The following is a 97,542-nucleotide window of genomic DNA, read 5'->3' as shown; positions in this document are numbered from 1 at the left end:
GGTCGGTCAGGCCGGGCGGGCCGGGCCGGTCGGTCAGGCCGGGCGGGCCGGGCCGGGCGGGCGGGCCGGGCCGGGCGGGCGGGCCGGGCCGGGCGGGCGGGCCGGGCCGGGCGGGCGGGCCGGGCCGGGCCGGGCGGGCCGGGTCGGGCGGTCGGGCCGGGTCGGGCGGGCGGGCCGGGCCGGGCCGGGCGGGCCGGGTCGGGCGGTCGGGCCGGGTCGGGCGGTCGGGCCGGGTCGGGCGGTCGGGTCGGGCGGGCCGACTACTCGATTCCGGCCAGGCGGAGCAGGGCGGTCGCGGCGGCGGCTGCGATCACCACCACCACGAAGGGGGATCGGCGCCAAGCCAGCAGGGCGCCGACCAGCACACCGGCGGGACGGGCCAGGCCGGCGAACTCGCTGCCGGCCATCAGTGCGGCGGTTCCGGCCAGGGCCGCCAGCAGGGCCGCGGCCGACATCGGCAGCAGGCGCCGCACCTGGTCGGAGAGTTCCAGCCGGTCGTGCAGCAGAATGCCGCTGAGACGGATGGCGTAGGTGCCGGCCGCCAGCACCAGGATCGCGGCGATCAGCATCGCCCCTCCTCGTTTCCGGAAACACCCGTCCCGGCACCACCACGCCCCGACGCGGCGGATCCGGGTGCGGTGGGGGTGGACATGACCGTGGCGGGCGAGGCGGAGCCAGACCCGGCGGACCCCGGCACGATGGCGGTGAGCCCGGCCCCGGGCGAGGCGGAGCCGGACCCGGCGGACCCCGGCACGGTGGGGGTGGGCCCGGTCTCGGGTGCGGTGGGGGTGGAGCGCCGGGTGGGGCGCAGCAGGACCAGGAGGCCCAGGAGGGCGCACATCACCGGGAGGCCGGCCGGCAGCACCGGGGTCAGCAGGACGGCCAGGACCGTGCCGGCCAGGGCCACCAGGCGGGTGTCGCGGTCCCGGAGGGAGGGCAGGATCAGGGCGATCAGGCCGGCTGGGAAGGCCGCGTCCAGGCCCAGGGCGTCCGGGTCGCCGGTGGCGCCGCCGAGGAGGACGCCCAGGGCCACGCCGATGTTCCAGGCCACGAACAGGGTGGCGCCGACCAGCCAGTAGACGCGGCGGCGGGCGGCCGGGGTGGACTCGGCCAGGGCGAAGGCGACCGATTCGTCGGTCATCAGGTGGCTGCCCACCAGACGGTCCCGCAGGCGTGGCCCGACGGCGTCCGCCACCGCCAGGCCGAACGGCAGGTGGCGGGCGTTGAGCAGGAGACCGGCCAGCACCGCGGCGATCGGGTTGCCGGCCGCCAGCAGGCCGACCGCCAGGAACTGTGAGCCGCCGGCGAAGACCAGGACGGACATGACGAGTGGAACCCACTGCGGTAGCCCGTACGCAATCGTGATCGCACCGAAGGAGGCGCCGACCGCGAGAGACGCGGCGGCCAGGGCGGCGACGTCTCGCGGGCGGGCACGTGTTCGATATAACGTCCCCATAGTTCGACATGCTGAACGACACCACAAGTGTTCGTCAAACCGAACGCATCAGACCGATGGAGCGAACATGCAGCAACCGGCACCGCCGCTGGCCGTCATCGCCGCCGCACTGCGCCGGGAACGGGACCGGGCCGGGATCTCGCTCACCGAGCTGGCCCGGCGGGCCGGACTGGCCAAGTCCACCCTGTCCCAGCTGGAATCCGGCAGCGGCAACCCGAGCATCGAGACACTGTGGGCGCTCGGGGTGGCGCTCGGCATCCCCTTCAGCCGGCTGATCGAGCCGCCACCGTCACCGGTGCGCGTGGTCCGGGCCGGCAGCAGCCCCCGGGTCCGGGCCGAGGGCGCCGACTTCTACGGCACCCTGCTGACCGCGGCGGTGCCCGGCGTCCGGCGCGACGTCTACGTGCTGGAGCTGGAACAGGGCGCGCGCCGCGACGCCGACCCGCACATCCCGGGCAGTGTCGAACACCTCGTGGTGTCCGCCGGCCGGATGCGGGTCGGGCCGGTGGACGAGCTGGTCGAGGTCGGGCCGGGCGACTACGTGACGTTTCCGGGTGACGTGCCGCACAGCTACCAGGCTCTGGAGGCGGGCGCCTGGGCGGTGCTGGTGATGGAGCATCGTTAGCGATCGGCGTACAGGCGGGCCACCACGTCCTCGATGTCCGGCTCCACCACCGACAGGTCGCGCACCGGCACCGCGGTCACCAGCTCGGCCACCGCGGCACCAGCCGTCACCGACTCCAGGGTGAACGTGACGCGATGACCATTCGCGGTCACCGCGGCCAGGGTGGTGCCGGTCAGAGCGAACCCGTCCGGCAGTGGACGCTCCAGATCGGCGACCAGGCTGCGGCGCGAACCGTACCGGGAGTGCAGCGCCTCGATGCTGCCGTCGTGCACCACCCGGCCGTGGTCGATCACCACCAGCCGTTCGCAGAGACGCTCGATGTCGGCCAGGTCGTGGGTGGTCAGGACCAGGGTCACGTCACCACCGGCGCCGAGTTCGGCCAGGAACGAGCGGACCGCCTGCTTGCTCACCACGTCCAGCCCGATCGTCGGCTCGTCCAGGAACAGCACCTCCGGGCCGTGCAGCAGAGCCGCCGTCAACTCACCGCGCATCCGCTGGCCCAGCGAGAGCTGCCGGACCGGGGTGTCCAGGAACTCGTCCAGGTCCAGCAGGTCACGGCAGCGCCGCAGACGGGCGGCATGCTCCCGCTCCGGCACCCGGTAGACGTGCCGGAGCAGCGCGAACGACTCCCGCAACGGCAGATCCCACCACAGCTGGGAACGCTGGCCGAACACCACACCGATCCGCAGCGCCAGCCGGGTGCGCTGCGGGACCGGGGTCAGCCCGCACACCGACACCCGCCCGGACGTGGGCGTGAGCACACCGGTGAGCATCTTGAGCGTGGTCGACTTCCCGGCGCCGTTCGGGCCGATGTAGCCGACCATCTCGCCGCGCTCGATGCTCAGGCTCACCCCGTCCACCGCCGCCACGACACGCTTGCCGCGGCGCAGGCGGCCGGTCTTCACGCGTACGGTGAAATCCTTCTTGAGGTCCTGCATCTGAATCATGAGCCGGTGCTCCGGTAGTGACGGATGCCGAATCGCCAGACGACGCCGGCGAGCGTGGCCGCACCCAGTGCGACCAGCGGGGACAGGAAACCGGACCAGGCCGGCAGACCGAGCGGATCATCCCGGCCGAGGAGGGCGAGCGCCGGCTGGTAGGCGACGAAACCGAAGCCCAGCGCGTACGCGAAAAGGTTCCGGAACCAGCCGCCGTAGACCGAGATGGGGTACGACGTGAAGTCCCGCCCGCCGTAGGTGAACGCCGACCCGATCTCCCCGGAGTCCACCCACCAGAACGCCAGGCTGGCACTCAGCACGAAGATCGACCCGAAGAACACACAGGCCGCCAGCGGAGTGATCAGAATCAGCAGCACACGGGCCGGGGTCCAGTCCACGTCGTTGGCGGCGACCGCCAGCCCCAGCACGGTGAAACCGAACACCACCCGCAGCGCCTTCCGGATCGGCAGGTCCATCAGCAGCAGCTGAGGCAGCGCCGCCAGCGGCCGGACCAGCACCGCGTCCAGAGTGCCGGCCCGCACATAGGTCTTCAGCCGGTCCACGTTCCCGACCAGCATGTCGGCCAGCGCGAACCCGGCCGAACTGATCCCGACGATCAGCACCGCCTCCCGCAGAGTGAAACCGCCCACAGCCGGGGTGGCCCGGAACAGCACCAGGACGGTCAGCACGTCAAAAACGGTCGCGCCCACGTTGCCGAACAACTCGATCACGAACGACATCCGGTACGAGGCGGCCGAGCGGATCTGGGCGGCACCCAGAGCGGCGTACGCCCGCAACTCACCCACCCTGCACCACCAGGCGTTTCTCCGCCCGCCGCTGCACCAGGCCGGCCAGCAGCAGCACGATCACGGCCCACACCACCTGCAGCGCCACCAGAGCCGACTGCGTCACCGGGCCGTCCCGCTCGGCGATCACGTCCAACGGCGTCTGCAGCAGGCTCGGCAACGGGGTGAGCAGCCACAACGGGTACAACACCGGCTCCGGGAGCAGCCGCAGCGGGAAGTAGAGGCCGCCCAGCACCCCGGAACCCAGAGTCCACAACATGATCGGGCCGCGCGCGTCCTGCAGCCAGTAGGCCGTCGAGTTCACCAGGTACTTGCAGCCGAAACATATGATCACCGCGAGCATGATCGACAGCGCGAACAACGGCACCGTCTGCCACCGGGCCGGCGTGTGCAACGGGAAGAAAACCGCCCCGGCCAGCAGCGGAGGGCCGAACCGGGTGAGCATCCCGTGCAGCGCCCGCCCCAGGTCAGCGGCCAGATAGGCGGTCACCGGACCGATCGGACGTAACAGGTCGGCCGCGATGTCACCACTACGGATCCGGTCGGCCAGCTCCGTCCAGCCCCAGATCCCGATCACACTGAGTAGACCCTGGCCGACCCAGACGTACAGGGCGAGCTGGTCCGGGGCATAGCCGCCCGGACTGTTCCCGGCCGCGCCCTCAGCCACCGCCAGCAGGACATAGCAGCGCAGGAAGCCGAACACGACGTTGGTGAACGTTCCGGCTATGGTGGCTTGCCGGTAGGTCGCGTACCGCCGGAAACCTGACCCGATCAGTGCACCGAAAGTAGTAACGGAGGCGCGGAACGGACCGATTCGAGAGATCGTCGGCACGCTGGCGTCTCGCTGGTCCACGCCGTTAATCTCCTTTCCGAAACCCTGCTGACGGAGCCGGGAGACTCTACGCGGATCTCCCTGCCGCCTGCGGCTCATTTTCTTGACAGGTGGAGTTCGCCGTGACGGAGCGTTGCCCATCGACGCACCAGGACGCCCGATGAGCGGATGGGGCTCCCGGCCGGGCGACGGCTGGGACGACGAACCCGCCTGGGTCTACGAGATCACCTGGGAATGGCAGCCACTGCCCGGACAGCGCTATCCCGGTGATCCCGGACGCCGTAAGGCCGTGCACACACCCGTCTACGAGGCGTCCCGCGGTGGATCCGCGCCCGCCAGCTCGGTGCCGGTCAGCCCCGCCGGCCGCGCATCGGTCCCCGGCACGTCATGGGCTGCCGATCAAAATCAGTCGCGGTACGAGGAAATGCGCCGTGATCAGCCCGGTGGTGGCGCGCAACCGCACCGGGATGAGCCGTCGTGGAACCGGCCCATCCACATGCACGACCGCCTTCAGGGTGGGGACGGGCGGCGTGGGGGTGCGCCCGTCTACGGGCGTGAGCAGGGGTCGGCGCCCGGCGGTCAGCCCGGTGTCCAGCCTGGCGGTCAGCCCTTCGGCGGTCCCGGTGGCGGCGGTGCTCAGGGGACGGATCCGCGTGGACAGCGGCCCGGTGGAGCGGGGCGTCCCTCGGTCCCGGTCAACCCCGGACACCCGTCAGCGCCGGCGCCGGTGTCACCCGGACGTGGGGGGCGGCCCGGCGGACAGATGCCGCAGCGACCCGACGGCTCCGGCAACGGCTGGAACCAGGGTCAGCAAGCCCCCGGCGGGCCGGGGGCTCCCGGCGGCCCCGGAACTCTCGGCGGTCCCGGCCACCAGGGTGGACCCGGTTCTCAGGGTGGACCCGGTTCTCAGGGCCGGCCTGGCTCCTACGGCGGACCGGGACAAGTCGGACATGGGCAGGGTGGGCCGGGGACCTATGGCAGGCCCGGTTCCGGAGGACCTCTTCCGACTCGCCGTCCCACGCCGGCCGGAGGATCCGGTGGTCATCCCGGTGGTCAAGGCCGTCCCGGGCCGCACGGGGGCCCGGCCGGAGTGCCATCACACGGTGGACCCGGCGGTCCGGTGCGCCGCGATCAGAACGGGCCCGGGCGTCCGGAGCACGGTGGGCAGGTTCCGCCCGGCCAATACGGTGCTCCGATGGCGCCGGCCGCCTCCGCGGGCTTCCCGCACGGCCAGCCCCGGCCCGAGCAGGACCCCGGATACCAGGCACGTCCGGACCAGCAGCGTCCCCGCCAGGACGGAGAGTTCCACCAAGGCGGGGAATTCCAGCATGGTGGCGAGTTCCGGCAGGGTCGTGAGCTCCGTCAGGGTGGCGAGTTCCACCGAGGCGGCGAGTTCCACAAGGGTGGGGAACCTCGCCAGGGTGGGGAGCCCCGTCCGGGTGGTGGGGCGCGCCCGAGCCCGGGACAGATCTCGCCCGCCGGGCCCACTTACGGTGGCGCGCGCCCGGCTCCGGCTCAGGCGTTCCCGGCTCGGATGCCCCGCGAGGGCCGCAGTCCCGACTCGCCGTTCGACCTGCGCCCGGCACCCCAGGACCGGAACTCGCCCGCACCATCCCGCCCGGCCGCACAACCGACCCGGGTCACGCCGCAGCAGCCGGTCATGCCGCCGGCCGCGGTCTACCCACCGGCGGCCGGCCCGCAGCCCGTAGCCGGCCGTGGCGCACCCGGGGTGGCCCCGGTCTCCGGGATGGCGGCCCCGCACGTGCCGCCCACTCCCCCGGGCTTCACCCCACACCAGAACCCGGCGGCGCACGGCCACCCGGCCCCCGGCCAGCCGTTCCCCGGCCACACCGCCCCGGTGTCCGGTCCCGCGGGCCTGGCCCCACACGCCGCACCCGGCGTCGCGCCGGTTTCCGGCATCGCCACGCCCGGTGCGGCTCCGGTCTCCGGGCTCGCCGCACCCGGTGTCGCCCCGGTCTCCGGCATCGCCACACCGGGCGGACACCCCGCGCCCGTCTCCGGCATCGCCGGCGGTGGCGGGGCAGGTGTCGTACCGGTCTCTGGTGTCGCCACGCCTGGAGTCGCACCCGTTTCCGGCGTCGCCACGCCTGGAATCGCACCGGTTTCCGGCGTCGCCACGCCTGGAACCGCACCGGTTTCCGGCGTCGCCACGCCTGGAACCGCACCGGTTTCCGGTGTCGCCACGCCAGGGGTCGCACCGGTTTCCGGAGTGGCCCGTGCGGATCTGCACTCCACGCCTGGAGTCGCACCGGTCTCCGCGCCCGCCTTCGACGGGCCGCACGCCGGGGGCGGACCGGTGGCCGGAAGTGGCGGTTCCGGCGTTGGGATGGCGTTCTCCCCGGACCAAGGGTCGGGCTCCGGGCAGCGAGAGCACGACGAGGAGCAGGACCCCACCCGTCCGCTCGACCCACGGCGGCTCGGGCACGCGGGGCGGGCCAGCGGTTCGCGGGACGACGCGTCGGATCCCGAGGACCCGACGCGGCCGTTCGGGCTGCGGCGGTCCGGGACCGCCCCGGTGGTGTTCCCCGATGATCGGCTCCAGGCCGTCGACGGTGGATCGGCCGATTCTCAAGCTGGAACCCCGCAGGCCGAGACGCCTCACCCGGGAACTCCTCAGGCGGGCACCCCTCAGGTTGAGACGCCTCAGGTGGGAACGCCTTACGGTGGGACGCCTCTCACGGAGCCCGGTAGCCACACCGGGCCGGCCGGGGGCGGGACCGTCGGGTCGGGTCAGGGTTCGGATCAGACCGATGGTGGCGAATCCGAGGGGCACGGTCTCGGCTGGCTGCTGTCGCTGAGCGGGCATGGCGGCTCGACTCCGGTGATCGAACCCGAGGCGGAGGTCGCGGAGCAGGCGCCAGCCGTCGAGGAAGCGCGGCCGCTGGGATGGTTCGCCGCCCCGGTGGAGGCCGACGAACCGACCGCCGGAGAGACCGAGACCTTCGCTGTCACCGAGACCGAGGCCATCGCCGTCGCTGAGGCCGAGGCCGCCGCCGATACCGAGACCTTCGCTGTCACCGAGACCGTCGCCGTCGGTGAGGCTGCCGCCGACACCGAGGCCATCGCCGTCGCCGATACCGGGGTCAAGGCCGTCGCCGAGACTGAAGCCGAAGAGCCTACGGAGGACGGGCCGCCGTCGGGCGCGGCGTCCGGCGAACCCGACACGGCATACATCGTGGTCGACCGCATGCTTGCCGAGGCGGGGACTGAGGCGGCCGACGTGGCATACGTCGAACCGGTGGCGTCATACGAGCCCGCCGACATGCCGCACGCCGGGCCGGCCGATGCGGAGGTTGCGGTTGAGGTGCCGCACGCAGGGCTTTCGGTGACGGAGATTTCGGCTGCGGCGTCACACACCGAAACTCCGGTGGTGGCGATGCCGAGCGTCGGGAGCGGATCTGCCGCGTCCGAGGCCGGCCCGGCGGACGAGGTTCCGGCCGAGGTAGCGCCCGCTCAGGTCGAGGCCGAGGTAGCGCCCGTCCGGATCGAGGCCGAGACAGCGCCCGTCCGGATCGAGGACGAGACAGCGGGAGACGACGCTGCGCCGGTCCGGGGCGAGGACGATGCGGTCCGCAAAGCGGGTGTGGACGAAGCTGCGCAAGGGTCGGTTGAGACGCTCGCAGTGGTGCGGACGCTTGTCGAATCGGAGGATTCCGGGAGGGCTGCGGAAGGAGCCGATTCGGGAGATGTCCTCGCCGAGGCTGGACCCGATCCGGCGGAGGATCCCCTCGTCGAGGCGGAACCTGAACCGGCGGAAAGCGGGCCGATGACAGAGACCGCGGCGGTGGAGACCGCGGCGGTGGAGACCGGGCCGGTAGACGTGGAGGCGGCCGGTCATGAGTCGGGGGCGGGCTCGTCTGTGGGTGAGGACGCGCCTTCGACGGTCGGGACCAGTGCGCTCGCTGCGGCCAAGAACATCGTTGGCCTCAGGCCCGCGGAGAAGGATGAGGTCTCGAGCGAAGGTCGCGACCCGGTGGTTGCGGGTGAGGCTGGGGAGCGTGTCGATTCGCGAACCGGATCCGAGGAAGATGAAGACTTCGACTCGGTTGGATCCTCTGCGTCGGTAGCGGTATCCGACGCGCTCGGGCGGCCGGAGACTTCGGCAGTCGGCGTCGCGGACGGCACGGAGATCCCGGCTGGCACGGAGATCCCGGCTGGCACGGGCATCCCGGACGACGCGGAGAGCGCGGACGACGCGGAGAGCGCGGACGACGCGGAGAGCGCGGACGGCACCGCAAGCGCGGCCGAGGTCGAGACGGTCGCTGGGGTGGATGAGCTTTCTGAGGCTGCCTGGTCGGCTGCCTGGGTGGAATGGCAGGGCTTCGGCGGGCACGGGGATGTGGGCGGCCTCTCCGAGGCTGACTGGCGCAAGGTCTGGGCTGACTGGCAGGACTTCGGCGGGCACGGGGAGACCGTGACGCCCGGAGCGGTTCCGGATGGCGAGGCTGCCCGGGTAGAGGACGGCGAGACCGCGGACGCTGACAGCCCGGCCGAGGACGCCGCCGGTCTACCGGTCGCGGCCGAGGACGACGACCCGGAGATCGGCACGGCCGAGGCTGACGAGACGCCTGAGGTCGAGACGACAGCAGAGGTCGACGAGACAGCTGAGGCTGAGGCGACCGCTGAGGCTGAGACGACGACTGAGGCTGAGGCGACGACTGAGGCGCTGAGCGGGCCTACCGCTGACGATCTGGCCGGAAACGATCAGGCTGAGGCCGGCACGCCCGCGACCGTGGACGCGGCGACCCCGGCCGTTGAGGAGACGGTGGCCGCCGAGGGAGGCGGGGGTGGGGACGCTGCTGAAGACGTACCCAGACAAGCGGTGGAAGCGGGGGACGCGGAGACCGGAAGTGACACGCCCTCGCGCAAGGCGCCACCCGCGTCGGTGGGTGAGCCGGTGCGGCAGCGCCGGGACCAGCACGCCCCGAAGGACCGGCGGAGGGCCGACCCGGAGCAGATCCTGGCCTCGTATCCGTGGACGTTCGATCCGCGGACGCTGCGGGAGACCGTGGACGAGACGGACCGGCTGGGGGATCTCGCCGACCGGCTGACCGACCGGCTGGAGTTCGCCGAGCGGGACAACGTGCGGGCCGGCCTGCTGAGCCTGCGCGCGGTGGTGTCGAGGGTGCTCGGTGAGCTGGACGACGCGCTCGCCGACGGCCGGGAGGGGCTGCGCCACGCGGAGGCCAGCGGTGAGCTGCGGACGGTGTCGATCGCGCAGGCGCGGCTGGCGCACGTGCTGCACTGGCGGGGCGAGTTCGACGAGGCCGACGAGTTGTACGCGAAGGCCGAGTCGGTGGAGCTGCCGTCGTCGACCCGGGCGGAGATCGTCGAGCTGGCCGGGCGGTCACTGTTCGATCAGGGGCGGTTCCTGGAGGCGGTGAACCACTTCGAGCGGGCGCTGAACATCCGGCACGGTGACGATCCGGAGCGGGTGGAGCGGATCGAGCTGGCGCTGGACGAGATCACCCGGCGGACCGAGGACGGCTGGGGACCCTATCCGCGGGCCCGGGACGAGGCCCCGGTGCGGCTGCTGGACGACGGCACCGGGCTGTGGGGGTACGCGGCGGCGGTGGAGCCGCGGTTCGCCGAGGCGCAGCCGTTCGCCGAGGGGGTGGCCTGGGTACGCCGCCCGGACTCGCCGTCCTGGGAGCTGATCGACGCCGGCGGCGAGCTGGTGATCACGTCGGCGCACGGGTACCTGTCGGCGGGACCGTTCGCCGACGGGCTGGCCTGGGTGCGGCGGGACGACACCGGCTGGTTCGCGATCGACCGGGAGAACCAGCTGATCGTGCCGCCGGCCGCCTTCGAGGACGCCCGCCCGTTCCGGCGTGGCCTGGCGATCGTCCGGCAGGGCGGGGTGTGGGGCGCGGTGGACCGGCAGGGCCGGATCGTGGTGCCGCCGGCGTTCCCGCGGTTCCTGACGTCGCTGCACGTGGGTGGCCCGGTGGACGGGTTCACCGACGAGGGCCTGGCCGTGGTGGACGCCGGGGAACGGTTCGGGGTGCTGGACCGGACCGGGCAGCTGGTGGTGCCGACCGTGCACGCCGCCGTGGTGATCCACCCGACGGCGTTCCTGGTGCGGGACGCGGCCGGGCTGTGGGGTGCGCTGGACCGCAAGGGTGAGCCGCTTGTCGACATCGGCCACCGGGATCGGGATTCGGTGGTGGAGGCTCTGCCGGACGAACCCCGGCCGGTTCTATAAAGGGGCATGGAGTTTCGTCATCTGGGCCGTTCCGGCCTACTGGTCAGTGAGATCGCCTACGGCAACTGGATCACCCACGGTTCGCAGGTGGAGGAGGAGGCCGCGGTCGCCTGTGTGCGCGCGGCCCTCGACTCCGGGATAACCACCTTCGACACCGCCGACGTGTACGCCGGAACCCGAGCCGAGGAGGTGCTGGGCCGGGCCCTGAAGGGGGAACGGCGGCAGGGCCTGGAGATCTTCACCAAGGTCTTCTGGCGGACCGGTCCGGGACCGAACGAGAGTGGCCTGTCCCGCAAGCACATCATGGAGTCGATCGACGGTTCGCTGCGCCGGCTCGGCACCGACCACGTCGACCTCTACCAGGCGCACCGGTTCGACCACCACACGCCGCTGGAGGAGACCATGGAGGCGTTCGCCGACGTGGTGCACGCCGGCAAGGCGCACTACATCGGGGTGTCGGAGTGGACGGCCGGGCAGATCCGGGCCGCCAAACCGATCGCCGACCAGCTGCGGATCCGGCTGGTGTCGAACCAGCCCCAGTACTCGATGCTGTGGCGGGTGATCGAGGCCGAGGTGGTGCCGGCGTCGCAGGAGCTGGGCCTCGGGCAGGTCGTCTGGTCGCCGCTGGCGCAGGGTGTGCTGACCGGCAAGTACAAGGCCGGGGAGGAGCCGCCGGCCGGGTCGCGGGCCACCGACGACAAGTCGGGTGCCGGGTTCATCGCCCGCTGGATGGGTGACGACGTGCTGGGCACGGTGGCCCGGCTGGAGCCGCTGGCCGCTGAGGCCGGGCTGACGATGGCCCAGCTGGCGCTGGCGTGGGTGCTGCAGAATCCGAACGTGTCGGCGGCGATCATCGGGGCGTCCCGGCCGGAGCAGGTGCGCGACAACGTGAAGGCGGCCGGGGTGAAGCTGGACGAGGCCCTGCTGAAGGCGATCGACGAGATCGTGGATCCGATCGTGACCCGCGACCCGTCGCTCACCTCCAGCCCGGCCAAGCGTCCCTAGGTTCCGTGTGGCGGGTCGGCGGGGGGNGCGCGACAACGTGAAGGCGGCCGGGGTGAAGCTGGACGAGGCCCTGCTGAAGGCGATCGACGAGATCGTGGATCCGATCGTGACCCGCGACCCGTCGCTCACCTCCAGCCCGGCCAAGCGTCCCTAGGTTCCGTGTGGCGGATCGCGTGGGGCTGGGCCACGCCGCAGCCCCACGCGATCCACCACCCAGAACCTAGCTCTCCCAGAACCTCATCAGCTGGAATCCGCTCGCGTAGAACTGCCAGTCGACGCCGAGGATCCCGGCCAGGAAGTCCACGGCGGTGAAGAAGTACGAGCCCACCTCGGTCTGCCAGAGCAGCAGGAACAGCACCAGGAAGCCCCACGGGGCGATCAGGTTCCAGGCGCGCTGGTAGGCCGGGCTCAGCCACGGCTGGATGATGCCGCCGCCGTCCAGGCCGGGAATCGGCAGGAAGTTCAGCATGCTCGCGCTGATCTGCAGGAACACGAGCAGGCCCAGAGCCGCCCAGAACGCGATGTGATCGCCGTCGGCCACCCACCGCCCGGTCGGGTCCTGGCTGAGCTCCGGGGCCAGGCCGACCAGGAACGGGATCGCCACGACGATCGCCAGGACCACGTTGGTCAGCGGGCCGGCCGCGCTGATCAGCGAGTGCCGCAGCTTGCTCGCGATGTACCGGTGGTCCACCCAGACCGCACCGCCGGGCAGGCCGATGCCGCCGAGGATCACCACGATCACCGGCAGCACGATGGACAGCAGCGGGTGCGTGTATTTCAGCGGGTTGAGCCGCAGGTAGCCCCGGTCGGCGACGGTCAGGTCACCGGAGAAGTAACCGAGGACGGCATGCGCGTACTCGTGCAGGCAGAGCGAGATCAGCCAGCCGGTGATGACGAAGATGAAGACGTCCAGCCCGACGTTGCCGAACTCGTTCCAGGTCATCACCCCGCTGACCACGAAGACGGCGACGATGCCGACGAAGACCGGGCTCGGCACGAAGGCGTTGCGAGGCGTACGGGTGTAGACCGGTTCGTAGGTCACGTCGTCAGCCCTGTCACTCGGCCGGCTGGAGGCTCATCTGGTAGTCCACCCGGTCGTCCTCGACCAGGGTGACCGTGCCGACCCCGGAGGTCTGCAGCTGCCGCCACTCCTGACCGATCCACGACTCGGCGTCCGCCTGGCTGCTGAACGTCTCGGCAGGCCCGTCGACCGGCTTGCCATCGACGTCTTCGTAGCGCCAACTCCACGGCATAGAGCCGCCCCCTCACGTCACATACCTCAGTGGGCTTCCACCCTACGGCTTCCACCCGTGCGACCCGGCTCTAAGGTACGGGGCATGTCCGATGATCGGTGGAACACGGTTCTGGTGCTCGGTGGGATCCGCTCCGGCAAATCCGGGTTCGCCGAGTCCCTGGTGGCCGGCGCGCCGTCGGTGCGTTACGTGGCGACCGCGGCCGGCGGCGAGGACGACCCGGAATGGCAGTCACGCATCGAGGCCCATCAACGGCGGCGGCCACAGTCGTGGAGCACCGAGGAGGTCAGCGGAGATCCGGCGCTGCTGACCGAGCTGATCCGGTCGGCCGGCCCGGACGACACACTGCTCGTCGACGACCTCGGCGGCTGGGTGGCCACCGTGCTCGACCCGGCCCGGCAGCCCAACGACGACGAGGCCGACGTGGCGGCGCTGGCCGCGGCGGTCCGGGACACCACCGCGCGGGTCGTGATCGTCAGCCCGGAGGTCGGGCTGTCGCTGGTCCCGATCACGCCGGTGGGGCGGGCGTTCGCGGACGCGCTGGGCACCACCAATCAGGCGCTGGCCGCCGTCAGTGACGGGGTGGCTCTGGTCGTCGCCGGGCAGCCGACCTGGCTGAAGGGCACGGCCACCCCGGTCGCCCCGGCCGCCGAGGAGGCGACGGTGGTGATGTCCCGGCCGGTCGCGATGGCCACGCCGAGCACCCCGGCGCCCCCGCCGCCACCGGTCGAGCCGGCCACTGTGGTCATCCCGGTGGCCGCTGACGAGCCCGCCCCGAACGCCGCCCTCAGCGAGTCCACGATGATGCTGCCGCTGGTGGCGTCCGGGCTCACCGAGATCAAACCGGGCATGGACCTGCCGCTGCCGGACAGCGACTCCGGCCCGGACGCCCGGGAACGCCTGAGCACCCTGGACCTGCCCGGCGGCGGGCTGGGCGCGCTGGGCGAGGCGGTCGAGTTCGCCGCCGCCACCCAGGCCACCGTCACCCCGCGCGCCTGGACGGGGGTGCGGGTGGTGGTGGTCGCCGGTACCCGTACCGGCGGGGCGGTCGCCGGGGTGGACCACGCCGATGTGGAACGCCGGATCGCCGAGGCGGAGCGCGGCGAGGGTCTGCTGGGCCGGCTGGCCGCGCAGGCCGGCGCGGACGTCGCGGTCCACCGCACCGAGGCCGGTGGCGCCATGGAGGACGGCCCGGTGACCGGGGAGGCCGAGGTGGAGGCCGCGCTGCGGGACGGCTGGAAGCTGGCCGACGCGGCGGCCGACGCCGGCCGGGACGTGATCGTGCTGGCCGGGATCGGTGCCGGGACGGAGGCCGCGGCGACCGCGGTGCTGGCCGCCACCACCGGGTCCGAGCCGGTGGCCACGCTGCCGCGGGTGCGGGTGCCCGGGGCCCGGTTCGACGACGCGGCCTGGATGGCCCGCTGCGCGGCGATCCGGGACGCCCTGCACCGGATCCGGCAGGAGCCGCGCGGCGCCACCGACATCCTGCGCCAGATCGGCGGCCTGGACGTGGCGGTCGCCACCGGTGTGCTGCTCGGCGCCGCCGCCCGGCGTCTGCCGGTGCTCGTCGACGGCCCGCTCGGAATCGCCGCCGGGCTGGTCGCCCGGGATCTGGCCAGCCAGACCCGGCACTGGTGCCTGCTGGCCGAGGCGGGCACGCTGGCGCTGGTCCGGCAGGGCGCGGACGTGCTCGGCCTGACGCCGGTGCTGCAGGTGGGCCTGGATCTGGGCGAGGGGGCGAACGCGCTGTCGGTGCTGCCGCTGCTGCGTACCGCGGTCGGCCTGGCCTCGGCCTCGCCGGTGCATCCGGCGCTGCTGGGTGAGGTCGGCGACGACGGCCTGGACACCGGCGCGGACCCGGACGGCGACGATGACGATCCGGACGACGACGAGCTCGACGAGGACGCGCCGGACATCGCGTTCAACACCGCGGCCTTCAACACGGTGAACTTCCGCGAGCCGAACCCGGGTGCTTGACGGCATCCGGCTGGCGGTCACCACGCTGACCGTGCTGCCGCTGCGGGTGGGCCGGGTGGACCGGTCCGCCGCGGCGGTGGCGATGGCGGTGGCGCCGGCGGTCGGGGCGCTGCTCGGGCTGGTGCTGGCCGGGCTGCACGAGGGGCTGCGGGCGCTGGGGTCACCGGCGCTGGTGGCGGCCGGGGTGACGGTCGCGGTGGGCGCGTTGCTGACCCGTGGGCTGCATCTGGACGGGCTGGCGGACACGGTGGACGCGCTGGGGTCGTACCGGTCCGGGCCCGCCGCCCTGGAAATCATGAAAAAGGCGGACATCGGGCCGTTTGGCGTGGTGGCGCTGGTGGCCACCACGCTGATCCAGGCCGCCGCCCTGACCGAGGCCGGCCCGTGGGCGCTCGTCGCCGCCTGGACCGCCGGGCGGCTGGCGATCACGGTCGCCTGCCGCCGAGGGGTGCCGGCGGCCCGGCCGGAGGGCTTGGGCGCCCTGGTGGCCTCCACGGTGCCGCTGTGGGCGGTCACGCTCGCCGCGGCGTTCACGGTCGTCCTGGCGGCCGCCGCGGTGCCGGGCCGTCCGTGGCAGGGCCCGGCCGCCGTCGTCACCGCCATGTTCGCGGTGGTCCTGCTGCTCCGTCATTCGGTACGCCGTTTCGACGGCATCACCGGCGACGTCCTCGGTGCTTCAGTCGAGCTGGCGGTAACGCTGACTCTGATAGCCGCAACCCTCGGGTAAGGCCACCCCGCGTGCCGACTTACGGCGCGCATCGCACCACAGCGCGGCACACACCAGGCACCAACCACCCGCGTGCCGACCTACGGCGCGAAACACACCACAGCGCGGCACACGTCACGCACCAACCACCCGCGTGCCGACTTACGGCGCGCATCGCACCACAGCGCGGCACACGTCACGCACCAACCACCCGCGTGCCGATCTGCGGCGCGGAACGGACCGCAGTGCGGCACGCGGGTGGGGCGGTCAGCGGACCGACGGCGTGACGAACGGGGGCTTCACCAGGCGGGCCTCGATGCGCCGGCCCCGGATGTCGATCTCGACCAGGTCACCGTCGGCCAGCCCGGCGGCGGTGTCGATCAGGGCCAGCGCGATCCCGACCTTCTTCGTCGGCGAGAAGGTGCCGCTGGTGGTCTCGCCGACCGGGTTCTCCCCCGCGTACACACTCATGTGCCCTCTGGGGATGCCGCGACCGGTCAGCTCCAGGCCCCGCAGGGTGCGACGCGGGCCCTCGGTCTTCTCGGCCTGGAGGGCCGCCCGCCCCCAGAAGGCCGGCTTGCCCCAGCCCACCGCCCACCCGGACCGGGCCTGGACCGGGCTGATGTCGAGGCTGAGCTCCTGGCCGTGCAGCGGGTAGCCCATCTCGGTGCGCAGCGTGTCCCGGGCGCCGAGACCGCACGGCCGCACCCCGGCGGCGATGATCGCGTCCCACACCGCGGCCGCCCCGTCCCACGGGACGACCAGCTCGTAGCCGTGCTCGCCGGTGTAGCCGGTCCGGCAGACGATCAGCTCGGTGCCGCCGAGGACAGCGGTCTCGAACGACATGTAGTCGTGCGACACAGGCAGCCCGAGCTTGCCGAGCAGCTCGGCGGACTGCGGGCCCTGCACGGCCAGGACGGCGTGCGAGCGGTGCTCGTCGGTCACCTCGACGCCGGCCGGCGCGGCCTCGCGGAGCCGGCGGACCACCTCGGCGGTGTTCGCGGCGTTCGGGATCAGGAAGACGTGGTCGTCGCCGTACAGGTAGGCGATCAGGTCGTCGACGACACCGCCGGACTCGTCGCAGCACAGCGTGTACTGCGCCTTGCCGGGCTCGATCCGGCCCAGGTCGTTGGTGAGGCAGGAGTTCACGAAGGCGGCGGCGCCGGGACCGGTGACCCGGGCCTTGCCGAGGTGCGACACGTCGAACACACCGGCCGACTCACGGACCGCCGCGTGCTCCTTCAGGACGCCACCGCCCGCGTACTCCAGGGGCATGTCCCACCCGCCGAAGGAGGCGAACTTGGCGCCCAGGGAGGCGTGGCGGTCGTGCAGGGGGGACTGAAGAAGCTCGGCAGACATGAGACTCAACTTACCGGTGACCTTGGGCGGGTTTAGAGTCGCGGAGACAACACGTGCTTCCCATAGCCGGAGATTTGCCCACAGGCGTGTTTCCGGCCCCGACGTCCCGGAGAGTCCGAGTGACCCAGCCCACCCTCAGCCTGGTCGACACCGACCCGGCCGAATCAGCGGTCGACGCCATCGTCATCGGCCTGCACAGCCAGCCCGACGAGGACGGCACCCTACTGCCCGCGGCCGGCGCGGAGAGCATCGCCGCGGCGTTCGACGGCAAGCTGACCGCGACGCTGGCTCTGCTCGGCGCGACCGGCGCGGCGGGTGAGGTGACCAAGCTGGCCACGCTCGGCACGATCGCCGCCCCGCTGCTGGTCGCGGTGGGCCTGGGCGCCGAGCCGACCGGTGCCGCGCCGGAGCTGGAGACGCTGCGCCGGGGTGCCGGCGCGGCGGTCCGCGCGCTGGCCGGCAGTGCCACCGTGGAGCTGGCGCTGCCGGTGCCGGACGACTCCGGCGCCGCCCCGGTGCTGCGAGCCACGCTGGAGGGCGCGCTGCTCGGCGGGTACCGGTTCGCCGGTTACAAGTCGAAGCCCGCGAAGGGCCGCCGGGAGCCGGTCGGCGAGCTGCGGCTGCAGGTGCCGGACGCCGCCGACGAGACGGCCGCGGCCGAGCTGCGGCGCGCCGAGATCGTGGCCCGGTCGGTCCGGCAGAGCCGCGACTGGGTGAACACGCCGCCCAACGAGCTGCGCCCGGCGAACCTGGCCGACCAGGTGGCGGCGGCCGCGAGCGAGGCCGGCCTGGCTGTCGAGGTGCTCGACTTCGAGCAGCTCAAGGCCGGCGGGTACGGCGGCATCGTCGCGGTCGGGCAGGGCTCGGAGGCCCCGCCGCGGCTGGTCAAGCTGACCTACACGCCGGAGGGTGTGGACAGCCCGAAGCGGGTGGCGCTGGTCGGCAAGGGCATCACCTTCGACACCGGCGGGGTGAGCATCAAGCCGGCCGCGGGCATGTGGGAGATGAAGTCCGACATGGCCGGTGCGGCCTCGGTGGCGGCCACCATGCTGGCGATCGCGGCGCTGAAGCCGAAGGTCGCGGTCTCCGGCTACCTGGCGATCGCGGAGAACATGCCGTCCGGGTCGGCGTACCGGCCGGGCGACGTGATCACCATGTTCAACGGCAAGCGGGTGGAGGTGTTCAACACCGACGCCGAGGGCCGGATGGTGCTGGGTGACGCGATGGCGCGGGCCTGTGCGGACGGCACCGACTATCTGTTCGAGACGTCCACGCTGACCGGTGGGCAGGTGATCGCGCTGGGCAAGCGGATCGCCGGCCTGATGGGTTCGGACGAGGCGACCGCGCTGGTGGAGAAGGCCGGGACCGCGGTCGGCGAGCCGGCCTGGCGGATGCCGCTGCCGGACGACGTGCGCAAGGGCATGGAGTCGGACATCGCCGACATCTGCCAGACCAACGCGAACATGGACCGGGCCGGGCACATGCTCCAGGGTGGTGTCTTCCTGCGCGAGTTCGTCGCCGAGGGGGTCGAGTGGGCGCACATCGACATCGCGGGACCGGCCTACCACACCGGTGAGGCGACCGGTTACTGGACGAAGGGCGGCACCGGTGTCCCGGTGCGCACCCTTCTCGCGGTGGTCGACGGTCTGTCCTGACGCCGGGGGCGNGGGCGGCGCTTCTGCCGCTCGTTGTAGTCCCGCATCCGCTGCGGGTATCCGAGCAGCTTGATGTCGTAGATCGGCATGCTGAGCTGATGGCCGAACTTCCAGGCGACATCGGGTGAGCCGATCCGGCGACGGGTCCATTCACCATCGTGTGCGACAAGCAACAGCGTGGTCTCGGTCACTGTGGTCTGCGGCTCGATGAAGGCCTCGACTCCCCGACGGGAGCGGAAGAATTCCGTAAGATGCTCAAGATCGGCCTGGTTGACCTGCCGGCCGCCGGTTCCGCCGGACTTGGGACGCCGTCGAAACCAAGCCACTGCTCCTCCTCGCGTTCGATCCCGCAAGGGTACGTCGGACCGACGTGTCGTGGGGCACCTGGCTGCATTGACCGGGTCGAGAAGTGACAAGATGTCAGCGACGGGACTGTGACCGTTTCCATTGTGTGACCCACACCGGAGACGATGCGACCACTGGAGTCAACGTGAGCCAGCCCAACGGCGGAACCTTCGACATCGTCATTCTCGGCGCGGGCAGTGGCGGCTATGCGGCCGCGCTGCGTGCCGCTCAGTTCGATCTCAAGGTCGCGCTGATCGACAAGGCCGAGCTAGGCGGCACCTGCCTGCACCGCGGCTGCATCCCGACGAAGGCGCTGCTGCACGCCGCCGAGATCGCGGACCAGACGCGCGAGAGCGAGCAGTTCGGTGTCAAGGCCGACCTGGTCGGGATCGACATGGCCGGCGTCAACGCCTACAAGGACGGTGTGGTCGGGCGCCTCTTCAAGGGCCTGACCGGCCTGCTCGGGCACAACAAGAACATCACGATCGTCCAGGGCGCGGGCAAGCTCGTCAGCAAGGACACCGTCGAGGTGGACGGCAAGCGCTACACCGGGCGCAACGTCATCCTCGCCACCGGCTCCTACTCCCGCTCGCTGCCCGGCCTGGAGGTCGACGGCACGCGGGTGCTGACCAGTGAGCACGCCCTCAAGATGGACCGGGTGCCCGCCTCCGCGATCGTGCTCGGCGGCGGCGTCATCGGCGTCGAGTTCGCCAGCGTGTGGAAGTCGTTCGGCGCCGACGTGACCATCGTCGAGGCCCTGCCCCGCCTGGTCGCGGCGGAGGACGAGGAGATCTCGAAGCAGGTCGAGCGCGCCTTCCGCAAGCGGAAGATCAACTTCAAGGTCGGCAAGCCGTTCGAGAAGGTCGAGAAGACCGAGAACGGTGTGAAGGTGACCATCCAGGGCGGCGAGACCCTGGAGGCCGAGGTCCTGCTGGTCGCGGTCGGCCGTGGCCCGACCACCGCGAACCTGGGGTACGAGCAGCAGGGCATCACCCTGGACCGGGGCTTCGTGATCGTCAACGAGCGCCTGCACACCGGCGTCGGCAACATCTACGCCGTCGGCGACATCGTGCCCGGCCTGCAGCTCGCGCACCGCGGCTTCCAGCAGGGCATCTTCGTGGCCGAGGAGATCGCCGGCAAGAACCCGGCGGTCATCGACGAGGCGGGCATCCCGCGGGTCACCTACTCCGACCCCGAGGTCGCGTCGGTCGGCATCACCGAGGCCAAGGCCAAGGAGAAGTACGGCGCCGACAAGGTCTCGACGTACAACTACAACCTGGGCGGCAACGGCAAGAGCCAGATCCTCAAGACCGCGGGCTTCATCAAGCTCGTCCGGGTCGAGGACGGCCCGGTCGTCGGCGTCCACATGGTCGGCGCGCGGGTCGGCGAGCTCGTCGGCGAGGCCCAGCTGATCACCAACTGGGAGGCCTTCCCCGAGGAGGTCGCCCAGCTCGTACACGCCCACCCGACGCAGAACGAGGCGCTGGGCGAGGCCTTCCTCGCGCTCGCGGGCAAGCCGCTGCACGCGCACAGCTGATTTCGATCGCGTTCTGACGTTAAGGAGTTTGGGAGAACATGCCGACATCGGTAACCATGCCGCGGCTGGGTGAGAGCGTCACCGAGGGCACCGTCACCCGCTGGCTCAAGCAGGAGGGCGAGCGCGTCGAGGCGGACGAGCCGCTGCTCGAGGTCTCCACCGACAAGGTCGACACCGAGATCCCGTCGCCTGCCGCGGGCATCCTGTCGAAGATCGTCGTGGCCGAGGACGAGACCGCGGAGGTCGGCAGCGAGCTGGCCGTCATCGCCGGTGACGGCGAGGAGGCCCCGGCCGCCGCCGCACCGGAGCCCGAGGCCGAGCCCGAGCCCCCCGCCCCGGCCGAGCCGTCCACCGAGAAGCCGGTCGAGGCCGAGGCTCCGGCCCCGCAGACCGGAGGTGGCACGTCCTCGGGTGGCGCCGCCGAGGGCACCGAGGTGAAGCTGCCCGCGCTGGGTGAGAGCGTCACCGAGGGCACCATCACCCGCTGGCTGAAGGCCGTCGGCGACACCGTCGAGGCGGACGAGCCGCTGGTCGAGGTCTCCACCGACAAGGTCGACACCGAGCTGCCGTCGCCGGTCGCCGGCACCCTGCTGGAGATCAAGATCGGCGAGGACGAGACCGCCGAGGTCGGCGCCGTCCTGGCGATCGTCGGCACGCCGTCGGAGAAGGCCCCGGAGCCCGCACCCGCGCCGGAGAAGAAGCCGGAGCCCGCCCCGGCTCCGCAGCAGGCGCCCGCGCCCAAGGTGGAGAGCGCTCCGGCCCCGCAGATCCCGCAGGCCACCGAGACGGCGAAGCCCGCCCCGGCCCCCGCTCCCGCCGCGTCGAACGGTGCCGGCGACGCCGGTTACGTCACGCCGCTGGTCCGCAAGCTGGCCGCCGAGAAGGGCGTGGACCTGTCCACCCTGACCGGCACCGGTGTCGGTGGCCGGATCCGCAAGCAGGACGTCGTCGACGCCGCGGAGAAGGCCGCCGCCGCGAAGGCGCCGGCCGAGGAGAAGCCGGCCGCCGAGAAGCCGGCCGCGAAGCCCGCCCCGGCGAAGGCCGAGCCGAGCCCGCTGCGTGGCCGCACCGAGAAGCTGACCCGGATCCGCGCGACCATCGCCCGCCGCATGGTGGAGTCGCTGCAGATCTCGGCGCAGCTGACCACGGTGGTCGAGGTGGACGTCACCAAGATCGCCAACCTGCGGAACAAGGCGAAGGCCGACTTCCAGGCCAAGCACGGCGTGAAGCTGACCTTCCTGCCGTTCTTCGCCCTGGCCACGGTCGAGGCGCTGCAGCAGCACCCGGTGGTCAACTCCTCGATCGACGTCGAGGCGGGCACCGTGACCTACCACGGCGCCGAGCACCTGGGCATCGCGGTGGACGCCCCGAAGGGCCTGGTCGTCCCGGTCCTGAAGGACGCCGGTGACCTGAACCTGGGTGGCCTGGCCAAGCGGATCGCGGATGTCGCGGACCGCACCCGCAACAACAAGATCGGGCCGGACGAGCTGGGCGGCGGCACCTTCACGCTGACCAACACCGGCAGCCGGGGCGCGCTCTTCGACACCCCGATCATCAACCAGCCGCAGGTCGGCATCCTCGGTCTCGGCGCGGTCGTCAAGCGCCCGGTGATCGTGAACGACCCGGACCTGGGCGAGATCATCGCGCCGCGCTCGATGGTCTACCTGGCGCTCTCCTACGACCACCGGATCGTGGACGGCGCCGACGCGGCCCGCTTCCTGAGCACGCTGAAGGAGCGCCTGGAGGGCGGTCACTTCGAGGCCGACCTGGGCCTGTAAGACACCGGGCACGGGGGGTACGCCACTGCGGCGTACCCCCCGTTCTGTTTTCAAAAGGCCGATCTACGGGAAAGAATCACGGTATGCGGATCGTCATGTCCGGTGCGTCCGGCTTCCTCGGCACCCGGCTCGCTGACCGGCTGAGCCGGAGCGGCCACGAGATCGTCCGGCTGGTCCGGCGGCCCACCGACCGGCCCGGTGAGGCCACCTGGGACCCGGCGCAGGGTCGCCTGGACACCGAGGTGCTGGCCGGCGCCGATGCTGTGATCAACCTCTCCGGGGCGAACATCGGCGACAAGCGGTGGACGGCGGCGTACAAGAGGGTGTTGCGGTCCAGCCGGATCGACACCACCGACACCATCGCCCGGACCATCGCCCGGCTGCCCGAGGGCGAGCGGCCCCGCACGCTGCTGCAGTCCTCCGGGGTGGGGTGGTATGGCGAGACCGGCGAGCAGGAGGTCACCGAGGAGGCCCCGGCGGGCACCACGTTCCTGGCCGACCTGTCCCGGGTGTGGGAGGCCGCGGCCCACCCGGCGGAGGACGCCGGCACCCGTGTGGTGCTGTTGCGCACCGCTCCGACCATCGACGCCGGAGGTTCGCTGCTCAAGCCGTTGGTGCCGCTGTTCAAGCTGGGCGGGGGCGCGCGGATCGGCGGCGGGAAACAGTGGATGGCCTGGATCGCGCAGGAGGACTGGATGGCCGCCACCGAGTTCCTGCTGAACCGGGAGGACCTGGCCGGCCCGGTCAACATGGTGTCGCCGATCCCGGTGCGCAACGAGGACTTCACCCGTGATCTGGCCCGGCTGCTGCACCGTCCGGCGCTGCTGAAGGTGCCCGGCCCGGCGCTGGATCTGGTGATCGGTGAGATGGCCGGTGAGGCGCAGCGCAGCCAGCGGGTGCTGCCCGGGGTGCTGTCCGGTGCGGGCTTCGTGTGGGCGTACCCGAGGATGGCTGACGCTCTCGCCGCCGCTCTGACGCCCGAACCGGCGATGACCTCCTGAGTCTCCAGGCTTTCTTGCTACTCTCCGCCTGATGTCCGTCGTCACCGATGCCCCCGCCGCGTCCGCCGATCCGCCCGCCGAGCCCACGGCACCCCGTGCCCGGCTCTGGCGTGCCCATCTGACCGTCGCGCTGCTCGCGCTGGGGATGGCCGTCTATGTGACGAACGGGCTCTGGCGGGATCCGTACAACCATGTGCTCTCCGACAACGTCGGGGACACCGCGTTCTTCGAGTGGCTGCTCGGTTACGGCGTCTACACGCTGGGGAACGGGGCGAACCCGTTCTTCACCGACCTGCTGAACGTGCCGTGGGGTGTGAACCTGGCGGCGAACACGTCGATCTCGGTCTACACGATCCTGTTCTCGCCGTTGACCTATCTGGCCGGCCCGCAGGTCAGCTACGTGACCATCCTCACGCTCAATCTGGCCGGGTCGGCGTTCGTCTGGTACCTCTTCCTGCGCCGCTGGCTGGTCCGCAGCCCGGTCGCGGCCGGGCTGGGCGGCATGTTCGCCGCGTTCGCGCCCGGTTTCATCTCGCACGCCAACGGCCACCTGAACTGGACCGCCGGCTGGGTCGCCCCGCTGGTGATCTGGCAGGTGCTGCGGCTGCGCCAGCCGGGCCGGTGGCTGCGCAACGGCCTGGTGCTCGGGCTGATGCTGGCGGCGTTCTTCACCATCGCCGCCGAGGGGCTGTTCTTCACCGCGCTGGCCAGCGGGGTGTTCGTGATCACCTGGTCGCTGGCCGGGCCGGTGCGGGCCGAGGCGAAGGCCGCGTTCAGCACGGTGCTGCGGGCGCTCGGGGTGGCCGCCGTGGTGGCCGGGGCGCTGCTGGCCTATCCGCTGTACATGCACTTCGCCGGCCCGCAGGCGTTCTCCGGCACCGGCTACAACCAGCGGTACTTCGCCGAGGACGTGGCCGCCTACCTGTCGTTCCCGAGCCGGTCACTGGCCGCGCTGTTCGGGCTCGGCTCCGATCTGGGCCCGAACCGGACCGAGGAGACCAGCTACTTCGGCGTACCGCTGGTGGTCCTGATGATCGTCTCCGCGGTGCTGGTGTGGCGGCGGGCGGCGCCGGGCCGCAAGGCCACGCTGCGGGCGATCATGGTGACCGGCGGCGTTTTCATGGTGCTGTCGTGGGGTCCGCGGTTCAACTGGATGGACGTCGAGTGGCCGATCCCGCTGCCCTACGCGGCGCTGGCCCATCTGCCGCTCTTCGACGCGGCGCTGCCGCTGCGCCTGGCCCTGGTCGTGGTCGGTGTCTTCGGCATCCTGCTGGCGCTGGTCACCCAGGAGCTGCTGGACGGGCGGATCGAAGCACCGAACCTGCGCACCGGGATCGCGGCGGCGATCGTGGCCGCCCTGCTGCCGATCTTCCCGCTACCGGTCCGGCACCAGGAGCGCTCGCCCGAGCCGGACTTCATCGCCGACGGCACCTGGCAGCGGTACGTGTCCGAGGACGGCGTACTGACCGCCCTGCCGCTGGCCCTGAACGTGACAGCCGACGGGCAGCGCTGGCAGGCGTACACGATGGCCCGTGGCGGTCCGCAGTTCCGGATCCCCGGCGGCTACTTCCTCGGCCCGATGTCGCACGACGAGGAGGGTCGCCAGCAGACCGGCCGGATCGGTGCCCCGCCGCTGGCCACCGACTGGCTGTTCACCCGGGCCGCGATGTACGGCTACATCACCGAGCTGAGCAACGCCGACCGCGCCCAGGCTCGTGCCGACTTCGCGTACTGGGGTGTGGAGGCGGTCTTCCTGCCCGAGACGATCACCGGCAGCGACCACATGACGCTGTTCCGCAACGCCGTCGAGGTGACCGCGACTGATCTGCTCGGCCCGCCCGAGGAGGTGGACGACGTGCTGCTGTGGCGCATCCGTCCCGGTGTGGACCCGATCGATCGATGAGTTCGGGCACGGATAATCTCCGCGACGTGACGATCGCCGCGCCTGCCCCGACCGTTTCCCCGCCCACCCCTGGAGATGAGGGGATATCCCGGCGTAGATGGCCTGCTCATCTAGCCATGGCCGCCGTCTCGCTGGCGGCGGCCGTCTACGTCTGTCAGGGGCTCTGGCGGGCGCCCTTCCGCAACGTGGTGGCCGACAACGTCAGCGATCAGGGCCAGTTCGAGTGGATGCTGTCCTACGGCGTCTATCTGCTGCAGCACCTGACCAACCCGTTCTTCACCGAGCTGCTCAACGCGCCCCGCGGCGTCAACCTGGCGATGAACACGTCCAGCACGTTCTACGCCGTGGTGTTCTCGCCGCTGACCCATTTCGCCGGCCCGCAGATCACCTTCGTCACCATCCTGACCCTGAACCTGTCCGGTTCGGCGTTCGTCTGGTACCTCTTCCTGCGCCGCTGGCTGGTCCGCAGCGGGCTGGCGGCGGCGGTCGGCGGGCTGCTGTTCGGCTTCTCCCCCGGCCTGGTCTCGCACGCCAACGGGCACCTGAACTGGACCTCCGGCTGGATGGTCGGCATCGTCGCCTGGTGGGTGCTCAAGCTCCCCGAGCGTGACCACTGGCTGCGCAACGGCATCGTGCTCGGCCTGCTCTGCACGATGGGCTTCTCGGTGGCCGCCGAGGCGCTCTTCTTCGCCGCCCTGGCCAGTGGGCTGTTCCTGGGCATCTGGTGGCTGTCCGCGCCCGGCCGGCGGATGACCAGGGCCGCGCTGCCGCCGGTGCTCAAGGCGCTGGGGGTGACCGCGGTGGTCGCCGGGACGCTGCTGGCGTACCCGCTCTACATGCACTTCAACGGCCCGCTCAAGTTCTCCGGCACCGGGTTCCGGATGCGGTTCTACTCCGAGGACCTGGTGGCGTACGCGGCGTTCCCGCTGCCCTCGGTGGCCGGCGCGCTCGGCTGGGGCGCCGACCTGGCCCCCAACGCGACCGAGGCCACCTCGTTCCTGGGCGCCCCGCTGATCCTGCTGTTCATCGTCGCGCTGGTCCTGCTGTGGCGCCGGGCGTCGGCGGAACGCCGGGTCACCCTGCGGGCCCTGAGCATCCTCGCGGTGCTGTTCTTCGTGCTGTCGCTCGGCCCGCGGCTGCGGTTCCTGGGTGAGGAGCAGTCGCACATCCCGCTGCCGTACGCGCTGCTGCTGGACGCTCCGCTGTTCGACTCGGCGCTGCCGGTCCGCTACACCCTGGTCGTGGTGGTGATCTTCGCGATCGTGCTGGCACTGTTCGTCGACGAGTTCCTGACCCGGCGGCTCGCGGCCCGGATGGCGATGGGTGTGGCGGTGGTCGCGGCGCTCGCCCCGATCGCCCCGCTGCCGCTGAAGACCCTGGAGCGGGCCCCCGAGCCGCAGTTCATCTCCAGCGGCGCGTGGCAGGAGTACGTCACCGACCACGGCGTGATGACCTCCCTGCCGCTCTCCATCGACGTGGCGGTGGACAGCATGCGCTGGCAGGCGTACACGATGGCCCGTGGCGGCGACGCGCAGTTCCGCATCCCCGCCGGGTACTTCCTCGGCCCGCAGGACTACGAGGAGACCGGCCGGCACCTGGTGGGCCGGGTCGGCGCGCCGGACCGGCCCACCGACCGGCTGTTCTACCGGGCCGCCCGCTGGGGTCAGGTGCCGAAAATCACGAATGTGGAGCGTCAGCAGGCCCGGCTCGACCTGGCCTACTGGGAGATCCAGGCGATCTTCCTGCCCGAGACGCTGACCGGCCCGAACGGCATGCTCAACCGGGACGCGCTGCTGCGCCTGACCACCGATCTGCTGGGCCCGCCGGAGCCGGTGCAGGACGTGCTGGTGTGGCGCGTGCGACCCGGTGTGGACCCGGTCGACCAACCCGAACAGGACTAGGCTTCGGGCGTGACTTCCTCAGTTCTCACCGTCCTGCGCCCCGGCCTGGTCGATTACCGGGAGGCCTGGGAGGAGCAGAAACGCCTGCACGAGGCGGTGGTGTCCGGCGCCCAGCCGGACACCGTCCTGCTGCTGGAGCACCCCAGCGTCTTCACCGCGGGCAAACGCACCGAGCCCGCCGACCGCCCCTTCGACGGCACCCCGGTGGTCGACGTGGACCGCGGCGGCAAGATCACTTGGCATGGTCCGGGCCAGCTGGTCGGCTACCCGATCCTGCGCCTGGCCGACCCGGTCGACGTGGTCGCCTACGTGCGCCGCACCGAGCGGCTGCTGATCGACGTCTGCGCCGAGTTCGGCGTCACCGCCGAGCGCATCAAGGGCCGCAGCGGCGCCTGGGTCCGGGCCACCGACGGCGGCCTGGACCGCAAGATCGCCCAGATCGGCATCCGCGTCTCCCGGGGCGTCACGCTGCACGGTTTCGCCCTCAACTGCGACTGTGACCTGACCAACTTCGACCGCTTCATCCCGTGCGGCATCCGCGACGCCGCCGTCACCTCCCTCAGCGCCGAGGTGGGCCGCCCCATCCCGGTCAGCGAGGTCCTCCCGGTCGTCGAAAACCATTTGAAAACCCTGATCTAACCCTTTTCCGGTACGCCTACCGAAACGGTCCCGTGCCTACCCCGCGAGGTGGGCGCGGGCCCGGACCGTCCGGCGACCGCCGGGCCGGATGCGGTGGTCCCGGGCGGGTGGCCGAAAGCTAATGCGGCCCGACTGGGATCCGATCCTTGAGGCCGACTCCTGAGGGCGGGCACCATGCTCGCCCTCAGACTTTCGGCCCCGGAGGCAGACGTTTATGGATACCGCAGTCGAGGTGAGTTACGCCCTGGTCGACATGCTGACCGGACCGGACTCGCTGGTGCCGTGGTGGGCCTGGCTGGCTCCGCTTGCCATGATCTTCCTGAAGCTGCTCTCTCCGGTGCTGCTGCCCGAGGAGGAGGAGGCCTCGTTGGACACCGGCCTCGACGGCAAGAAGATCAAGAAGAACAAGAAGGCCAAGAAGAGGAAGTAGCCGCACCACTCATCCCGCCCGAGCCTCGCACCCGTCGGTGCGGGGCTCGCATCGTGTTGTCCGTGGTAGAGCTCAGTTCGTGTGCCGATCTGCGGCTCGATGCGAGCCGCGGATCGGCACACGGACCGCCCGCCCGCACCAGCCAGTGGTGTCGATCCAGCCGGACCGGAGACACAACCGCCGACCGGCGTCTCCGTGGAAACAAAACCGCCGGCTGTCATCTCCGTGGGGAGGACAGCCGGCGGGTGAGCGGCGGCATGTCGTCTCCGTGGAGCGGACAGCCGGCGGATGAGCGGCGGCGATCAGGCTCGCGCGTCGAGGGCCTGCTTGTAGAGGCGACCCGCCCGGTACGACGAGCGGACCAGCGGACCGCTCATCACGCCGGCGAAACCGATCTGCTCGGCCTCCTCGCGGAGCTCGACGAACTCCTCCGGCTTCACCCAGCGCTCGACCGGGTGGTGCCGCGGGGTGGGGCGGAGATACTGCGTGATGGTGATCAGCTCACACCCGGCGGCGTGCAGGTCGCGCAGAGCCGCGGAGACCTCGGAACGCTCCTCGCCCATGCCCAGGATCAGGTTGCTCTTGGTGACCAGACCGGCCGCACGGGCCTGGGTGATCACGTCGAGGGACCTCTCGTACCGGAAGCCGGGCCGGATCCGCTTGAAGATGCGCGGCACCGTCTCCACGTTGTGGGCCAGCACCTCGGGCGCCGCGCCGAACACCTCGGCCAGCTGGGCCGGGTCGGCGTTGAAGTCGGGGATCAGCAGCTCGACACCGCAGTCGGGGAGCAGCTTGTGGATCTGGCGGACGGTCTCCGCATACAGCCAGGCACCGCCGTCGGGCAGGTCGTCGCGGGCGACGCCGGTGACGGTGGCGTAGCGCAGACCCATGGTGGCGACGGACTCGCCGACGCGGCGTGGCTCGTCGGCGTCGAACTCGGCCGGCTTGCCGGTGTCGATCTGGCAGAAGTCACAGCGGCGGGTGCACTGATCACCGCCGATGAGGAAGGTGGCCTCGCGGTCTTCCCAACACTCGTAGATGTTGGGACACCCGGCCTCCTGACAGACCGTGTGCAAACCCTCTTTCTGCACCCGGCCGCGCATCTCCGTGTATTCAGGTCCCATCTTCGCCTTGACCTTGATCCACGGCGGCTTGCGCTCGATGGGAGTCTCGGCGTTGCGCGCCTCGATGCGCAGCATGCGGCGGCCCTCGGGAGCAATAGTCACACCCCGAAGATACGCCGGACACAGGCTGCCGAGGCACAGGGGCGACGAGGCTCACGTGACCATTCCTGTGAGGGCGGTCACTCGTAATTCAGAAGAAAGCCGCATCGGCGACTGTTAACGTTCCCGGAACGGTGCTGATGGGACCGAGTAACGCTCCGATCCGCCGGCCGAGAGAGCCACCCGGCAGCTGTGAAGGGTGGCCCGAGCGCCGGAGCGTGAAGACACCCCGGAGCCGCGGCACGACAAAGAGGCGCTGTCCTCTCGACAGCGTGAAGGTGCGGTGGTACCGCGAGGATCCCGCTCGCCCGCACCTCCCTGGGGCCGCGTTGCAGCATCCGAGGAGGTTTCAGCCATGCAACGCATCCTCTCCACCGACCTGGCCGGTGTTCCGGCGGGTGAGACCGTCACCATCGCCGGCTGGGTTCATCGCCGCCGTCTGCTCAAGTCGGTGGCCTTCCTGATCATCCGGGACGCCACCGGGCTCAGCCAGGTGGTGGTCACCGACCCACCGACCCGTGAGCAGCTCGAACGGCTCCCCGAGGAGAGCGTCGTCGAGATCACCGCGACGGTCACCGCCAACGAGCAGGCCCCACACGGAGTGGAGCTCACCGGGCCGGCTATCCGTGAGCTGAGCCGGGTGACCGTACCGCTGCCGTTCGAACTGCATCGGCCGACGCTGACCGCGGGCCTCCCGGCCCAGCTGGACCACGCCGCTCTCGCTCTGCGGCATCCGGCCCGGGCGGCCGGTCTGCGGATCGCGGCGGCCGCGGCGAAGGGTTTCCGGGAGTCGCTGGAGGCGCAGCGGTTCGTCGAGATCCAGACGCCGAAGATCGTCGGGTCGGCGACCGAGTCCGGGGCGAACGTCTTCGCTCTCGACTACTTCGGCCGGCCCGGCTATCTGGCGCAGTCGCCGCAGTTCTACAAGCAGCTGATGGTCGGCGTGTTCGAGCGGGTCTTCGAGGTGGGGCCGGTGTTCCGGGCCGAGCCGAGCGACACCGCACGGCATCTGGCGCAGTACACGTCGCTCGACGCCGAGATGGGGTTCATCACCGACCACCGGGACGTGATGGCCGCACTCACCAGGACGATCATCGGCATGCTGGCCGAGATCGGCGGGCACACCGAGGTGACCGCGGCGATCGGCACGGAGATCCCGCACGTCCACTTCACCGAGGCGCTGCGGATCGCCGGTGCGCCGGACGGCGAACCCGACCTGGCACCCGCGCACGAGCGGGCGTTGGGTGAATGGGCCCGGCGGGAGCACGGCTCGGACTTCCTGTTCGTCACCGGCTACCCGATGCGGAAACGACCGTTCTACACCCACCCCGACCCGGCCGACCCGACCTGGTCCAACGGCTTCGACCTGCTCTTCCGGGGCCTGGAGATCGTCACCGGCGGGCAGCGCCTGCACCGGTACGAGGACTACGTCACCGCGCTGACCGCCCGGGGGGAGAGTCTGGAGCCGTACGCCGGTTATCTCGACGGTTTCCGGTTCGGCATGCCGCCGCACGGTGGCTGGGCGATCGGGCTGGAACGGTTCGTGGCCCGGCTGACCGGCATCGCGAACGTGCGGGAGACCACCGCGTTCCCGCGTGACCTCAACCGCATCACGCCCTGATCCGACCCGGACCGATCGTGTTCGTCGCACCTGCATCAGCCGCCGCCTTCGTCGTGGGGACTGATCATGGGCACGATCGGTCCGGATCGTTCCGCCCGGCGCGCCCCTTGACGCGCGGCTAACCGCTCACCGGATCGGATGCGGCGCACCGAGCCGGACTGGACCCGTACCCTGGGCACCGACCGCCCGGTTCTCGACCTGGGGATGACCGGGCCGTACCTGGCACTGACGTTCCTCGACCGCCATCTGTCCCTGGTGGACCCGGGGTCCGGCCGGGAACGCTGGAACAGCTCCGGCTACCGGTCCGCGCTCCCGGTGGCCGACCGGGTCCTGCTGACCACCGGCGACGGCCGGATCGGCCTGTTCGACCCGGTGGCCGGCCGGGTCGGGTGGTGGCAGCGGAGCGGTGCCCGGCCGGTCGCCGTGACAACCGCCGGACCGCACCTCCAGGTGGTCTTCGGCGACGCCTCCGCGGCGGTCTACGACCGGGCGACCGGGCGGCGGCTGAGCGCCGTCACCGGCATCCCGGCACACTCGCCCGGCCCGGACGGCGCCACCGCCGGACGGGCTCCGGTGACGGTGGTGTCGGGCGACCTCCTGCTGGTGCTCGGCGACCACAGCATCGTCGCGCTGGGTCTGCCCGGCCTCGAACAGCGGTGGTGGACGTCGGCGGCACGCGAACCCCTCAGCGCACGACCCTGCGGAACCCGGCTGTGCGTCACCAGCACCGACGGCCTGACCGTTCTCGATCGGGAAACCGGCGCTCCGCTCTGGGCCAGCAGACAGTGGACCGAACTGAACGGCGACCTGGCCACGTCACCGATCGGCCGCATCACCCGCGTCGATCCGGACAGCGGCACGGTGCTGGCCGAGGAACACCCCGGCGCCCTGACCGGCGACTTCCGTCTCCGGCTCACCCCCGACCGGACCGCCGTCTTCGACCGTGTCACCGGCGAACTGCGGGCCGTGGTGCCGGGCGCCCTCCAGTGGTGCACCGCCACCGGCCCGAACCTCGCCTGTCACAGCGACACCGGCGCGATCACCATCTGGCGGATCCCGCCGCGGCGCCGCTGACCGGCCTTTCGGGCAGGTCAGTGGGGACGATGCGGTGGAATCCGGCACCCGGAAGCAGGTGGTGACGGGCTCCGGCCGGTACGGGAGACCGTTGCCGTGACTCCTGACAGCTGGTGTGGCGACGCCTCCTCCGCCGGAGCCGAAACCGCCGAGGTGCCCGGGACGCCGGAAGGTACCTGAGTCCCACTACACTTTGCGGCTATGGCAAAACCCCAGGAGAAGGTGTCGTTCCGCGAGCGTCTGAAGCAGATCGGCCAGGTGTTCGCGTTCACCGCGAAGCAGGACAAGTGGTTCGTCCCGCTGGTGGTCGCCGCGATCGCGATCCCGGTGGCGGTCACTGTCGTCATCGTGCTCCTGACGGGTGGCTACCTCTGGATCCCGGTCGGCATCCTGTTCACGCTGCTGGCCGTGCTGATCGTGCTCAATCTGCGGTCCAACACGGCGATGATGAACGTGGCGGAGGGCCAGCCCGGCGCCGCCGCCTCGCTGATGGAGAACATGCGCGGCGACTGGCGGGTCCGCCCGGCCGCGAGCTCCACCACGCAGTTCGACATGGTGCACGTGGTGATCGGCAAGCCCGGTGTGATCCTGCTCGGCGAGGGTGACCCGCAGCGGGTCCGCAGCCTGCTGAGCCAGGAGAAGAAGCGCCTGGTCAAGGTGATCGGAAACGCGCCGTTGTACGACTACGTGATCGGCACCGACGAGGGCCAGCTCCCGGTCCGCAAGCTGCGCACCACCATGCTGAAGCTGCCGCGCAACCTGACCGGCAAGGATGTGAACTCGCTCGACAAGCGTCTCGGCGCCCTGATGTCGCGCCCGCAGATGCCGAAGGGTGCGATCCCGAAGAACATGCGGCCCAGCAAGGGCGCGTTCCGTCAGCAGCGCCCGCGCTGAACCGGCTTGATCGATGCCCGTCGGTGTCCACCGGCGGGCATCGTCGTATCCACAGGGTGACCCCATGATCACTCCGAGGCGCTAACCTCGGATCTGCGCCGCTGATCGGAGCTCCAAGCCGGACGGTGACGCGGACATGCACCCCGTGGGCACGAAGGAGTTCGGCTCGTGGTCAGCACACTGTCGGTCCCCGGCACCTATCCGACCCTGCGCGACGCTCTCGAGGTGGCACCCGACGGAGCGGTCGTCATCCTGGCGCCCGGCACCTACCGGGAGTGTGTGCACCTGTCCGGCCGGCGCCTGACCCTGCGGGCCTCGGGTGATCCCGGTTCGGCGGTGGTGGACGCGTCCGGACTGGACGGTCCGGCGCTCGCCGTCTCCTCCGGAGAGGTCGAGGCCGAGGGGCTGTCCCTGGTCACCGACGACTATCCGGCCGCGGCGGTCACCGGGGGCCGGGTGCGGCTGCGCCGCTGCGAGCTCTCCGCCGGTTACGGTTCCGGCCTGCAGGCGGAGGGCGGAGCCATCGTCGACCTCCTTGAAGTGCGCGTCACGCACGCTCAACACGGTCTGGTCTTCTCCGACGCGGGCGGCACGATCGAGTCCTGCGAGGTCCGCGGCGTCTCCGACGACGGGGTGATCGTCCGGCTCGGCGCCGACCCGGTGATCCGCGGCTCGGTGGTCAGCGAGTGCGGGCACCGGGGTGTCTACGTCTATCAGTCCGGCCGCCCGGTGATCGAGCGCTGCGACATCTCCGGCACCGCCGACGCCGGCATCGTGGTGGCCCACGCCAGCCAGTCCCGGATCGTCGAGACCTGGGTGCACCAGACGAGCGGTCCGGGCATCGTGATCGGGGCCGGCTGCACGGCGGTGGTCGAGCAGTGCCGGGTCGAGGAGACCGCCGAGCCGGCCGTGCACGTCGACCCGGCCGCCACCGCCACGGTGACCCTGACCGACGGCGGCGGCCTGCCCAAGGCGGGAGTGGTCGCGGCCGGCGCCGCACAGGACGCCGCCGAGGTGGAGCGCCTGCTCACCGAGCTGGATTCGATGATCGGCCTGGCCGGTGTGAAAAACGAGGTCCGGTCCCTGATCGACGAGATCCAGGTGAACGAGTGGCGGCGCGGCGCGGGCCTGTCGGTCGGCGCGGTCAGCCACCACCTGATCTTCACCGGCGCCCCCGGGACGGGGAAGACCACTGTCGCCCGGATCTACGGCCAGTTGCTGAAAGCGCTGGGTGTCCTGCCGCACGGACAGTTCCGCGAGGTGTCCCGGCGCGACCTGGTCGGGCAGTACATCGGCCACACCGCGGAGAAGACCACCTCGGTCTTCGAGGACGCGATGGGTGGCGTGCTGTTCATCGACGAGGCGTACACCCTGGCCCGGGCCGGGGGCGCGGCCGCCGACTTCGGCCAGGAGGCGATCGACACCCTGGTGAAACTGATGGAGGACCACCGTGACCAGGTGGCGGTGATCGTCGCCGGCTACACCAGCGAGATGTCCGACTTCCTCGACGCCAACTCGGGTCTGGCGTCCCGGTTCGCCAAGACGATGGAATTCGAGAACTACGGGCCCGAGGAGCTGGTGCGGATCGCCGACCGGATCGCCCGGCACGACGACTACATCTTCGCGCTCGGACTGCCCGAGGCGCTCTACCAGCACTTCGGCCGGCTGGAGCGAAACCGGAATTTCGGCAACGCCCGCGAGGCCCGCAAGCTGCTGGAGGGCATGCGCAAGGCACAGTCCGGGCGGCTGCGGGCGATGGGGCGCATGCCCAGCCGCGATGACCTGCGCACACTCATGCTCGCCGATCTGCGCGTGGCGACCAGCTGATGTGTTCCGACCGAACGGGGAGGTGACCGGTGCACCGAGGAGAGGGAACCACGTACGGCCCTGCCGTGCCCGCGCCGCGGCAGGCCACAGCCGCCGCGCCACTGCGACCGCCCGGCGCGCCGGGAGCGCCTGAACCACTGGGAGTCCCCGGGCCACCGGGAGTGCCTGGGCCACCGGGAGTGCCGGGACCACCGGGAGCACCGGTCCGGGCTGGGGCCGCTCCGGTGCCACCCCGGCCGGGCCCGGCGCTCGCCACCGCACAGTTCCGGGTGCCGAAGGCGACGGTCCGTGCCGTGCCGAAAAAGGGTCATCTGGGGCCGTTCAGCCTGATCCAGATCGTGGTCGCCGAGGCAGCGGTGCTCGCCTTGGCCGCCGCGTTCACCAGCACACCACTCGTGGTGCTCGCGGTCGGGGCCGTCGCCGGGCTGGCGCTCGCGGTCGTCTTCGCCCGGCGGCAGCACCGCTGGTGGCTGGAGCACCGGCAGATCGCCCGCGACCATCGCCGCCGCCGCTCGGCCCGGCTCGACCCACGGCACGGCCCGGTGCTGGCCGCGCTGCGCACGGTCGCCCCCGGCCTCACCGTCCGCGACATCGACTCCGCGGACAGCCCGGTCGGCGTCGCCCGGGACGAGGCCGGCTGGTTCAGCGTCGTCGCCCTCGACCCGGCCGCCGCGCCGATCTCCCTCGACGCACTGGTCAGCGTCTTCTCCGGCGCCGCACAGCCCGGTCTGGTGCTGGGCCTGGTGACCCACACGGTTCCCTCGCCGAGCCCCGACACACCGGCGGCGACACCGTCCGGGGCGTCCTACCGGCAGCTCGTCGAGGCGGTCAGCCCCGGCCCGATCCCGGCCTTCCGGGAGTCGACGATCAGTGTGCGGGTCGACGCGCGGGCGCTGGCCGAGGCACTGCTGGACCACACCACCGATCCCGAGGAGGCGGCGAAACTCGTCGCCGGCCTGGCCCGCAAGGTGACGACCAGCCTGCGCCGGATCGGAGTCACCGGCCGGGCACTCGACGCCGGCCAGCTGCTCGCCCTGCTGGCCCGGTCCTGCGATGTGGAGCCGTGGGCGCTCACCGAGGGCCCCGGCGTGGACGAGACGTGGACACACTGGCGGTCGGCCCGGCTCATCCACCGGACGTACTGGCTGCAGACCTGGCCCACCGCGGCTTCCGAGATCGGCACGCTGTTCGCGTGGGCGGCCACCGCCCCGGTGGCACAGACCAGCGTCACCCTGGTCCTCGACCCGGCACCGGGCGACGAGATCCGGCTCAGAGCCTTCATCCGCCTCGCCACCCGCCCCGACGCCGACCTGCCGGCCTTGGACCGCGTCCTGCAACAGGGCGTCCGCCGAGTCGGCGGCGAGCTCCTCCCCCTGGACGGCGAACACGGCCCAGCGGCCTACGCCACCGCTCCCACCGGAGGCGGTGCCGGATGAGCGACAACGACGGCTACTGGCCGCACGAACGCCGGCCGGACGATCGCCTACCGGAGGACCGCCGACCGAAGGACCGCCAGCCGGATGATCGTCAGCCGGATGATCGCCAGCCGGATGATCGCCAGCCGGATGATCGTCAGCCGGGCGCTGATGCGGGTGGGCGCCACCTGGATCCGCCGTCCGTGGCCGGACGGCGCGAGCCGGGGCAGGTGACATCCGGGCGGGCTTCGGTGCCGGCGCAACGACCGGCGCCGGGCTCCGCGGCCACGCCCAGGCCGGGGCCCCCATCGACATCGGCGTCCGGGGCGACGGCAGCGCCGGGGCCGGGACCTGCCGCAGAGCCGTGGCCCGGGTCAGCGGCCTCGCCACACCGGACAGTGACACCTGGGCTGGGTGCTGCATCGGGGGCGGAGGCTACACCGGGGTCCGCGGCCATGCCGGGGCTTGGGGCGGTGCGGCCGGTCTCGGCGCCCGTCCCGCCCTACAGCCAGCAGGAGGGAGCCGGGGCACCAAGGCCAAGGAGCATGGCGCCTTCTGTGACCTCGACGCCGCTGGCACAGCCGGGGGCCTTCGGGGCGGGACAGCCAGGTCGGCAGGGGGTACCCGGAGCAGGGCAGCCGGAACATCCGGGGACAGCCGGCGCCGGGTGGACAGAACGGGCACCAGCACCCGGCACGGAATGGCCAGATCAGACCGGAACTCCTGACACAAGGCGGGCGGAACCGCCGGGGACATCCGGCCGAGGACGAGCGGAACGGGCGGAAACGCCCGGCACGCAATGGGCGGAACAGACGGGGACGATCGGCACAGAACGAGCGGAAGGGCCCGGGGCGTCCGGTGCGGGGCGGGCAGAGCGGGCGGGGGCGTTCGGCGCAGGGCGGGCGGAGCAGACGGGGGCGTTCGGCGCAGGGCGGACGGAGCGGGCGGGGGCGTCCGTCGCTGGGCGGACAGAGCAGGCGGGGGCGTTCGGCGCAGGGCGGACGGAGCGGGCGGGGGCGTTCGTGACTGGGCAGCCGGGAGGGCCTGGGGCCTTCGTGGTGGATCGGCCCGGGCGGCCGCCGTCGCCGGATGATCCGGGAGATCCTGGAGATCCGGATGGGTCACGGGAGCGGACCGGGCCGTCCGGGACCACCAGCCGGCTGCGGATCGGGTGGCATGCGGTCGAGCGGTCGGGGCTGCGGCGGGTGACCGTCACTCAGCCGGTTCCGGCGGGGCTGGTGCTCGGGCGGGATCAGCGGCAGGTTCCGGTGCCGGTGCGGCTGTTCGCGCCCGAACCGGTGCGGGTCACCCTGGTCGGCGGGGTGTGGGCGGCCCAGTTGTTGATCTTCCGAGCGTTCTCGGTCGGGGTGCGGGCCGTCGTGGTGACCACCGAACCGGGAGCGTGGCAGGGCTTCGGCGAACGTGCCACCGGCCAGCAGAACCGTCTGACCATCGTGGCCGGTGAGCCCGGCCAGCCATGGGGAGGCACCGCCCAGACCCCGTTGTTGACCGTTTTCGATCTGGGCATGACCGGGCCGGTGAACAGTCCGCCGCTGGGGCCGTGGCACACCCAGCTGACCGTTCTGCGGCAACTCGACCGGCCCGGGATCGCCGTGCTCCAGGAGGCCGGCATGGCCGTGCTGCAACGTCTCGGCGGCGACGAGGCGACCCTGGCGGCGGCCGCGCTGAAGCTGGACCCACAGAGCGGCCGGCTGCTCCAGTCCATGGAGGACGACATGCTGGCCCTGATCGGCGACGGCGACGACCGCTACCTGCACCTGAATCAGACGGGAGTCGAACAGCAGTACATCGGCCTCCCCCGCCGCTGACCCCCGCCGGCCCCGCACAAGAAGACAGCCGACCCCACACGGCAAGACGGCCGGCTCACCCAGGCAACCGAACCGCACGGGCAGACGGCCGAACCGCACGCGAGGCCAGGCACGGTACGAGTCGGGGCGGGGCGGCCGGGTCGGCGGGGCGAGGCGGCCGGGTCGGCGGGGCGAGGCGGCCGGGTCGGCGGGGCGAGGCGGCCGGGTCGGCGGGGCGAGGCGGCCGGGGCGGCGGGGCGAGGCGGCCGGGGCGGCGGGGCGGGGCGGCCGGGGCGGCGGGGCGGGGCGGCCGGGGCGGCGGGGCGGGGCGGCCGGGTCGGGGCGGCGGGGCGGGTCGGGTCGGGTCAACCGGGTCGGCGGGTTAGGTCGGCGGGTCGGGTCTTCCACGGGACTCCGGCACGTGCTCGCGCCGGTCCCTTGCGTGGGCGACCCGCACGGATGTGATCTGGAGGATTCGTAGCCGCTTCGGGTCTGCTCCTCGACGGCCTGGTCCTTGCCGGCGAATCCCGCGCGACTGTTCGCCTACCGGAAAATCTTGGTGCACAACCACCGGAAAGGGAATTTGCACCGTTCCGGCGCCTCATTCCGGCCAATCCCTCGACGGCGCAACCGATCAGCCGAAATCCCGAAGAATTTGCCCCCTTTTCGAAGCCTTGTTCTTAGCCGTTTGATCGTTCCCGGTCAATCACTCGCGCGGATGACCCGCTCAGCTGAGATCTTGGTAGATGTACCACCTTATTGAGCCTTCTTCTCAGCCGCTGGCCCGCTCGCGGTCAATTCCTCACACGAATGTCCGCCTTCCAGCTCCGCCTTGGTCGATCTTGGCGGATTTACCACCGAAAAAGGTGGTAAATCCACCAAGATCTCGGCTGGACCTGTCGCCCGCGCGAAGGAATTGACCGCAAGTGATCAGGCAGCCGAGAACAACACTCTATTCGGTGCAAAATCCGCCAAGATTGGCCAGGATGCGGCCGGAAGGCAGACAGTCGAGCGGGGAATTGACCGCGAATGGGCCAGCAGCCGAGAAGAAGACTCGAAACGGCGGTGGGTGGTAAATCCTTCAAGATCTTAGGTGGGCAGGGCGTTCGTGCGAGCGATTGACCGTGCAGGACTTGAAGGCCTGGAGCAAAACTCGCAGCGGCGGTGAATGCCCCACGATCGGCCATTGATTAAAACTCGCGCGCTGCGGGGCCGGCGGCCGAAGAAAGAAGGCTCGAAACTGCGGTGCATCGGCCCGGACTGCGGCTGGGCCGGGCCGGGCCTCCACGAACGGACCGGAGGCCGCGCAGACGGCTCGCGGGGGCTGCGGAGACGGCTCGCGGGGGCTGCGGAGACGGCTCGCGGAGGCCGCGGAGACGGCTCGTGAGGGCGCGGCTCGACGGGAGCACGGTGAGGGGACGCTCACGCCCGGCGGGCGCGCCGCGGTCCGGGTGGGCCGCAGCGCTCGCGGGGACGAGGCAGGGGATGCCGATTGCGGTTGTGGGAGTCGGTAACCCCGTACCGGATGAATCAACGGGTTGGCGGTGACCAGGCCAGCTGCACGAGACGGGAGCCGTGTTTGCGGTTGACCATCCACGCACGGCCGGGTGGGAGGGGCTGGGGTTTGACGTTGCCGAAGAGGGCGCCCTCCTCGCGCGGGCCGGACATCATGATGCCGGGTGAGGCCAGTTCGCGGATGCGGCCGATGATCGGGTCGAAGAGGGCTCGGCCGGCGCCGCCGATACGGCGGGTGATGATCAGGTGGAGGCCGATGTCGCGGGCCTGGGGCAGGAATTCGAGGAGGGGGGTCAGCGGGTTGGGGGTGGCCGATGAGATCAGGTCGAAGTCGTCGACCAGGATGTAGAGGTCGGGGCCTTTCCACCAGCTGCGGTTGTTGAGCATCTCGGGGGTGACGTCGGCGCCGGGGAGGCGTTCGCGCATGCCGGCCGCCACCTGGTTGATCAGGTCGGCGGTGACCTGGTGTGAGGTGCCGTAACCGACGGTGTGTTCGGCGGGGACGCAGCCGAGGAGGCTGCGCCGCAGGTCGACGAGGAGCAGCAGGGCCTCGGACGGCGGGTGCGCGCCGGTGATGGAGCGGGCCAGGCTGCGCAGGAACGAGCTCTTGCCGCTCTCCACGTCGCCGAACAGCAGCGCGTGCGGTTCGGCGTCGAAGTCCAGCCACACCGGTTGCAGGTCGGTTTCGGCGATGCCGATCGGGACGACGGCGCCGCGGGCCGCGGGCAGGGCTTCGAACGGCAGTTCGGCGGGCAGCAGGCGGACCGGTGGGGCGGGTGTGCCGGTCCAGTGCACGGCCGCGTGCCGGACCAGGTCGGCGACGGCTTCGGCCAGGTCGTCGACGCGTTGTTCGCGGTCGATGCGGGGCAGGGCGGCGAGGAAGTGGTAGCCGTCGGGGGTGAGGCCGCGGCCGGGGGCGCCTTCCGGCACGTTGACCGCCTCCCGCCGGTTGATCACCGAGTCGGCGGCCTCACCGAGGCGTAGTTCGATGCGGGTGCCGAAGACGTCGCGGATCTGTGGGCGCACGTCCATCCAGCGGTTGGTGGCGGCGAGGATGTGGATGCCGAAGCCGAGGCCGCGGTTGGCGAGTTCGTGCACGGTGGCTTCCAGGTCCTCGAATTCGGCGCGCATCGTGGACCAGCCGTCGACGACGAGGAAGACGTCGCCGAAGGCTTCGTCGGCGTACCGGCCTTGGGCGCGGGCCCGCCGGTACGCCGCGGCCCCTTCGATGTTGGCGGCGGCGAACAGTTCTTCCCGGGCGCGCATCAGGCCGTGCAGTTCGGCGACGGTACGGCGCACCTTGTCGACGTCGCGCCGGGTGGCGACCCCGCCGGTGTGTGGCAGGTCGGCGAGGGCGCCGAGTGGCCCGCCACCGAAGTCGAGCCCGTAGAACTGCACTTCACGCGGGGTGTGGGTGAGGGCGAGGCTGACCACGAGGGCGCGCAGCAGGTTGGATTTGCCGGACTGTGCGGCTCCGACGATCATCACGTTGCCGGCGGCTCCGGCGAGGTCCAGCCACATCGGGTCGCGGCGCTGCTCGTACGGCTTGTCGATGATGCCGCCGAGCGCGTGCAGGGTGCCGAACCGTTCTTCGGCGTCGACGGTCAGCCCCCGCTCCGGCATGGTGATCACCGGGGGCAGCATCTGGCCGAGGGTGGGCGCCTTGTCCAGCGGTGGCAGCCACACCTCGTGGGCGGGTGCGCCCTTGCCTTCCATCTGCCGGACCAGCACTTCGATGAGGGTGTCGCCGACCGCCGTCTCCTCCGGCTGCTGATCTTCGGAGGCAGCGGTGTCCTCGCGCAACGGCGCCACGTAGAAGGTCGAGAAGTCGCGGATCGGGTTGCCGCCCCGGCCACCGGTGCCGGGGGTGGCCCCGTCCCGGCGGACCGCCCCGGAGACGTAGGCGGCTTTCAACCGGATCAGACCTTCCGTTCCGGTACGCAGATAGCCGTGCCCCGGCGATCGTGGCAGCTCGTAGGCGTCCGGCACACCGAGTACGGCGCGGGATTCCATCGACGAGAAGGTCCGCAGCCCGATCCGGTACGACAGATGCGACTCCAGCCCGCGCAGCCGCCCCTCCTCCAGTTTCTGGGAGGCCAGCAGCAGGTGGATGCCGAGGGACCGGCCGACCCGTCCGATCTGGACGAACATGTCGATGAAGTCGGGCCGGGCGCTGAGCAACTCGGAGAACTCGTCGACGATGAACAGCAGGCTGGGCAGTGGGGCGAGCGGCACCCCGGCGGACCGGGCCCGCTCGTAGTCGCGCTGGGACGCGTAGTTGCCGGCTTTGCGCAGCAGTTCCTGCCGCCGGGTCAGCTCGCCCTGGATGGCGCCGAGCATCCGGTCGACCAGGGGCAGTTCGTCCTCCAGGTTGGTGATCATCGCGGCGGTGTGCGGCAGCCGGTCCAGGGAGGCGAAGGTGGCGCCGCCCTTGAAGTCGACGAGCACGAAGTTGAGGATCTCCGGGCTGTGGGTGAGGCCGAGCGCGAGGACCAGGGTGCGCAGCAGCTCGGACTTGCCGGAGCCGGTGGCGCCGACCAGCAGGCCGTGCGGGCCCATGCCGTCCTGCGCGGACTCCTTCAGGTCGAGTTCGACCGGCCGGCCGTCGGCGCCGACCCCGATCGGCACCCGCAGCCGGTCCCGGTTGGGGCGGCTGGCCCACAGGTCGTTCAGATCGATCAGGTACGGGTCGTGCTGCTCCAGCAGTTCGGCCAGCCCGGTGTCCTGGGAGATGGCCGGGGTGTCGGCGTCGGAGACCGCGGACAGCCGCAGCGGCGCCAGCTCCCGGGCCAGCACCTCCGCCTCCGGCAGGGTCAGCACGTCGGCTTTGCCCACATCGGTGGGGCCGTCCATGGTGGTGCCGGTGACCATGCCGTCGGCGGCGATCTCCAGCACCACCGAGCTGTCGTCGAGCAGCCGGGGCGGCGGCACCGACAGGTCGATGATGGTGACGCCGGCGACGCCGCCCTCGGTCATCAGGTGGTCGGAGCCGGCGGTCGAGCCCCCGTCGATGATCACCATGACGTGCGGGCCGCCGCCGGGCGCCCCGGCCGGGTCGAACCGGGACCGGTTGACCAGCACGTCGTCGAGCATCGCCTCCAGTGCGGGCACGCTCGGCGCGACCAGCCGGACCGGTCCGATGGCGTCGGTCTTGTCCGGGTGCTGGGCGTGCGGCAGCCATTTCGCCCACTCCCAGCGGGCCCGTTCGTGGTCCGGCACGCAGACACCGATGCGCAGGTCGTCGGGGGCGTGGAAGGTGGCCATCTGGGCGATCAGGGCACGGGTGAAATCGTGCGACGCCCGGTCGTCGCCGCGCACGTAGATGTGCGAGAAGTCGCGCAGCGCCACCGACACCGGAAGATCAGGGACGACGCTGTACGTGTGCAGGAAGCGCCGCAACGCCATCGTGCACAGCGGCTCCAGCTCGTCGACGGCGCGGGTCTGCGGCGGGACGAGCCGGGTGGCGACCTCCTGCGGGCCGACCGCGATCCGGACCACGGTGAAGTCGGCGTCCCCCCGGCGGCGTTCCCAGAGCCGGCCGCTGTCGGTGAACGTCCACAGTGTCTCCGGGTCGGGATTGCGATAGTAGAGCGCCTCGCGCTGTCGCCTGATCGTGTTACGCACCTGGGCGCGCAGTTGGGAGAGCTGCCGCAGGTACTGCCGCCGGGCCTCGATCATCTCGCGCTTGCCGGGGCCGCCGGTGTTGGTGGCCATCATGGCGATCATGCCGAGGATCGACACCCCGTACATCGCACCGGCCACGTAGGTGATCGCACCGCCCCGCTGCGCGCCCATCATCAGGCCCATCGCCGCGGCTCCGGCCCCCATCGGCAGGATCATCAGCATCCGGGTCCAGCCCTTGCCCTGCGGCGGCGGAACCTCCGGCGGCGGCTCCAGCGTGACCTCGCCGGTGGGCATCACCGGTGCGGGCCGGCGCGGTGGCCGTTTGATGATCGTTACTGTCACTGAGGGCTCCCCGTTGGTGACGTAGCGACAACATCCTATCCGTGATTCCGCATCGATCCTGCTACGTTGTCCACTGTGAGCGCACCGGCGACGAGTGGGCCCTCCCTGGCCCGGGTGACGATCGCGGCCCCGACCCGCCGCCTCGATCTCGCTCTGCCCGACAACATGCTCGTCGCCGAGCTGCTACCACATCTGCTCCGGCACGCCGAGGGGGCACTCGGCGAGCCGTCCGAGCGCTACGGTGGCTGGGTGCTGCGCCGGGCCACCGGCACCACCCTGGAGCCGGGGAAGAACCTGGCGTCACAAGGGGTCCGTGACGGCGAGCTGCTGCACCTGGATCCGGCCCGGGAGGACTGGCCGGAGCTGGCGTACGACGACGTGGTCGAGGTGATCGCCAGCGGCTCCCGGCGGGCCGCGCGAGCCTGGAACCCGGCCGCCACCCGCACCTGTGGTCTGGCCGTCACCGCCGGCGCGCTGCTGCTCGGCCTGGGTGGGCTGGCCGCCACCGGTCCCGGCCGGGTGCTGCCCGGGGTGATCGCGCTGGCCGTCGCCCTGGCCCTGTCGGTGCTGGGCATCCTGCTGTCCCGGGCGTTCAGCGACGCCGGCGCGGGCGGGGTGGTGGCGGCGAGCGGACTGCCCTACGCGTTCTTCGGCGGCGCCTGGCTGCTCACCCCGCCGGGCGGCGGCTGGCTCTCGGTCGGCGCGCCCGGCCTGGTCCTCGGCTCGTCGGCGCTGCTGCTGGTCAGCGTGCTGGGGCACGTCGGGGTGGCCGGGCCGGCCCGGTTCTTCGTCGCCGGGATCGCGTCCGCCCTGACCGGTCTACTCGCGGCCGCGCTGGCGCTGTCCGGTGTCGCCGCCGAGGGTGGCGCGGCGGTGGCGCTGACCGCGGCGATCGGGCTGCTGCCCGCCTATCCGGTGCTGGCCGGCTGGCTGGGCCGGCTGCCGTTCCCGGACCTGCCGAGCCGGGCCGAGGAGATGCTGAAGGAGGAGAAGACCCCACGCCGGGCCGACGTGTTCGCCGCCGTGGTGCGGGCCTCCGAGGTGCTGACCGGGTTCATCCTGTCGGCCGCGCTGTGCAGCATCGCGGCGATGACCTGGCTGGCACTGTCGACTCCGGACATCCCCACCGTCCTGCTGATGATCGCCGCGATCGCCGCGCTGCTGCTGCGGGCCCGGCTGCTGCCCACCCCGCAACAGCGGGTGCCGCTGCTGGTGGCCGGGCTGCTGGGCCTGGCCGGGCTGGGCGTCGGCCCGGTGGTGACCGGAGCCGTCTCCGGGGTGGTGCTGGTCGCGGTCGCGGCGGCGGTGACCGCGGTGGCCCTGCCGTCGGCACTGATCTACAGCCGCAAGGCGCCGTCGCCCTACCTGGGCCGGGCCGCCGACATCCTGGACATCGTGGCGATCATGGCACTGATCCCGCTGACGTTCGCGGTCATCGGCGTCTTCGACGACATCCGCGGCCTGTTCGCGTCGATCGGCGGGTGAGCCGTTGACCTCACGCCGCGACCAGCTCCAGTCCTACCAGTTCATGAACCAGCGGGTGATCTCCGCGTTCGTGATGCGCGAGACCGATCCGGCCCAGTCCCCACTGCGCCGCGGCATCGGCGCCCTGTTCGGCGGGCTGATGGTGGCGATCCTGGTGGCCGCCGGATTCGGCATCTACGGCGTGCTCACCCGCACCGGCACCGACCAGTGGCGGCAGGACGGCGCGGTCGTCGTCGAACGGGAGACCGGCGCCGTCTTCGTCCACCTCAACGACCGGCTCAACCCGGCACTCAACCTGGCCTCGGCGAAACTGGCGGCCGGCCGGCCCAACCCGCAGGTGTTCCGGATCGCGGCCAAATCCCTGACCGGCACCCCGCGCGGCGTGACCATCGGCATCCCCGGCGCGCCCGCGTCCCTGCCCGCCCCGGCCCAGCAGGCCCGGCTGCCGTGGGCGATGTGTGGGGTGCCCGGCAACCGCCCACAGTCGATCCTGCTGGTCGGCGCCACCGGACCGGCCGGCACCCCGCTCGGCGACCGCGCGCTGCTGGCCACCGACCAGGACACGGTCCACCTGATCTGGCAGGGCCGTAGACATCCGGTGATCGACCCGGACACCACGGTGCAGGCGCTGTTCGGCGCGGTCCAGCCGATCCGGCTGGGCGCCGCCTGGCTCAACGCGCTCCCGTCCGGCGCCGACATCGCCCCGATCACGGTCAACGGCCGCGGCGACCCGTCGAACGCCGCCGCCGGATTCGACAACGGCGACATCCTCGTCGTCGAGACCGGAAGTGGTCAGCAGTTCCACCTGATCCTCAACGACGGCCGGGCCGCGATCACCGCACTCCAGCAGGCCGTCCTGAACGCCGCGTTCCCGGCCCGCCCCCAGCAGATCTCGGTGAACGACCTGAACGACATCCCGGAGTCCGACGCCCTGCCGCCCGCCGACCCCGCCACCCGGGGCCCCGACCGGGTGCCCGAACTGGCCGCGGTAGCCGGCGGTGAGTCCACCTGCGCGGTCACCACCGACGCGGCGAAACCCCCCACGATCTCGGCGGGCGGCCCGGCGACCGCGTTCGCCGCCGCCATCCCCACCACCGGCACCGCTGAGGGCGGCCGTCCCCTGGCCGACGCCGTCCAGGTCCCGGCCGGCCGCTTCGCCCTGGTCCGGGTCCCCGGCTCCGGCGGATTCATGCTGGTCACCGACGTGGCCTTCCGTCACCCGGTGCCCAGCGAAGACGCCGTGACCCGTCTCGGCTACACCGCCGCCCAAGCTTTCGCGGCCCCCACCGCTTTGATCAACTCAATACCGGCGGGGGTCACCCTGGACCCGAACGCCGCGCTCAAACCAGCCCTTTCCGGTACGGGATGAACCCACAGCCCCGTGAGAATCCCCGCGAGGAGGGCGGCCCGTCCCGGCCGACCCGCGACCGCCGGGCCGAATGCGACCCACACCGGCTACCATGCGGCCATGAACGACCGTGAATGGCTGGTGCTGTGGGTCAGCGGCCAGGGCGTGACCTCCCGCGACGGTCGCCGCGCCGAACAGGCTTGACTGCGCCGCTGGGGCATCGACTGGAACCCGTTCCACGGCAACGAGACACACACCGCCGCCTACCGCGTCGAATGGCCCGACGGCACCATCGGTTGCGCGACGGTGCACTCGATCCGGCCGTCCGCCCTGACCCGCCTGGGCATCGCCCCTCCCCCGGAACTCCCCCTCTCCGCCCCACCGTCCACCCCACGCTCCACCCCACCCGCGGCCTAGCCGGCGACTTCGAGGACTCCTCCGTCCCGGAACAGTCCCGAACCCGGCCCGCCTCCCACCACCCGGACAACACCTGATGTCCACACTGCCCACCAGCACGATCGACACGCGCTCGCCAACGCGGCCGCTGATCTCACCAAAACCTCCCCCACAGCCCACAGCCCTCAGCCCTCACCCGTCAGCCCACAGCCCACAGCCCACAGCCTCAACCGTCAGCCCACAGCCCACAGCCCACAGCCTCAACCGTCAGCCCTCAGTCCTCAGCCGTCAGTCCTCAGCCCGCAACTGTCAGCCCTCAGTCCTCAGCCGTCAGTCCTCAGCCCGCAACTGTCAGCCGTCAGTCCTCAGCCGTCAGTCCTCAGCCGTCAGCGCCGGCTTAGGCCCGTTCGGCGCACACATTCACAGTTCGTATGCGCTGGTCATGCCTAGGACACCGGTGAGGGAAAGACCGGTGCACCGTGATGCCCTACCGAGCCCAGAAAGTCTTCCTCTGGCCCGCCGGCCCGTCCACGGTCAATTCCCCGCACGAGTGCCCGCCTTCCAGCCCCGCCCTGGCCGATCTTGGCGGACTTTCCACCGGATAAAACCTTCTTCGCAGCTGCTGGCCCACTCGCGGTCAATTCCCCGCGCGAGTGTCCGCCTTCCAGCCCCGCCCTGGCCGATCTTGACGGATTTACCACCGTTTCGAGCCTTGTTCGTGAGTTCTGATCAAGATCATTGCAACCTTGTTTTATCACCCAGGCCAGCCTCGGTGAGGCTGAAAATGCGCACAAAAGGGTTCGGCGGTGTGTGCATCCTTGTGAGCCCGTGCCCCTGAACCCGGTTGCAAAGATCTTGCGTGAGGCTCATGAACAAGACTCTTTCCGGTGGTAAATCCGCCAAGATCTCGACCGAACGGGTCGTCCGCGCGAGGGATTGACCGCGAGTGATCAGACAGCCGCGAACAAGACTCGGAAACGGTGGTAGATCCGCCAAGATCTCGGCTGAGCGCGTCGCCCGCGCGAGGGATTGACCGCAAGTGAGCAGCAGCCGGGGACAAGACTCGGAAACGGTGGAAAATCCGCCAAGATCTCGGCTGGACGGGTCGCCCGCGCGAGGGATTGACCGCGAGTGATCAGACAGCCGAGAGAAGAAGACTTTAGGGCGTCTGGGTCCGCAAACGACCGGCCACAGTGTGCCCCTACCAGGGCGGCGCCGAGCAACCCGGCCGAGGACTTGCGCAGCCCACGGCCCCGGCCACGGCCAAGAAGAATCAAATCGGCGGTAATCAACCAAAATCTGCCGCGGCGGGCGTTGGCGCGTGGAGTTGGCGACAAATCGGGTGGCCGCCGAGGAGGGGCATCACAATGCTGGTAAATCCTTCGAGATCTGCCGCGGGAGGGCACTCGCACGAGGAGCGATGGCCGGCCATGAGCGCGGTTGGATGACGCAGACCGGCGTGAGTCGTCTGCCTCGCCGGAGATGCGGCGGGCGGGCCGGCGATGGAAAGCGGGGCGGCGGGCAGCAAGGCTGCTGGAATAGCATCGGGGGATGGAACGGGTGGGCTGGATCAGGGTGTTGACCAGTGACGGCGGCGGGGTGCCCGCGCGGGTTCGGCGCGCGGCCTGGGAGCGTTGACTGCGGGCTTGGGGGATCGACTGGAATCCGTTCGAGCCGCATGAGGTCCGGCTGGACGCGTTTCGCTACCGGAGGGCCGACGGGACGATCGGCTGTCTTCAGTTGACCAGTGTGGAGGCGTTCGCGCTGCGCCGGCTGGGCATCGAGCCGCCGGCGGAGCCCGATCTCACGAAATTCAGGGTCTGATCGAAGTCCAAGGTCTGATCGAAGTCCACGGTTGACCGAAATCCAAGATCTCACCGAAGTCCAAGATCTCACCGGAATTCAAGGTCTGACCGGGGTGTCCAACAGCATCACCGGCGGGCCCGGCTCCAGGGGCTCGTCGGGGGTGTGCGGGCGCGCGGCCAGACCGGGCCGCCACTGACGGCGGCTGCTGCGGCGCAGGGCGGCGGCCACCAGCAGGACCGCCGGCACCAGGATCGCCGTCAGGATCGCGCTGGTCACGGCGATGACGCGGCGCTGCTGTTCGGCGGACTGGGCGGGGACGGCGGGCGGGGTCAGGGCCGGTAGCTGTCGTGCGCCGGAGTCGACGATGCGGGCGGTCAGGGCCGCGTACGGGTTGACCGCCCCGGCGGTGAACGCGGTCGGGCTGGCGGTGGCCTCCAGCCGTGCGGCCACCTCGGCGACGGTCAGGCCGGGGTCGCGGGCGCGAAGCAGGGCGGCCGACGCGCCGGTGAGTCCGGCGGCTATCGCGGTGCCGTCGGCGTCGACGAAGCCGCGGCCGGTCTGCAGGGTGGGTACCGCCACGCCGGGGGCGACCAGGTCGACGAAGGTGCCGGTGCGGGCGGTGTCGAGGATCTGCCCGTTGCCGTCGATCGCCGCGACGCCGATGACGCCGCGATAGCCGGCGGGGTACGGGATGACGTCCGGGTCCTCGTCGCGGTCGCGTTCGCCGACGGCGGCGACGATCGTCACGTCCTGGGCGACGGCGGTGGCCACGGCGGTGGACAGGACGGCCTGGTCGGTGAGGACCGGCACGGTCACCACGATCACGTCGGCGCCGTTCTGGACGGCGGTGGTGATGCCGCGGGCCAGCGAGCCGGGGGTGGGTTCGGTGCCGGCCGGGTCGTCGGGCATCACCCGGATGGGCAGGACGCGGGCGGCGGGGCTGACTCCGGTGCCGCGTCCGCTGATGGTGCCGGCGACCTGGGTGCCGAGTCCGACGCAGTCCTGGTCGGCGCGGCCGGCGTTGTCGTCGACGTCGGTGCCGCCGAGGACGCGGTTGCCGAGGAGGGGCTGGCCGGCGTCGACTCCGGTGGCGAGCACCGCCACGGTCGTACCGGCGCCGTTCTCGATGGAATTGATCTCGTCGGCCTGGAGCATGGCCCGCGCATATGATCCGTTGATCTGCGCGCGGCCGGGTTCGGCACAGTTCTGTCCGGGCGCGGCAACAGCCGCCGAACCGAAAAGAATTGACCCGGCCAGTACGGGCACCGAAAGCAATGCACGGGTGATCAGAATTGCCATGACCTACTCCCGGAATGGGGGCCGCCGGCTCGATTCCGGCGGCCCGTCCCGTAGTGTTCTCACATGTTGGACGCGATCTGCGCGTCGACCTGCTGCATCCGCTCGGCCGAGGCGCCGAGTTTGACGCCGACCATGGCCAGCGCCTGCTTGATCTCGGAGGCGCCCTGGTTCCACTTCTGCCGCGCCTCGTCGCAGGCGGTGCCGGCGGCGCCGGTCCAGTCCTGGGCGAACAGCTGGGTGAAGGCGGTGTACAGGTCGTTGAGCTGCTGGTCCATCTGGCCCTGGAAGCTGTTGATGGAGGACGAGACGTCGGCGATCTGGCCGAAGTTGTAGGTGATGTTCATGGTGTGGTCCCCGTTCCCGGTCAGCCGCGGAGGGCGTTGATGACGGCGCCGTCGCCACCGGCTGCGGCGCCACGGATGGTCTGTGCGGCCTCGTCGTCGTTGACGCCGTAGGTCTGCGAGGCGGCGGACATCTTGCCGCCGAGTTCGTCCAGCGCCTGCATGATCTTGTTGAGACCGTCGTTGAGCTGGATCGAGACGTCCTGGAGGGCGTTGTTCGCGGTGCCGGCGAACGCGCCGCCGCTGAGGCCCTGGATCTGGCCGAGCAGCTGGTTCATGCCGCGCGAGATGTTCTGCCCGGTGTCGGCGCAACGGCCGGCCATCGCGTTGAGCTGTTCCTGAGTGGCATGGACCTGACCCATGCCCGGCGTTCCTGCCACGATGTCACTCCCCGATTCTCTGGTCCGGCCCGTGCCGGTGGTTATGCCTATCCGTACACCGGCCGTACCGGACCGGTTCGAAGCTTTTTAAAAGAATCTCGTCGAACCCGATCCGGATGCCGGGCGTACTCTTCCGCGTCACCCGGAAACAATTTGATCAATGGGGAGGCGTGATGGTCGCGGACAATCCCTATGGGGAGCAGAGCAAACGCAACACGAGCGCGCCGTGGCTCGGCGACGGCCCGGCGGTCGCCGTCGACCTGGACGGGCTGCGCGACTACGCGACCCGCATGGTGAACCAGCAGCAGGACATCGCGAACCGCGCCGGCTATCTGCTTCCGCTCGGCCGGATGCCGGGCGAGGCGTTCGACGGCGAGGTGCTCGGTGAGGCCGACGCGGTCCGGGCCCGGCTGGTGGCGAACGCCGGCGAGCTGACCGTCTACCTGCGGAAACTGGCCGAGTCGGTCGGCAACATCGGCAACGCGGCCCGGGTGGTGGCGAACAGCTACGGCTCCGGTGACGCACTGTCCGCGGCGTCCCTCAACGACGTGCTGTTCGCGTACGGGGACAAGACGGCCCCGCGCCCGGCCGGCCTGCCGGACCACGTGGGCGCCACCTTCCAGGACCTGCAGACGGCTGTCGGCCCACCGCCGCCGGCCGCGGACAGCACCGACTGGCGGCCCACCTCGGCGAACCGGATCTCCGCCTACCAGACGCTGGAACTGGCGACCGGCCCGAACGGGGAGCGCCGCGAGATCCTGACGTTCAGCCCGCCCGGCGGCCCGGTCACGGCCACCACCACGATCTACGGGGCGAGCGGCGAGACGGCCTCCGCGGTCACCACCCGCACCTCGACCCAGCAGACCGACGACACCCAGGTCACCGTTCAGGAGACGTTCGGCGCCGACGGCAGCAGGAGCGCAACGACCGAGACCCGGACCGTGTACGAGGGCGATGAGGTCACCGAACGCAGCACCGAGGTCCGCGACGCCGATGGCCGGACGGTGCACCGGACCGTGGAGAGCACCGACGCGGCCACCCGGGAACACGTCACGGTCACCTCCGAACGCAACGACGAGGGCGAGCTCGCCGAGACGAACCGGGTGGTCACCGGGGTGCGTACCGGCGGTCAGGAGTCCACCCCGGCACCGATCGCGGACCGCTACCGAGTGAACGGTTGATCCGATGGCTGACTATTTCGGCGCCTCCGCCGACCCCAACTACGGGTACAGCCCGTACAGCGGGCAGACCCATTACGGCAGCTACCCGCCGTCCACACTGCCGTTCTCGGCGCCGCCCGGGCCGGGCAACCCGGCCACCGTCGAGCAGATCTCCCAGCGCATCCGGAACCTGCACCCGGAACAGATGGCGGCCCTGGCCGACCAGTGGCAGAACGCCCACTCGTTCCTGGCCGACGTGCACGACTTCGTCCGCCGGCAGAGCACCGTGCTGCGCGACGAGGCCTGGCAGTCGCCGGCCGCCCGGGACGCGTTCCTGCGGGCCGGGCCGGGCGAGACCCTCGCCTACCTGGACGTGTGGATGGAGGCGGCGCAGAAGAACGTGGTCGCGCTCCGGCATCTGGTGACCGTGTCGATGGAGGCGCGGCATCAGATGGATCTGCTGCTGCGCGACTACGAACTCGAACTCAAGCAGGCGCAGGACGTCGGCTTCATGGAGAACCTGGGCGCGTTCGTCAGCGAGGGGGTGAGCTGGAACGCCGCCGCCCTGGAGAAGATCGAGGAGGATCAGGGGAGGGTCCAGGAGAAGTACCGGATCGAGGCGCAACAGCTGGCCCAGCACTACGGGAACCAGTTCTTCGACTACATCGCGGTGGTGTCCAGCGGGGTCGGCCCGCCGGTGCAGCCGTTGAACGCGGTGCTCGCCGACCCCGGCGCGGTCATCCCCGGCAACACCGGACCGGGCCTCGGTGGCCCCGGCAACGGCCCGGCGCCTCTCCCGCCGGCCGGCGGTCCTCCGCCCGCGGCGCTGCCGAACCCGCCGCAGGGTCTGCTCCCGCCCGGGGTGGTGCCGCCGGGTGCGCTGCCGCCCGGCGTGACTCCACCCGGAGTGGTCCCGCCCGGAGTGGCCCCGCCGGGAGTCCGGCTTCCGCAGCCTCAGCCGCCGGGCGCCGTACCGCCGGGAAGTCTGCCGCCCGGTGTGCCGCCGGCCGGGACCCTGCCGCCCGGTGTGGTTCCGCCGGCCGTGGTGCCGCCAGGGACACTGCCGCCAGGGACACTGCCGCCGGGGACGACGGTTCCGGTTCCCGGGACGCCGCCGGGTGGGACCGTCGTTCCCCCGGTGGTACGGCCGGGGCTCCCGCCGCAGGTGCTGCCGCCCGGTGGTCGCGGGCCGGTGGTGGTCCCGCCCGCGAACCTGCCGCCGGGGCGCAGCATCCGCCGACCGGCCGGGCCGGCCGCGCCGGTGGTGCCGCCGCCGGCCGGACGGCAGATCGGGCGCCCCACGCCGGTCGTCGTCCCACCGGCCGGGCCGCGCCCGGGACCCGCAGGGCGACCGGGCCGGACCACGCCGGGGGTCACGCCACCCGCCGCCACCCCGGTGCCGGGCGGGCGTCCCGGGCGCACCACACCGGGAGCGATTCCGCCGCCGCAGACCGGGCGTCCCGGGCGCACCACACCCGGGACGACCCCGCCGGCGCGGACCACGGGGGCCGGGCGCACCACACCGGTGCCGATCCGGACCACGCCGGGAGTGGTGCCGCCGTTGCCAGCCGGCCGTCCCGGTAGCGGTGGCACCGGTGTCACCCCGCCACGGCGCCCTGGCAGCGGCGCTGCCGGTAGCACTCCTGGTCAGCGCGCCACCGAGGGCACCACGCCGGCCGGCACACCCGGAGACGGACGGAACACCGGACCGGGACTGCCGCGACGGGCGCCCGGGACGTCCGGTATGCCGGAGACGTTCACGCGTCCGGCCGCTGCCCCGCCCGTACTCAAGAATCCGGTTGAAGATCGTGGCGCCAAACCCGGCAGTGCGGCGGAGGTGCGACCGCGACCCGGCGCCGACCGGCCCGGCGGAACCGCTCCGCCGGTGCTGAACCGCCCGGTCTCGCCCGCCGCGCCGCCACCGTGGCGTCCGGAACGCCGGGAACGCGCCGGCGCCGCCTGGTCCGACCTGTTCGGTGCCGAGGAGCGCAAACCGGCCGGGAACGGGGTGGTCGGCGCGCCCGAGCGGGCCCGTCCGGAGGGTGGGCCGTGGGGTCTGCGCAGCCCGGCGGCGTCCCGTCCGGACACCCCGGCGGTAGCGCCGGAGCTGAGCCGCCGTCGTGGCGCCGGTGATCCGATCCCGGTCCGGGAGGAACACGAGCCGGTCAGTGACGAACAGGCTTTCCGGGTACGCACCCCGGGTGGCGGCGTGGTGACCAACCGCGAGGACTAGCGGAACCTCACTTCGTGTGCCGAGTTACGGCTCGATTCGAGCCGTAACTCGGCACACGAACCGGCCTCGGCCACTGGTCAGGCGGACCGGGGCACCGATACGACCATCGAGCCGGCGAGGCGGTCGTGCAGGCCCCGGCCCTCGCCGTTCATGATCAGCGCGGGGACGAACAGGGCCAGCAGCACCGCCCGGAGCAGGCCGCGGACCGGGCCGATCGCTCCACCGTCCAGGTAGGACTCGCAGCGCACCCGCAGCAGGCGCATGCCCGGGGTCTGTCCGAACAGGCCGAGGAAGAAGGTGTTCGCGACGATCAGCACCAGGACGGCCGGCCAGGACTTCTCGAACGGGCTGGCGTAGAGGCCGGCGATCAGCAGGCAGAGGACCCAGTCGATCAGCAGAGCGCCGAGCCGGGGGCCGAGGCCGGCAGGCTCGACGTTCGCCTCGGCGTTCGTTGAAGCAGCCACGATTGCCGAGCGTACGCGATATGGTCCTGGGGTCCCGACGGCGCTCTCGCAGTGCCTGCTCCGAGCGCTACGTAACACGGCAGAAACGATTGAGATACGCCGGGGCAACCCCGGGACCATAACGTCGCCATAAGCCTTGCCAGGTGGCGGCTCATGCCGCCCGGTATCGGAAAACTGTGCCAGGAGGACGTGTGTTCGCCAATCCCGAGGAACTCCTGCGATACCTCAAAGACGAGGACGTCAAGTTCGTCGACGTACGTTTCTGTGACCTCCCGGGTGTGATGCAGCACTTCAACATCCCGGTCGAGTCGTTCGACGACAGTGTGGTGACCGACGGCCTCGCCTTCGACGGATCCTCGATCCGCGGGTTCCAGGCCATCCACGAGTCCGACATGATGCTCCTGCCGGACGTCGCCACCGCCTTCGTCGACCCGTTCCGCATCCAGAAGACCCTCGCGCTGAACTTCTTCATCCACGACCCGTTCACCCGCGAGGCCTACTCCCGTGACCCGCGGAACGTCGCCAAGAAGGCCGAGGCCTACCTGGCCGCCAGCGGCATCGCCGACACCGCCTACTTCGGCGCCGAGGCCGAGTTCTACATCTTCGACTCGATCCGCCACGAGACCTCCGCCCACCAGTCGTTCTACTACATCGACTCGATCGAGGGCGCCTGGAACTCCGGCCGCGAGGAAGAAGGCGGCAACAAGGGATACAAGACCGCGTACAAGGGCGGGTACTTCCCGGTCTCCCCGGTCGACCACTACAGCGACCTGCGCGACGCGATGGTCCGCCGCCTCGTCGACACCGGCTTCACCGTCGAGCGCTCGCACCACGAGGTCGGCACCGCGGGCCAGGCGGAGATCAACTACAAGTTCTCCACGCTGCTGCACGCCGGCGACCAGATGCAGCTGTTCAAGTACATCATCAAGAACACCGCGTGGGAGCACCGCAAGACCGCCACGTTCATGCCCAAGCCGCTCTTCGGTGACAACGGCTCCGGCATGCACACCCACCAGAGCCTGTGGCTGAACGGCGAACCGCTGTTCTACGACGAGACCGGGTACGCCGGCCTGTCCGACACCGCCCGCTGGTACATCGGCGGCCTGCTGCACCACGCGCCGTCACTGCTCGCGTTCACCAACCCGACCGTCAACTCGTACCGGCGCCTGGTGCCCGGCTACGAAGCCCCGGTCAACCTGGTGTACTCGCAGCGCAACCGCTCCGCCTGCACCCGCATCCCGGTCACCGGCAGCAACCCGAAGGCCAAGCGCGTCGAATTCCGCGTGCCGGACCCGTCGTCCAACCCGTACCTGTCGTTCTCCGCCCAGATGATGGCCGGCCTCGACGGCATCAAGAACAAGATCGAGCCCCCGGCCCCGATCGACAAGGACCTGTACGACCTGCCGCCGGAGGAGTGGGACAGCGTCAAGCAGGTCCCCGGTTCCCTCGACGCGGTCCTGAACTCCCTGGAAGCCGACCACGACTTCCTCACCGCCGGCGGCGTCTTCACCGACGACCTGATCTCCACCTGGATCGACTACAAGCGAACCAACGAGATCGACCCGGTCCGGCTGCGCCCGACCCCGCACGAGTTCGAGATGTACTACAACGTCTGACACCCGCTGACACCTGCTGTCATCGCTGTCACCGCTGTCACCCCGAACGGCGGTCACCCCCGGCTCCGGCCGGCCGGTGGCCGCCGTTCGGCCGTCTCCGGGTCCCGGTGGACGACACCTCTCCGTTCCTCGACGGCAGGCCGAACGGGCCATCCCCGGACCTCACCCACCTGCACCTGACGCCTGCGGACCGGCCCGCGCGGACCGCCCTTGCCCCTGGCTCTCGGCGGATCTGCCACGGACGCCCCAAAATTCGCGATCTTGGCGGATTTACCACCTTCGAGCCTTCTTCTTCAGCGGCCGGCCCGCTCGCGGTCAATCCCTCACGCGAGTGTCCAGCCTTCCAGCTCCACCTTGGCCGATCTTGGCGGATTCTCCACCGGATAGTGCCTTTGCTCTTCGCCGCCTGATCACTCGCGGTCAATCCCTCGCGCGGTCGACCCGTCCAGCCGAGACCTTGGCGGATTTACCACCGGAAACGGTGGTAAATCCACCAAGATCGGCCAGGGCGGAGCTGGAAGGTGGACACTCGCGCGGGCAATTGACCGCGAGTGGGCCAGTAGCCGAGAGCAAGGCTCTATCCGGTGGAGAATCCGCCAAGATCGGCCAGGGCGGGGCCGGAAGGCCGGACACTCGCGCGGAGAATTGACCACGGACGGGCCAGCAGCCCCGAGGGAGACTCATCGGCCTCCCCGGCCCCACCGACTCGTAGGGTCACGCTGGGCGCAGTGGTAAATCGACCAAGGTCGGCTGCGGGAGGGTGCCCGCGTGGGATGTTGGCGGCGAATCGGGTGGCGGCCAAGGCGAGGGCTTGCAGCGGTGGTGAATCCTCCAAGATCGTCCTGGTGGTGGGCACTCGCGGGCGGGCCACCTGGGAGACCGCTTGATCTGGTGACGAATCGACCTGATCGCGAGTGGTGGTGTGGGCTTTCCATGAGGTCCGAAACGGCGGGAAGCTGCCGGTTGAGTCATCTCGGCATGGGGCTCGATATTTGTGGAGGATTCCGCGCGGCCGGTGCGTCGGCGTCTGTGGACGGTGAGGGGCGCATTCGCCCGGTGGGCGCCGGGCGGTCTGGAGGGGCGCATTCGCCCGGTGGGCGCCGGACGGTCTGAAGGGGCGCATTCGCCCGGTGGGCGCCGGGCGGCCTGGAGGGGCGCCTGCCTTGCGGGGACGAGGCGGGGCGGAGTGGTGCGGTTGTGGAGGTGTGACCCCGTACCGGAAAAAGGGTCTTTTATGCAGTTAAATGCCTTGCGAAGAAGGGGGCTCCGGTGTTGAAGCGGACGTGGGCGCCGCCTGCTGTGGTGACCGCTGACTCCCAGGATTCAGGGACGTCGGCGGCGGCCGGGCCGAAGCGGGGGATCAGGTAGCCCAGGTCGCCGGGGCCGTCGACGACCAGGACGGTGACCATGACAAGGATCGACCAGTCGCCGGGAGAGACCGAGGAAACCGGAGAGACCGGAGAGACCGGGGAAACCGGGGAAACCGGGGAAACCGGGGAAACCGGGGAAACCGGGGAAACCGGAGAGCCTGGGGAGACTGGGGAGACAGGAGAGACCGGGGCGGGCACGGCGAGGGTGATTTCGGGGACGCCGCCGGTGAGGGTGAAGCTGACGGCTTCGGGCTGGAGGAGTTCCGGCATCGCGTGAGTATGGCAAATCAGCCGCGCCGGGTCAGGGCGAGCCCGGCTCTCCAGAGGCGTTCGCTGCGGCGGGTGGCCACGTCGGCGGCGGCCGGGCCGGGTGGCAGGCCGGTGCTGATCAGCCAGCTCAGTACCGTGATCAGTGGGCGTTCCGGGACGGACACCTCGGCGGGGACGACTACTCCGAGGTACGGCCGGCGCAGCGTGCGCGGGGCGATCACCCCGAGGATGCGCTGCAGGTGGGGGCGGTGGGAGACGATCGCGACCGGGCGGTCGTCGCCGAAGAGCGGGTCGGAGCGGAGCAGGTTGGTGACCGTGTCGATGGAGTGGCGTTCGGCGCGGACGGCCTCGGCGGGGGCGCCGGCGGCGAGCAGCCATGTCCGCATCAGATCAGCCTCGGGGACGCCCTGGAAGGTCACGCCGCCGACGACGTGCGGCCGGCCCTGGCCGTCGGCGGGTGACTTGTAACCGGAGCAGACGATCATGCCCCGGCCCAGGTGGCGGTGCAGGTCGAGGCCGGTGCGGCAGCGGTCGAGGCCGCCGGGGGTGAGGCCGGTGCCGTCACCGCTCCGGCCGTATCCGGGCACCAGCACATGCTCGACCTGGTCGAGGGTGAGGCCGGGGGTGCCTGGCAGCAGATCGAACTCCACGTTCGGCAAGTCTGCCAGGCGACCGGGTCAGAGCAGACGGCCCAGGTTCAGGAAGACCGTCTCGCCGGTGGCGTCGTCGATGCCGTCGTTGTCGGTGACCGCATAGGTGCGGCCGTCGCCGGCGATCGCCAGACCCTCCACCTTGTCCTGCACCCAGCCGTTGTCCGCTTTCAGCAGGGGCAGAAGATCCTTCACGAGCTTCTTGCGTACGAGCGGAGTACCGGTCCACCGCTTCGGGACGTCGAACGTGTAGATCCTCTTGATCGAGGCCAGGGTGCCCCGCTGGTTGTCCCGCTCGATCACGGCGAACGTGTCGCCGTCGACGGCGACCAGCTCGGACAGGCCGGTCCAGCCGGCCGGTGCGGTGTCCAGTGGGTAGAGCAGCCACGACCAGGTCTTCGTCACCGTGTCGTAGCGGCCGATCCGGGCGGTGTTCGCCGGGTCGCCCTTGATCGCGCGCTGCACGGCCACCCAGACCGCGGTGCCGGACTCGGCCACGCCCTCCAGACCGTTGCTGGTGATCGCGGCCGCGACGTCGGCGGGCAGGGCGATCTCCTCCTGGACTTCGGCGCGCTTGTTCAGGCGTACCAGCAGGTTGGGGTCTTCGCCGGAACCCTCGACGGCCAGCCAGTAACCGCCGGCCTTGCGGGCCACCAGTCCCTCGGCGTCGTAGCCGGCCGGCTCGCCGTCCTTGGTGACGGTGAGCTGGGAGTCGATGACGCCGCCGGTGGTCAGGCCGAGGATCCGGGTCGGTGAGTAGACGGAATCGGTCACGCTGACGAGCCGGTCACGTTTACCGGGGACCGCGGACAACGCGGACAGCGCGCCCCACGGGATGTTCCTCGCCGAGACGAGCCGGGTGTTCTTCGGGCTTCCGAACCCGAAGATCTGGATCGCGCCGCGGATGCCGATCGAGGCGTCCTCCTCCTCGCTGGAGACCACGACCAGGTTGCGGGACGGGACGGCGACGACACCCTCGGGGGCGTTGCTGGTCGGCAGCAGCTGGGTGAAACGCGGCTTCCGGGGGTTCGACACGTCGTAGACGGCGGTGAAGTTGCCGCGCTCGGAGTTGACGAAGACGTACGGCACTCTGTCGAGCACGGCGAACGTCAGGTTCTCCACCTCGATGCCCTTGGCGTCGGAGCGCTTGTCCGGGTAGTGGCCGCGGGAGACGGCGATGTGCTCCAGGGTGTTGCCGGCGTCCCAGACGACCGCGCCGGTGCGCTTGTCGAAGATCGACCAACCTCGTGATCCGCCCTGGTAGTCGCCCTCGTTGGCGGTGGCGAACAGGTCGTCGGTGATCCAGGTGACGCCGTCCGGTTCGCGCTTGGCGGTGATGGTGCCGGTCAGCTCGATCCGGTCGTCGTCGAGGGTGTCGACGTGGTGGACGGTGACCGTACCGGCGTCGATGCTCTTCCTGATCCTGCCGGTCTTCAGGTCGACGACGACGAGGTGGTTGTTCTCCTGGAGCGAGACGACGGCCTCGTCGCGGGAGTTGATGCTGACGTATTCCGGCTCGGGGTCGGTCGGGGCCGGCTTCGACAGGCCGGACAGGTCAACTTCTCTGGTTTCATAGGTGCGCGTATCGATCACCGTCAGCCAGCCGGCCGGGGTCTGCGGGATCGCGCCGTCGTTGACGTCCTCGTCCCGCTGGTTCTCGATCGCGACGGCGATGTACCGGCCGCTCGGCGCGACGGCGACCGAGTCCGGCTGGCCACCGAGATCGATCTCCCGCACCGTCCGGCGCGACCGGGAGTCGATCACCAGCAGCTTGCCGGACGGGTCGGTGAAGCTCGCGCTGGTGTTCACCCCGGCCAGCAGCAGCCGGCCCAGGTGCGCCACCGAGGTCGGTTCACCACCGACGGCCAGGGTTCCGGCCGGCTTCGGCTTCGACGGGTCGGCGATGTCGACGAAGCCCAGGCGTCTGCCGGGGCTGTCGGTGTAGACGACCGTCCGGCCGTCCTCGGTGACCGTGGAGATCTCGGCGGCCGCGGTGTCGTCGATCGACGAGTTCAGGTAGACCGGGAAGGTGGCGAGCCGGCGGAGGTCCGGGCGGCCGTGCGCGCTCGCCGGTGCGGGCAGCACCGCGGCGAACGTGACGACCGAGACGACCGCCGCGGAGGTACGGCGTAGAGACATGCGCTCTGCCTACGCGCTGATCTTGTCCGGTTCGTGGACGTCGGACGAACGCCGGGTGCCGACCGGTGTCCAGACCAGCAGAGCCAGACTGAACAGGACATAGAGGTTGGAGCCGATGATCGCCAGCGGCGGCCGGGGACCCTTCTCCCACAGCCAGGTGACGTGTGAGGTCATCAGCAGATAGGCCGACGCGCCCAGCCAGAACCGTGGCCGGCTCCGCTCCCACAGGGTCAGGCAGACGATCAGCGCCGGCATCAGCCAGACACAGTGGTGCACCCAGGTGACCGGGCTGAGCAGACAGCCCAGAATCCCGGTGAGGGCCAGGCCGGCGATCACGTCGGAGGAGTCCCGGGTCACCCGCCACGCCCAGAAGGCCAGCGTCACCAGCACGAAACCCAGCCACACCGTCGACTCGATCGTGTCGAACGGCCCCCGGGCCAGCATGCCGCGCAGCGACTGGTTGGACAGGAACGACAGCACACCGACCCGGTTGGTGTCCCACAGCGCCGACGTCCAGAACACCCGCGACTGGTCCGGGAAGATCGCCCCGGCCAGCAGGGTCACCGCGGTCGCCGCCCCGATCGCGGTGAACAGCGCCCGCCAGCGCCGGGTCACCAGCAGGTAGAGGATGAAGACGCCAGGGGTCAGCTTGATCGCGGTGGCCAGCCCGATGCCGATGCCGGCCCACTTGCGGCCCCTCCCGACACCGAACAGCATGTCGAACGCCACGATCGCCAACAGCAGCGTGTTGACCTGACCGAAAGTGATCGTCTCGCGGACCGGTTCGAAGGCCAGCGCGAAACAGAGCGCGATCGCGAACGGGAACCAGCCGGTCCAGCCCCGGCCCCGCAGGTACGGCCCGGCCAGCCAGTGCACCAGCAGACCGGTCGTGACGATCGTGCCCAAGGTCGCCAGGATCACCACCACCGGCAGAGGCAGCCACGCCATCGGCGACATCACCAGCCCGGCGAACGGTGGGTAGGTGAAGCCGTACGGCGTACCCGGCCGCAGCCAGTCGTAGACCATGCCACCGTCGCGGAACCAGAACTGGACCGCGCCGTGATAGACCTTCGAGTCGAAGAACTCGTTACGCAGCCCGCTGACGACGATCAGCGCCACCGCCGCCGCTGCCGAGCCGATGACCAGTGCGATTCGTTTCATGTAGCACTTTCCACGCTAGATACCCCGTGAGCACGGTCATCACGACCGCGCCCTGTGCCTTCGTCGCCAGAGCCAGGTTGTACCCGTCCGGCAGGCAGAGGGCGGCGGCCACCGTGACCGGCACGAGCAGCCATCTGCTGTGTTCTTTCTCGGTCACGGCCAGGACGGCCAGTGGCCACAGCGCGTACCAGGGATGGAAGACCGGTGCCAGGACCACGGTCGCGGCCAGGGCGAGGCCCGCGTATCGCAAGGGGTTGCTGTCGATCGCCCTGAACCAGAGGATCACGAGGATCACCACGAGCAGGACCATCCCGGCGATCCTGGACCCGGTCACCGCGCCGGGGACGCCGGCCATCTCCAGCGTCATCCCGACCGCCGTCGACGGGGCCGTCCACTGCACCGAGACGCCACTGCCGGTCAGGCCGGTGATCCAGCCCAGACCCAGCCCCGACCCGAACGAGACCACCGCCAGCGACGCCACCGCTCCCCCGGCGACGCGGACCCTGGCCGGCACCCCCACGACCATCAGGACGGCGAACGGCAACACCACCACCGCGGTCGCCTTCACCCCCACCGCCAGGCCCAGCAGCACCCCGGCGACCAGAGCCCGCCGACCCGTGGCCGCCACCAGGCCACCCAGGATCAGGGCGATCATCACCGCCTCGTTGTGCGCGCCCGAGATCAGGTGCACCGGCACCAGCGGGCAGGCCAGGAACAGCCAGGACGCCCGCTCCGGCGACGTGCCCGCCCGGCGCGCCAGAACCGGCAGACACCAGGCGATCGCCACCACACCCAGCACCGCGATCAGGCGGAGCAGCGCGACGGTCCCGGTCAGCGAGCCGCCCACCGCGGCGGCCGCCGCCGCCAGCACCAGAAAGACCGGACCGTAGGGGGCCGGCGAGGCACGCCAGGTCGGCGCGACCGCGTCGGTCCACGGACAACCCAGAAGATCCACACCGCCGCCGTACGGGTTCAGCCCCACCGCCTGCTGCCAGCCCTGACAGGCGTACGAGTGAATGTCGTAACTGCCCAGCGGCAACAGCGCCACCAGCGGCAACGCCCACAGCCCGGCGGTCACCCACACCCAGCGCACCGACGGCGGACTCCGCCTTCCCCACCACCAGGCGACGAGCGACAGCACGGTGCCCAGCAGCCAGCAGAGCGGCAGCAGCACCCCGTCCCGCCCGGCGAGAATCGTGCGCGGCGTCACCGTGGGTTCCCACGGATCGGTGGCGCCACCCAGCCACGCCGCCCCGGCCAGCAGAAGACTGCCTGCCAGCCCCAGGTATCGGACGGCGGACGGACGGGACATGCCGCAGACCATACCGTGACAGGCTGCAACCGCTGACGTACCGGTAGGGTCGTCCGGATGTGGGCGCGGCACCGGCTGGAATGGAGCACCGCGCTCGCCGCGTCCGTGCTCGGCGTCATCTACCTGCTGCTTCCCCCGATGGGCTCGGACCTGGCCGCCCAGGTGGCGCGGGCCGGGTTCTTCACCACGCACGGCTTCACACCCGTCGACATGCGGTGGTACGCCGGGGTCGAACAGTTCGGCTACAGCCTGGTCTCCCAGCCGGTGATGGCCCTGCTGGGCGTCCGGGTCACCGGTGTGCTGACCCTGCTGGCCGCGCCGGTGCTGCTGGCCGCGCTGCTCCGGCGTACCGGCGCCGCCCGCCCCGCCCTCGGCGCCGCACTGGGCACACTCACCGTCGCCGGCAACCTGATCAGCGGCCGGGTCACCTACGGCCTGGGCGTCTGCTTCGCCCTGGCCGCCCTGCTGGCCCTGACCCATCTCCCCGCCCGCCGCCGCTCCCCCGCCGCACCTTCCCCGCCCGCCCTGGACGCCTCCGGCGCGCCCCTCCGGTCCGGGCGCCTCGTGGCGGTGATCGCCGTCCTGGCCGCCCTCCTCACCAGCGCCACCAGCCCGGTCGCCGGCCTTTTCCTCGGCCTGGCCGGCGTCGCGTTGCTGCTGTCCGGCCGCTACCGGGAAGGGCTGCTGGCAGCGGTGCCGGCCGCCCTACCGCTCGGCCTGACGTCGCTGCTCTTCGGCGACGGCGGATGGATGAACATCAGCCGCACCGACACCGTCCAGGCGGTGGTGACCGGCCTGGTGGTGGCCGCCCTGATCCCCCGGCGACCGATTCGGATCGGCGCCCTGATCTCCTCCGCCGGAGTCCTCGCCGCCTATCTGATCCACACCCCGGTGGGCCTGAACGCCACCCGCCTGGCCGTGATGTTCGGCCTTCCCCTGCTGGCCGCCTACGCCACTCTCCCTCGCCGGCTGGTGTATCCGCTGCTGGCGGTCATGGTGTGGTGGCAGCCGCCGGTGGTGGTCAACGACGTCCGGGACATCGGCAACCCGTCCGCCGAAGCCGCCTACTTCCAGCCGCTGCTGGACCGTCTGAGCACCGAGAACCTGACCGGCCGGGTGGAGATCCCGCCGACCCGCTCGTATTGGGAGGCCGCCTCGCTGGGCGAGATCCCGCTGGCCCGAGGTTGGCTGCGGCAGGCCGACATAGACCGCAATCCGCTCTTCTTCACCACGGTTCCCGGAGCGTCCGGCACCGGCGTCGAACTGACCGCGGACAGCTACCGGCAGTGGCTGGACGAGGAGGCGGTGCAGTTCGTGGCCGTACCCGACGTGGAGATCTCCTGGTCCGGCCGCCCCGAAACCGAACTGGTCGAAAGCGGACTCCCCTACCTCCCCCTGATCTGGTCCAGCGATCACTGGAGGCTCTACGAGGTGTCCACCCCGAGGCCGATGGTCGCCGCCCCGGCCACTCTGGTCCACCAGGACGCCGCCTCGATCGTGCTGGACGCCCCATCCCCCGGCCCGATCCCGGTCCGGATCCGCCATCACCGCTGGCTGACCGCGTCCGGCCAGGCAACGGTGACACCCGACGGCGAATGGACATACGTAAACGTCCCGGCCCCCGGCCGCTATACCCTGACCAGCACATTGTTCTAAAAGAGCTCCTCCAGGCGGCAGCCCGAGCAACAGCCGGTCCTGCCAGAACGAACGTTCTTTCTCGCCATCAGGCGACCCACCAGCCCGCCACAACCCCGACAGAACGAACGTTCTTTCTCGCCGCCGGGTGCCCGGCCAACCCGGCACAACCCCCGACAGAACGAACGTTCTTTCTCGCCGCCGGGCAACCCGCCAGCCCGGCGCGACCCTTGCCAGAACGAACGTTCTTTCTCACCGCCGCACCACTCGCCAGCCGGGCGCAACCCCGAGAGAACGAACGTTCTGTGCGCCCACGATCCGCTGACGATCACCCCTCGCACGGGCGACCGATCGGGCCGGCATTTCGATCGCCGAGACCTGACTCTGGTTGCTTTTCCACTTAAATGCGTATTTTGCAGTGCCACCAAGGACCCACTCGGGTCAATCCCTCACACGGGCAGCCTCAAAATCTCCGATCAAAAGGACGCTCGCACGATGTTTATGGCAAATCGGATGGCAGCCAAGGAGAAAGACCTGATGGTCAACTGGTTCGATGGCGGATCCGACGCGGTCTCCACAACGTTTCCACAGGTGAGCGTCCATTCTTAAGAAACCATCAGAGTCATCCCACCCTCGAAACCCCGCCGAACGCCCCCATTGCCCGGCGCGCGCAGACGTCCGACGCCCCGCCCCGACCGCGTCACACACCCGCCAGACGGTCGGCGCATGCCGGGCCCAGGCCACCGACGCGAGCGCCCGATCCGCCAACGTGGGCACCTGCCCCGGAACCAGCGGAAACAAGCCGGTCGAGCCGGGAACCCGAGCGAGACGAAACTGTCGGCCCGATTCTTGGGGACCCGATCGGCGTACCCCCGGCGGGTTAGATGGACGGCCGCCTGTCCGGAGAATCGCGCGGACCTCAAGAGACGCTGAACCCGGGGTTTTCACCGGCCTGGAACGTGCGGTCGCCGGGGCTCGGGTAGGCGCTACGCTTCGGCGGTGTTCGCGGGGATCGATGACATCGACTGGGCCGGGATGGAGCACGCCTATGGGTCGGCGGAGCGGGTGCCGGACTGGCTGCGCGGGCTGGTCGATCCGGATCCGGGGGTTCGGGACGCGGCGCTCGGGGCGATGGTCGGCTGCGTTCATCATCAGGGGGACGTCTATGACTCGACGGTGGCGGCTCTGCCCTATCTGATCGAGATTCTGATGCTTCCCGGTGCGCCGGGACGGGACGGGGTCGCCGAGCTGGTGGCCGGTATCGCTGATCTCAGTGAGTGGCCGGACGACGACGAGCTGGGCACCGATGATCCGCTGTGGCAGGCGCATCAGCTGGTGGTGGCGGCGGCTCCGCGGCTGTCCGGGCTGGCCGCCGATCCGGATCCGATGGTGCGGGCGGCGATGACCGAGCTGCTGGTGGCGGTGGCGCCGGATGTGCCGGGTAGTGCCGCGCTGCTCACCGGGATGTTGGGGGCGGAGACGGATCCGGCGGTGAGCCGGGCGCTGCTGGAGGCGCTCGGCAGGTTGGAGCTGGGTGCGGCGGAGATCGACCGGCTGTTGGTGCTGGCCGGGCACGAGCCCGCCTCGGTTGCGGTGTCGGCGCTGGTGGCGGTGGCCGAGCATGATCCGGGGCGGGTTCCGGCGGGGGTGGCGGCGGGGTTGCTGGAGCGCGCCTATGCCGAGGTGGGCGAGTTCGGCTCCGACCCTCTGGTCGGCGAGAAACGGGATGAGCCGGGCACTGTTCGGCGGGCTCCGCACTGTGCGCGGCTGGTGGAGGCGCTGACCGATCCGCTCGGCCATCGGGTGACGGAACGGCTTGCGATCATCGCGCCGCTGCTCGCTTCGCCGCATCCGGATCTGGCCGGGGACGCGCTGTTCGCGGTCAACCGGCTGATCGAGCGGTGGCGGGGCGACTACCGGGACGCGGTGGTACGGGTGGGGGAGCTGCTCGCCGGCCCGGACCGGATGGTCGTCGAGCGGGCTGAGAGCATGCTCGACCGGTGGGGGCCGGTGGCCGCGCCTGCGGTCGAGGCGATCGCCGGGCGGCTGGCCGTGCTGGAGGCGCTGCCCTGGCGGAACGGTCTGCCGGCGTTCGCGCAACGGTTCGCCGACCGGCCGGGGATCCGGCCGTGTGTGCGGACACTGGCCGGGTTCGGTGACGAGCGCGCACTGCCGGCGCTGCTCGTGCTGATCCGGCTGCCGGTCCGGCCGCGTGGTCTCGGTGCCGCGCTGGCCCGGTTCGGCGGGCATGCCGAGCGGATCGTGGACGCGCTGATCACCGGGCTGGATCCGGCGGAGGGGGCGGTGCTCGGCCGGGCGTTCGGGCCGGCTGCCGCGCCGCTGGTGCCGGGGCTGCTGGCCGGGCCGATGACCGCCGATGTGGCGGCCGCGCTCGGCCGGATCGGGGCGGTGGCCGCGCTGCCGGCGTTGCGGGCCGGGCTGTACAGCGATGATCCGCGGACGACTGTCGCGGCTGCGGGCGCGCTGTGGCGGATAGAACGTTCTCCCTTGGCGATCCCGGCGCTGATCGCCCAGCTCGGCACCCGGACGCTGCCGTCCCGGACGGGCGGCCGGACGTTCCCGTCCCTGCATGGTGGGGCCGCACCGTCCCGGACCGGTGGGGACGCCCCGCTGTTGACGAGGGCCCGGCCGGGGCGCCGGGTCTCGGCCCGGGACGAGGCGCTGGCCGCACTCGGGGAGATCGGGCCGGACGCCGCCGTCGCCGTGCCGCACATGGTGCCGCTGTTGGCCGGCAACGAGAAGGCGCGGGCGGCGATGGCGCTGTGGCGGATCACCGGCGACGCCGCCCTGGTCACCCCGGCGCTGACCGCGGCCTGGTGCGGCGACGAGCACACCCGCCGCCCGATCGCCGAGACCGCGACGGGCGCGCTGGCCGCGGCGCTGGCGCCGTTGTTCCGGGCGGAGCTGACCGAGGTCCGCCGGCACGCCCTGCCCCGGGAGAGCTGGGGCAGCAACCTGATCCACGGCGACGAGGAGCTGCTGCGGATCCTGACGGCTTGAAGAACGGTTCGTGTGCCGAATCGGCACACGGAAACCTTCTAGCGGCGGGACTCGCGCTCGGCCCGTTTGCGTTCGCGCTGCTCGCGGGTGTAGCGCTTACGGTTTTCCAGGTCGCGTTTCCACTGCTCACGGGCGGGCTCGTCGCATCCTTGGACGGCACCCTTGGTCTGCGCGGGGCCGATGAAGGACCGGAAGGCCCAGTCGTCGAAGGTCCGGTGCCACCAGGCTTTGAACCGTTCCACTGCGCCCCTCCCGAAAACCGTTGGTGTACCAACCATTTGTACACCAACGGTTGATAGGCTGGCCAGCGATGAGTGATGTGGCCGAGGACCCCCTGGCGCTGGAGCAGCAGGTCTGCTTCGCGCTGTCGGTCGCCGCGCGCGGCGTGGTGGCGATCTATCGTCCGCTGCTGGAGCCGATGGGCCTGACCCACCCGCAATATCTGGTGATGCTCGCCCTCTGGCAGTATGCCCCGCTCTCCGTGCGCCGCCTCAGTGAGCTGCTCCAACTCGACCCGGGCACCCTCTCCCCGCTGCTGAAACGGCTGGAGGCGATCGGCTATCTGCGCCGCGAGCGGGACCGGGCCGACGAGCGCAGCCTCGCCATCACGCTGACCGAGCGGGGCCGGGCCCTGCGAGCCGAGGCGGAGAAGATCCCGCCGGCCGTGGTGGAGCGGCTGGGCATGCCGATCGAGGAGCTCCGCCGGGTGCACGAGGCACTGACTCGGGTGATTGCCGCCACCACCGGCTGACACCGGAGCGTGAAATCCCGCCACCGTCGTTGGGCACGGTGGGAGGACGAGGCCACATGTGGAACTGCGTCAATTGTGGGGAGCGCAACAGCCTGCCGGAGGAGTGCGCGTCGTGTGGACGCCCGAGGCAGTCGCTGCTGCCGTGGGAGGCCCCGCCGCGGGCGCAGATCTGGGAGCCCGATCCACCGGCACCGCTGTGGATACCGCAGCCCGCCGAACGCCGGCCGGCCGAGGAGCCGATGCGCAGCCGGATCCTGCCCGCCCTGCCGATCGTCGTCCTGATCGGCGCGCTGGCCACCGCGGTCGTCCTGGGCGGACCACGGCTGTTCGGGACCGACCGGCCGGCGCGGACCAGCCCGGCGGCGGTGGCCACCGCTCCGGCGCCCACCCAGAGCCCGGTGCCGATCTTGGAAAACACCGAGGAGGATACCGAAGAAGACGCCGAGTTCCGCCTGGTACGCATCGACCCGGAGGTCACCGATCCGCGGGCGGAGAAGGTGGCGGCCCTGTTCGAGACGTTCTTCACCGGCATCAACGAGCGCGACTACCGGGCCGTCGCGAGCGTCCTGGACCCGTCCGGTGAGCTGAACCCGGGCGAGGCCGGGCAGATGGCCGCGTTCGCCGAGGGCACGTCGACCACCCGGGACTTCGACGTGGTGCTGCGCGACGTGGCGCCGGCCGCGTCCGGGCGGCTGCGCGCCGAGGTGACCTTCCGCAGCAGCCAGGACGCCGGGCACGGGCCACCGGAGCGGCCGGACGAGACGTGCACCCGGTGGCGGGTGCTCTACCTGATCAGCACCGATCGCGGCCGGTACCGGATGGTCCAGGCCGACGCCTCGACCGAGCCGTGCTGATCAGGACTCCAGCACTCGTTCCATCGCGGCCCGGGACCGCCGGGTCAGACGCAGGTAGCGGTCCACGAACTCACCCGGGTCGCCGCCGTCCAGCAGGAGCACCGCGCCCGCCAGCTCGGCCCCGTGCCGGGGCAGCTGGTCGGTGGGCCGGCCGCGGACCAGGGTGAGGGCGTTGCGCACCTGGGCGGCCAGGGTCCACCCGGCCGCCAGCTCGGCCGCGTCCGGCTCGCTGATCAGCCCGGCCCCGGCCGCCGCCGTCAGGGCCTCCAGGGTGCGGGTCATCCGCAGCTCGGGCCGGGCGTACGCGTTCCGCAGCTGGGTGAGCTGCACCGCCCACTCCACGTCGGCGAGCCCACCCCGGCCGAGTTTGGTGTGGGTGTTCGGGTCGGCGCCGCGCGGCAGCCGCTCGGTCTCCACCCGGGCCTTGATCCGCCGGATCTCGATCACCTGCTCGCGGGTCAGGCCGCCGTCCGGGTAGCGGACGCCGTCGGCCAGGCTCTCGAACCGGCGGCCCAGCTCGACGTCACCGCAGACGAACCGGGCCCGCAGCAGCGCCTGCGCCTCCCACACCTTCGACCAGCGCTCGTAGTACTGCCGGTAGGCGGGCAGGCTGCGGACCAGCGGACCCTGCCGGCCCTCCGGGCGCAGATCGGCGTCGACCCCGAGGGCCGGGTCCGGGGCGGGCGCGTTGAGCAGCCGGCGGATCTCCTCGGCGATCGCGTGCGCGGCGGCACTGGCGTCGGCGTCCGGGCAGCCCTCCGGCTTCTCGTAGACGAAGAGCACGTCGGCGTCGGACGGGTAGCTCATCTCGTAGCCGCCGAGCCGGCCCATCCCGATCACCGCGAACCGCAGCCCGTCCGGCCCCGGTTTGGCCCGGCGGGCGATCCGCAGTGCGGCGTTCAACGTGGCGTCGGTGACGTCGGAGAGGGCCACCCCGATGCTGTCCACCCCGAGCGGCCGTTCCGGGGCCAGATCGCCGCCCTGGCTCAGGATGTCGGCGCTGGCCAGCCGGAACAGCTCACGCCGGCGCAGCGCCCGGACCGCGGCGATCGCCTTGACCGGGTCGGAGTGCCGGTCCCCGGCCGCGGCGAACCCGTCCAGCAGTGTGGCCCGGGGGCGGGGCTGGAGTTCGGCGTCCTCGGCCAGCAGCCGCAGCGCCTCCGGATCACGGGTCAGCAGGTCGGTGGCGTAGCGGGAGAGGCTCAGCACCCGGGCCAGCCGGCGGGCCACCGGTCCCCCGTCGCGCAGCAGCCGCAGGTACCACGGGGTGCTGCCCAGCTTGTCGGAGACCACCCGGTAGTTGAGCAGGCCGCGGTCCGGTTCCGGGGCGTCGGCGAAGTCCTGCAGCAGCATCGGCAGCAGGGTGCGCTGGATCGCCGCGGTCCGGGTCACCCCGCCGGTCAGCGCCTCCAGGTGCCGCAGGGCGCCGGCCGCGTCGGCGAACCCGAGGATCTCCAGCCGCCGGCGGGCCGACTCGGGGACCATCCGCAACTGCTCGGCGGGCACCCGGGCGACCGCTTCGAGCAGCGGCTGGTAGAAGAGTTTGACGTGCAGGCGCCGGACGCTCGCGGCGTGCCCGACCCAGTCGGACCGGAACGCCTCGACGGCGTCCCGGCCGGGCAGGGCGGTGTAGCCGAGGGCCGCCGCGAGCCAGCGCAACGCGTCCGGGTCGTCGGGGACGGTGTGCGTACGGCTGAGTCGTTGCAGTTGCAGTCGATGTTCGACACCGCGCAGGAAGCGGTAGCCGCGGACCAGTGTCTCGCCGTCCTGACGGCCCACGTATCCCCCGGCGACCAGCGCCCGCAGCGCCGGGATCGTCCCGCCGTCGCGCAGCGTCTCGTCGATCCGGCCGTGCACCAGTTGCAGCAGCTGCACCGCGAACTCGATGTCACGCAGCCCGCCGGAACCGCGTTTGATCTCCCGGTCCTGCTCCTTCTTCGGGATGTTGTCGATGATCCGGCGGCGCATGTCCCGGACGTCGGCGACCGCCTCCGGCCGTTCCGCCGCGTGCCAGACCAGCGGCGCCAGGTCGGCGATCCACTCCTGCGCCAGGGGCAGGTCACCGGCCGCCGGGCGGGCCTTGAGGAGGGCCTGGAACTCCCAGGTGCGGGCCCAGCGCCGGTAGTACGCCTGATGGCTGGCCAGGGTGCGGACCAGCGGGCCACGGCTGCCCTCGGGACGCAGCGCGGCGTCCACCGGCCAGGCCACCATGCCGCAGATCTCCATCAGCCGGGCCGCGACGATGGTGCCGGCGCTCAGGTCCTCGTCCCCGGCGGCCACGAAGATCACGTCGACGTCGGAGACGTAGTTGAGTTCGTTGCCGCCGCACTTGCCCATCGCCACCACCGCGAGACGGGGCTCCGGCGTGGTCTCCGGGAGACCAGCGACGGCGATCGTGTACGCCGCGGCCAGGGTCTCGTCGGCCAGCCGGGACAGGGCCGCCATGGTCGGTTCCAGGCCGCGGCCGGCGGTCAGGTCGGCGGCGGCGATCCGCAACAGCGAGATCCGGTACGCCTTCCGCAGCGCCGGCACGGTGAGCTGATCGAAGTCGGCCAGCCCGCCGTCGGCCTCCGGCGGCAGCCCGGTCCGGCCGGTGGCCAGCGCCCGCCAGTCCTCCGGGTTGGCCACCAGATGGTCACCGAGCGCCGACGACGCCCCGAGCACGGCCAGGAACCGCCGCCGCAGCCCGTGGTCGGCGCCGAGGGCGGCGAGCATCTCGGCGGCCCGGGACTCGTCGCCCCGGCCGGCCGACTCGGCGATCCGGTGCAGCTGGCGCAGTGCCAGGTTGGGGTCGGCGGCCTTGGAGAGGGCGTCGAGCAGCCCGGCGGCGTGCTCGTCCGCGGGGGCCTGTGCCTCGATGTCCCACAGCCGCAGGCCACCCGGCCCGAGCAGATCGGTGGCGCGGGCGCCGTCGTCGGCGAACCCGTACCGTGCCAGGCGGGTGGGCGGCCGGGTCATCACTGCCCCAGCAGTGGCAGGGTGCGACCGGTCGGGTTCGGTATGTCGGCGTCCGGCAGGGTGCCGAGGGCGAGCGCGGCGAACCGCTGCGCGAACGGCTGCCACACCTCCTCCACGTCGGCCAGCGCGGCCGAGGTGGCCAGCACCACCGCCTCCGGGTCGTAGCCCAGCTCGGCCAGGCCGTCCGCGTCGTCACGCGCCCAGTCGGCGATCATCGCGGCGTCGCACTCGATGTGGAACTGCAGGCCCCAGGCCCGGTCGCCGATCCGGAACGCCTGATGCGGGAAACGGCTGGAGGCGGCGAGCAGCACCGCGTTGGCCGGCAGCTCGGTGATCTCGTCACGGTGCCACTGCAGCACGTCCGGCAGCAGCGGCACCCATTTGAACAGCGGATCGTCGTCGGCGGCGTCCCGTTTGGCGACCAGGCCGGGGCCGATCTCCGGGCCGGCGGCGCTGCGCTCGACCAGCCCGCCGTTGGCCCGGGCCAGGATCTGACCGCCCAGGCAGACGCCGAGGGTCGGCACCCGGTGCCGGACCGCCTTGCGCAGCAGCCCCTCCAGCCGGGGGAACCAGGGCGCGCCGGGTGCGCCGGAGGCGTCCGGATAGGCGTTCTGATCGCCGCCCAGCACGATCAGCGCCAGGTGGCCCTCCGGGGTGTCCGGCAGCTCGTCGCCGGCGTGCGGCCGGAGCACGGTGAGTTCCAGACCGGCCTCGGTCAGCCAGTCCCCGAGCCGCCGGAGGTCGTCGGTCGGATCATTCTCGATGACTAGTGCGGTGCCCACCCCCCGAGGCTATCGGAGGCGGTTTGATGAAGGCATGCTCGCCGCCGTGATCACCGCCTTCGGCGGGCCGGACGTGTTCGCGCTGGACGACGTCCCCGACCCGGTGGGCGGCCCGGTGCGGATCGACCCGATCCTGATCGACGTGACCCTGGCCGGGGTGGATCCCGGCGACCTGGCCCGGCGGCGGGGCTTCGGCGGGCCGCCGCTGCCCGCCGTCCTCGGCGCCGACGTGGTGGGCCGGCGCCGCTACGACGGCCGGCGGGTCGCCGCCCTGCTCGGCACCGGCGGCGGGTACGCCCGGGTGGCCGCCGCCCCGGCCCGGCACGTGGTGGAGATCCCCGACGAGGTCGGCGACGCGCCCGCGCTGGCCGTGCTGGGGCCCGGCCTGACCGCCTGGCACTGCCTGCACACGCTGGGCCGGATCGACCCGGACGACGTGGTGGTGGTGACCGCGGCGGCCGGCGGGGTCGGTCATCTGGCGGTGCAGATGGCGCGGGCCGCCGGGGCCCGGGTGATCGGGCTGGCGTCCACCCCGATGCGGCGGGAGTTCGCCCGGGGCATGGGCGCGCACGCCACCGCCGACTCCCGGCATCCGGACGTGGGCGCGGCCCTGGACGAGGCGCCCACGCTGGTGCTGGACGGGGTCGGCGGCCGGATGTTCACGCAGCTGCGGGCGGTGCTGGCGCCGTTCGGGCGGATGGTCACCTACAGCGGGCCGGTCGGCGCCTTCACCGCCGACGAGGTGCGGGCCACCTCGACCGGGGTGCTCGGTTTCGCCCTGCCGCGGCTGCTGGACGACGAGGAGCTCTACCGGTCCAGCGCGTCCCGGCTGTTCCACCTGGTCGGGCGGGGGCTGCTGAATCCCCGGGTCGGCGGGGTGTACCCGCTGTCCCGGGTCGGCCGGGCACACGCCGATCTGGAGGACCGGGTGGTGTCCGGGCGGGCGGTGATCGACGTACGCCGCCTGGATTGATTCTTTCGAAAACACCGACAGGACGGTGTCGGCGGCGGCTCGCAGAGTGGACGGAGCCTGTCGATAACGATTGAGGAGTTCGCCATGTCAGCGGTGAACGGGATCGGCTGGTTCCAGATCGGCACCGACCAGCCGGCGGAGGCCGAGCGGTTCTACGGCGGATTGTTCGGCTGGACCTTCGCCGACGGCGCGCCGGGGTACCGGTTCGTCAGCACCCCCGGCCAGGACGGCCCACAGGGCGGCATCGCCGACACCAGCGGCGGCGGCCCGAACCACGCGGTCTTCTCGATCATCGTGGCCGACGTCGACGCGACCTGCGCGGCCGCCGAGGAGGCCGGCGGCAAGGTGCTGATCAAGCGGGTCACCGCGACCGGGATGCCGATCGCCCACCTGCTCGACCCGGCCGGCAACCAGTTCCAGATCTACACACCGGTCAGCTGAGGGTCAACGGCCGCAGGCGGTGTGGGATGTCCAGCCCGACCTCCGCCAGCGCCCGCGGCCGGACCGTCTCCCGGGTCGGTGTCACGGTGACGATCCGATCCGGGCGGAACACCCGCACCGCGTCCCGCAGACGGCACCAGGCGATCAGATACCACCGCCCACGGGCCCCGACATAACCCAGCGGCTCGATGTCCCGGCTGGTCACCGCGCCCAGCCGGTCGACATAGCCGATCCGCAGCACACAGCCGACCGGGAGCGCGCCACCGGCCAGCCGGGGCAGCTCGGAGGCCGGGGTGTCCCCGGTGAGCTGGATCCGGCCGGCCAGGTCACGGGCCCCGGCCACGTCCTCCGGGCGCATCGCGGCGAGCAGTTTGCGCAGCGCGCTGGCGGCCGGCTGCCGGAACGGGGTGCCCGCCATACTCCGCAGGGCGAGCGCCATCGCGACCGCCTCCTCCGGGGTCAGGTTGACCGGGGGCAGCGTGTGCGCCCGGTCCAGGCAGTAGCCCCCGGTCCGGCCGGGCTCCGCGTAGACCGGGGTCCCGGACTGCTGCAACGCCGCGATGTCCCGCTCGACGGTGCGCACGCTCACCTCGAAACGCCCGGCCAGCCAGCGGGCGCTGCGGGGCCGTGGGGCCACCGCACGCAGCTCCTCGACCAGGGCGTACAGACGATCGGTACGGTTCACCCCCGGGACGTTAGCCCGGGGGTACGACGTTTCTCAGGCGATACACGCGCAGACGATGACCGCCGCCCCGAAGTGGGAGGCCGCACTGACCAGCGCGCCCGGGTGCTTCTCCTGGGTGCAGATGACCTCGCCCAGCTTGCCCGGGGTCAGCCAGTCCAGCACCAGGAAGGCCAGCCCCATGATCGCGATGCCGATCAGGCCGAACAGCACCGTCGACGCCAGGCCCTGACCGAACGAGTCCCAGGTCGTGAAGATCGAGGTGAAGACGATCGCCGCGATACCGAGCTGATTGGCCGACAGCAGCAGAGCGGCGTTCGGGTTCTTCTCGACCCAGATCAGGTCGCGCAGTTTGCCCGGCGTGAGCAGGTCGACCAGAACGAATCCGACCGCCATCAGCCCGATGCCGACACCCCCGAACACTATGCTGCGCCCGGCGCCCTCAAGCAGATCCTCCAGCACGGCTTCTCCCTCATCATGTGTAGTCCGTCCAAGACCGTATCGGAGCCGATCTACCACGTCGATCGGACGCCGGGACCAGTGGTGACGTTTTTCCGCCAGGTGGCGCTGTACCAGGGGAGCCCGCATGCGGCGTGCGGGCGGAACGAGGGGTCGGTGGTCGACGGATGGTGGACGCGGAGGACCTCGACGCCGTCGTACTCGCGGCCCGATCGGGTGACGAGGGGGCGTTCCGCCTGCTCTACCGCACCCAGCAGCCGGCCCTGCTGCGCTACCTGCGGGTCCTGGTCGGTGAGGACGCCGAGGACGTCGCCTCCGAGGCCTGGCTGCAGATCGCCCGTGACCTGCGGACCTTCTCCGGCGGCTGGGACGGGTTCCGGGGCTGGACCGCGACGATCGCCCGGCACCGGGCGATGGACCTGCTGCGCTCCCAGCGGCGGCGGCCACAGGCCAGCACCCCGGTCGAACTGCTGACCGAGATGAGCGCCGGCGACGATACCGCGGACCGCGCGCTGGAACTGGTCACCACCGACGCGGCAGTCGCCATGATCGCGTCGCTGCCGCCGGAACAGGCCGAGGCGATCATGCTGCGGGTGGTGGTCGGCCTGGACGCCACCAGCACCGGGAAGATCCTCGGACGGCGGGCCGGCGCCATCCGTACCGCCGCCTACCGGGGTCTGAAACAACTCGCGGCCCGCCTGGGCCAGCCCGCGCACCCTCCCCCGGAACAGCGCCGATCCAGCTCGTGGACCGGCCCGGTGACGACTTCGGCCGCGCATGCGCTGAAGGAGATGAGATGACCAGCCCCGAGGAGTGGACCCCGATGGACCGGACGACCGCGGACAGCATGCTGCGCGGCCACCGGACCGGGCATGCCCTCGACCCGGTGCTGAGCGCCGTGCGGGCCCCCGGCACCGGGGACGAGCTGGCCGGCGAGGAGGCCGCGATGGCGGCGTTCCGGGCCGCGGCCGGGGCACCGGCACCGCACCGGCGCAAACCGTCCGCCGTTCAGGCCTGGATGACCCGGATGATGACCCTGAAGGTGGCGGCGGTCGCGTTCGCCACCAGCGCGACGGTCGGTGGGGTGGCCCTGTCCACCAACAACGGGGCCATGCGTCCCACCCCGGCCGGCTTCCCGGAGACGTCGTCGGCCGTCCCGGTCACCCCGAAGGTCGTCAAGACACCGATGCCCGCGTCATCACCGTCGCGCCGGGCCGCCACACCGTCCGCCACCCCGAAGAAGGCCACCGATTGGTGTACGGGGTGGCGCCGCGACGACGACCGGTCCCGTGAACATCTCAAACGGGACTGCCGGCCGCGCAGCAACGCGCCATCGCGGTCCGGCCGGGACCGGGACCGCACCAGGTCCACCGACCGGCCGTGGCCGGGCGGCGGTGGACGCGACGACAACAGCGGTGGGCACGACGACACCAGCGGGCCACCACGCCGCTGACACAAGCCGGCACCCGGCGGACCGGATCTGGGGAACGGGCGGTCCGCCGGGTGCCTTCAGCGGTCGGTTGCCGACGCCTGGTCGCCCCCACCAGGCACACGGCGATCGCACCAGCCAGGCGGTGACGGCTCGGACACCGTCACCGCCTGGCGCCCCACGTGCAGAAGGGGGCCCGAGGGCCCCCTTCTGCACGTGGACTCCGGAAGAACTACAGCGCGCCCAGGTAACGCTGGCGCTCGTACGGCGTGACCTCGCGCCGGAACTGCTCCCACTCGGCCCGCTTGTTGCGCAGGAAGAATTCGAAGACGTGCTCGCCGAGCACCTCGGCCACCAGCTCCGAACCGGCCATCACGTCGATCGCCTCGGACAGGTTCTCCGGGAGCGCCTCGTATCCGGCGGCCTTGCGCTCGGCCGGCGACAGCGACCACACGTCGTCCTCGGCGCCCGGGGGCAGCTCGTAGCCCTCCTCGATGCCTTTCAGGCCGGCGCCGAGCATGACGGCGAAGGCCAGGTAGGGGTTGGCCGCCGAGTCGATCGACCGCACCTCGACCCGGGCCGAGCTGGGCTTGCCGAACGCGGGCACCCGGACCAGCGCGGACCGGTTGAGGTGGCCCCAGCTGACGAACGCCGGCGACTCGGTGATCCGGTCCGGCAGCTGGAGCGGGAAGAGCCGCTTGTACGAGTTGACCCACTGGTTGGTGACGGCGGTGATCTCCCGGGCGTGCACCAGCAGGCCGGCGATGAACGAGCGGGCCGTCTTGGACAGCTTCTGCGGGTCCTCGCTGTCGTAGAAGGCGTTGCGCTCGCCCTCCATCAGCGACAGGTGGGTGTGCATGCCGGAGCCGGGCTGATCGGTGTACGGCTTGGGCATGAAGGTGGCCCGCACCCCCTGGGAGAGCGCCACCTCCTTGACCACGTGCCGGAACGTCATGATGTTGTCGGCGGTGGTCAGGGCGTCCGCGTAGCGCAGATCGATCTCCTGCTGGCCGGGCGCGACCTCGTGGTGGCTGAACTCGACCGAGATGCCGATCCGCTCCAGCGCCAGCACGGCCTGCCGGCGGAAGTCCCGGGCCACCGCGTGGGTGGTGTGGTCGAAGTAGCCGCCGCTGTCCACCGGGACCGGCACCGAGCCGTCGTTGGGCCCGTCCTGGATCAGGAAGAACTCGACCTCGGGGTGGGTGTAGAAGGTGAAGCCCTTCTCCGCCGCCTTGGCCAGGGAACGGCGCAGCACGTGCCGCGGGTCGGCCCAGGCCGCGCTGCCGTCGGGGAGCAGGATGTCGCAGAACATCCGGGCGCTCTCGCCGCTGACCCCGCCCTCGAACGGGAAGACCTGGAAGGTGGTCGGGTCGGGCATGGCGACCATGTCGGACTCGAAGACCCGGGCGAAGCCCTCGATCGCCGAGCCGTCGATGCCGATGCCCTCCTCGAAGGCGGACTCCAGCTCGGCCGGGGCCACCGAGACGCTCTTGAGAGTGCCGAGCACATCGGTGAACCAGAGGCGCACGAAACGGATGTCGCGCTCCTCGAGCGTGCGAAGCACGAACTCCTGCTGTCGGTCCACTGCCACCCCTAGTCCGGATGTCTACCTATCGAGCCGAGACTACGCTGTTCACGGCTTGTGACGTCGGCCCGGGTCGGGATCAAACCGGCCGCCGAGGGGCAAGAATATGGGCATGCCCACGCTGCGCATCGCCCTCGCTCAGGTGAACTCGACAGTCGGTGACATTTCCGGCAATGCCGCCGCGGTTCGCCGCTGGTCCCGGCAGGCCGCCGACGCCGGAGCGCACCTGGTGGCGTTCCCGGAGATGATGCTGACCGGCTACCCGATCGAGGACCTGGTCTTCCGCAACTCGTTCGTCGAGACGTCCCGGCGGGCGCTCACCACGCTCGCCGCCGATCTGGCCGCCGACGGTCTCGGCGAGCTGGCCGTGGTGGTCGGCTACGTGGACGCCGACGGGCCGCCGGCGATCAGCGCCGACGCCGTCCCCGGGACCGGCCGGCGGGACGCGTCCGCGCTGCTGCACCGGGGTGCGGTCGTCGCCACCTACTACAAGCACCACCTGCCCAACTACGGCGTCTTCGACGAGGACCGCTACTTCGAGGCCGGTGACACCCTCACCGTGGTGCGGCTGGGCGGGGTCGACGTGGCCCTCACCGTCTGCGAGGACATCTGGCAGGCCGGGGGGCCGTTCACCGCCGCGCGGCGGGCCGGCGTCGGGCTGGTGGTCAACATCAACGCCTCGCCGTACGAGTTGAACAAGGACGACGTCCGGCTCGCTCTTGTGCAGCGGCGGGCGGTCGAGGCGGGTGCGGCGGTCGCGTTCGTCAACATGGTCGGCGGGCAGGACGAGCTGGTCTTCGACGGGGATTCGATGATCGTGTCGGCGGGCGGGGAGCTGCTGGCCAGGACGGGCCAGTTCAGCGAGGAGCTGCTGGTCCACGACCTGGAGCTGCCGGAGGCCGACACCACGCCGAACGCCTCCGCCGACCCGGTCGAGCCGGTCGAGGAGATGCGGATCGCGCGGTTCGACGCCGGCCTGGTCGCGGACCTCTCCGGCGAGCCCCGGGCCGGCGGCGTCGCCGAGCGGATCGAGGACGAGGCGGAGATCTGGTCCGCCCTGGTCCTCGGCCTGCGCGACTACGTGGACAAGAACCGGTTCCGCTCGGTCGTCCTCGGTCTCTCCGGCGGCATCGACTCCGCGGTGGTGGCCGCGATCGCCGTCGACGCCCTCGGCCCGGAGCGCGTCACCGGCGTCTCGCTGCCCAGCGGCTACTCGTCCGGCCACTCCAGGGACGACGCCGCCGACCTGGCCAAGCGCACCGGCCTGGACTACCGCACCGAGCCGATCCAGCCGATGGTCGACACCTTTCTGGCCAACATGTCACTGTCCGGCCTGGCCGTGGAGAATCTGCAGGCCCGGGTGCGCGGGGTGATCCTGATGGCGCTCTCCAACCAGGAGGGCCACCTGGTGCTGACCACCGGCAACAAGAGCGAGCTGGCGGTCGGCTACTCCACCCTCTACGGCGACTCGGTCGGCGGTTTCAACCCGCTCAAGGACGTGCCGAAGACGATGGTGTGGCAGCTCGCCCGCTGGCGGAACACCCAGGGCGACCCGCCGATCCCGGAGAACTCGATCACCAAGGCGCCCAGCGCCGAGTTGCGGCCGGACCAGAAGGACTCGGACTCGCTGCCCGACTACGAGATCCTCGACCCGATCATCAAGGGGTACGTCGACCACGACCTCGGCCGGGACGAGCTGATCGCGGCGGGCAACGATCCGGCCCTGGTGGACCGGACCCTGCGCATGATCGACCTGGCCGAGTACAAGAGGCGCCAGTCGGCCCCCGGCACCAAGATCTCCGGCAAGGCGTTCGGCCGTGATCGACGTCTCCCTATCACCAACTTGTTTCGCGAGGGTCTCTGAAGTGCGACGATGGGCGGACCCGGGGACCGCATCCGCGCGGCCTCGAGGGAGGAGTCAGTGACATGTCGGAGATTCCGACTTTGTACGGAGGCCCAGCCACCCGTCGCGTCCGCACCCGCGACCTGCTGAACGCCAAGGTCCGCGGCGACCGCTGGCCGATGCTCACGTCCTATGACATGTACACCGCCCGGATCTTCGACCAGTCCGGGGTGCCGGTCCTGCTCGTCGGCGACTCGGCGGCCAACAACGTCTTCGGCCACGAGACCACCATCCCGATCACCGTCGACGAGATGCTGCCGCTGGTCCGGGCCGTGGTGCGGGCCACCACCACCGCGCTGGTCGTCGGTGACCTGCCGTTCGGCAGCTACGAGGAAGGCCCCACCCAGGCGCTGCGCACCGCCGTCCGCTTCATGAAAGAAGGCGGCTGCCACGCGGTCAAACTGGAGGGCGGCCGCCGGATGGCCCCACAGATCGAGGCGATCACCGGCGCCGGCATCCCGGTGATGGCACACATCGGCTTCACCCCGCAGCGCGAACACGCCATCGGCGGCTACCGCGTGCAGGGCCGCGAGAACGAGGGTGCCGAGGTCATCTCGGACGCCCGCGCGGTCGCCGACGCCGGGGCGTTCGCGGTGGTCCTGGAGATGGTTCCGGGCGAGGTCTCCCAGCAGATCACCAAGGAACTGGCCATCCCCACGGTGGGCATCGGCGCCGGCCCCGACACCGACGCCCAGGTGCTGGTCTGGCAGGACATGGCCGGCCTGCGCACCGGCAAGGCCCCCCGGTTCGTGAAGCGTTACGCCGACCTGGCCGGCGCCTTGAGCGAGGCCACCCGGCAGTTCGCCGACGAGGTCCGGTCCGGCGAGTTCCCGGCCCAGGAGCACACCTTCTGATTGTGTACGGGGAACACCCGGCTCGGTGTTCCCCGCACCCTCCGGTGCCCGCCCGACGCCCTGGCTCGATAGCTTGCGCCCTTCGCCCGCCCGGGCTCGAACCCTCGGCTCGGGATTCCTCACCCCTCAGTTGATCTCGATTGGTGCGAGGTCGTTACCCGTACCAAATATTCGGACTTTTCCGTCTTTTGCTACGTCCGCTCGAACCGGACCGTGCGGGACGCCGGGTCGGCAGCCGTCAGGCGCACCCGGACCCGCTGGCCCAGCGGCAGATCCCCCAGGCACTTGGCGCGCACCGCCGGATCGTCCAGCGCGATCGTGCCCCCGGCCGGCCGTTTCGCCGACGGCTCGTCGCGGTCCAGCACCGCGGCGTCGAACACCTCACCGACCCGCCCGTGCAACAGCACCGCCTCGGCCAGATCGATCGCCCCACGATCAGCGGCCGACGCGACCCGGTCGGTGGCCGACATGGCCTTCGGGAGACGGGGCAACGCGCTCACCACCCAGTCGGGGACCGGGCTCCCGGCGTACAGGGAAAGGCATGTCTCCGTGGCGTAGCGGTCCGCGAGTCGCCGCAGCGGCGCCGTGACGTGCGCGTATGGCGCACCGACCCCACCATGCCCGACATCCGCCGGCCGCCCTCTCTCCCCCGCGCCGTTCACACCGGTGAGCTGCTCGCCGGCGTCCTGGTCCCCTGCCCTTCTCCTCCCCGCCGCGTCCTCGTTCTCCGCGGGCGCGGCGTCGTTGAAGGCCGTATAGCCGGCGCCGCGCAGCAGTTCGGCCGCCTGGTCGAGGAAGGCGGCGCCACGCGGATCCGCCGGATCGACGGCCGCCACCACCACACCGACAGGGGCGCCGTCCGGCCAGCTGATACCGAGCGGTTCGGCCGCGGCCCGCAACGTGGCGACCGCCTCCGGCTTCGGCGATGGCATGGTCCGCAGCATGCCGATCCCGCCGTCCAGCATGATCCGCGCCGCGGCCATCCCGGTCAGCAGAGAGATCTGCGCGTTGTGCTCCTCGATCGGCAGGGGCGCCCGCAGCACCAGCCGCCAGCCGTCCCCGTCCCGCTCCACCTCCTGCGACGGAAGCGGCAGGTTCACCGCACCCCGCTCGGTGGCCCGCCGGGCCAGCAGTTCCCCGATCTCCGGAAGCAGACCGATCGGCTCCGGAGCGGTCCCGGCGTCGAACTGCCGTTGCAGCCCCGCGTAGTCGAGCTGGGCCCGGCTGCGCACCCGGGCCCGTTCCACCCGGACGTCCACCGTCTCCCCGTCACCGTCCAGGTCGATGGTCCAGACGACGGCGGCCCGGTCCCCACCCGGCAGCAGACTGACCGCCTCCTCGCTGAGCACCGGCGGATGCAACGGAACCCGCCCGTCCGGCAGATAGATCGTCTGCCCCCGAACCCAGCTCTCCGCCTCGACCGCCCCACCCGGCCGCACGAAGGAGACGACGTCGGCGATCGCATAGAGCACCCGGTACCCGCCACCCGGCCGCCGGCTCAGATGCATGGCCTGGTCAAGATCCCGGGATCCGGCCGGATCGACGGTCAAGAACGCGATGTCCGTACGGTCCACCGAAGGCAACCACCCCTCCCGAACCACCTCCCCCGCCTCCACCAGCACCGCCGCCGGAAACTCGTCCGGCAACCCCAACTCCCGCCGCAGCCCCGAGAAGTCGATCTGCGGCGCCACCACCCGTTTGATCGGCACGCCCCATTACTACCAGGGCCACACCCCACGCCGGCCGGGGCACAGGCGAAAGCGGCGCGCCCCCACCGCCGGGAACACGCCGCTTTCGGCCTATCCGCTTTCGGCCGAGCCGCACTCGGCCCAGTCGCCTACCGCCGCCGGGCCACCGTCACCGGCGCCCCGCACGAGCGGTTCGCGCACTTCCCGACGTACTCCCGGCTCCTCCCGCGTCGACCCCCGAACTCCGCCCGGCCCGCGCAGCCTTGGCCGCGTTCCCGGTCGAGCTCCCGGCCCCCGCCGCCACCGACTTGTTAGCCGCCCGCCCCGAAGCACTCCGCCCACCCGCGGCGTTAGCACTCTTGGCGCCGGCCCCAGTGGTACCGGCCTTGGCCGTAGCAGCCTTGGCATTCGTGGCCTTGGCAGCAGTCTTCTTAGCCACCGTCACCTTGGCCGCCGTCGCCTTGGTGCCAGCAGCCTTGGCGGCAGCACCCTTCGCCGCAGTCGCTCTCCCAGCAGCGTTCTTGGCAGGGGCCGCCCTACTTCCAGCCCTCGCAGACTTCACCGGCGCGGATCGACCTGTCGCAGCCTCAGCGGTAGTGGCCTTGGCGCCAGTGGCCTTAGCAGTGGAGGCCTTGGTCGCCTTGACCGCAGCCGAACCAGTCTTCTTAGCCGCCGTGACTTTCGTGGCAGAGCCACCGCGGGTCGCACCACCACCTGCTTTAGCCCCGGCCGCCTTAACCGCAGTCGACTTCGCCGCTTTTGTCCCAGCCGCCTTGGCCGTCGCCCCAGTCGCAGTCGCCTTAGTAGCCGTCGCTTTCGCAGCCGTCGCTTTCGCAGCCGTTGCTTTCGTTCCAGCAGCCTTGGCCGCCGTGGCCTTGGCCGCCGTAGCCTTGGCCGCCGTCGCCTTGGTCCCCGCCACCTTTGCAGCCGTCGTCTTTGCCGGGGTCGCCTTGGTCGCTGTGGCCTTTACGGCCGTAGCCTTAGCTCCGGTCGCTTTAGCCCTGGTCGCCTTAGCTGCCGTGCTCTTCGCCGCAGTCGCTTCAGCCCCGGTGGCCTTAGCCGCTGTGCTCCTCGCCGCGGTGGCGGCCTTACCACCAACCGCCTTCGCAGTAGCGGACCTCGCCGCGGTCCCAGCCGCCTTTGATGCTGCCGCCTTCGATGCTGCCGCCTTCGACGGCGTGGCCTTTGACGGCATGGCCTTTGCACCGGTCTTGGCGGCGGTCGCGTTGGCTGTCGCGGCTCTGGCACTCGTGGCCTTGACCCCAGCGCTCTTCGCAGCACCGGCCGACTTCACAGGCGTGGCCTTCTTCGCAGCCGCCTTGGCCCCGGTCACCTTCGCTGCCGTGCTCTTCGCCGCTGTAGCCGTCTTACCCGCGGCCCCCGCCGAAGCAGCCTTCGCAATCGGCGCCCTGTTTCCAGCCGCCTTCGTCGCCGTCGCCTTGGCCCCGGCCGCTTTAGCCCCAGCCGCCTTCGCTACAGCAGCCTTGCCCGCCGTGGCTTTACCCGCCGTGACCTTGCCCGCTGTGCCCTTGTTAGCCGTGACCTTGCCCGCCACGGCCTTGTTTGCCGTGGCCTTGGTCGCTGTGGCCTTGGTCCCGCCCGTCTTCGTCGCCGGCGATTTGGCGCCGCGCGCGTTCGTCGCGGCAGCCTTGGCCGCTGTCGTCGCGGCTGACTTCGTGGGTGTCGCCTTGGCTCCTGTCGCTTTGCCCATCGACTTCGAAGCCACCGGCCTGGTAGCCGTCGCTTTCGCAGCCGCCGTCTTCACCGCCGTCGTTTTCGCGGGGGAATCCTTCGCCGCGGTGGTTTTCGCAGCCGTTGCCTTCGCAGCCGTTGCCTTCGCAGCCGTTGCCTTGGCGGCTGTTGCCTTGGCGGTTCCGGTTGCCCCGGCCGCCGACTTCGTGGCCGCGGAACTCGCGGTACGAGCCTTCGCGGCACCAGCTTTGGCAGTACCACCCCGGGCCGTCGCGGCTTTGGTTGTGGCGGCTTTGGCCGTGGTCGCCTTTGCGGCTGAACCTGCTGAACCTGCTGAACCGGTGGTCCGGGCGTTTCCGGTGCCAGCGGTCTTGGAGCGGGTCGACTTCGTGGCAGGGCCCGCGTTCGCCCGGGAAGCGGCGGGACGCCGGGATCGCCCGGCCCCGGCCGAAGTCCTCCGGGAACCGGCCGCCATCACCGGCCCAGACGTGGGCTCTTCGTCCGCGAGGTCCGTGTCCGAGGCCGCCGACGCGTCCGGGCCTTCGAGTTCCAGGCCGTCCACTTCGCCGCCGTCTGCGTCTACTTCGTCGTCCTCGTCCTCGTCGAGGGCTTCGTCGTCGACTTCTTCGTACTCTTGGTCTTCGTCTTCCTGATCGGCGGCGAGCTCGGCCCCGGCACGGGCGGCCTGGCCCGGATCGCGTCGGCGAAGATCATCCGACGAAGTCGCCGCAGGTACGTCATCGTCGGGGTCGTCCGCGAAGTCGTCGTCGAGGTCGTCCCCGGAATCGCCGTCGAGGTCGTCCGCCGAGTCGCCGTAGCCGGCCTGGGCGAGGTCGCCCGTGCGGCCGGGTTCGGTGACGCCTGCGGTTGCCGTGGCGATGCGGTTCCGGAGTACCTCGGTGGTGAGGGGTTCGCCGGCTTCGGTGGGGACGAGTTCGCGACCGTCCTCACCGGAGATCCGGGTGAGGGCCGACACCCAGCCTGATTCGACGGGGTTGGCCGGGCCGGTGTAGTCGTCACCCGAACCGTCGGACTCCTCATCACCGAGTGTTTCCAGGTCGGGACGGTCGGCGCCCCACTGGTCGGATTCCGCGTCCGGCTGCCCGGCGTGCTGCGGTGCGAACCAGCCGCCGGCGAACGGTGTACCCGCCGACTTTCCGGCACCGCCCACGCCGTTCCCGGCCTCGGGCTGGGACTCATCCCACCCGTCGTCCCCGGTGGAGACGGTGACCTGGTTCCGCGGCATGCTGCCCATCGCCGCGGCGACCCGCCGCGAACCGCCGGAACGACCAGAACGGCCGGAGGACTTCTCGGCCGGCGGCTTCACCCCTCGCCGCAACGCCACAACGTTCCCGGCGCCGCTCTGCCCGGTGGCGGCCTTCCCGACAGCCGCCTTGCCACTACTGGCCTTGCCACTACTCGCCTTGGCGCTACTGGCCTTGGCGCTACTGGTCTTGATGTTGGCGACCTTCGCGCTGACCGCCTTGGGACTGGTGGCCTTGGCCGCGGCGGGCCTGGCCCCGGCGAGCTTGGCGGTGGTGGTCTTCGAGGGAGCCTTCTTCGGCCCGGCAGATTTCGGGGTCGCGGGCGCTGCCGCGGACTTCCGGGTCGCGGGGGCTGCCGCGGACTTCCGGGTGGCTGCCGTCGCCGTCACGGTTTTGCCCGTCTTCGTCGCGGCGACGACGTTCTTGGCGGCGCTCTTTCCGGCCGCGCCTTTGACGGCACCGCTCTTCCCGGCCAATGCCTTCGCGGCGACGCTCTTCGCAGCCGGTGCCAGCAGTACCGTCTTCCCGCTGATCGTTCTCGCACCGGCAGGCTTCGCCACGGTCGACTTCACCGCGCCGGTCTTACCGCCACCGGCCTTCGCAGTACCGGACTTAGTGGCACCGGCCTTCGCAGTACCGGCCTTCGCGGTACCGGACTTAGTGGCACCAGCTTTCGCAGCGACCGGCTTGGCGGCGCTGGCCTTCCCGGCGACCGGCTTGGGGGCGCTGGCCTTCCCGGCGACCGGCTTGGCGGTACCAGCCTTGGCGGCAGCGGCTTTCGGGCCTCCGGCCGTCGCGGAAGTGCTGGCGGTCGCCCGGACCGTGGGCTTTTCCGGTGCTGATGTTCGGCTTCGCGCGAGGGATACGAGGCTTTCGGCATTCGTGGCGGTTCGGGCCGATACGACCCGTGATGGACGGGACTTGGTCGCGGCGAGGATCTTTCCGGCTGGCTTCACGGCGGACGCATGACCCTTTGCGGAGGATGCGGCAGCCTTCGCGGAGGGCACGGAAGCTTTGGTGGAAGACGCGGAAGTAGCGGTCTTCGCGGGAGCGGTCTTGCTGGCGGTTCGCTGGGTTACCACCTTGCCGGTGGTGGCGTTCCGCGCTCCGGCGGCGGACTTCCTCGTCGGAGCGGTAACGGTCTTAGCGGTGGAAGAGGTTTTCGCCGCGGTCGATTTGGCGGCAACGGATTTGGCCGGCGCTCGATTGGCTGTGGTCGCCTTTGCCGGAGCCCGATCGGTGGCGGCCGCCTTCGCCGAAGACGGTTTCACGGTGGTGGCTTTGGGGGCGGTTCTGGTGGCGGGCTTCGGGGCGGCCGACTTCACCGCCGCAACCGTTTTGGCAGGGGCCACTGTGGAGGGGGCGGCTTTGGAAGAGGCGGCGGCCTTGGTCGGCACGCGCGGCTTCACGATCTCGGCGGACGCCTTGGCCCGGCCGGCAGCCGAAACAGCACCCCGGCCGACGGCCGAAGCGGCGGCACGGGCAGGCTTCGGCGCGGCGGTGCGTGAAGACGCGGCGGCACGCGAAGACACGGCGGTGCGTGACGACGCGGCGGCACGGGCGGGCTTGGGCGCAGCGGTGCGCGACGAAACGGCCGCGCGCGCGGGCTGCCGGGGCGTGCCCGTCGTCGTGGTTCTGGGTGTGGTGGCCGCTCGATTACCCGTACCAGCAACCGGGGTTGATCTGGGTTTTGGAGAGGCCTTTTTGGCAGCGGGCATCGAGGTGTTCCTTTCGAATGACTGCGGGCGCGCCGGGAGAGGCGGTTTACGTCAGCTGGATTCCCCTGTCCAGCGGGCGTCCTCGGCATCCCAGTCGGCGTTGCGCTTCTCGGCGGTTTCGAGTGCCCGCGTCGCTTCGTCAGCCGTGGCGTAGGGACCGAGCCGGTATTGAGCGGGGCACACGTCGTCGCCGCTCTCCACCCGGTGGTCGCGGAGGCACCAGAAGTAGCCTTGTCCGCCCAGCCCACTGTCGTTCATTCCATCACTGTGCCGCTAAAACTAACTATGTGCTACCGATTCGGGCAAAATGTCCCGGATTTCCGTTGTGAAGAACACGAAACCGCCCCGGACGTACGGCGTCCGGGGCGGTTCGGGGAAGCGGAGGTCAGCCGATCTCGGCGGCCACCAGCTCGGCGATCTGGACGGCGTTGAGCGCGGCGCCCTTGCGCAGGTTGTCGTTGGAGATGAAGAACGACAAACCGTTCTCCGCGGTGGGGTCGACCCGGAACCGGCCGACATACGACGGATCGCGCCCGGCCGCCTGCAGCGGGGTGGGCACGTCGGACAGCTCGACCCCGGGCGCGGTCGCCAGGATCTCGCGGGCGCGGGCCACCGGCAGCGGGTTGCTGAACCGGGCGTTGACCTGGATGGAGTGCCCGGTGAAGACCGGCACGCGCACACAGGTGCCGGACACCAGCAGCCCCGGCAGGTCGAGGATCTTGCGGCTCTCGTTGCGGAGCTTCTGCTCCTCGTCGGTCTCGAAGCTGCCGTCGTCGACGAACGAGCCGGCCTGCGGGATCACGTTGAACGCGATCGGCTTCGGGAACACCTTGGACTCGGGGAACTCGACGGCCGAGCCGTCGTGGGTGAGCTCGGTGGCCCGGTCCGCGACCTTCTTGATCTGCTCGTCCAGCTCGGCCACCCCGGCCAGGCCCGCACCGCCGACCGCCTGGTAGGTGGTGGCGATGAAGGAGACCAGCCCGGCCTCGTCGTGCAGCGGGCGCAGCACCGGCATGGCGGCCATGGTGGTGCAGTTCGGGTTGGCGATGATCCCCTTCGGCCGGACCTGGGCGGCGGCCGGGTTGACCTCGGCGACGACGAGCGGGACGTCGGGATCCATCCGGTACGCCGACGAGTTGTCGACGATGACCGCCCCGGCCTCGGCGAAACGCGGCGCGAACTCCAGCGAGCCGCCCTTGCCGGCGGAGAAGAGCACGATGTCGAGGCCGGAGTAGTCGGCCGTGGCGGTGTCCTCGACGGTCACCTCGCCGGCGCCCCACGCGATGGTGCGGCCCGCGCTGCGCGCGGAGGCGAAGAGCCGGAGCTCGGAAACAGGGAACTGGCGCTCGGCCAGGATGCGGCGCATGACGCTGCCGACCTGTCCCGTCGCCCCGACGATACCGATCCTCATGGGCACCAAAGTACGGCCTGAACTGCGAGTAGAGAAATAAGGTTGTCCGAATGATGGGATCACAGTCCCACATTTGAGGACAGCGGGCCTAGCGTGAGGGCCATGGCGACCTACACCCACGGACACCACGAGTCGGTCTTGCGCTCACATCGCTGGCGCACCGCAGAGAATTCGGCCGCTTACCTGCTGCCACATCTTTCCTCCGGATTTTCACTGCTGGACGTCGGATGCGGCCCCGGCACCATCACCGCCGACCTGGCGACACGCGTCACACCCGGCCGGACGGTGGCCCTGGAGCAGACCGGGCCGGCCCTCGACCTGGCCCGCGCCGAGATCGAGCGGCGCGGTCTGTCCGGCGTCGAGTTCGCGGTCGGCGACGTGCACGCGCTGGACTTCCCGGACGCCACGTTCGACGTGGTGCACGCCCACCAGGTGCTGCAGCACGTGGCCGATCCGGTCGCCGCGCTGCGCGAGATGCGCCGGGTGACCCGGCCGGGCGGGCTGGTCGCGGCCCGCGACAGCGACTACGCGGCGTTCACCTGGTTTCCCCAGGTGCCGGAGCTGGACGAGTGGCTGGCCCTCTACCAGCGGGTGGCGCGCGGCAACGGCGGCGAGCCGGACGCCGGGCGGCGGCTGCTGTCGTGGGCGCGGGAGGCGGGCTTCACCGAGGTCACCGCGACGGCCAGTGTGTGGTGCTTCGCGAACGACGAGGACCGGCAGTGGTGGGGCGGGATGTGGGCGGAGCGCATCCTGAAGTCCGACATGTCAGAAAAGTCGATCCGGACCGGCGCGGCGACCGAAAGGGATCTCCAGCGGATCGCGGACGGCTGGCGGCACTGGGCCGAAGACCCCGACGGCTGGCTGATCATCCCGCACGGCGAGATCCTGTGCCGGGTCTGAGAGATCAGGACCGCGGCCGGTACGCCCAATGCCACGACTCCCGGGGCACGTTCTCCACGAACCCGTAGTTCTTGGCGTTCTTCCGCATCCAGGACAGTGCCTCGGAGTTCAGGTCCAGGTCGGTGGCCATGCCCCAGCCGTGCTCGCTGGTGCCGGGCTTGGCCGCCAGCCCGCCCTGTGAGTAGAGCCCCTTGCGGCGGGCCAGATCGACCTGTTCGGCGTACGGCCGGTAGGAATCGGTAATTCCGATCTTGACCCCGTCGCGTTTGGCGTCCTCGATCATCCGGTTCAGGTTCTGCGCGGCCGGCGCCCAGAGCTTGTGCCGGGTGTCGCCGACCTGCCCGAGGGCCTCTGCCGGGATCTTGCCGTTGCCGTACGCGACGAGGTCTTCGGGTACGCCCTTGCTGTTAAGTTTGTAGGTTTTGTCCGTCTCGGCCGTCGAGGCAGCGACCGCGCTGCGCAGGTGGCTGGCGAAGCTTCCCTGCGCGGGCGCGGTGCCGCTCTTGGCCGCGGTCGAGCTGGTCGCGGTGGTGGCCTGCTGGCCCTGCAAGGCGAGGATCCGGCTCTGGATACTCGCGATGCGCGAATTCACTCCCTCGATTCCCACGCCTTCTCGTTCGGCGGCAGCCCCGGAAACTGAGGCGCAACCGGAAAAGAACTCAGGACGCGGGGGCCAGATCGATGGTGTGCTGGGTGTGGGCGACCTTGGCCTGGAGGTAACGCACGTTCACCGGCGAGGCGTGCACCGCCGTCGGCCGCACCGCCCGCACCTCGACTCCCAGGTCCCGAAGCTGCCGCGACTTGTCCGGGTTGTTGGTGAGCAGGTCGATCACCGCGGCGCCGAGGGCGTCCAGCATCTGCCCGGCGGCGGTGTAGTCCCGCTCGTCGTCGGCGTGCCCGAGAGCGCGGTTGGCCTCGTACGTGTCCATCCCGGTGTCCTGAAGCGCGTACGCGTCGAGCTTCGCGTACAACCCGATGCCCCGCCCCTCCTGCCGCAGGTACAGCAGATAGCCGCCGGTCTCGGCGATCCGCTCGACCGCCTCCCGCAGCTGGGGGCCGCAGTCGCAGCGCTGTGAGCCGAAGACGTCGCCGGTCATGCACTCGGAGTGCAGCCGGACCAGCGGCACCTCGGCATCCGCGACGTCGCCGAGGGCGAGTGCGAGATGCTCCTTCCCGTCCGACAGGCCGGTGAAGGTGATGACCTCCGCCGTGGTGCGGTACCCGTCGGGGAATTCGAGCGGAACGGTGACGCGAGTACGAACCGGCATGCCCTCTCCCTGTGCACTTGACACTTCAAGTACGGATCGACCGTACAAGCCGGTTCATGAGGTGGCCAGGGTCGCTGATCACATTGCAAGATCAACGGGGTTGGTGTTGGCGCCGCAGAGCAGCACCACCACCCGCTCGCCCGGTTCCGGCCGGTAGGCGCCGGAGAGCAGTGCGGCCTGGGCGGCGGCGGTGCCGTGCTCGACCACGATCCGGTGGTCGTCCCACAGCCGGCGGCGGGCCTCGACGATCGCGTCGTCGGTGACCAGGATCGACTCGATCTTGCGAGAGACCGCCAGATCAAAGGCGATTTGCCCGGTACGCCGTGCGCCGAGTGAATCAGCGGCCACCCCGGAGACGGACACATCGACCGGCTCACCGCGCTCCAGAGCCGTGTGCAGCGCGCACGAGGTGACCGGTTCGACGGCTTTCACCGCGACGTCCGGCAGCGCCGCCAGCATCCCGGCGATCAGCCCACCCCCACCGACCGCCACCAGCACCGTGTCACAGTCCGGCAGCTCCAGCCCGATCGTGCCGTTCCCGGCCACCATCGCCGGATCGTCGTAGGCGTGGCAGAACAACGCCCCGGTCTCCCCGGCACGCACGATCGCGGCGGCGTAGGCCTCGGCGTACTCGGAGCCCTCCTGCACCACCCGGGCACCGAGCTTGCCGAGTTTCGCCACCTTGACCGCGGGCGCGGTGACCGGCACGAACACCTCGGCCGGAATCCCCAGCTCGTGGGCGGCGTAGGCGGCGGCCAGCCCGGCGTTGCCACCGGACGCCGCGATGATCCCGGCAGCCGGCGGGTTCCCGGTGAGGATCCGGTTGAACATGCCACGGGTCTTGAACGACCCGGCGTGCTGCAGATATTCGAGCTTGAACCACAGCTCCGGGCCGGCCTCGACGACCGGGGTCCGCCGGATCCGGCCGTCGATGCGCTTCGCCGCGGCCTGCACGTCAGCCAGATCGATCATGAAACCAGCTTAGGTTCTGTGTGACGGATCGCGTGGGAGCGAGGCCGCACAGAATCTAGGCGACGCTCCAGGAGACGCTGCTGGACGGAACCGGTAAACGGTCGCCGACCAGGCGCGCGAGATCCAGTAATCGGTTCGAGAAGCCCCACTCGTTGTCGAACCAGCCGCGCACCTTCACCCCGCCGTCGGCGGTGGTCTGCGTGCCGGACGGGTCGAACAGGCAGGACGCCGGATTGTTCTTGACGTCGATGGAGACGGTCGGGTCCGGGTCGTACGCCAGAATCCCGCGCAGCGGTCCCCCCGCCGCCTCCGCCATCGCCCGGTTGACCTCCTCGGCGGTCACCGGGCGCCCGGTCGTCCCGGACAACTCGGCCAGCGAGCCGATCGGGGTGGGCACGCAGTAGTAGCTGTACCGCATCTCACCGATCTCCGGCAGCGCCACCCGGACCAGGTCACCGACCACGTGGTTGTGCGGGATGATGCTGTCCCCGCCGGCCCGGCCCAGACGCGGGTCGTCCCGTGACGTGCCGACCATCGAGTCCTGCACCCGCTGCCAGCCCTGGGTGGCGAGCATCACCGACGTGTTCACCGACCGTAACCCGAAGCGGTCCAGCAGCACCTTCGCCATCACGGTCAGCGCGTTCACCCCGCAGGACGCCGGGGAGACCACGTCGTGGCTGGCCGGGTCGTAGTTCTGATGGTTCGCCCCGAAGACCAGGAAGGCGTCCGGGTCGTCGGCCGAGGCGCTGATCACCACCTTGCGGGCGCCACCGTGGGTGATGTGGTGCCGGGCCGCGGTGCCGGCCCGGAACCGCCCGGTGGCCTCGATCACCACGTCCACCCCGTGGTCGGCCCACGGGATCCGCTCCGGCCGCTCGTGGTGGAAGGCACGGACGGCATGGTCGTTGACCACCAGGTAGTCCCCACGCGCGGTCACCGTGCCCGGGAACGTGCCCCGGATGCTGTCCCTGCGCAGGCCGTACGCCAGTTTCTCGGTCGGCGCGATGTCGTTCACCGCGGCGATCTCCACTCCGGCGTCTGGCATGGCGGCCACGATCCGGGTCAAGCTTCGGCCGATCCGCCCGAGTCCGTTGATCCCGATCGCGACAGTCATCGAGCGCTCCTCGATTGTTTCACTTTGTCAGTATTTGCCCTGAGACTCGGAGGGTCCTGTTCCCACAAGAATCCACCCGCCGTCACGACACCGACACTATGAGTTGTGCAAGTTGCACGTCAACGGACGACATTCTCACACCACGTCAGCGACGGTCATCAAAACCCGGTAGGGCACAGTAGACGGCAGTCCGGCATGCTGGAGGTGTGCCCGTCCTCGTCTCCCACGCGCCCGCCGACGAACCGTGGGCACAGTGGATCGCCGCCTCCCTGCGCGCCGCCGGGCACCAGGTGCACCTCGATCCCGCCGACGGCACGTTCGCCGCGCGGCTCACCGCCGGCGCCCCCGACGACGGCCCGGTGCTCCTGCTGCTCTCCGCCGAGCACCGTGCCACGATCACCGACTGGACCCTGCTCACCGAGGCCCCCGCCCTGGCCGGCCGCTTGATCGCGCTGTGCCTGGACGCCGCCGGAGCCCCCGGCGCGCTGCACCCGATCCCGTGCCACAGCCTGCACGGACTCGACGAGGAGGACGCCATCGAGACACTGCTCACCCTCGCCGGCGGAATCCCGCGAAGAATCTCCGGCGATCCAGGTTTGCGGCCCACCGCCGGGTGGTAATCGCGCGACCATCCCCGGAGGGTGTACGCCACCCGGAACGCCCCGCCCCGGCCCCTGACCCGGCGCGCGGCCCGATCGTGACCACGCGACGAGACGGAGCTGAACCGAGGCACCCAGTGTGACCAGGCGACGCCCGCAACGCCGCGCAGGGCCCCACCCGTAAGATGGCGGGGCGACGGACGAGTCGGCTGGGCGGTCGCGTCGGCACCCCGCAAGAGGTGCCGCCGAGGAACGTCCGGACTCCAGAGAGCAGGGTGGTTGTTAACGGCAACCCGGGGCGACCCGCGGGAAAGTGCCACAGAGAACAGACCGCCGGCACACGCCACGGCGTGGCGCCGGTAAGGGTGAAACGGTGAGGTAAGAGCTCACCAGCACCCCGGGTGACCGGGGTGGCTCGGTAAACCCCACCCGGAGCAAGGCCAAGCAAGGCCCGCGACCGCAAGGACGCGGACCGGCGCAGGCGTTCGAGGGCTGCTCGCCCGAGCCTGCGGGTAGGCCGCAAGAGTCTGCCGGCAACGGCAGACCGAGATGGATGACCGCCCCCGGAGGCCGCAGGCCCCCGGGACAGAATCCGGCGTACCGGCCGACTCGTCCGCCGCCCCGCAACCCGGGGCGGCAGACTCTGAACCGTCCAAGCCATCGATGTGTACACGGTTGTGAGCGGCCACCGACCAGGGCGGCCGGTTCCGCGCGGCGCGCGGCCCGACCAGGAGCGCCAGATGGATGATGTGGAGAGCCGCCGAAGAGCGGACGCCGAGACGTTCGTGGCGAATCTCGAGGATGAGTTGCGGTGCACCGCGCCCGGCCGACCGCTGTCGGTACTCGACGTGATCGAAGGCTCGGATTCCTCGAACCTGGTCCATTGCATGGTCCGCCTGGACGGGTACCCCCTGCGAATCGACATCATGTCCGGATGGTGGATGTCGGTGGGGGCAGACGGTGTGGCGAACGCCGTCCTACAGGCTCACGGATACGCCTGCGAGAAGGCCGGAATCGCGAAATTGCTGCTCCGGCGGCATGGCCGGGATTGGTCTACCCGATCCGGGAGTCGGCAGGAGCCAGGCGACCCGACCCAGTCGGGGGATCACACAGACATGGACGCCGTAACCGACATCCTGCAGCGCCTGGAGAAGACAGCATCTCGGGTCAGCACGGCGATGCGCCGTTTCGAACGGCGCCACCACCCGGAACACCGTGAAATCACCGGTCCGCACGGGTTGTTCACCCTGACTCTGCGCGGTTCCTTCATCGACGGTGCTCGGGTCGACATGATCCGGCTCGGTCCGGAAGACGCCTCGGCTCTCGCATCGGATGCACTGGCTGCCCTGACCGCCGCCCGCTCCGGTACTTCACGGAACGGTGGCAGCTGATGCCGGAGTACGACTACTACTCGGCAAAGAACATCCGGGTGGCCACCGACGGTCTGCGGGAGGCCTCCGCGAACTGGCACGATCTCGCTGAGCAGATGTCCAGGGTCGCCGCGCTCGCCCGCCTGCAAACCCTGGGCCGGAGCGCCTTCATGATCCTCGTCGATGGTCCGGTCAGCGGGGCCACGTCCCAGGACCTGCACGGCGCCTACCAGCGGGAGTTCGAGAAACTGGCCGGCCTCTTCCAGGAGGCCGGGGAACAGTTCACCGCGATGAGCGCCGCGCTGGAACAAAACGCCGAATGGTACGAGGACGCGGATGCCGAGTCAGCTCAGAGCTTCGACGGCATCGCCCGTGGCAGCTGGCCTCACTAGAGGAGCGGAAGGCAGACATGCAACCGGACAGGGCTCCGAACGACGAGTTCGCGACGGCATCACTGGGCGTGTTCCGTGCAGCAGTCGATCTCGTCGATCGATCCATCCGAGACATCCGTACGGTTTGGAGCGGATTTCTCCTGACCGTCGATCAGCTCATCACCAGGATTCGCACGGAACTCGATGAAAGCTGGTGGGGGCAGGTCATCGAGTGGTTCACCGATGACGTCGCGGACGTACTGCACGGCATCGAACGAAGTCTCGCCGATGCTCGGGCAAAGGTCTCCGAGGTCTTGGACCGGCTCGAGCAGGCGGTGATCGGTTCGCCACCTGTCGAGTCGCTGTTCACGGTCGGCCTCGACTGGTCGGTGACGGTGAACACAGGCCTGAGCAGGATCGTCCCAGAGGTGCGGCAGTCCGGCGGAATCGACAGTTGGCACGGCCCGGCCCGTGAGACGTACCTGACCCGCGAACAGGAGCAGGAGAATGCCACCGATCACGTCACCAGCGCGGTCAAGGAACTCAGCATCTGGCTGTCACGGGTGGGCTTGGCGAACGTTCAGTTCATCGGGAAGCTCTTCGACCAAGCCGGCCTGGTCATCGAGAAGATCGTCGAGATGACCGCCGACGTCTCCGTGGCCGCGCACTCCGGCGACCTCCTCAGCGGGCAGGAAGCCATCAATGATCTGACTTCCGCCCTGGGCCGTTTCGCGTCGAACATCATCGGCTACCTGACCGCTCTGGGTACCCGCCTCGCCGAAGTAGTCGGAATGATCACGGCGGTAGCCGCCACACACAGTGACTACCGGGCATTCCCCGACGCCCACTGGCCTCGGGCGGTGAAAGCATGAGGCCTCGGCTGTTCTTCGTCGTGGTGACTGCGCTCGCCGTGACCGGCTGCGCCGGCCCCGACTTCCCGGATCCTGAAGAGTTCGCGCTGCCTTCACCTGGGGGTGGGGGGTCCTCCGTGAAGCCGCTCCCGTTCCGGTCGGTGCCGGCGGCTACGCACCGGTGGCGGACCGATGGGCTGGCCTGCCCGACGGTGACCGCCGATGCGGCCCGCGCCGTGGGTGTCGCCGGGCCCGGCCGGCTCACCGAATCCACCGATCTCTCCGCCGCCGGCAACACCATAACGTGCCTATGGGCTCCGGCCGGCCGGGCCGAGTCGGTCACCCTGAGCCTCGACACCTCGACGTCGCAGGCCGCGGCCGACATCGCCTGGCAGACCCGGTCCGCACTCCTGCGCGAGGCCGTGCCCGGGGTTGGTGAGCAGGCTTTCACCGGGGTTCTGGGCAATGAGATCCAGGTTCTGGTGCGATCCGGGAACGCCACTTTGAACGTCACCGTAGTCGCGAAACCGGATGATCCCGAGGGACTGTCGAGCCTGCGGGCGGCGGCGCCGGCGATCGCCGGGGCCATGCTCGGCTCGCTGATTCCGGCATGACGTCTACAAGCGGCTCATCGACTGTTCGGGGGCCCGGTGTGCGCCGGATTTGTCCAGGTCGGTCAGGGTCACCGTCTGTTCCAGTTGGGCTCGGCCCTGGGTCAGGAAGCGGTCCAGTTCGGCCTGGTCGAGGGATTCGCGGTCGGCGCGGGCCTTGGCCCGTTCGGCGGCTCGGGCGGCCTTCACCCGGGCGACCTCGTCGGCGGCCTCCTGTTTGGCGCGGCGGGTGGCGGCGGC

At 71.1% G+C, this 97,542-nt stretch carries 78 protein-coding genes, 1 other RNA gene and 1 pseudogene (1 of these 80 cut by a window edge); 44 read left to right on the top strand and 36 right to left on the bottom strand.

Annotated features, from left to right (window positions below):
- Positions 1-260 precede the first annotated feature (260 nt).
- Entirely contained in the window at positions 261-569 is a 309-nt protein-coding gene (locus tag ACQ0O7_RS37860) for an AzlD domain-containing protein (RefSeq protein WP_430789877.1), read from the bottom strand.
- Positions 563-1,456 carry an AzlC family ABC transporter permease gene (locus tag ACQ0O7_RS37855; protein ID WP_430789875.1) on the bottom strand — a complete coding sequence of 298 codons (894 nt, stop codon included), beginning with the start codon at positions 1,454-1,456 and terminating at the stop codon, positions 563-565. The genes ACQ0O7_RS37860 and ACQ0O7_RS37855 overlap by 7 nt, the downstream gene beginning before the upstream one ends.
- A 67-nt stretch (positions 1,457-1,523) precedes the next feature.
- Between ACQ0O7_RS37855 and ACQ0O7_RS37850 the strand changes: the two genes are divergently transcribed.
- Positions 1,524-2,081, top strand: coding sequence for a helix-turn-helix domain-containing protein (locus ACQ0O7_RS37850; protein WP_430789873.1), 558 nt, complete (start codon positions 1,524-1,526; stop codon positions 2,079-2,081).
- Here ACQ0O7_RS37850 and ACQ0O7_RS37845 read toward each other — a convergent pair.
- The 5 genes from ACQ0O7_RS37845 to ACQ0O7_RS37825 all read right to left on the bottom strand — a co-directional run bounded on the left by ACQ0O7_RS37845 (position 2,078) and on the right by ACQ0O7_RS37825 (position 8,279).
- Entirely contained in the window at positions 2,078-3,028 is a 951-nt protein-coding gene (locus ACQ0O7_RS37845) for an ABC transporter ATP-binding protein (RefSeq protein WP_430789871.1), read from the bottom strand. The two genes, ACQ0O7_RS37850 and ACQ0O7_RS37845, sit on opposite strands and share 4 nt — an antisense overlap.
- On the bottom strand, positions 3,025-3,825 hold the full coding sequence (locus ACQ0O7_RS37840; RefSeq protein WP_430789869.1) for an ABC transporter permease: 801 nt from the start codon (positions 3,823-3,825) through the stop codon (positions 3,025-3,027). Before ACQ0O7_RS37840 ends, ACQ0O7_RS37845 begins: the two co-directional genes overlap by 4 nt.
- Positions 3,818-4,678, bottom strand: a complete 861-nt coding sequence (locus ACQ0O7_RS37835; protein WP_430789867.1) for an ABC transporter permease — start codon at positions 4,676-4,678, stop codon at positions 3,818-3,820. The genes ACQ0O7_RS37840 and ACQ0O7_RS37835 overlap by 8 nt, the downstream gene beginning before the upstream one ends.
- 1,075 nt (positions 4,679-5,753) lie before the next feature.
- The gene (locus ACQ0O7_RS37830) at positions 5,754-6,056 is read right to left on the bottom strand and encodes a hypothetical protein (protein WP_430789865.1); all 303 of its coding nucleotides are present in this window, start codon (positions 6,054-6,056) and stop codon (positions 5,754-5,756) included.
- A gap of 1,971 nt (positions 6,057-8,027) precedes the next feature.
- Positions 8,028-8,279, bottom strand: a complete 252-nt coding sequence (locus tag ACQ0O7_RS37825; RefSeq protein WP_430789863.1) for a hypothetical protein — start codon at positions 8,277-8,279, stop codon at positions 8,028-8,030.
- Between the two features lie 666 nt (positions 8,280-8,945).
- Between ACQ0O7_RS37825 and ACQ0O7_RS37820 the strand changes: the two genes are divergently transcribed.
- Positions 8,946-10,883 carry a WG repeat-containing protein gene (locus tag ACQ0O7_RS37820; RefSeq protein WP_430789861.1) on the top strand — a complete coding sequence of 646 codons (1,938 nt, stop codon included), beginning with the start codon at positions 8,946-8,948 and terminating at the stop codon, positions 10,881-10,883.
- Positions 10,884-10,889: 6 nt separating this feature from the next.
- Entirely contained in the window at positions 10,890-11,888 is a 999-nt protein-coding gene (locus ACQ0O7_RS37815; RefSeq protein WP_430789859.1) for an aldo/keto reductase family protein, read from the top strand.
- A 220-nt stretch (positions 11,889-12,108) separates the two neighbouring features.
- On the opposite strand, the gene ACQ0O7_RS37810 is transcribed toward ACQ0O7_RS37815, so the two are convergent.
- Positions 12,109-12,930, bottom strand: coding sequence for a site-2 protease family protein (locus tag ACQ0O7_RS37810; RefSeq protein WP_430789857.1), 822 nt, complete (start codon positions 12,928-12,930; stop codon positions 12,109-12,111).
- A gap of 13 nt (positions 12,931-12,943) precedes the next feature.
- The gene (locus ACQ0O7_RS37805) at positions 12,944-13,141 is read right to left on the bottom strand and encodes a hypothetical protein (protein ID WP_430789855.1); all 198 of its coding nucleotides are present in this window, start codon (positions 13,139-13,141) and stop codon (positions 12,944-12,946) included.
- 84 nt (positions 13,142-13,225) lie between these two features.
- Here ACQ0O7_RS37805 and ACQ0O7_RS37800 point away from each other — a divergent pair, with 84 nt between their 5' ends.
- Together ACQ0O7_RS37800 and ACQ0O7_RS37795 are read left to right on the top strand one after the other, a co-directional pair.
- Complete coding sequence (locus tag ACQ0O7_RS37800; RefSeq protein ID WP_430789853.1) at positions 13,226-15,118, top strand: bifunctional adenosylcobinamide kinase/adenosylcobinamide-phosphate guanylyltransferase; 1,893 nt, start codon at positions 13,226-13,228, stop codon at positions 15,116-15,118.
- Positions 15,111-15,845, top strand: a complete 735-nt coding sequence (locus tag ACQ0O7_RS37795; protein WP_430789851.1) for an adenosylcobinamide-GDP ribazoletransferase — start codon at positions 15,111-15,113, stop codon at positions 15,843-15,845. The genes ACQ0O7_RS37800 and ACQ0O7_RS37795 overlap by 8 nt, the downstream gene beginning before the upstream one ends.
- Positions 15,846-16,091: 246 nt before the next feature.
- Here the strand turns inward: ACQ0O7_RS37795 and gcvT are convergent, their stop codons facing one another.
- Positions 16,092-17,183 carry a glycine cleavage system aminomethyltransferase GcvT gene (gcvT, locus tag ACQ0O7_RS37790; protein WP_430789849.1) on the bottom strand — a complete coding sequence of 364 codons (1,092 nt, stop codon included), beginning with the start codon at positions 17,181-17,183 and terminating at the stop codon, positions 16,092-16,094.
- Between the two features lie 119 nt (positions 17,184-17,302).
- Between gcvT and ACQ0O7_RS37785 the strand changes: the two genes are divergently transcribed.
- Positions 17,303-18,838, top strand: coding sequence for a leucyl aminopeptidase (locus tag ACQ0O7_RS37785; protein WP_430789847.1), 1,536 nt, complete (start codon positions 17,303-17,305; stop codon positions 18,836-18,838).
- Positions 18,839-18,852: 14 nt separating this feature from the next.
- Here ACQ0O7_RS37785 and ACQ0O7_RS37780 read toward each other — a convergent pair.
- Positions 18,853-19,164: pseudogene (locus ACQ0O7_RS37780) on the bottom strand (hypothetical protein); the annotation flags it as partial.
- 164 nt (positions 19,165-19,328) lie between these two features.
- On the opposite strand from ACQ0O7_RS37780, the gene lpdA reads away from it, so the two are divergent.
- From lpdA to ACQ0O7_RS37745, 7 genes are all read left to right on the top strand, one after another.
- Complete coding sequence (lpdA, locus tag ACQ0O7_RS37775) at positions 19,329-20,720, top strand: dihydrolipoyl dehydrogenase (protein ID WP_430789845.1); 1,392 nt, start codon at positions 19,329-19,331, stop codon at positions 20,718-20,720.
- A 38-nt stretch (positions 20,721-20,758) separates the two neighbouring features.
- A complete protein-coding gene (gene sucB, locus ACQ0O7_RS37770) occupies positions 20,759-22,498 on the top strand; it encodes a 2-oxoglutarate dehydrogenase, E2 component, dihydrolipoamide succinyltransferase (protein ID WP_430789843.1) in 1,740 nt (579 codons plus the stop codon).
- A gap of 83 nt (positions 22,499-22,581) precedes the next feature.
- On the top strand, positions 22,582-23,499 hold the full coding sequence (locus ACQ0O7_RS37765; RefSeq protein WP_430789841.1) for a TIGR01777 family oxidoreductase: 918 nt from the start codon (positions 22,582-22,584) through the stop codon (positions 23,497-23,499).
- A 31-nt stretch (positions 23,500-23,530) separates the two neighbouring features.
- Positions 23,531-25,402 carry a DUF2079 domain-containing protein gene (locus ACQ0O7_RS37760; protein ID WP_430789839.1) on the top strand — a complete coding sequence of 624 codons (1,872 nt, stop codon included), beginning with the start codon at positions 23,531-23,533 and terminating at the stop codon, positions 25,400-25,402.
- Between the two features lie 116 nt (positions 25,403-25,518).
- Positions 25,519-27,303 (top strand): DUF2079 domain-containing protein, encoded by a 1,785-nt coding sequence (locus ACQ0O7_RS37755; RefSeq protein ID WP_430789837.1) that lies wholly within the window; start codon positions 25,519-25,521, stop codon positions 27,301-27,303.
- 9 nt (positions 27,304-27,312) lie between these two features.
- The gene (lipB, locus tag ACQ0O7_RS37750) at positions 27,313-27,942 is read left to right on the top strand and encodes a lipoyl(octanoyl) transferase LipB (protein ID WP_430789835.1); all 630 of its coding nucleotides are present in this window, start codon (positions 27,313-27,315) and stop codon (positions 27,940-27,942) included.
- A 214-nt stretch (positions 27,943-28,156) separates the two neighbouring features.
- On the top strand, positions 28,157-28,372 hold the full coding sequence (locus ACQ0O7_RS37745; RefSeq protein WP_430789833.1) for a hypothetical protein: 216 nt from the start codon (positions 28,157-28,159) through the stop codon (positions 28,370-28,372).
- 302 nt (positions 28,373-28,674) lie between these two features.
- Here ACQ0O7_RS37745 and lipA read toward each other — a convergent pair whose 3' ends face one another.
- A complete protein-coding gene (gene lipA, locus ACQ0O7_RS37740; protein ID WP_430789895.1) occupies positions 28,675-29,571 on the bottom strand; it encodes a lipoyl synthase in 897 nt (298 codons plus the stop codon).
- 379 nt (positions 29,572-29,950) lie between these two features.
- On the opposite strand from lipA, the gene aspS reads away from it, so the two are divergent.
- The 7 genes from aspS to ACQ0O7_RS37705 all read left to right on the top strand — a co-directional run bounded on the left by aspS (position 29,951) and on the right by ACQ0O7_RS37705 (position 38,255).
- Positions 29,951-31,216: an aspartate--tRNA(Asn) ligase gene (aspS, locus tag ACQ0O7_RS37735; RefSeq protein ID WP_430789831.1), complete on the top strand. Its 1,266-nt coding sequence runs from the start codon at positions 29,951-29,953 to the stop codon at positions 31,214-31,216.
- Positions 31,217-31,354: 138 nt separating this feature from the next.
- On the top strand, positions 31,355-32,290 hold the full coding sequence (locus tag ACQ0O7_RS37730; RefSeq protein WP_430789829.1) for a PQQ-binding-like beta-propeller repeat protein: 936 nt from the start codon (positions 31,355-31,357) through the stop codon (positions 32,288-32,290).
- Positions 32,291-32,491: 201 nt separating this feature from the next.
- Positions 32,492-33,184: a DUF4191 domain-containing protein gene (locus tag ACQ0O7_RS37725; protein ID WP_430789827.1), complete on the top strand. Its 693-nt coding sequence runs from the start codon at positions 32,492-32,494 to the stop codon at positions 33,182-33,184.
- A gap of 168 nt (positions 33,185-33,352) precedes the next feature.
- Entirely contained in the window at positions 33,353-35,011 is a 1,659-nt protein-coding gene (locus ACQ0O7_RS37720) for a right-handed parallel beta-helix repeat-containing protein (RefSeq protein ID WP_430789825.1), read from the top strand.
- A 224-nt stretch (positions 35,012-35,235) separates the two neighbouring features.
- Entirely contained in the window at positions 35,236-36,447 is a 1,212-nt protein-coding gene (locus ACQ0O7_RS37715) for a type VII secretion protein EccE (RefSeq protein ID WP_430789823.1), read from the top strand.
- Positions 36,448-36,531: 84 nt separating this feature from the next.
- Complete coding sequence (locus ACQ0O7_RS37710; RefSeq protein ID WP_430789821.1) at positions 36,532-36,660, top strand: hypothetical protein; 129 nt, start codon at positions 36,532-36,534, stop codon at positions 36,658-36,660.
- Between the two features lie 971 nt (positions 36,661-37,631).
- Positions 37,632-38,255: a hypothetical protein gene (locus tag ACQ0O7_RS37705; protein WP_430789819.1), complete on the top strand. Its 624-nt coding sequence runs from the start codon at positions 37,632-37,634 to the stop codon at positions 38,253-38,255.
- A gap of 1,509 nt (positions 38,256-39,764) precedes the next feature.
- On the opposite strand, the gene eccCa is transcribed toward ACQ0O7_RS37705, so the two are convergent.
- On the bottom strand, positions 39,765-43,715 hold the full coding sequence (eccCa, locus tag ACQ0O7_RS37700) for a type VII secretion protein EccCa (RefSeq protein ID WP_430789817.1): 3,951 nt from the start codon (positions 43,713-43,715) through the stop codon (positions 39,765-39,767).
- Between the two features lie 75 nt (positions 43,716-43,790).
- Here eccCa and eccD point away from each other — a divergent pair, with 75 nt between their 5' ends.
- Both eccD and eccB read left to right on the top strand, forming a co-directional pair.
- Positions 43,791-45,200, top strand: a complete 1,410-nt coding sequence (eccD, locus tag ACQ0O7_RS37695) for a type VII secretion integral membrane protein EccD (RefSeq protein WP_430789815.1) — start codon at positions 43,791-43,793, stop codon at positions 45,198-45,200.
- A gap of 4 nt (positions 45,201-45,204) precedes the next feature.
- Positions 45,205-46,569, top strand: a complete 1,365-nt coding sequence (eccB, locus tag ACQ0O7_RS37690; protein WP_430789813.1) for a type VII secretion protein EccB — start codon at positions 45,205-45,207, stop codon at positions 46,567-46,569.
- A gap of 2,277 nt (positions 46,570-48,846) precedes the next feature.
- On the opposite strand, the gene ACQ0O7_RS37685 is transcribed toward eccB, so the two are convergent.
- Genes ACQ0O7_RS37685 through ACQ0O7_RS37675 form a run of 3 tightly spaced genes read right to left on the bottom strand, consistent with a single transcriptional unit; the run spans position 48,847 to position 50,770 of the window.
- On the bottom strand, positions 48,847-50,049 hold the full coding sequence (locus ACQ0O7_RS37685; protein ID WP_430789811.1) for a S8 family serine peptidase: 1,203 nt from the start codon (positions 50,047-50,049) through the stop codon (positions 48,847-48,849).
- 59 nt (positions 50,050-50,108) lie between these two features.
- Positions 50,109-50,393, bottom strand: a complete 285-nt coding sequence (locus tag ACQ0O7_RS37680) for a WXG100 family type VII secretion target (RefSeq protein WP_430789809.1) — start codon at positions 50,391-50,393, stop codon at positions 50,109-50,111.
- A gap of 20 nt (positions 50,394-50,413) precedes the next feature.
- Positions 50,414-50,770, bottom strand: a complete 357-nt coding sequence (locus tag ACQ0O7_RS37675) for a WXG100 family type VII secretion target (protein ID WP_430789807.1) — start codon at positions 50,768-50,770, stop codon at positions 50,414-50,416.
- 173 nt (positions 50,771-50,943) lie between these two features.
- Here ACQ0O7_RS37675 and ACQ0O7_RS37670 point away from each other — a divergent pair, with 173 nt between their 5' ends.
- Both ACQ0O7_RS37670 and ACQ0O7_RS37665 read left to right on the top strand, forming a co-directional pair.
- Positions 50,944-51,951 (top strand): hypothetical protein, encoded by a 1,008-nt coding sequence (locus tag ACQ0O7_RS37670; protein WP_430789805.1) that lies wholly within the window; start codon positions 50,944-50,946, stop codon positions 51,949-51,951.
- A gap of 4 nt (positions 51,952-51,955) precedes the next feature.
- Positions 51,956-54,163, top strand: coding sequence for a hypothetical protein (locus tag ACQ0O7_RS37665; RefSeq protein WP_430789803.1), 2,208 nt, complete (start codon positions 51,956-51,958; stop codon positions 54,161-54,163).
- A 77-nt stretch (positions 54,164-54,240) separates the two neighbouring features.
- Here ACQ0O7_RS37665 and ACQ0O7_RS37660 read toward each other — a convergent pair whose 3' ends face one another.
- Positions 54,241-54,627, bottom strand: coding sequence for an RDD family protein (locus ACQ0O7_RS37660; RefSeq protein ID WP_430789801.1), 387 nt, complete (start codon positions 54,625-54,627; stop codon positions 54,241-54,243).
- A gap of 191 nt (positions 54,628-54,818) precedes the next feature.
- Between ACQ0O7_RS37660 and glnA (ACQ0O7_RS37655) the strand changes: the two genes are divergently transcribed.
- On the top strand, positions 54,819-56,243 hold the full coding sequence (gene glnA, locus ACQ0O7_RS37655; protein ID WP_430789799.1) for a type I glutamate--ammonia ligase: 1,425 nt from the start codon (positions 54,819-54,821) through the stop codon (positions 56,241-56,243).
- Between the two features lie 1,232 nt (positions 56,244-57,475).
- Here glnA (ACQ0O7_RS37655) and ACQ0O7_RS37650 read toward each other — a convergent pair.
- From ACQ0O7_RS37650 to mptB, 5 genes are read right to left on the bottom strand one after another with little or no spacing between them, the layout of a single operon-like run.
- Entirely contained in the window at positions 57,476-57,883 is a 408-nt protein-coding gene (locus ACQ0O7_RS37650; protein WP_430789797.1) for a hypothetical protein, read from the bottom strand.
- Positions 57,884-57,900: 17 nt separating this feature from the next.
- A complete protein-coding gene (locus ACQ0O7_RS37645) occupies positions 57,901-58,533 on the bottom strand; it encodes a YdcF family protein (RefSeq protein WP_430789795.1) in 633 nt (210 codons plus the stop codon).
- A 27-nt stretch (positions 58,534-58,560) separates the two neighbouring features.
- Positions 58,561-60,672: an esterase-like activity of phytase family protein gene (locus tag ACQ0O7_RS37640; protein ID WP_430789793.1), complete on the bottom strand. Its 2,112-nt coding sequence runs from the start codon at positions 60,670-60,672 to the stop codon at positions 58,561-58,563.
- A 9-nt stretch (positions 60,673-60,681) separates the two neighbouring features.
- On the bottom strand, positions 60,682-61,833 hold the full coding sequence (locus tag ACQ0O7_RS37635; RefSeq protein WP_430789791.1) for a glycosyltransferase 87 family protein: 1,152 nt from the start codon (positions 61,831-61,833) through the stop codon (positions 60,682-60,684).
- On the bottom strand, positions 61,760-63,145 hold the full coding sequence (gene mptB, locus ACQ0O7_RS37630) for a polyprenol phosphomannose-dependent alpha 1,6 mannosyltransferase MptB (protein WP_430789789.1): 1,386 nt from the start codon (positions 63,143-63,145) through the stop codon (positions 61,760-61,762). Before mptB ends, ACQ0O7_RS37635 begins: the two co-directional genes overlap by 74 nt.
- 57 nt (positions 63,146-63,202) lie before the next feature.
- Here mptB and ACQ0O7_RS37625 point away from each other — a divergent pair, with 57 nt between their 5' ends.
- Positions 63,203-64,801, top strand: a complete 1,599-nt coding sequence (locus ACQ0O7_RS37625) for a hypothetical protein (protein ID WP_430789787.1) — start codon at positions 63,203-63,205, stop codon at positions 64,799-64,801.
- A 978-nt stretch (positions 64,802-65,779) separates the two neighbouring features.
- A complete protein-coding gene (locus tag ACQ0O7_RS37620) occupies positions 65,780-67,801 on the top strand; it encodes a HEAT repeat domain-containing protein (protein WP_430789785.1) in 2,022 nt (673 codons plus the stop codon).
- Between the two features lie 38 nt (positions 67,802-67,839).
- On the opposite strand, the gene ACQ0O7_RS37615 is transcribed toward ACQ0O7_RS37620, so the two are convergent.
- Entirely contained in the window at positions 67,840-68,043 is a 204-nt protein-coding gene (locus tag ACQ0O7_RS37615; protein ID WP_430789783.1) for a hypothetical protein, read from the bottom strand.
- A 68-nt stretch (positions 68,044-68,111) separates the two neighbouring features.
- Here ACQ0O7_RS37615 and ACQ0O7_RS37610 point away from each other — a divergent pair, with 68 nt between their 5' ends.
- Positions 68,112-68,552 carry a MarR family winged helix-turn-helix transcriptional regulator gene (locus ACQ0O7_RS37610; protein ID WP_430789781.1) on the top strand — a complete coding sequence of 147 codons (441 nt, stop codon included), beginning with the start codon at positions 68,112-68,114 and terminating at the stop codon, positions 68,550-68,552.
- Positions 68,553-68,608: 56 nt separating this feature from the next.
- Entirely contained in the window at positions 68,609-69,406 is a 798-nt protein-coding gene (locus ACQ0O7_RS37605) for a hypothetical protein (RefSeq protein WP_430789779.1), read from the top strand.
- Here ACQ0O7_RS37605 and ACQ0O7_RS37600 read toward each other — a convergent pair whose 3' ends face one another.
- The gene (locus ACQ0O7_RS37600) at positions 69,407-72,364 is read right to left on the bottom strand and encodes a bifunctional [glutamine synthetase] adenylyltransferase/[glutamine synthetase]-adenylyl-L-tyrosine phosphorylase (protein ID WP_430789777.1); all 2,958 of its coding nucleotides are present in this window, start codon (positions 72,362-72,364) and stop codon (positions 69,407-69,409) included. It abuts the gene before it with no gap.
- On the bottom strand, positions 72,364-73,146 hold the full coding sequence (locus ACQ0O7_RS37595) for a type 1 glutamine amidotransferase (protein ID WP_430789775.1): 783 nt from the start codon (positions 73,144-73,146) through the stop codon (positions 72,364-72,366). The genes ACQ0O7_RS37600 and ACQ0O7_RS37595 overlap by 1 nt, the downstream gene beginning before the upstream one ends.
- Before the next feature lie 34 nt (positions 73,147-73,180).
- On the opposite strand from ACQ0O7_RS37595, the gene ACQ0O7_RS37590 reads away from it, so the two are divergent.
- Together ACQ0O7_RS37590 and ACQ0O7_RS37585 are read left to right on the top strand one after the other, a co-directional pair.
- Entirely contained in the window at positions 73,181-74,119 is a 939-nt protein-coding gene (locus tag ACQ0O7_RS37590; protein WP_430789773.1) for a quinone oxidoreductase family protein, read from the top strand.
- Positions 74,120-74,203: 84 nt separating this feature from the next.
- Positions 74,204-74,560, top strand: coding sequence for a VOC family protein (locus tag ACQ0O7_RS37585; protein ID WP_430789771.1), 357 nt, complete (start codon positions 74,204-74,206; stop codon positions 74,558-74,560).
- Here ACQ0O7_RS37585 and ACQ0O7_RS37580 read toward each other — a convergent pair.
- Together ACQ0O7_RS37580 and ACQ0O7_RS37575 are read right to left on the bottom strand one after the other, a co-directional pair.
- Positions 74,553-75,245 carry a helix-turn-helix transcriptional regulator gene (locus ACQ0O7_RS37580; RefSeq protein ID WP_430789769.1) on the bottom strand — a complete coding sequence of 231 codons (693 nt, stop codon included), beginning with the start codon at positions 75,243-75,245 and terminating at the stop codon, positions 74,553-74,555. The genes ACQ0O7_RS37585 and ACQ0O7_RS37580 overlap by 8 nt on opposite strands.
- A gap of 33 nt (positions 75,246-75,278) precedes the next feature.
- Entirely contained in the window at positions 75,279-75,704 is a 426-nt protein-coding gene (locus ACQ0O7_RS37575; protein WP_430789767.1) for a DUF350 domain-containing protein, read from the bottom strand.
- Between the two features lie 164 nt (positions 75,705-75,868).
- Between ACQ0O7_RS37575 and ACQ0O7_RS37570 the strand changes: the two genes are divergently transcribed.
- Positions 75,869-76,501, top strand: a complete 633-nt coding sequence (locus ACQ0O7_RS37570) for an RNA polymerase sigma factor (RefSeq protein WP_430789765.1) — start codon at positions 75,869-75,871, stop codon at positions 76,499-76,501.
- The gene (locus tag ACQ0O7_RS37565; RefSeq protein WP_430789763.1) at positions 76,498-77,154 is read left to right on the top strand and encodes a hypothetical protein; all 657 of its coding nucleotides are present in this window, start codon (positions 76,498-76,500) and stop codon (positions 77,152-77,154) included. Before ACQ0O7_RS37570 ends, ACQ0O7_RS37565 begins: the two co-directional genes overlap by 4 nt.
- A 208-nt stretch (positions 77,155-77,362) precedes the next feature.
- Here the strand turns inward: ACQ0O7_RS37565 and glnA (ACQ0O7_RS37560) are convergent, their stop codons facing one another.
- Positions 77,363-78,715 (bottom strand): type I glutamate--ammonia ligase, encoded by a 1,353-nt coding sequence (glnA, locus tag ACQ0O7_RS37560; RefSeq protein ID WP_430789893.1) that lies wholly within the window; start codon positions 78,713-78,715, stop codon positions 77,363-77,365.
- A gap of 112 nt (positions 78,716-78,827) precedes the next feature.
- On the opposite strand from glnA (ACQ0O7_RS37560), the gene ACQ0O7_RS37555 reads away from it, so the two are divergent.
- Entirely contained in the window at positions 78,828-80,579 is a 1,752-nt protein-coding gene (locus ACQ0O7_RS37555) for an NAD+ synthase (protein WP_430789761.1), read from the top strand.
- A gap of 62 nt (positions 80,580-80,641) precedes the next feature.
- On the top strand, positions 80,642-81,472 hold the full coding sequence (gene panB, locus ACQ0O7_RS37550) for a 3-methyl-2-oxobutanoate hydroxymethyltransferase (RefSeq protein ID WP_430789759.1): 831 nt from the start codon (positions 80,642-80,644) through the stop codon (positions 81,470-81,472).
- Positions 81,473-81,663: 191 nt separating this feature from the next.
- Here panB and ACQ0O7_RS37545 read toward each other — a convergent pair whose 3' ends face one another.
- On the bottom strand, positions 81,664-83,181 hold the full coding sequence (locus ACQ0O7_RS37545; protein ID WP_430789757.1) for an RNB domain-containing ribonuclease: 1,518 nt from the start codon (positions 83,179-83,181) through the stop codon (positions 81,664-81,666).
- Between the two features lie 148 nt (positions 83,182-83,329).
- Positions 83,330-86,098: a hypothetical protein gene (locus ACQ0O7_RS37540; RefSeq protein WP_430789755.1), complete on the bottom strand. Its 2,769-nt coding sequence runs from the start codon at positions 86,096-86,098 to the stop codon at positions 83,330-83,332.
- On the opposite strand from ACQ0O7_RS37540, the gene ACQ0O7_RS37535 reads away from it, so the two are divergent.
- A complete protein-coding gene (locus ACQ0O7_RS37535) occupies positions 86,079-87,086 on the top strand; it encodes a hypothetical protein (RefSeq protein ID WP_430789753.1) in 1,008 nt (335 codons plus the stop codon). The genes ACQ0O7_RS37540 and ACQ0O7_RS37535 overlap by 20 nt on opposite strands.
- Positions 87,087-87,134: 48 nt before the next feature.
- The gene (locus tag ACQ0O7_RS37530; RefSeq protein ID WP_430789751.1) at positions 87,135-87,989 is read left to right on the top strand and encodes a hypothetical protein; all 855 of its coding nucleotides are present in this window, start codon (positions 87,135-87,137) and stop codon (positions 87,987-87,989) included.
- Between the two features lie 231 nt (positions 87,990-88,220).
- On the opposite strand, the gene ACQ0O7_RS37525 is transcribed toward ACQ0O7_RS37530, so the two are convergent.
- Positions 88,221-89,246 carry an aspartate-semialdehyde dehydrogenase gene (locus tag ACQ0O7_RS37525; protein WP_430789749.1) on the bottom strand — a complete coding sequence of 342 codons (1,026 nt, stop codon included), beginning with the start codon at positions 89,244-89,246 and terminating at the stop codon, positions 88,221-88,223.
- A gap of 102 nt (positions 89,247-89,348) precedes the next feature.
- Here ACQ0O7_RS37525 and ACQ0O7_RS37520 point away from each other — a divergent pair, with 102 nt between their 5' ends.
- Positions 89,349-90,146, top strand: coding sequence for a class I SAM-dependent methyltransferase (locus ACQ0O7_RS37520; protein ID WP_430789747.1), 798 nt, complete (start codon positions 89,349-89,351; stop codon positions 90,144-90,146).
- 4 nt (positions 90,147-90,150) lie between these two features.
- Here ACQ0O7_RS37520 and ACQ0O7_RS37515 read toward each other — a convergent pair whose 3' ends face one another.
- The 4 genes from ACQ0O7_RS37515 to ACQ0O7_RS37500 form a co-directional block, all read right to left on the bottom strand.
- Positions 90,151-90,753 carry a M15 family metallopeptidase gene (locus tag ACQ0O7_RS37515; RefSeq protein ID WP_430789745.1) on the bottom strand — a complete coding sequence of 201 codons (603 nt, stop codon included), beginning with the start codon at positions 90,751-90,753 and terminating at the stop codon, positions 90,151-90,153.
- A gap of 52 nt (positions 90,754-90,805) precedes the next feature.
- Entirely contained in the window at positions 90,806-91,414 is a 609-nt protein-coding gene (locus ACQ0O7_RS37510) for a GTP cyclohydrolase II (protein ID WP_430789743.1), read from the bottom strand.
- Between the two features lie 78 nt (positions 91,415-91,492).
- Positions 91,493-92,386, bottom strand: coding sequence for a threonine/serine dehydratase (locus ACQ0O7_RS37505; RefSeq protein ID WP_430789741.1), 894 nt, complete (start codon positions 92,384-92,386; stop codon positions 91,493-91,495).
- A 55-nt stretch (positions 92,387-92,441) separates the two neighbouring features.
- Positions 92,442-93,500 carry a type I glyceraldehyde-3-phosphate dehydrogenase gene (locus tag ACQ0O7_RS37500; protein ID WP_430789739.1) on the bottom strand — a complete coding sequence of 353 codons (1,059 nt, stop codon included), beginning with the start codon at positions 93,498-93,500 and terminating at the stop codon, positions 92,442-92,444.
- Positions 93,501-93,706: 206 nt separating this feature from the next.
- Here ACQ0O7_RS37500 and ACQ0O7_RS37495 point away from each other — a divergent pair, with 206 nt between their 5' ends.
- The 6 genes from ACQ0O7_RS37495 to ACQ0O7_RS37470 all read left to right on the top strand — a co-directional run bounded on the left by ACQ0O7_RS37495 (position 93,707) and on the right by ACQ0O7_RS37470 (position 97,305).
- Positions 93,707-94,120 (top strand): toll/interleukin-1 receptor domain-containing protein, encoded by a 414-nt coding sequence (locus ACQ0O7_RS37495; protein ID WP_430789737.1) that lies wholly within the window; start codon positions 93,707-93,709, stop codon positions 94,118-94,120.
- Positions 94,121-94,300: 180 nt separating this feature from the next.
- Positions 94,301-94,715, top strand: an RNA gene (rnpB, locus tag ACQ0O7_RS37490) — RNase P RNA component class A.
- Between the two features lie 124 nt (positions 94,716-94,839).
- Complete coding sequence (locus ACQ0O7_RS37485) at positions 94,840-95,490, top strand: hypothetical protein (protein WP_430789735.1); 651 nt, start codon at positions 94,840-94,842, stop codon at positions 95,488-95,490.
- Positions 95,490-95,861, top strand: a complete 372-nt coding sequence (locus ACQ0O7_RS37480; RefSeq protein WP_430789733.1) for a hypothetical protein — start codon at positions 95,490-95,492, stop codon at positions 95,859-95,861. Before ACQ0O7_RS37485 ends, ACQ0O7_RS37480 begins: the two co-directional genes overlap by 1 nt.
- A 17-nt stretch (positions 95,862-95,878) precedes the next feature.
- Positions 95,879-96,712 carry a hypothetical protein gene (locus tag ACQ0O7_RS37475; RefSeq protein ID WP_430789731.1) on the top strand — a complete coding sequence of 278 codons (834 nt, stop codon included), beginning with the start codon at positions 95,879-95,881 and terminating at the stop codon, positions 96,710-96,712.
- Between the two features lie 116 nt (positions 96,713-96,828).
- A complete protein-coding gene (locus ACQ0O7_RS37470; RefSeq protein WP_430789729.1) occupies positions 96,829-97,305 on the top strand; it encodes a hypothetical protein in 477 nt (158 codons plus the stop codon).
- A gap of 3 nt (positions 97,306-97,308) precedes the next feature.
- On the opposite strand, the gene ACQ0O7_RS37465 is transcribed toward ACQ0O7_RS37470, so the two are convergent.
- Positions 97,309-97,542, bottom strand: partial view of a hypothetical protein gene (locus tag ACQ0O7_RS37465; protein ID WP_430789727.1) — the 3' end only. 516 nt of this gene lie beyond the right edge of the window; 234 of the gene's 750 nt are visible here — the last part of the coding sequence; the start codon falls outside the window, past its right edge — the gene reads right to left on this strand; the stop codon is at positions 97,309-97,311.

The organism is Actinoplanes sp. G11-F43 (assembly GCF_050589265.1).
Lineage (GTDB): Bacteria > Actinomycetota > Actinomycetes > Mycobacteriales > Micromonosporaceae > Actinoplanes.
Note: the sequence above shows the minus strand (reverse complement) of the source record. Positions and strands in the feature narration are given on the sequence as shown.

What these genes read in the sequence shown, in the direction of transcription:
- ACQ0O7_RS37860 (WP_430789877.1), bottom strand. Translation starts at nt 569, where the DNA reads ATGCTGATCGCCGCGATCCTGGTGCTGGCGGCCGGCACCTACGCCATC.
- ACQ0O7_RS37855 (WP_430789875.1), bottom strand. Translation starts at nt 1,456, where the DNA reads ATGGGGACGTTATATCGAACACGTGCCCGCCCGCGAGACGTCGCCGCC.
- ACQ0O7_RS37850 (WP_430789873.1), top strand. Translation starts at nt 1,524, where the DNA reads ATGCAGCAACCGGCACCGCCGCTGGCCGTCATCGCCGCCGCACTGCGC.
- ACQ0O7_RS37845 (WP_430789871.1), bottom strand. Translation starts at nt 3,028, where the DNA reads ATGATTCAGATGCAGGACCTCAAGAAGGATTTCACCGTACGCGTGAAG.
- ACQ0O7_RS37815 (WP_430789859.1), top strand. Translation starts at nt 10,890, where the DNA reads ATGGAGTTTCGTCATCTGGGCCGTTCCGGCCTACTGGTCAGTGAGATC.
- ACQ0O7_RS37805 (WP_430789855.1), bottom strand. Translation starts at nt 13,141, where the DNA reads ATGCCGTGGAGTTGGCGCTACGAAGACGTCGATGGCAAGCCGGTCGAC.
- ACQ0O7_RS37800 (WP_430789853.1), top strand. Translation starts at nt 13,226, where the DNA reads ATGTCCGATGATCGGTGGAACACGGTTCTGGTGCTCGGTGGGATCCGC.
- gcvT (WP_430789849.1), bottom strand. Translation starts at nt 17,183, where the DNA reads ATGTCTGCCGAGCTTCTTCAGTCCCCCCTGCACGACCGCCACGCCTCC.
- sucB (WP_430789843.1), top strand. Translation starts at nt 20,759, where the DNA reads ATGCCGACATCGGTAACCATGCCGCGGCTGGGTGAGAGCGTCACCGAG.
- ACQ0O7_RS37765 (WP_430789841.1), top strand. Translation starts at nt 22,582, where the DNA reads ATGCGGATCGTCATGTCCGGTGCGTCCGGCTTCCTCGGCACCCGGCTC.
- ACQ0O7_RS37760 (WP_430789839.1), top strand. Translation starts at nt 23,531, where the DNA reads ATGTCCGTCGTCACCGATGCCCCCGCCGCGTCCGCCGATCCGCCCGCC.
- ACQ0O7_RS37755 (WP_430789837.1), top strand. Translation starts at nt 25,519, where the DNA reads ATGGCCGCCGTCTCGCTGGCGGCGGCCGTCTACGTCTGTCAGGGGCTC.
- ACQ0O7_RS37745 (WP_430789833.1), top strand. Translation starts at nt 28,157, where the DNA reads ATGGATACCGCAGTCGAGGTGAGTTACGCCCTGGTCGACATGCTGACC.
- lipA (WP_430789895.1), bottom strand. Translation starts at nt 29,571, where the DNA reads ATGCTGCGCATCGAGGCGCGCAACGCCGAGACTCCCATCGAGCGCAAG.
- aspS (WP_430789831.1), top strand. Translation starts at nt 29,951, where the DNA reads ATGCAACGCATCCTCTCCACCGACCTGGCCGGTGTTCCGGCGGGTGAG.
- ACQ0O7_RS37730 (WP_430789829.1), top strand. Translation starts at nt 31,355, where the DNA reads ATGCGGCGCACCGAGCCGGACTGGACCCGTACCCTGGGCACCGACCGC.
- ACQ0O7_RS37725 (WP_430789827.1), top strand. Translation starts at nt 32,492, where the DNA reads ATGGCAAAACCCCAGGAGAAGGTGTCGTTCCGCGAGCGTCTGAAGCAG.
- ACQ0O7_RS37710 (WP_430789821.1), top strand. Translation starts at nt 36,532, where the DNA reads ATGATCGTCAGCCGGATGATCGCCAGCCGGATGATCGCCAGCCGGATG.
- ACQ0O7_RS37685 (WP_430789811.1), bottom strand. Translation starts at nt 50,049, where the DNA reads ATGGCAATTCTGATCACCCGTGCATTGCTTTCGGTGCCCGTACTGGCC.
- ACQ0O7_RS37680 (WP_430789809.1), bottom strand. Translation starts at nt 50,393, where the DNA reads ATGAACATCACCTACAACTTCGGCCAGATCGCCGACGTCTCGTCCTCC.
- ACQ0O7_RS37670 (WP_430789805.1), top strand. Translation starts at nt 50,944, where the DNA reads ATGGTCGCGGACAATCCCTATGGGGAGCAGAGCAAACGCAACACGAGC.
- ACQ0O7_RS37665 (WP_430789803.1), top strand. Translation starts at nt 51,956, where the DNA reads ATGGCTGACTATTTCGGCGCCTCCGCCGACCCCAACTACGGGTACAGC.
- ACQ0O7_RS37650 (WP_430789797.1), bottom strand. Translation starts at nt 57,883, where the DNA reads ATGCCGGAACTCCTCCAGCCCGAAGCCGTCAGCTTCACCCTCACCGGC.
- ACQ0O7_RS37640 (WP_430789793.1), bottom strand. Translation starts at nt 60,672, where the DNA reads ATGTCTCTACGCCGTACCTCCGCGGCGGTCGTCTCGGTCGTCACGTTC.
- ACQ0O7_RS37635 (WP_430789791.1), bottom strand. Translation starts at nt 61,833, where the DNA reads ATGAAACGAATCGCACTGGTCATCGGCTCGGCAGCGGCGGCGGTGGCG.
- mptB (WP_430789789.1), bottom strand. Translation starts at nt 63,145, where the DNA reads ATGTCCCGTCCGTCCGCCGTCCGATACCTGGGGCTGGCAGGCAGTCTT.
- ACQ0O7_RS37625 (WP_430789787.1), top strand. Translation starts at nt 63,203, where the DNA reads ATGTGGGCGCGGCACCGGCTGGAATGGAGCACCGCGCTCGCCGCGTCC.
- ACQ0O7_RS37610 (WP_430789781.1), top strand. Translation starts at nt 68,112, where the DNA reads ATGAGTGATGTGGCCGAGGACCCCCTGGCGCTGGAGCAGCAGGTCTGC.
- ACQ0O7_RS37605 (WP_430789779.1), top strand. Translation starts at nt 68,609, where the DNA reads ATGTGGAACTGCGTCAATTGTGGGGAGCGCAACAGCCTGCCGGAGGAG.
- ACQ0O7_RS37600 (WP_430789777.1), bottom strand. Translation starts at nt 72,364, where the DNA reads ATGACCCGGCCGCCCACCCGCCTGGCACGGTACGGGTTCGCCGACGAC.
- ACQ0O7_RS37590 (WP_430789773.1), top strand. Translation starts at nt 73,181, where the DNA reads ATGCTCGCCGCCGTGATCACCGCCTTCGGCGGGCCGGACGTGTTCGCG.
- ACQ0O7_RS37585 (WP_430789771.1), top strand. Translation starts at nt 74,204, where the DNA reads ATGTCAGCGGTGAACGGGATCGGCTGGTTCCAGATCGGCACCGACCAG.
- ACQ0O7_RS37570 (WP_430789765.1), top strand. Translation starts at nt 75,869, where the DNA reads ATGGTGGACGCGGAGGACCTCGACGCCGTCGTACTCGCGGCCCGATCG.
- ACQ0O7_RS37565 (WP_430789763.1), top strand. Translation starts at nt 76,498, where the DNA reads ATGACCAGCCCCGAGGAGTGGACCCCGATGGACCGGACGACCGCGGAC.
- ACQ0O7_RS37555 (WP_430789761.1), top strand. Translation starts at nt 78,828, where the DNA reads ATGCCCACGCTGCGCATCGCCCTCGCTCAGGTGAACTCGACAGTCGGT.
- panB (WP_430789759.1), top strand. Translation starts at nt 80,642, where the DNA reads ATGTCGGAGATTCCGACTTTGTACGGAGGCCCAGCCACCCGTCGCGTC.
- ACQ0O7_RS37540 (WP_430789755.1), bottom strand. Translation starts at nt 86,098, where the DNA reads ATGCCGCGGAACCAGGTCACCGTCTCCACCGGGGACGACGGGTGGGAT.
- ACQ0O7_RS37525 (WP_430789749.1), bottom strand. Translation starts at nt 89,246, where the DNA reads ATGAGGATCGGTATCGTCGGGGCGACGGGACAGGTCGGCAGCGTCATG.
- ACQ0O7_RS37520 (WP_430789747.1), top strand. Translation starts at nt 89,349, where the DNA reads ATGGCGACCTACACCCACGGACACCACGAGTCGGTCTTGCGCTCACAT.
- ACQ0O7_RS37510 (WP_430789743.1), bottom strand. Translation starts at nt 91,414, where the DNA reads ATGCCGGTTCGTACTCGCGTCACCGTTCCGCTCGAATTCCCCGACGGG.
- ACQ0O7_RS37505 (WP_430789741.1), bottom strand. Translation starts at nt 92,386, where the DNA reads ATGATCGATCTGGCTGACGTGCAGGCCGCGGCGAAGCGCATCGACGGC.
- ACQ0O7_RS37500 (WP_430789739.1), bottom strand. Translation starts at nt 93,500, where the DNA reads ATGACTGTCGCGATCGGGATCAACGGACTCGGGCGGATCGGCCGAAGC.
- ACQ0O7_RS37485 (WP_430789735.1), top strand. Translation starts at nt 94,840, where the DNA reads ATGGATGATGTGGAGAGCCGCCGAAGAGCGGACGCCGAGACGTTCGTG.
- ACQ0O7_RS37480 (WP_430789733.1), top strand. Translation starts at nt 95,490, where the DNA reads ATGCCGGAGTACGACTACTACTCGGCAAAGAACATCCGGGTGGCCACC.
- ACQ0O7_RS37475 (WP_430789731.1), top strand. Translation starts at nt 95,879, where the DNA reads ATGCAACCGGACAGGGCTCCGAACGACGAGTTCGCGACGGCATCACTG.